At 37.7% G+C, this 115,343-nt stretch carries 99 protein-coding genes, 7 tRNA genes, 2 rRNA genes, 2 pseudogenes and 2 riboswitches (1 of these 112 only partly in view); of the genes and pseudogenes, 32 read left to right on the top strand and 78 right to left on the bottom strand.

Annotation, left to right across the window (positions count from 1 at the left end; genetic code table 11):
• From RHP56_RS09095 to RHP56_RS09125, 7 genes are all read right to left on the bottom strand, one after another.
• Positions 1 to 474 (bottom strand): 23S ribosomal RNA (locus RHP56_RS09095); it reaches 2,442 nt to the left of the window's first position.
• Between the two features lie 188 nt (positions 475 to 662).
• Positions 663 to 735, bottom strand: a tRNA-Ala gene (locus RHP56_RS09100).
• A 114-nt stretch (positions 736 to 849) separates the two neighbouring features.
• Positions 850 to 2,400 (bottom strand): 16S ribosomal RNA (locus RHP56_RS09105).
• The 16S and 23S rRNA genes sit together here with 1 tRNA gene alongside, the layout of an rRNA operon.
• A 504-nt stretch (positions 2,401 to 2,904) precedes the next feature.
• Entirely contained in the window at positions 2,905 to 3,963 is a 1,059-nt protein-coding gene (locus RHP56_RS09110) for a PTS sugar transporter subunit IIC (protein ID WP_102753424.1), read from the bottom strand.
• A gap of 34 nt (positions 3,964 to 3,997) precedes the next feature.
• The gene (locus RHP56_RS09115) at positions 3,998 to 4,987 is read right to left on the bottom strand and encodes a D-2-hydroxyacid dehydrogenase (protein ID WP_025268496.1); all 990 of its coding nucleotides are present in this window, start codon (positions 4,985 to 4,987) and stop codon (positions 3,998 to 4,000) included.
• Positions 4,984 to 6,177 (bottom strand): aminotransferase class I/II-fold pyridoxal phosphate-dependent enzyme, encoded by a 1,194-nt coding sequence (locus RHP56_RS09120; RefSeq protein WP_462794692.1) that lies wholly within the window; start codon positions 6,175 to 6,177, stop codon positions 4,984 to 4,986. The genes RHP56_RS09115 and RHP56_RS09120 overlap by 4 nt, the downstream gene beginning before the upstream one ends.
• Before the next feature lie 275 nt (positions 6,178 to 6,452).
• Complete coding sequence (locus RHP56_RS09125) at positions 6,453 to 7,043, bottom strand: nucleoside/nucleotide kinase family protein (RefSeq protein WP_011680410.1); 591 nt, start codon at positions 7,041 to 7,043, stop codon at positions 6,453 to 6,455.
• Positions 7,044 to 7,159: 116 nt separating this feature from the next.
• On the opposite strand from RHP56_RS09125, the gene RHP56_RS09130 reads away from it, so the two are divergent.
• The gene (locus RHP56_RS09130) at positions 7,160 to 8,560 is read left to right on the top strand and encodes an APC family permease (protein WP_011680411.1); all 1,401 of its coding nucleotides are present in this window, start codon (positions 7,160 to 7,162) and stop codon (positions 8,558 to 8,560) included.
• Positions 8,561 to 8,611: 51 nt separating this feature from the next.
• On the opposite strand, the gene ezrA is transcribed toward RHP56_RS09130, so the two are convergent.
• Positions 8,612 to 10,327: a septation ring formation regulator EzrA gene (gene ezrA, locus RHP56_RS09135; RefSeq protein ID WP_011680412.1), complete on the bottom strand. Its 1,716-nt coding sequence runs from the start codon at positions 10,325 to 10,327 to the stop codon at positions 8,612 to 8,614.
• Positions 10,328 to 10,632: 305 nt separating this feature from the next.
• On the opposite strand from ezrA, the gene rpsD reads away from it, so the two are divergent.
• Positions 10,633 to 11,244 (top strand): 30S ribosomal protein S4, encoded by a 612-nt coding sequence (rpsD, locus tag RHP56_RS09140; protein ID WP_011680413.1) that lies wholly within the window; start codon positions 10,633 to 10,635, stop codon positions 11,242 to 11,244.
• Positions 11,245 to 11,368: 124 nt separating this feature from the next.
• On the opposite strand, the pseudogene RHP56_RS09145 reads toward rpsD, so the two are convergent.
• Positions 11,369 to 13,078: pseudogene (locus RHP56_RS09145) on the bottom strand (ABC transporter substrate-binding protein).
• A 110-nt stretch (positions 13,079 to 13,188) separates the two neighbouring features.
• On the opposite strand from RHP56_RS09145, the gene RHP56_RS09150 reads away from it, so the two are divergent.
• The 4 genes from RHP56_RS09150 to RHP56_RS09165 all read left to right on the top strand — a co-directional run bounded on the left by RHP56_RS09150 (position 13,189) and on the right by RHP56_RS09165 (position 17,015).
• Positions 13,189 to 14,418: an MDR family MFS transporter gene (locus RHP56_RS09150; protein ID WP_096638721.1), complete on the top strand. Its 1,230-nt coding sequence runs from the start codon at positions 13,189 to 13,191 to the stop codon at positions 14,416 to 14,418.
• A 94-nt stretch (positions 14,419 to 14,512) separates the two neighbouring features.
• The gene (locus tag RHP56_RS09155; protein WP_011680416.1) at positions 14,513 to 14,887 is read left to right on the top strand and encodes a DUF1694 domain-containing protein; all 375 of its coding nucleotides are present in this window, start codon (positions 14,513 to 14,515) and stop codon (positions 14,885 to 14,887) included.
• Positions 14,888 to 14,893: 6 nt separating this feature from the next.
• Positions 14,894 to 16,180: a replication-associated recombination protein A gene (locus tag RHP56_RS09160; RefSeq protein ID WP_096638722.1), complete on the top strand. Its 1,287-nt coding sequence runs from the start codon at positions 14,894 to 14,896 to the stop codon at positions 16,178 to 16,180.
• 391 nt (positions 16,181 to 16,571) lie between these two features.
• Positions 16,572 to 17,015: a universal stress protein gene (locus RHP56_RS09165; RefSeq protein WP_011680419.1), complete on the top strand. Its 444-nt coding sequence runs from the start codon at positions 16,572 to 16,574 to the stop codon at positions 17,013 to 17,015.
• A 56-nt stretch (positions 17,016 to 17,071) separates the two neighbouring features.
• Here the strand turns inward: RHP56_RS09165 and RHP56_RS09170 are convergent, their stop codons facing one another.
• Together RHP56_RS09170 and RHP56_RS09175 are read right to left on the bottom strand one after the other, a co-directional pair.
• Positions 17,072 to 18,511, bottom strand: coding sequence for an amino acid permease (locus RHP56_RS09170; RefSeq protein ID WP_011680420.1), 1,440 nt, complete (start codon positions 18,509 to 18,511; stop codon positions 17,072 to 17,074).
• A gap of 73 nt (positions 18,512 to 18,584) precedes the next feature.
• A riboswitch (Lysine riboswitch) is annotated at positions 18,585 to 18,752 on the bottom strand.
• 17 nt (positions 18,753 to 18,769) lie between these two features.
• Positions 18,770 to 19,198, bottom strand: coding sequence for a hypothetical protein (locus RHP56_RS09175; protein ID WP_223318531.1), 429 nt, complete (start codon positions 19,196 to 19,198; stop codon positions 18,770 to 18,772).
• Between the two features lie 724 nt (positions 19,199 to 19,922).
• On the opposite strand from RHP56_RS09175, the gene RHP56_RS09180 reads away from it, so the two are divergent.
• Complete coding sequence (locus RHP56_RS09180; protein ID WP_011680422.1) at positions 19,923 to 21,101, top strand: LCP family protein; 1,179 nt, start codon at positions 19,923 to 19,925, stop codon at positions 21,099 to 21,101.
• A 46-nt stretch (positions 21,102 to 21,147) separates the two neighbouring features.
• On the opposite strand, the pseudogene RHP56_RS09185 reads toward RHP56_RS09180, so the two are convergent.
• From RHP56_RS09185 to trpS, 4 genes and pseudogenes are all read right to left on the bottom strand, one after another.
• A pseudogene (locus tag RHP56_RS09185) lies at positions 21,148 to 22,380 on the bottom strand (metal-dependent hydrolase family protein).
• A 27-nt stretch (positions 22,381 to 22,407) separates the two neighbouring features.
• Positions 22,408 to 24,024, bottom strand: coding sequence for a peptide ABC transporter substrate-binding protein (locus RHP56_RS09190; protein ID WP_050884375.1), 1,617 nt, complete (start codon positions 24,022 to 24,024; stop codon positions 22,408 to 22,410).
• A 1,201-nt stretch (positions 24,025 to 25,225) separates the two neighbouring features.
• The gene (locus RHP56_RS09195; protein ID WP_050884376.1) at positions 25,226 to 26,557 is read right to left on the bottom strand and encodes an APC family permease; all 1,332 of its coding nucleotides are present in this window, start codon (positions 26,555 to 26,557) and stop codon (positions 25,226 to 25,228) included.
• An 85-nt stretch (positions 26,558 to 26,642) separates the two neighbouring features.
• Positions 26,643 to 27,662 carry a tryptophan--tRNA ligase gene (trpS, locus tag RHP56_RS09200; protein WP_002815607.1) on the bottom strand — a complete coding sequence of 340 codons (1,020 nt, stop codon included), beginning with the start codon at positions 27,660 to 27,662 and terminating at the stop codon, positions 26,643 to 26,645.
• Between the two features lie 293 nt (positions 27,663 to 27,955).
• Here trpS and hflX point away from each other — a divergent pair, with 293 nt between their 5' ends.
• A complete protein-coding gene (gene hflX / locus RHP56_RS09205; protein ID WP_042250651.1) occupies positions 27,956 to 29,257 on the top strand; it encodes a GTPase HflX in 1,302 nt (433 codons plus the stop codon).
• 29 nt (positions 29,258 to 29,286) lie between these two features.
• Here hflX and RHP56_RS09210 read toward each other — a convergent pair.
• From RHP56_RS09210 to mutY, 4 genes are all read right to left on the bottom strand, one after another.
• Positions 29,287 to 29,359, bottom strand: a tRNA-Thr gene (locus tag RHP56_RS09210).
• Between the two features lie 75 nt (positions 29,360 to 29,434).
• Positions 29,435 to 29,516 (bottom strand) — tRNA-Leu (locus RHP56_RS09215).
• A 90-nt stretch (positions 29,517 to 29,606) separates the two neighbouring features.
• A complete protein-coding gene (locus RHP56_RS09220) occupies positions 29,607 to 30,716 on the bottom strand; it encodes an AI-2E family transporter (protein WP_060461517.1) in 1,110 nt (369 codons plus the stop codon).
• Entirely contained in the window at positions 30,700 to 31,728 is a 1,029-nt protein-coding gene (mutY, locus tag RHP56_RS09225; RefSeq protein ID WP_102753428.1) for an A/G-specific adenine glycosylase, read from the bottom strand. The genes RHP56_RS09220 and mutY overlap by 17 nt, the downstream gene beginning before the upstream one ends.
• Before the next feature lie 88 nt (positions 31,729 to 31,816).
• Between mutY and RHP56_RS09230 the strand changes: the two genes are divergently transcribed.
• The 3 genes from RHP56_RS09230 (at position 31,817) to proC (ending at position 34,266) form a co-directional block, all read left to right on the top strand.
• Positions 31,817 to 31,960, top strand: coding sequence for a hypothetical protein (locus RHP56_RS09230; protein WP_002815612.1), 144 nt, complete (start codon positions 31,817 to 31,819; stop codon positions 31,958 to 31,960).
• Between the two features lie 84 nt (positions 31,961 to 32,044).
• Positions 32,045 to 33,442 (top strand): MDR family MFS transporter, encoded by a 1,398-nt coding sequence (locus RHP56_RS09235; protein ID WP_011680429.1) that lies wholly within the window; start codon positions 32,045 to 32,047, stop codon positions 33,440 to 33,442.
• Positions 33,443 to 33,498: 56 nt separating this feature from the next.
• Complete coding sequence (gene proC / locus RHP56_RS09240; protein ID WP_002815619.1) at positions 33,499 to 34,266, top strand: pyrroline-5-carboxylate reductase; 768 nt, start codon at positions 33,499 to 33,501, stop codon at positions 34,264 to 34,266.
• A gap of 72 nt (positions 34,267 to 34,338) precedes the next feature.
• On the opposite strand, the gene RHP56_RS09245 is transcribed toward proC, so the two are convergent.
• The 18 genes from RHP56_RS09245 to helD all read right to left on the bottom strand — a co-directional run bounded on the left by RHP56_RS09245 (position 34,339) and on the right by helD (position 51,789).
• Positions 34,339 to 34,410: transfer RNA gene (locus RHP56_RS09245), tRNA-Glu, on the bottom strand.
• Positions 34,411 to 34,465: 55 nt separating this feature from the next.
• Positions 34,466 to 35,710 carry an NADH-dependent flavin oxidoreductase gene (locus tag RHP56_RS09250; protein WP_050884380.1) on the bottom strand — a complete coding sequence of 415 codons (1,245 nt, stop codon included), beginning with the start codon at positions 35,708 to 35,710 and terminating at the stop codon, positions 34,466 to 34,468.
• A gap of 60 nt (positions 35,711 to 35,770) precedes the next feature.
• Entirely contained in the window at positions 35,771 to 36,418 is a 648-nt protein-coding gene (locus tag RHP56_RS09255) for a LysM peptidoglycan-binding domain-containing protein (protein ID WP_102753429.1), read from the bottom strand.
• Positions 36,419 to 36,788: 370 nt separating this feature from the next.
• Positions 36,789 to 37,235, bottom strand: coding sequence for a F0F1 ATP synthase subunit epsilon (locus RHP56_RS09260; protein WP_011680433.1), 447 nt, complete (start codon positions 37,233 to 37,235; stop codon positions 36,789 to 36,791).
• 14 nt (positions 37,236 to 37,249) lie between these two features.
• Positions 37,250 to 38,650: a F0F1 ATP synthase subunit beta gene (gene atpD / locus RHP56_RS09265; RefSeq protein ID WP_002815624.1), complete on the bottom strand. Its 1,401-nt coding sequence runs from the start codon at positions 38,648 to 38,650 to the stop codon at positions 37,250 to 37,252.
• 162 nt (positions 38,651 to 38,812) lie between these two features.
• Positions 38,813 to 39,721, bottom strand: coding sequence for a F0F1 ATP synthase subunit gamma (locus RHP56_RS09270; protein WP_011680434.1), 909 nt, complete (start codon positions 39,719 to 39,721; stop codon positions 38,813 to 38,815).
• Between the two features lie 14 nt (positions 39,722 to 39,735).
• Positions 39,736 to 41,253: a F0F1 ATP synthase subunit alpha gene (gene atpA / locus RHP56_RS09275; protein ID WP_002815626.1), complete on the bottom strand. Its 1,518-nt coding sequence runs from the start codon at positions 41,251 to 41,253 to the stop codon at positions 39,736 to 39,738.
• A 12-nt stretch (positions 41,254 to 41,265) separates the two neighbouring features.
• Positions 41,266 to 41,808 (bottom strand): ATP synthase F1 subunit delta, encoded by a 543-nt coding sequence (gene atpH / locus RHP56_RS09280; protein WP_025268507.1) that lies wholly within the window; start codon positions 41,806 to 41,808, stop codon positions 41,266 to 41,268.
• 11 nt (positions 41,809 to 41,819) lie between these two features.
• On the bottom strand, positions 41,820 to 42,323 hold the full coding sequence (gene atpF / locus RHP56_RS09285; RefSeq protein WP_011680436.1) for a F0F1 ATP synthase subunit B: 504 nt from the start codon (positions 42,321 to 42,323) through the stop codon (positions 41,820 to 41,822).
• A 26-nt stretch (positions 42,324 to 42,349) separates the two neighbouring features.
• On the bottom strand, positions 42,350 to 42,577 hold the full coding sequence (gene atpE / locus RHP56_RS09290; RefSeq protein ID WP_002815630.1) for a F0F1 ATP synthase subunit C: 228 nt from the start codon (positions 42,575 to 42,577) through the stop codon (positions 42,350 to 42,352).
• Between the two features lie 172 nt (positions 42,578 to 42,749).
• Positions 42,750 to 43,475, bottom strand: coding sequence for a F0F1 ATP synthase subunit A (gene atpB / locus RHP56_RS09295; protein WP_002815631.1), 726 nt, complete (start codon positions 43,473 to 43,475; stop codon positions 42,750 to 42,752).
• 357 nt (positions 43,476 to 43,832) lie between these two features.
• The gene (locus RHP56_RS09300; protein WP_011680437.1) at positions 43,833 to 45,104 is read right to left on the bottom strand and encodes a uracil-xanthine permease family protein; all 1,272 of its coding nucleotides are present in this window, start codon (positions 45,102 to 45,104) and stop codon (positions 43,833 to 43,835) included.
• Positions 45,105 to 45,230: 126 nt separating this feature from the next.
• Complete coding sequence (gpmA, locus tag RHP56_RS09305; protein WP_011680438.1) at positions 45,231 to 45,944, bottom strand: 2,3-diphosphoglycerate-dependent phosphoglycerate mutase; 714 nt, start codon at positions 45,942 to 45,944, stop codon at positions 45,231 to 45,233.
• A gap of 107 nt (positions 45,945 to 46,051) precedes the next feature.
• Positions 46,052 to 46,252, bottom strand: coding sequence for a cold-shock protein (locus tag RHP56_RS09310; RefSeq protein WP_002815634.1), 201 nt, complete (start codon positions 46,250 to 46,252; stop codon positions 46,052 to 46,054).
• Between the two features lie 178 nt (positions 46,253 to 46,430).
• Positions 46,431 to 47,108: a DUF4811 domain-containing protein gene (locus RHP56_RS09315; protein ID WP_102753551.1), complete on the bottom strand. Its 678-nt coding sequence runs from the start codon at positions 47,106 to 47,108 to the stop codon at positions 46,431 to 46,433.
• Complete coding sequence (locus RHP56_RS09320; protein WP_011680440.1) at positions 47,105 to 48,616, bottom strand: MDR family MFS transporter; 1,512 nt, start codon at positions 48,614 to 48,616, stop codon at positions 47,105 to 47,107. Before RHP56_RS09320 ends, RHP56_RS09315 begins: the two co-directional genes overlap by 4 nt.
• Positions 48,617 to 48,736: 120 nt before the next feature.
• The gene (locus RHP56_RS09325) at positions 48,737 to 49,426 is read right to left on the bottom strand and encodes a nucleoside/nucleotide kinase family protein (protein WP_010284953.1); all 690 of its coding nucleotides are present in this window, start codon (positions 49,424 to 49,426) and stop codon (positions 48,737 to 48,739) included.
• Positions 49,426 to 51,789: an RNA polymerase recycling motor HelD gene (helD, locus tag RHP56_RS09330; RefSeq protein ID WP_102753550.1), complete on the bottom strand. Its 2,364-nt coding sequence runs from the start codon at positions 51,787 to 51,789 to the stop codon at positions 49,426 to 49,428. The genes RHP56_RS09325 and helD overlap by 1 nt, the downstream gene beginning before the upstream one ends.
• Positions 51,790 to 52,022: 233 nt before the next feature.
• Between helD and RHP56_RS09335 the strand changes: the two genes are divergently transcribed.
• The 3 genes from RHP56_RS09335 to RHP56_RS09345 all read left to right on the top strand — a co-directional run bounded on the left by RHP56_RS09335 (position 52,023) and on the right by RHP56_RS09345 (position 54,476).
• Positions 52,023 to 52,442 carry a MarR family winged helix-turn-helix transcriptional regulator gene (locus RHP56_RS09335; protein ID WP_011680442.1) on the top strand — a complete coding sequence of 140 codons (420 nt, stop codon included), beginning with the start codon at positions 52,023 to 52,025 and terminating at the stop codon, positions 52,440 to 52,442.
• A complete protein-coding gene (locus tag RHP56_RS09340) occupies positions 52,439 to 53,362 on the top strand; it encodes a cation efflux transmembrane domain-containing protein (protein WP_462794693.1) in 924 nt (307 codons plus the stop codon). The genes RHP56_RS09335 and RHP56_RS09340 overlap by 4 nt, the downstream gene beginning before the upstream one ends.
• A gap of 124 nt (positions 53,363 to 53,486) precedes the next feature.
• Positions 53,487 to 54,476: a phosphatase PAP2 family protein gene (locus tag RHP56_RS09345; protein ID WP_102753548.1), complete on the top strand. Its 990-nt coding sequence runs from the start codon at positions 53,487 to 53,489 to the stop codon at positions 54,474 to 54,476.
• A gap of 74 nt (positions 54,477 to 54,550) precedes the next feature.
• On the opposite strand, the gene RHP56_RS09350 is transcribed toward RHP56_RS09345, so the two are convergent.
• Complete coding sequence (locus tag RHP56_RS09350; RefSeq protein WP_102753547.1) at positions 54,551 to 55,171, bottom strand: GNAT family N-acetyltransferase; 621 nt, start codon at positions 55,169 to 55,171, stop codon at positions 54,551 to 54,553.
• Positions 55,172 to 55,328: 157 nt separating this feature from the next.
• Here RHP56_RS09350 and RHP56_RS09355 point away from each other — a divergent pair, with 157 nt between their 5' ends.
• The 3 genes from RHP56_RS09355 (at position 55,329) to RHP56_RS09365 (ending at position 57,312) form a co-directional block, all read left to right on the top strand.
• Entirely contained in the window at positions 55,329 to 55,631 is a 303-nt protein-coding gene (locus RHP56_RS09355; RefSeq protein ID WP_050891928.1) for a bacteriocin immunity protein, read from the top strand.
• 189 nt (positions 55,632 to 55,820) lie between these two features.
• Positions 55,821 to 56,312, top strand: a complete 492-nt coding sequence (locus RHP56_RS09360; protein ID WP_102753726.1) for an RNA polymerase sigma factor — start codon at positions 55,821 to 55,823, stop codon at positions 56,310 to 56,312.
• A complete protein-coding gene (locus tag RHP56_RS09365; RefSeq protein WP_180970320.1) occupies positions 56,305 to 57,312 on the top strand; it encodes an anti sigma factor C-terminal domain-containing protein in 1,008 nt (335 codons plus the stop codon). The genes RHP56_RS09360 and RHP56_RS09365 overlap by 8 nt, the downstream gene beginning before the upstream one ends.
• Positions 57,313 to 57,397: 85 nt before the next feature.
• Here RHP56_RS09365 and RHP56_RS09370 read toward each other — a convergent pair whose 3' ends face one another.
• The 6 genes from RHP56_RS09370 to RHP56_RS09395 all read right to left on the bottom strand — a co-directional run bounded on the left by RHP56_RS09370 (position 57,398) and on the right by RHP56_RS09395 (position 64,080).
• On the bottom strand, positions 57,398 to 57,658 hold the full coding sequence (locus RHP56_RS09370; protein WP_014325152.1) for a SemiSWEET family transporter: 261 nt from the start codon (positions 57,656 to 57,658) through the stop codon (positions 57,398 to 57,400).
• Positions 57,659 to 58,153: 495 nt separating this feature from the next.
• Entirely contained in the window at positions 58,154 to 58,552 is a 399-nt protein-coding gene (locus tag RHP56_RS09375) for a helix-turn-helix transcriptional regulator (RefSeq protein WP_180970319.1), read from the bottom strand.
• A 166-nt stretch (positions 58,553 to 58,718) separates the two neighbouring features.
• Entirely contained in the window at positions 58,719 to 59,159 is a 441-nt protein-coding gene (locus RHP56_RS09380) for a hypothetical protein (protein ID WP_042250607.1), read from the bottom strand.
• Between the two features lie 123 nt (positions 59,160 to 59,282).
• Positions 59,283 to 60,038 (bottom strand): helix-turn-helix transcriptional regulator, encoded by a 756-nt coding sequence (locus tag RHP56_RS09385; RefSeq protein WP_257999870.1) that lies wholly within the window; start codon positions 60,036 to 60,038, stop codon positions 59,283 to 59,285.
• Positions 60,039 to 60,188: 150 nt separating this feature from the next.
• The gene (locus RHP56_RS09390) at positions 60,189 to 61,313 is read right to left on the bottom strand and encodes a M24 family metallopeptidase (RefSeq protein WP_011680447.1); all 1,125 of its coding nucleotides are present in this window, start codon (positions 61,311 to 61,313) and stop codon (positions 60,189 to 60,191) included.
• Between the two features lie 19 nt (positions 61,314 to 61,332).
• Positions 61,333 to 64,080 (bottom strand): YhgE/Pip domain-containing protein, encoded by a 2,748-nt coding sequence (locus RHP56_RS09395; protein ID WP_102753724.1) that lies wholly within the window; start codon positions 64,078 to 64,080, stop codon positions 61,333 to 61,335.
• A 123-nt stretch (positions 64,081 to 64,203) separates the two neighbouring features.
• Here RHP56_RS09395 and RHP56_RS09400 point away from each other — a divergent pair, with 123 nt between their 5' ends.
• A complete protein-coding gene (locus RHP56_RS09400) occupies positions 64,204 to 64,821 on the top strand; it encodes a TetR/AcrR family transcriptional regulator (RefSeq protein WP_010292026.1) in 618 nt (205 codons plus the stop codon).
• A gap of 144 nt (positions 64,822 to 64,965) precedes the next feature.
• Here RHP56_RS09400 and RHP56_RS09405 read toward each other — a convergent pair whose 3' ends face one another.
• Complete coding sequence (locus RHP56_RS09405) at positions 64,966 to 66,327, bottom strand: aminotransferase-like domain-containing protein (protein WP_102753692.1); 1,362 nt, start codon at positions 66,325 to 66,327, stop codon at positions 64,966 to 64,968.
• 197 nt (positions 66,328 to 66,524) lie between these two features.
• Between RHP56_RS09405 and RHP56_RS09410 the strand changes: the two genes are divergently transcribed.
• Positions 66,525 to 67,463 (top strand): multidrug resistance efflux transporter family protein, encoded by a 939-nt coding sequence (locus tag RHP56_RS09410; protein WP_059442613.1) that lies wholly within the window; start codon positions 66,525 to 66,527, stop codon positions 67,461 to 67,463.
• Positions 67,464 to 67,525: 62 nt separating this feature from the next.
• Here the strand turns inward: RHP56_RS09410 and RHP56_RS09415 are convergent, their stop codons facing one another.
• On the bottom strand, positions 67,526 to 69,142 hold the full coding sequence (locus RHP56_RS09415) for a leucine-rich repeat protein (protein WP_102753693.1): 1,617 nt from the start codon (positions 69,140 to 69,142) through the stop codon (positions 67,526 to 67,528).
• A 403-nt stretch (positions 69,143 to 69,545) separates the two neighbouring features.
• Between RHP56_RS09415 and RHP56_RS09420 the strand changes: the two genes are divergently transcribed.
• From RHP56_RS09420 to RHP56_RS09435, 4 genes are all read left to right on the top strand, one after another.
• Positions 69,546 to 70,094: a GNAT family N-acetyltransferase gene (locus RHP56_RS09420; RefSeq protein WP_011680452.1), complete on the top strand. Its 549-nt coding sequence runs from the start codon at positions 69,546 to 69,548 to the stop codon at positions 70,092 to 70,094.
• Between the two features lie 342 nt (positions 70,095 to 70,436).
• Complete coding sequence (locus RHP56_RS09425; RefSeq protein WP_011680453.1) at positions 70,437 to 71,045, top strand: TetR/AcrR family transcriptional regulator; 609 nt, start codon at positions 70,437 to 70,439, stop codon at positions 71,043 to 71,045.
• A 178-nt stretch (positions 71,046 to 71,223) separates the two neighbouring features.
• A complete protein-coding gene (locus RHP56_RS09430) occupies positions 71,224 to 71,727 on the top strand; it encodes a DNA topology modulation protein (protein WP_102753694.1) in 504 nt (167 codons plus the stop codon).
• 94 nt (positions 71,728 to 71,821) lie between these two features.
• Complete coding sequence (locus tag RHP56_RS09435) at positions 71,822 to 72,337, top strand: ClbS/DfsB family four-helix bundle protein (RefSeq protein WP_050884399.1); 516 nt, start codon at positions 71,822 to 71,824, stop codon at positions 72,335 to 72,337.
• A gap of 51 nt (positions 72,338 to 72,388) precedes the next feature.
• Here the strand turns inward: RHP56_RS09435 and RHP56_RS09440 are convergent, their stop codons facing one another.
• Positions 72,389 to 73,558: a DUF2075 domain-containing protein gene (locus RHP56_RS09440; protein ID WP_102753695.1), complete on the bottom strand. Its 1,170-nt coding sequence runs from the start codon at positions 73,556 to 73,558 to the stop codon at positions 72,389 to 72,391.
• A 309-nt stretch (positions 73,559 to 73,867) separates the two neighbouring features.
• On the opposite strand from RHP56_RS09440, the gene RHP56_RS09445 reads away from it, so the two are divergent.
• From RHP56_RS09445 to RHP56_RS09470, 6 genes are all read left to right on the top strand, one after another.
• The gene (locus tag RHP56_RS09445; RefSeq protein WP_102753696.1) at positions 73,868 to 74,407 is read left to right on the top strand and encodes a GNAT family N-acetyltransferase; all 540 of its coding nucleotides are present in this window, start codon (positions 73,868 to 73,870) and stop codon (positions 74,405 to 74,407) included.
• A gap of 79 nt (positions 74,408 to 74,486) precedes the next feature.
• Complete coding sequence (locus RHP56_RS09450; RefSeq protein WP_011680457.1) at positions 74,487 to 74,828, top strand: hypothetical protein; 342 nt, start codon at positions 74,487 to 74,489, stop codon at positions 74,826 to 74,828.
• A 250-nt stretch (positions 74,829 to 75,078) separates the two neighbouring features.
• The gene (locus tag RHP56_RS09455; RefSeq protein ID WP_258984276.1) at positions 75,079 to 75,492 is read left to right on the top strand and encodes an ImmA/IrrE family metallo-endopeptidase; all 414 of its coding nucleotides are present in this window, start codon (positions 75,079 to 75,081) and stop codon (positions 75,490 to 75,492) included.
• Between the two features lie 173 nt (positions 75,493 to 75,665).
• On the top strand, positions 75,666 to 76,442 hold the full coding sequence (locus RHP56_RS09460; protein ID WP_462794694.1) for a hypothetical protein: 777 nt from the start codon (positions 75,666 to 75,668) through the stop codon (positions 76,440 to 76,442).
• A 43-nt stretch (positions 76,443 to 76,485) separates the two neighbouring features.
• Positions 76,486 to 76,830 carry a hypothetical protein gene (locus RHP56_RS09465; protein WP_462794695.1) on the top strand — a complete coding sequence of 115 codons (345 nt, stop codon included), beginning with the start codon at positions 76,486 to 76,488 and terminating at the stop codon, positions 76,828 to 76,830.
• Positions 76,831 to 76,880: 50 nt separating this feature from the next.
• On the top strand, positions 76,881 to 78,350 hold the full coding sequence (locus tag RHP56_RS09470; RefSeq protein WP_258984278.1) for a hypothetical protein: 1,470 nt from the start codon (positions 76,881 to 76,883) through the stop codon (positions 78,348 to 78,350).
• Positions 78,351 to 79,530: 1,180 nt separating this feature from the next.
• Here RHP56_RS09470 and RHP56_RS09475 read toward each other — a convergent pair.
• The 5 genes from RHP56_RS09475 to RHP56_RS09495 form a co-directional block, all read right to left on the bottom strand.
• A complete protein-coding gene (locus RHP56_RS09475; protein ID WP_102753600.1) occupies positions 79,531 to 79,911 on the bottom strand; it encodes a hypothetical protein in 381 nt (126 codons plus the stop codon).
• Positions 79,904 to 80,242: a hypothetical protein gene (locus tag RHP56_RS09480; RefSeq protein ID WP_102753599.1), complete on the bottom strand. Its 339-nt coding sequence runs from the start codon at positions 80,240 to 80,242 to the stop codon at positions 79,904 to 79,906. Before RHP56_RS09480 ends, RHP56_RS09475 begins: the two co-directional genes overlap by 8 nt.
• Positions 80,243 to 80,538: 296 nt before the next feature.
• Positions 80,539 to 80,626, bottom strand: a tRNA-Ser gene (locus RHP56_RS09485).
• A 303-nt stretch (positions 80,627 to 80,929) separates the two neighbouring features.
• Complete coding sequence (locus RHP56_RS09490; RefSeq protein WP_011680464.1) at positions 80,930 to 82,486, bottom strand: ABC-F family ATP-binding cassette domain-containing protein; 1,557 nt, start codon at positions 82,484 to 82,486, stop codon at positions 80,930 to 80,932.
• A gap of 20 nt (positions 82,487 to 82,506) precedes the next feature.
• Complete coding sequence (locus RHP56_RS09495) at positions 82,507 to 83,460, bottom strand: helix-turn-helix domain-containing protein (RefSeq protein WP_010288712.1); 954 nt, start codon at positions 83,458 to 83,460, stop codon at positions 82,507 to 82,509.
• A gap of 107 nt (positions 83,461 to 83,567) precedes the next feature.
• Here RHP56_RS09495 and RHP56_RS09500 point away from each other — a divergent pair, with 107 nt between their 5' ends.
• Both RHP56_RS09500 and RHP56_RS09505 read left to right on the top strand, forming a co-directional pair.
• The gene (locus RHP56_RS09500; RefSeq protein WP_102753598.1) at positions 83,568 to 84,848 is read left to right on the top strand and encodes an MFS transporter; all 1,281 of its coding nucleotides are present in this window, start codon (positions 83,568 to 83,570) and stop codon (positions 84,846 to 84,848) included.
• A gap of 5 nt (positions 84,849 to 84,853) precedes the next feature.
• Complete coding sequence (locus tag RHP56_RS09505) at positions 84,854 to 85,186, top strand: lactoylglutathione lyase (RefSeq protein ID WP_002815665.1); 333 nt, start codon at positions 84,854 to 84,856, stop codon at positions 85,184 to 85,186.
• Between the two features lie 54 nt (positions 85,187 to 85,240).
• Here RHP56_RS09505 and adhP read toward each other — a convergent pair whose 3' ends face one another.
• The 23 genes from adhP to alr all read right to left on the bottom strand — a co-directional run bounded on the left by adhP (position 85,241) and on the right by alr (position 110,956).
• Positions 85,241 to 86,293, bottom strand: a complete 1,053-nt coding sequence (gene adhP / locus RHP56_RS09510; protein WP_011680466.1) for an alcohol dehydrogenase AdhP — start codon at positions 86,291 to 86,293, stop codon at positions 85,241 to 85,243.
• Between the two features lie 170 nt (positions 86,294 to 86,463).
• Positions 86,464 to 87,735 carry an MFS transporter gene (locus tag RHP56_RS09515; protein ID WP_011680467.1) on the bottom strand — a complete coding sequence of 424 codons (1,272 nt, stop codon included), beginning with the start codon at positions 87,733 to 87,735 and terminating at the stop codon, positions 86,464 to 86,466.
• A 148-nt stretch (positions 87,736 to 87,883) separates the two neighbouring features.
• Positions 87,884 to 89,101: a phosphoglycerate kinase gene (locus RHP56_RS09520; RefSeq protein ID WP_011680468.1), complete on the bottom strand. Its 1,218-nt coding sequence runs from the start codon at positions 89,099 to 89,101 to the stop codon at positions 87,884 to 87,886.
• Positions 89,102 to 89,186: 85 nt separating this feature from the next.
• Positions 89,187 to 90,017 (bottom strand): glycosyltransferase, encoded by an 831-nt coding sequence (locus RHP56_RS09525; protein ID WP_102753597.1) that lies wholly within the window; start codon positions 90,015 to 90,017, stop codon positions 89,187 to 89,189.
• Positions 90,014 to 91,459 (bottom strand): glycosyltransferase, encoded by a 1,446-nt coding sequence (locus RHP56_RS09530; RefSeq protein ID WP_102753596.1) that lies wholly within the window; start codon positions 91,457 to 91,459, stop codon positions 90,014 to 90,016. Before RHP56_RS09530 ends, RHP56_RS09525 begins: the two co-directional genes overlap by 4 nt.
• Before the next feature lie 79 nt (positions 91,460 to 91,538).
• A tRNA-Gln gene (locus RHP56_RS09535) sits at positions 91,539 to 91,610 on the bottom strand.
• A 37-nt stretch (positions 91,611 to 91,647) separates the two neighbouring features.
• Positions 91,648 to 91,730: transfer RNA gene (locus tag RHP56_RS09540), tRNA-Tyr, on the bottom strand.
• Positions 91,731 to 91,797: 67 nt separating this feature from the next.
• Complete coding sequence (locus RHP56_RS09545; RefSeq protein WP_014325184.1) at positions 91,798 to 92,682, bottom strand: sulfite exporter TauE/SafE family protein; 885 nt, start codon at positions 92,680 to 92,682, stop codon at positions 91,798 to 91,800.
• A 93-nt stretch (positions 92,683 to 92,775) separates the two neighbouring features.
• Entirely contained in the window at positions 92,776 to 94,668 is a 1,893-nt protein-coding gene (locus RHP56_RS09550; RefSeq protein ID WP_102753595.1) for a M13-type metalloendopeptidase, read from the bottom strand.
• Positions 94,669 to 94,773: 105 nt separating this feature from the next.
• Positions 94,774 to 95,709 carry an ABC transporter ATP-binding protein gene (locus tag RHP56_RS09555; protein ID WP_102753534.1) on the bottom strand — a complete coding sequence of 312 codons (936 nt, stop codon included), beginning with the start codon at positions 95,707 to 95,709 and terminating at the stop codon, positions 94,774 to 94,776.
• Positions 95,710 to 95,711: 2 nt separating this feature from the next.
• Positions 95,712 to 96,761 carry an ABC transporter ATP-binding protein gene (locus RHP56_RS09560; RefSeq protein WP_011680474.1) on the bottom strand — a complete coding sequence of 350 codons (1,050 nt, stop codon included), beginning with the start codon at positions 96,759 to 96,761 and terminating at the stop codon, positions 95,712 to 95,714.
• 14 nt (positions 96,762 to 96,775) lie between these two features.
• Positions 96,776 to 97,801, bottom strand: a complete 1,026-nt coding sequence (locus RHP56_RS09565; RefSeq protein WP_011680475.1) for an ABC transporter permease — start codon at positions 97,799 to 97,801, stop codon at positions 96,776 to 96,778.
• 11 nt (positions 97,802 to 97,812) lie between these two features.
• Positions 97,813 to 98,730, bottom strand: coding sequence for an ABC transporter permease (locus RHP56_RS09570; protein WP_011680476.1), 918 nt, complete (start codon positions 98,728 to 98,730; stop codon positions 97,813 to 97,815).
• An 83-nt stretch (positions 98,731 to 98,813) separates the two neighbouring features.
• A complete protein-coding gene (locus RHP56_RS09575; protein ID WP_096638760.1) occupies positions 98,814 to 100,448 on the bottom strand; it encodes a peptide ABC transporter substrate-binding protein in 1,635 nt (544 codons plus the stop codon).
• A gap of 353 nt (positions 100,449 to 100,801) precedes the next feature.
• Positions 100,802 to 101,461, bottom strand: a complete 660-nt coding sequence (locus tag RHP56_RS09580) for an amino acid ABC transporter permease (RefSeq protein ID WP_011680478.1) — start codon at positions 101,459 to 101,461, stop codon at positions 100,802 to 100,804.
• Between the two features lie 10 nt (positions 101,462 to 101,471).
• Complete coding sequence (locus RHP56_RS09585) at positions 101,472 to 102,113, bottom strand: amino acid ABC transporter permease (protein ID WP_010288921.1); 642 nt, start codon at positions 102,111 to 102,113, stop codon at positions 101,472 to 101,474.
• A complete protein-coding gene (locus RHP56_RS09590) occupies positions 102,113 to 102,979 on the bottom strand; it encodes a transporter substrate-binding domain-containing protein (protein ID WP_102753535.1) in 867 nt (288 codons plus the stop codon). Before RHP56_RS09590 ends, RHP56_RS09585 begins: the two co-directional genes overlap by 1 nt.
• Before the next feature lie 91 nt (positions 102,980 to 103,070).
• Positions 103,071 to 103,808, bottom strand: coding sequence for an amino acid ABC transporter ATP-binding protein (locus RHP56_RS09595; protein WP_462794696.1), 738 nt, complete (start codon positions 103,806 to 103,808; stop codon positions 103,071 to 103,073).
• Positions 103,809 to 103,991: 183 nt separating this feature from the next.
• The gene (locus RHP56_RS09600) at positions 103,992 to 105,791 is read right to left on the bottom strand and encodes an ABC transporter ATP-binding protein (RefSeq protein WP_011680480.1); all 1,800 of its coding nucleotides are present in this window, start codon (positions 105,789 to 105,791) and stop codon (positions 103,992 to 103,994) included.
• Entirely contained in the window at positions 105,775 to 107,556 is a 1,782-nt protein-coding gene (locus RHP56_RS09605; protein ID WP_084014667.1) for an ABC transporter ATP-binding protein, read from the bottom strand. The genes RHP56_RS09600 and RHP56_RS09605 overlap by 17 nt, the downstream gene beginning before the upstream one ends.
• 88 nt (positions 107,557 to 107,644) lie before the next feature.
• A complete protein-coding gene (locus RHP56_RS09610) occupies positions 107,645 to 108,652 on the bottom strand; it encodes a YdcF family protein (protein WP_102753536.1) in 1,008 nt (335 codons plus the stop codon).
• Between the two features lie 87 nt (positions 108,653 to 108,739).
• On the bottom strand, positions 108,740 to 109,834 hold the full coding sequence (locus tag RHP56_RS09615; protein ID WP_038534140.1) for an aspartate-semialdehyde dehydrogenase: 1,095 nt from the start codon (positions 109,832 to 109,834) through the stop codon (positions 108,740 to 108,742).
• A gap of 9 nt (positions 109,835 to 109,843) precedes the next feature.
• Positions 109,844 to 110,956 (bottom strand): alanine racemase, encoded by a 1,113-nt coding sequence (gene alr, locus RHP56_RS09620; RefSeq protein WP_102753537.1) that lies wholly within the window; start codon positions 110,954 to 110,956, stop codon positions 109,844 to 109,846.
• A gap of 97 nt (positions 110,957 to 111,053) precedes the next feature.
• Positions 111,054 to 111,222, bottom strand: a riboswitch (Lysine riboswitch).
• A 125-nt stretch (positions 111,223 to 111,347) separates the two neighbouring features.
• Here alr and RHP56_RS09625 point away from each other — a divergent pair.
• Entirely contained in the window at positions 111,348 to 112,013 is a 666-nt protein-coding gene (locus tag RHP56_RS09625) for an NAD(P)H-hydrate epimerase (RefSeq protein ID WP_010285559.1), read from the top strand.
• A gap of 84 nt (positions 112,014 to 112,097) precedes the next feature.
• On the opposite strand, the gene RHP56_RS09630 is transcribed toward RHP56_RS09625, so the two are convergent.
• The 3 genes from RHP56_RS09630 to rlmH all read right to left on the bottom strand — a co-directional run bounded on the left by RHP56_RS09630 (position 112,098) and on the right by rlmH (position 115,342).
• On the bottom strand, positions 112,098 to 112,550 hold the full coding sequence (locus RHP56_RS09630) for an Rrf2 family transcriptional regulator (protein ID WP_011680485.1): 453 nt from the start codon (positions 112,548 to 112,550) through the stop codon (positions 112,098 to 112,100).
• Between the two features lie 53 nt (positions 112,551 to 112,603).
• Positions 112,604 to 114,769 carry a YhgE/Pip domain-containing protein gene (locus RHP56_RS09635; protein ID WP_011680486.1) on the bottom strand — a complete coding sequence of 722 codons (2,166 nt, stop codon included), beginning with the start codon at positions 114,767 to 114,769 and terminating at the stop codon, positions 112,604 to 112,606.
• Between the two features lie 93 nt (positions 114,770 to 114,862).
• A complete protein-coding gene (gene rlmH / locus RHP56_RS09640) occupies positions 114,863 to 115,342 on the bottom strand; it encodes a 23S rRNA (pseudouridine(1915)-N(3))-methyltransferase RlmH (protein ID WP_011680487.1) in 480 nt (159 codons plus the stop codon).
• Between the last annotated feature and the right edge of the window lies 1 nt (position 115,343).

Raw genomic sequence — 115,343 nt, forward strand, 5'->3', positions numbered from 1 at the left:
AGTATTTAGCCTTACGGGATGGTCCCCGCAGATTCCGACCGGATTTCACGTGTCCGGCCGTACTCAGGATCCTGAAAAGAGTGTGCTTCATTTCGCTTACGGGGCTATCACCCTCTATAGCCAAGTTTCCCAACTTGTTCTGCTATAAAACACTTTTGTAACTCTTATATATCAGTCCTACAACCCCAACATGCAAGCACGTTGGTTTGGGCTCTTCCCCGTTCGCTCGCCGCTACTTAGGGAATCGATTTTTCTTTCTGCTCCTGCTGCTAATGAGATGTTTCAGTTCACAGCGTATTCCGTCAAATATCCTATGTATTCAGATACAGACAACTCTTACGAGTTGGGTTTCCCCATTCGGAAATCTTTGGGTCATAGCGTACTTACCGCTCACCAAAGCTTATCGTAGTTAGTCACGTCCTTCATCGGCTCCTAGTGCCAAGGCATTCACCACGCGCCCTTATTAACTTAACCTATACAACCGAAGTTGTGGTTTAAGTTTATGAGTTGGTCATTTTTCAGACCTGCGATTAAACCGTTCTTTTTAAAGAACTTTTTGTGTTGTTTCTCGGTTCATTTTAGTGCAATCTTACGATTGCTTTTAAAAGAATTTGTTACTATTCAGTTTTCAATGTACAACATGCTAGCCTTTCGACTAGCTATGGAGAATAGCGGGATCGAACCGCTGACCCCCTGCTTGCAAAGCAGGTGCTCTCCCAGCTGAGCTAATTCCCCATAGGATCACTTTGAGACCATGATACCTATTAAAGTATCACACTCAAAACTAAACAAAACTTTGAAACAAACAAATTGACACTTAAGTCCCTGTCGCTTTCCGATTATCCTTAGAAAGGAGGTGATCCAGCCGCAGGTTCTCCTACGGCTACCTTGTTACGACTTCACCCCAGTCATCTGTCCTGCCTTAGACGGCTCCTTCCTAAAAGGTTAGGCCACCGGCTTTGGGCATTACAAACTCCCATGGTGTGACGGGCGGTGTGTACAAGACCCGGGAACGTATTCACCGCGGCGTGCTGATCCGCGATTACTAGCGATTCCGACTTCATGTAGTCGAGTTGCAGACTACAATCCGAACTGAGACGTACTTTAAGAGATTAGCTCACCCTCGCGGGTTGGCAACTCGTTGTATACGCCATTGTAGCACGTGTGTAGCCCAGGTCATAAGGGGCATGATGATCTGACGTCGTCCCCGCCTTCCTCCGGTTTGTCACCGGCAGTCTCGCTAGAGTGCCCATCTGAATGCTGGCAACTAACAATAAGGGTTGCGCTCGTTGCGGGACTTAACCCAACATCTCACGACACGAGCTGACGACGACCATGCACCACCTGTCACTTTGTCTCCGAAGAGAACACTTCTATCTCTAAAAGCTTCAAAGGATGTCAAGACCTGGTAAGGTTCTTCGCGTTGCTTCGAATTAAACCACATGCTCCACCGCTTGTGCGGGTCCCCGTCAATTCCTTTGAGTTTCAACCTTGCGGTCGTACTCCCCAGGCGGAACACTTAATGCGTTAGCTTCGGCACTAAGAGGCGGAAACCTCCTAACACCTAGTGTTCATCGTTTACGGTGTGGACTACCAGGGTATCTAATCCTGTTTGCTACCCACACTTTCGAGCCTCAACGTCAGTTGCAGTCCAGTAAGCCGCCTTCGCCACTGGTGTTCTTCCATATATCTACGCATTCCACCGCTACACATGGAGTTCCACTTACCTCTACTGCACTCAAGTTAACCAGTTTCCAATGCCATTCCGGAGTTGAGCTCCGGGCTTTCACATCAGACTTAATAAACCGTCTGCGCTCGCTTTACGCCCAATAAATCCGGATAACGCTCGGGACATACGTATTACCGCGGCTGCTGGCACGTATTTAGCCGTCCCTTTCTGGTATGGTACCGTCAAACTAAAATCATTTCCTATTCTAGCTGTTCTTCCCATACAACAGTGCTTTACGACCCGAAAGCCTTCATCACACACGCGGCGTTGCTCCATCAGGCTTTCGCCCATTGTGGAAGATTCCCTACTGCAGCCTCCCGTAGGAGTTTGGGCCGTGTCTCAGTCCCAATGTGGCCGATCAGTCTCTCAACTCGGCTATGCATCATTGTCTTGGTAGGCCTTTACCCCACCAACTAACTAATGCACCGCGGATCCATCTCTAGGTGACGCCGAAGCGCCTTTTAACTTTGTGTCATGCGACACTAAGTTTTATTCGGTATTAGCATCTGTTTCCAAATGTTATCCCCAGCCTTGAGGCAGGTTGTCCACGTGTTACTCACCCGTTCGCCACTCACTTGAAAGGTGCAAGCACCTTTCGCTGTGCGTTCGACTTGCATGTATTAGGCACGCCGCCAGCGTTCATCCTGAGCCAGGATCAAACTCTCAATTTGAAAATTTGAAGATTGCTCTTCGATTAAACTGACTATATTTCGCTATATCTCTATAACGTAATCCGTTTATTGTTTGTTACGAATTGACTTCGCAAATTTGTTTTTGTTACTTTACGTAACAGCTACAGATTCGTTTGTTCAAAGTTTTGTTCAGTTTTCAATGTGCTACTCGTTGTCGCTGAGACAACTATATTATCCTACCACGCTCGTTTCGCTTTGTCAACTACTTCTTTTAAGAAGTTTTCGTCGACCTCACTGCCCTTACGCTCTCGCTCCCCCTTGCCTCGCAACGCTTTGCGTCGCTTCGCTCCGTCGGAACATATACTAATATACCAACTTTATTCCCCCTCGTCAACTACTTTTTTTACTTGTTTTTTATCTCTTTCCTTCGTTCGCTTTTTATCCCTTTTTATCCCCTTACTTTACCTCCTCATTCGCTTTATCCGCCCCTTTTTTACCCCTTCCCTCCTTTTCGTTCTTTTGCCTTTACCTTTACTTAAGTAATTACTGCAACGTTAGCTTGAGATCTTCTGCTTTAATCATTTTTAACTTAGTCATGAATAACCATTTTAAAACTGTGGCGATAATAGCAGGAAGTATGACAAATACCAGCAGAATGCTGAATATAGATACAAGACTTTTGTCTGATTCCGACCAAGCCGTCAACGGACCGACTAATCCAGAGAATCCAAATCCTGCGGAAAATGGCGTCCCTTTGATATTCAACATAGTTGCTACCGCCCCCATTATTGCCGCACCAATACTTGTTGGTATAAATAGTTTGGGTTTCACTAACATATTTGCCATTTGAATTTTTGGCGAGCCAACAAAATGCGCCAACGTACCACCAATGGGATTCACACTAGCGCCCATTAACGCTAATGTAAAACTTGCCACTGTAATTCCTGCATTAGCAGCGCCTGATCCAACTCCTGCCAGGCTAATAGCCATCGCAATACCTACCGAAGATAACGGGGAAACAATAAGAAAAGCAAAAATCACCCCCAAGACCGCGCCCATTACTAGTGGTGTTAATTCAGTAGCATAAGCGACGCCATCCCCTATCCATGTTTGCAAGACACTGATCGGCTGTAAAGTCATCAGCCCAATACCGCCGGCAATAACCGCTACAAATAATGGCTGTAATAATATTTTAAAATGTCCAAAAGATTTCTCAGTGAACTTCACCAATATAGATGCCAAAAACGCTACGAGCAAAATATTGAGCATCACACCGCTACCAGAAATGATTGCGCCATTGGCTGTGCTTTTCACAACACCAGCAGAAACAAACATCGAAAGCGCGATGGCGCCTGAATCAATTACTGTCAATTTTAAAATTTGACCCACAGCAAATCCTGCTACTAATGGCAATGTACTTTGAATCAGTGTCGTCATAAACGCAATCTGGGTAGCAATTTCGTTACCAGAAAACAATAACAGTAATTGACTGACCAATGCACTAGGAATTAAAGTCAAAACTACACCCAAGCTCGTACCATTCAATATATCAATAATGAATTTTTTTATTGTTGCCGCGGAACTATTTTTAACTGATTTCATATTTCTTTCCTATGTATGCGCCGAAGCGCTTAATTTAAACTTCGTGTGGTGAAGATTGTCCGTTTAGTATCATTAAAGTATCATCTAACGAAATGTCAACCATGTTCTTGACGGCTATGTTAGTAAAGAAGCCAACATGTGGCGTAATAATGACGTTTGACATTGATAATAGTTTTTGGATGCGTGCATCTTGCACCCCCTGATCATGTAAATCGTGATTGAAAACACCGGACTCATTTTCCACCGTATCCAGTGCCACGGCACCCACTTGACCATTCTCTAAAAAAGTAATTAAATCACTTGTGTTGATAACTGGGCCACGCGAAGCATTTATTAACAACACACCCTTTTTCATTTTTAGGAAATCCGCCTCAGAAAGCAAATGAATTGAAGTTTCATTTAAATCGACATGTAAACTGATTACGTCACTTTGTGCCAATAGCTCATCTTTTGTAACGTAGGTAATCACATCACAAAGTGAAGCATCGCGGTCTGTATCGTAACCTAAGACATTGACACCAATACTATTTAGTAGTTTTGCCAATGTCCCACCAATTCGTCCTACACCGACAATGCCGATAGTAACAGAGTGAATTTCTCTCGCTTGAAGACCTGTCCAGCGAAAATCATTGTTAGCAATCCGTTTGTCAAATTCTGGCGTATGACGCAATAATCTCAGGATCTGCATAAGCGCCATTTCGGCTACTGATCTTGGTGAATAGGCTGGTACATTTGTTATTTTCAAACCAGCTTTTTTAGCCAGATCAACTTCAATCATGTCATAACCAGCAGTCCGTGTCGCTATTTGAGTTATTTGTTTAGCAATATGATGATAAAATTGTTGATCCCCACCAATTTTTGCAGTTTGTTGTATGACTAATCCGTCAATTTCTGTTAAGTCAGGTAGTGTTTCAGGATGGAAATCATCACGAGAAATCACTATTTCCACATTATTCTTTTCAGCGTAGTGACGAATAGCCTGCTCTTCGTCACTACGCACACTTGTCATCAATATTTTATTCATTTACCATTTTCTTCCATATAAGCAGTCAAACGGTGCATAGCTTTTTGCAATGTTTCAATGGATGCCGCATAGCTTAGTCGAACATACCCTTCTCCTCCAGGACCAAATGACGAACCTGGAATCAAAGCTAGACCATTATTTTGAGCTAAATCACGAGCAAAAGCAAAATCATCCTGAATATAGCCAGCCGGTATTTTAGCAAAAATATAAAATGCTCCATCTGGTTTAGCAACTTTAAAACCAAGTTGTGTCATTGTGTCATAGACATAATCACGTCGTTGAAGATACTCAGCCTTCATGACTAACGTATCTTGCCGCCCTGCCTCTGTTCCTAACGCCTCTGTAGCTGCAGCCATAGCTGGATTAGAGGCAGTTGTTGTTGCAAATTGGTGAATCATCGCTATTTTTTGAACCAATCGTGCTGGGCCAGCCAAAATACCAATGCGATAACCAGTCATTGCATGTGATTTTGAAACACCATTCAGCAAAATTGTTTGTTCAGGCAAATATTTAGCCATTGATACATGACTATTTTCATATGATAGCTCAGAGTAAATCTCATCGGAAATAACAATAATGTCAGTACCACGCAAAACATCTGCAATCGCTTTTATTTGTTCATCATTGTAAGTAACCCCAGTTGGATTAGATGGAAAGTTTAATACAACAGCTTTGATATCATCCCCATGCTTGGCAATTGCAGCCTTGAGCATCTCTGGACTTAACACAAAATCATTTGAAGAAGTGTCGATAAATACTGGTTCAGCACCATCTACTAATCCCACTGCTATATATAATGGAAAAATCGGTGTAGGGAGTATTATTTTATCCCCCGGATTTAATATAGTTGTGAGCGTATCATAAATAGCTTCAGTTGCCCCTATAGTTACAATAATTTCGTTAGTAGGATCGTAATCGATATCATAACGGTCTGCCAAAAATCCAGCCGCAGCCTCACGTAAATGGATCGTACCATTTGATGCAGCATAGTGTGAATCATTTGCTTCAATCGACCGAATTGCCGCTTGTTTGATGTGATCGGGTACATTAAAATCCGGTTCCCCTAACGTCAGCTTAATAATATCTGGAATCTCACTCACCTCAATATCAAATGCTCGAATAGCAGATGGACCAACAAGTTTCAAATGTTGATTGAGATTATTCAATAACGAGGGTTTTACTTCTGGCATAATTTTCTCCCTAATTTAACACAAAACGCACATCCAGAAAAAATTCTGAATGTGCGTTTGCTCAAATGTAGATGAACTCACTAGGCATTCAGAGGGTTAATCCGAATACCTACGCAAAATGCCTTAAGTACTTGGATAGTTAGCCAGAATACTTAAAGTAAAAATTTGCTGTAGTTTTGTTCATTAAATGTGACATTGTGTTAAAACCTTTTTTATTTTTATGAGATTAATTTTAATATTAATTCCATCATTTGTCAAGTTTCTTATTAACAAAATCACATTTTACCTTTTTTGGGTAGACTACGGCCGCTCATAATATCATTGACAAGTAGATCGAGACGTACTTTAGTTTTTGCCCAATCATCGTTCGCTAGTTCGTAGGCAACATTCTTCAGTTCTTTTGGCAAAGTTACGTCGCGTAAAAATTCCGGCGAGGCTATTCGTTGTTCAACCACTAATGGATCATCTCCTCGAACTTGCACGCGGTCAATTAACATATCAGGATGCGTGACTGTAACGAAAATGATTACAGCTTGTTCACCTAGTTCCTGAGAATACGTAATAGCCCCCGCAGTGTCCAAGACAATTGTTGCATATGGATTTTTTCCCCAAGCGCGCTCTAATGCCTCGTATGATGAGCCGTACTTATACCCAGCATACTGCACCCGTTCCAAATAATGATTCTTTTCAAAACTATTATCAGTTTCAAAATAATAGGCTATGCCGTCCTCTTCCCGCTCCCGCGGGGGGCGCGTTGTATGCGTTAAAACTCGTGGCATCCGATATGTATCTTGCAAATAGCGGGCAATTGTTGTCTTACCGACACCTGTGGCACCAGTAATTACAAAAACTTTGTTATTTTTCATCATTCAAATTCCTTAGTTATTATTGTATCGTAAAACTATTTATAAAGTTCGACAAGTATACTTGAAATTGATAAAATAGCTGGTGTACAAAAACTATTAAAAATGGGAGAACTATTATGTCACTTCTTGCGCGAGCTTTTAAGCGGGAATCTGTTGATAATTACCTGAGTGCAGATTCACATATGTCGCGTGTTTTAACAACGCGCGACTTGATTAGTCTAGGAGTAGGCACAGTCATTGGTACAGGAATATTTATTTTACCCGGCCACGAAGCCGCTGATCATGCAGGTCCAGCAGTCGCTATTGCATTTCTAATTGCTGCAATTTTCTCTGGATTATCAGGTATGGCTTTTGCTGAGTTCTCAGCAGCCATGCCAGTTGCTGGCTCAGCTTACTCATACGGGGGTGCTATTTACGGAGAAATCATTGGTTGGCTATTGGGTTGGTCATTAATTGTTGAATATTTCTTAGCAGTATCAGCAATTGCAACCGGATTTTCAGCCTACCTTGGTAATTTATTAGCTATATTTGGCATTCACATCCCTAAATATCTATCTGCCGGTCCAATGGAGGGCGGAATTGTCAATTTATTTGCAGTATTAATTATTTTATTCGTCGCTGCTATACTATCACGAGGATTAAACACCTCAAAGAAAGTTGAAAATGGCGCAGTCGTTATCAAAATTGCCATTTTAATCTTGTTCATTGTTGGCGGATCATTTTTTATTAAAACAAGCAATTATGTACCATTTTACCCTAAAGAATTTCACAGTGGATTGGGCGGTTTGAACGGAATTTGGGCCGCAACCGCCAGCATTATTTTTGCTTTTCTAGGCTTTGATACCATCGCCGCCCACGCTGCTGAAGTTAAAAACCCACAAAAGACAATGGCCAAGGGTATTGTTGGTACGGTTATTATTTCAGCCCTATTATATACACTCTTCTCTATAGTGTTAACGGGAATTGTCAATTATAAAAAACTTGGTGTTGATGACCCAGCAGCATTTGCACTGCAAGTTGTCCATCAAACACAGTTCTCTATCGTCATTACTATTGGTGCGTTAATCGGTATGTTCACAGCTGTATTAGCCTTGATCTATGCTTCATCCCGTTTAACTTATTCCTTCGGGCGTGACGGTTTGCTCCCCCGCAGCCTAGGTAAAATATCACCAGGATCGCATTTACCAGTAAATGCACTAATTTTGGCAGTTGCCGTTGAGGTTATTTTTGCGGGCCTTATCCCCCTCAGCACATTGGCTAGTTTAATTAATGCAGGTACTTTAACAGCATTCGCCTTTATCAATTTTGGTATCTTAATCCTTCGTCGTCGTAAAGATTTAGCTCACGATGGTTTCAAAGTACCTGGCTATCCAATTGTACCGTTTATTGCAGGTATGATAAGTTTGTTCTTTATTACACAGCTATCTGCCGAGACACTCAAAATGTTTGGCCTCTGGTTACTACTTGGTGTTATCTGGTACTTCTCCTATGGCATTAAGCATTCTAAATTATCATAACCTAACATAAAAGGAGCCACCGCTCAATAGCGGTGGCTCCTTTTATGTTTACTATACTAATGGTGTTTTTCGACGCATGTATGAATCAACTAATCTTTCATAAACACCTGGTTCAGCACTGTCAAGAGCTGAGCCGAGGATATCCATTGCCTGCTTGAAATTATAATCCCTCTCGTAAAACATCCGTGCTTGCTCGCTTGCAGCAGCAACACGCTCATTCGAAGCACGATAACGATTAGCATATTGTAATAGCTGTTCCGTCAGTGCAGCCTGATCAACAATTTCTTCTGTCTTTTCTTTTAATGTATCAATGTCAGCTGATACAATGTTCAATTGACGTTGTACCTCATCCATATCAATCAAATTTGTATTTAATGACTTAGCGAGACGCTTTAATTCGTTTGATACAGCGTAAAAATATTCTAGATAAGCGACTGGTAAACCAGGCAAATTCATCCGTTCAACAGCATGCTTAATGGCTTCAACTTCTTTTTGGTATTGCCCACCCAGCTGTCTAGCTGATCGGTCAGCTTTTTCTAGACCAGAAATTTTATCCCAAATGTCTACCTGTTGTGTCTCAATTTCTTCAAACTGCTTCAGCAATTTTTCTTGCTGAATTTGCAACTCACTGTATGATATTTCTTTGGCCTCAAGCAAATCATCATTATGATTAATTTGCTCCTCTGCCATGTTGATTTGTTCAAGTAAAGTACGTCGTGTTTCCAACTCTTTATGATTAAATTGGAAGCTTTGACCTAATCTATCCAGCTCGATCGATAGTGTCTGATTCTGCTCACGCAGACGTAACAAATCAGAAGATAGACGATCGGCATTTTTAGTGACGTGCTTGCGCGCCGTTACTTCCGTTTCCATCGTTTCGTACATTGCATCAATGCGCTGTTCGATATATCCAGTTTGTTCCGTTACTTCCTTTAGCTTCAAATCTGCTAATAAATTCAAAACTTGCTGACGTTGTGAGTCAATTGCTTGAAGTTCTTGCTCCACGCTATCGTTTGGAAAAACATAACCGGCTTCTACAAGCTTAGTGTGCCCTTGGGCTAGTTCATTTAATTGATCAACATACTTAATGTTTAATTGATCAAACAAATCTGGAATATCAGCCATCATTTTTTCCATTTGAGTTGTTTCCATCGCTAATTGCTCATAAATATCAGAGGCCGTAGCGTGGTCACCATTCTCTGTTAACTCTGTAAACTCATCGTAGTCTGCTTCTAATTGACTCAAAAACTTATCTAGAGCAGGGTTAGCTGGTCCAAACTTAAAGTTTTCAGCAAGCAAACGCTTACGCAATCCTTCATACTTCTTCTTAAGATCGTTGATTGCCTCGCGATGCTCTTCATCAGTTTTCTTTAAATCAAGCAGACCAGCCCGCACATCTTTAATGGTAGTTTCCGTATCATCCACCATACCTTGCAAACGTTCTAATTCATTACGCGTTTTAATAAAGTTGATGCCTCGAGCCTCAAAAAGTACTAAATTAGCTTGTTGATCAATTTTCAAAAACTTATTATTTTGAACATCATTAAAAGAACTCTCAAATTTCTGATAGTTCTTTAAAGACTGACCTGTTAAAGGTAACTTTCGTCCCTCGACAAGCTCTTCGCGAACTTTCAAAGATTCAAGCTGATCTTTTCTTGCTCTGAGGTCACTAACTTTTTTGACCGTAGTTCTTTGCATCACAAATATTGCTAAATAAGCGATGACAACCAAAAGTAATATAATTGCTAAGACTGTAAAGTTAAACATATGGATAGTTTCCAACCTTTTAATTTTCACTTTCCATCTTAGCACTTATACGATTCAATTAAAGGAGATTTGCTAAATCTCAAATCGTTTACAATTTTCTTAACAATTTGCTATTCCTTAATGGTTCTGATATTATGTAATAAGTTGTTAAATTGAGTAGCAGTAAGTAAAGAAGCGCGTCAACAACGCCCCAAATCGTTAGTAAGGCCATAGCTACTGGCTCTGAGAAACGTCAAGATAGGCGCTGCACGCATCTGGTACTTACCCTCAAATGTACAGCATAATACATTTTGGAGGACATATACATGTCACGTTATACAGGTCCAAAGTGGCGTATCTCACGTCGCTTAGGTGTTTCATTGTCTGGTACTGGTAAAGAATTGTCACGTCGTGCTTACGCACCTGGTGATCACGGTGCCGGCCGTCGTGCTAAAATTTCTGAATACGGAATGCAATTGCGCGAAAAGCAAAAGTTGCGTTTTACTTACGGTTTGACTGAACGTCAATTCAAAGCTTTGTTTAACAAGGCTGGTAAGATTCGTAAGGGTACTCATGGTACTAACTTCATGATCTCATTGGAACAACGTTTAGATTCAGTTGTTTATCGTCTCGGTTTGGCAACAACACGCCAACAAGCACGTCAACTTGTTAATCATGGTCATATCTTAGTAGATGGTAAGCGCGTTGATATTCCTTCATACAGCGTTCAACCTGGACAAGTTGTATCAGTTCGCGAAAAGTCAAAGAACATCTTGCCTATTCAAGCTGCTATCGAATCAGTTGTGGCTCGCCCACAATTCGTATCATTAGACACTGAAAAGCTTGAAGGTTCACTCGTTCGTTTGCCAGAACGTGAAGAGCTAGATGCTGACATCAACGAAGCGTTGATCGTCGAATATTACAACCACTTGGGTTAATATTTTAATTCTTAGTTGGTTGAAACGTCACCATATTTGGGTGACGTTTTTTAATTTTTATTAGTAACGAGCAAAAAGGCAGCCTGATTTTGGGCTGCCTTTTTGTGCGAACTTTTTTATTCGTTTAATTATTTATTTCTGGCATTTTCCAAGCATTTTTATAATCATATTGATACCCTTCATTTACTAAAAACTGATGGACATATATTTCTCGAACAGCATGAGTCGTGTAAAATAAGATGTTTTGTTTTATTAGCCAATTATCAATTTTCAAATAAATAAGATGTCGGTCTTTTTCATTTTCAGTTTGTTTGAAAAGAAAAATTAAATACTGAAGTTGTTCTAATAACGACGGCGTTAGCATTCTTTGTACAAGCAATGTCGGACTACTAACAAATTCAATGTACGCAAATTCATCGAGGTTCATGGGAATGTCAGCCAACATGACTAAGTCTGCATTTTTTTCTAAAAATTCAGTATAGTAATCTGTAGCAAAATTATAGTAAATTATTTCCATGTTCAATCCGATTTTCTTAGCACGCCTTTGAATCCATTTTGAAAGTTCTTCAGCTTCTTTTGAATGTGATAACGTAGCTAGAACGATAGGCTCCCCTTGATAGTTCGCTTGATTTAATTTTTTTTGAGCCTGCGCTAATGTTTTATCCCTTCGTACTGCTGAATCACGAGAATCATAATGACTGGCAGGAATTCCGCCAATGCCATCGTAAACTCGTGTATCAATAACATGATATAAAGCTGATCGAACGAATGGTTGTTGAATTATTGTTGGGCGTTTTAAGTTGGAAATAATAAACTCTGCACCAGGAAATGTATGCTTCTTTTTCACATAATCATGATTGCCGTAATCCGCCGGATTAAGGAGACCTGACACAACTTTCCAGTCATCTACTAAATAATAAACTACTTCATCTATCATCGGACGCAACCCGTAATAATCATCAAAAGCCGCCAGTTTGAACGTCGTATCAGTACTTTCCGTCACCTGAAATGCACCTGTCCCCACCCAATGAATTTCATCAAATTCAACATCACAATCAACAATAACATATTTTGCATCAACAACATATCTCACGAATAAGGGTTCAGGTGCTGAAAATTTGAACTGGACAATATCATCTGCTAGCAAGATGATATCCACTAAATTAACAAGTTACCAGTACGATTCCCCCACTTCATTTCGAACTCGTTCAAACGTGCGTTTCACATCAACCGCTGTCATCGTTTTCCCATTATGAAATCGTACCCCTTTGCGCAAATAAAACGTCCAAACGGTGGCATCGTTATTTGACTGCCAATGGTGAGCCAATCCAGCTTTCAATCCTTCATCGAATTGAACTAATGTATCTCCCAACTGCAAAACTAATTGATACTCACGTCGAATGGCCACTTGAACAGGATCTAAAGTAGTAATAGGACGTGTCGCCAGCTGTCTTAAAACACGCTTATTTTCACTATACGTTTGTATGCCTAAAAAATTAGTGAGATTTCCCCGAAAAGATGCCAGCCAGCTGGCAGGTACTGATAATTTTAGCAAGTAGAAAATCGTTATTGTGTCCTCAGTAACAATTGCTTGCTTCATCTCCATAATCACCTCATCTCTGAAGCTACTTTGAAAAATGATTTGCGTTAGATGTCCACGCCCTTGTCCGGGGTAATAATGCAAAAGTTTTTGCTCTTCATAAGCGCGTAAACGACGTTTAACCTGCTTTGTTGATATCGACCAAAACTTAGCTAATTCAGAAATACTGATAGTTAGTTTTTGCCCAAATTGTTGATATGTCATTCGTAAATCAAAGTATGTCTGATCAATCATTAATTTCACTCACCTTTTAAAGTGGACATTTTTCTATATAGATGTCCATTTTAATATCTAGATGTCTATTTTATAATCTTAACATATCGTTTGAAAGTAGGATAAACAATATGTGGAAAAATTTACATCCAAACATCAGAAAAAGAATCCAAATTGAATTTTTAAGTCGCCTCGGAAGTTCTCTCATATTTCCTTTTATGTCGATTTACCTTTTTCATGCTTACAATGCACAAATCACCGGTGTGTTAATGATGATAAATATCATCATTTCTTTTCTAGCTGGCATTTATGGTGGATACTTAACGGATGTATTTGGGAGACGACGTTTACTTCTTTTTGGGGAGTTCATTAAGTTATTGGCTTCTATTGGTATTGTCTGCGCTAATCTACCCGTTTATCATTTTCCTTGGCTAACCTTCGTGATGATGTTTCTTGGAAATATTGCTAGTGGCTTGATTAGCCCAGCTAGTGAAGCAATGCTCATCGACGTCTCAACTGAAAAAACACGCGCCTTCATGTATGCCATCAATTATTGGGCGAATAACCTGGCATTGATGATTGGGATGATCATTGGTGGCTGGTTATTTGAACGGCATTTCTTATTACTTACTACTATTTTAGTCATCATAAATATTAGTTCGTTACTTTTGACCAAATATTTAATTACTGAAACCCATGAACAAATGGTTAATATAAAATGTCACGTTGGGTTTCAGTCTGTATTTCATAGTTACCAGATTGTATTATGCGATGTTCGTTTTGTTATCTTCACATTAGGTGGCATCTTATTACTTAGTGTTGAGTTTCAACGCACTAACTTTATCGCCATTCATTTGGCACAAAGTTTTATCCATACAAAATGGTTAGGTATATCATTTGATGGTGTAAAAATGTTAAGTCTATTGACAAGCATTAATACAGCTATTATTGTTTTGTTTACTGCACCAATATCTCGTTGGATAACTAATCGCAACACGAAAAAAATATTTGTAATGGGTACTACATTATTTACGTTAGGCTACGCTCTGCAAGCATACGTCAACACGCTACCCTTATTAATTTTTTCAAGCTTCATATTATCTTTTGGTGAATTGATGTATGTCCCAACACGTCAATCAAAATTAGCCGATTTAATGCCAGAAAATAAACGTGGTGCCTACCTTGCTTTTAATGGTTCAATTTTTCAATTAGGAAAAGTCATTGCATCATCAATGCTGATTGGCGCACCATTTCTTGGTTCGTTTGGTATAGCTACCGCGATTATTTTTCTGGGATTAGGAGCGATTATCTTAACTCTTTGGGCATTACGTTTAATACCAGATAACCAAAGCAACATGTAGGTTTAGCATTGCGCCCCATTGACTGAGAGTTTAGGTACAAATTAACGACTAAGATAACGTATAATAGAAGTATCAAATATTAATGGAGAAAATCATGGACGTCAATGAACGCTTACAACAAGAACAGCTTGGTAATGGCAGCCCAAAAATTAACCCTGATGAGCAAAACCGCTATCTTGGCACGTTCCGAGAACGTGTCATTGTCGCAATTAAGGTCTCTCAATTAGGCAATTCAAACATCCAATCACAATTTGCCGCATCACTTAAATCACATAGCATTGGCAAGGTTCTAATTGATCAGCAACTTGCCGGCGACTATTTTTCAACGTATGTCGGTTTAGCAACGCAGAGCAAACATAGTTTCACCTTGCTTTCCGACTCTACAAAATCCGCACATCAAGAAGATCCAATTGCAGTGGTACTAGCCGCTAATACTGCTGTCAACGTAGATAATATTTACTTAGGATAAACGTTTATGACACAAGAACCGCTAGCGTACCGTATGCGCCCCACAAAAATTGAAGAGATTGTTGGCCAACAACATTTAGTTGGTGAAGGCAAAATCATCTGGCGCATGGTCGCTGCTCATCGGCTGAGTTCGATGATTTTGTACGGGCCGCCTGGTACTGGTAAAACATCAATAGCTAGTGCCATTGCCGGTTCATCAAAATATGCGTTTCGCATGCTAAACGCTGCTACCGATAGCCAAAAAGATTTACAAATCATTGTCGAAGAAGCAAAAATGTCAGGGACTGTCGTCTTGTTACTAGACGAAATTCATCGCTTAAACAAAATCAAACAAGACTTTTTACTACCACATTTGGAGTCCGGAGCAATTATATTAATCGGTGCGACGACAGAAAACCCTTATATTAATGTCACACCAGCTATTCGTTCTAGAACGCAAATATTTGAAGTTAACAGTCTAAGTGAAACAGATATCACAAGCGCTGTTAAAAGAGCCATTGCTGATAAAGAAAAAGGCCTTGGGCAATACAATATCGTTCTCGATGATAACGCTATGTTACAGTTATCGCGAGCAACAAATGGTGATTTACGCAGTGCTTTAAATGGTTTAGAATTAGCGGTTTTATCAACAAAAGCAGATAAAAAGGGTGTCGTTCATATCAGTTTGCCAATCATTGAAGAGACTGTGCAACGCAAAGCATTATCAGCAGATAAAGATGGGGATGCGCATTATGATGTGATTTCAGCACTACAAAAATCAATTCGCGGATCCGACACCGATGCGGCGTTACACTACGCTGCCCGCATTATCGAATCCGGTGATTTACCGATTTTAGCACGCCGACTTACCGTTATTGCATACGAAGATATTGGGTTGGCAAATCCACCGGCAGCTCAGCGGGCAGTAACTGCTATTCAAGCCGCGCAAACACTAGGATTTCCAGAAGCCAGAATTCCGATCGCCAATGCTATTATTGAACTTTCTCTCTCACCTAAATCTAATTCGGCCTACAAAGCAATTGACTTGGCTATTAGTGATGTTCGTCATGGCAAATCTTACGATATACCTGATCATTTAAAAGATGCACATTATAAGGGATCTTCGGAGTTGAATCACGGTGTAGATTACACATATCCGCATGACTATGATAATGATTGGGTAGCTCAACAATATTTACCAGATAAAATGACAAACACTCAGTATTTTCATCCTAAAGGTAATTCGAAAATTGAACAACAATTATTTGATGTCTATCAGACACTAAAATTGCGACAAGAAAACGGGCTAAACTAAAAAGTCAAGTCTTTCAGTTAACGAGTTTTCGCGTTATAATACTATATGAATTCCTCAGATATACGCATTGCTACATCATCAGCTTTTTCCTTACAACTTTTATTTTCGGTTGGGAATTCAGGACTTAGAAGATATGCCCTTTCATTCGGTAATCTGACAATCTTGATGAACCATCCACCTCGATAATTTCGAGGAAAATCTGCGTAGCGATTAACGGTATCAATTGAGTGTTCCGGGCTAAGCCCGTGCGTCCACATTTGTGGGCGTTTTTTTTGTATAAATTAAAATCAGTGTTTAATTAGGTTAAAGAACATACTATTAATTTTATTATGAAAGCGCTATACTAGAGGTATAGAAGAACGCATTGCATATTGCAAGAAGGGATGTTATTATGACAGCAAATTATCATAGGATTTTAGTACCAATGGATGGATCAAAAGAATCTGAAGCTGCATTAACGCGCGCGATTGAACTGACCTTGGATGCTGGTGATGAAGGCATCTTGTCAATTTTAAACGTTATCGATACCCGTGCATTTCAAAATGTGGCTAGTTTTGACGATACAATGGTTGAAGCAGTTTCAGATGAAACGCGTAAAAGCTTAGAAAAATATAAAGCACAGGCAATTGAAGCTGGTGTTAAAAATGTCGATTATCTAATCGAATATGGTTCGCCCAAGTCGTTAATCGCTAAAGATGTACCTAACGAAGTCAATGCTGATTTGATTGTCATTGGTGCAACTGGATTAAATGCTGTAGAACGTTTAGTTATTGGTTCTGTTACTGAATTCGTAACGAGATCTGCTAAAGTTGACGTCCTAGTAGTTCGCGGTTAAGTTATTGCTCATATAAAAAAGACACTACAATGATGTAGTGTCTTTTTTATATGTCTTTATTTATATTGTTTTAGATCAACATCTTTTAGAGCAATTAGCTTCGTTTTGTGAGAAACCTTGTACCAAAAGTATAAGATTACAAACAAAGGAACTGATAAGTAGGTCACAAATATTTTTTCCCAATTTAGATGGGCAAAACTGTCCGGATCCTGACCAATAATAACACCAATAGAAATCACTAGCGCAAATAGTGGACCGAATGGGAACCACTTAGCCTTGTATTTCAAATCAGACAGACTCTTTCCTTGCGCCACATAAGCTCTTCGGAAGCGATAATGAGAGATAGCAATGCCGACCCAAGCGATGAATCCAGTTAACCCAGAAGCATTGACCAGCCAAGTATAAGCAACTGATCCCCCTTTGGTGTTAGCAATAAATGCTAATAACCCAATCGCAGTAGTTAATACTAAGGCTGCAACTGGAACCCCTCTAGTTGAAAGCTTGGCAAAAATTTTAGGGGCATCCCCTTTACGCGCCATAGCATACAACATACGTGTAGAAGCATATGAACCTGAATTTGCTGACGAAACAATTGATGTTAAGATAACTGCATTCATTAAACTAGCCGCAAAAGCAATTCCTGCGTTTTTAAATACGATTGTAAATGGTGAGACCGCAATGTTTTGTGTGGAAGAACTCAACAAGCGCGGATCTTTATAGTAAACCAGAGCGGAAATGACAAAAATTGCCAGAATATAAAACAATAAGATACGCCAAAACACTTGATTTATCGCCTTGGGAACTGACTTATCAGGATCCTCTGCTTCTCCAGCAGTAATACCAATTAACTCAGTTCCTTGAAAAGAAAATCCAGCAACAACGAATACTGACAAGATAGCTTGAGGTCCACCAACAAATCCGTGATTACCGACCGACAAGTTTTTCATGACATTGATGTCAGAATGAATTACACCAAAAATAGTAGCCAGACCAACAATCAAGAAGGCAATAATAGTTACTACCTTTATCATCGACAACCAGAACTCAGCTTCTCCAAAAGTTCCAACTGAAAAAATATTAATTAAGAAGATAAGTAATAAAGCAATCGCGGAAAATATCCACCCTGGTGTATTTGGAAACCAAAATTCAGCCACCAAGCCAACTGCCACAATGTCGACAGCTAATGTTATAGCCCAATTAAACCAGTAGTTCCATCCCATGGCAAACCCCAATGCTGGGTCAACATATTTACCAGCATAGTCGGAAAATGAACCTGAAGTTGGTGAATAAGTAGCCATTTCACCCAGCGAAGTCATTAAGAAATAAACCATCACACCAATAGCTAAATAAGCGACAATAGCACCCAGAGGACCTGCTTGCGCAACAGTGGCTCCCGAAGCTACGAATAAGCCCGTTCCAATTGAACCACCTAATGCAATCATTGACACATGGCGCGTTTTTAAATTACGCTGTATGTGCCCTTTATGTTCAGACATAAAATCTCCTTCTCAAAATAAAAAAACCTCTCCTTAGCAAACAGGAAGAGGTTTAAAAAGTCATTATATAATCACTTTTCAAAGCGCACCGCATTTCTGCGACAGTCTAGCAACTCTTAATCACTAGCCCAAAGGTTATCTTGCCTGTTAACCCTTTCGGCAACCTTCCCTTTTACATGATTTCAACATCCTGGCGGACTCATTCATGTGACTCATGTTGGCTGCAACCTCTTTGACAATATGAAAATAATAACACACTTACACGCGCCCGTCAATTTCAAGTACCTTTTGCCAATGTCTCGCCCGTTTATAATATTGTTGTGCACTAAACTGCCACCAAAAATAACCAAAGGTAATTGCTCCCAAACCACTAGTCAATGCCATATGATGAGATTGAATACGGGCTAACATAATTGATAACCAAAATAAACCAATTAAAATATTGATCATCACTTGAATTTTTCTCGACTTAACCAAATGTGGCATAATAATGACTAGTAGTAAGAGCAATTGCAACCACCACACCAACAATAAGTTAGGAATAGTTTCACCTATTTTAGGACCATCCTGCCAATGGATGCGCAAAATAATTGTAATAACCCATGTCAGCAACATCGCAACCAATTGTGTAATGGCAAACCACCAGGCAGCGATTTTGTAATTTATTAAATAAAGAAATGCTACCATAACCGCTATCAATGGGATGACGACCCAATAATGGGAAAAAAGATTACCTAACCCTAAGTATAGGGGTATTTTCAACGATAAAATATTGTTTACTGCAAAATCTGTAGTCGCGTCCAGAACTTGCATAAATATCATATGAAATCTAACTTGAATACCTAAAAAAACAAAAATAATGCCAAAGGTAATGATTAAAATTTTTCTTAATTTATCCGGTGGAATTAACATTGTTTATAATTGTGATGATACGGATAAGCATATTCAAATTGTACTGACAAAAACATAGTTTTATGACGACAATGATATTCAATATGCTCAATTGACCCCGCTTGCTCACATTCTCCCAAATATTAAATTTCTACAAACTCATTTGCTTATAGCTCTTAATAATTGTAGCATTATATGAGATATAATTATAAAAAAAAGCTGATATGGTTAAAATTTAATCTTGACTTTAACTTGGTCCGATATCATTACTATCAGTTGGTTTTTTGCCGATATTTTTAGTCGTGCCCTTAAATATCTATACATGGCAGATGAATTATTGCTAGATGAATAATCTCAAAATATGGTGAGAACACTGGTTACTATTTTTTGATTGATCGTTAGTTTCAAGCCTTTTGCCTTTGTTGCCCCAAAATGGCAGTATATCGATAAAATTCGGTAGCTGTCTTTATTATCTTACAAACCGCCATATTTCATTGGCCAAAACAATCGAGAGACCGTTATGAAAAAAAATAAACAAACTGCAGTTAAGTCCAGAATTGATCGCTATTCAAAAAGTAGTCACAGACTACGAAATATTATCTTGCTTATTGTCGGTCTCTTACTTATCGTGTCAGGCACATTTGCTTGGATGGCTATCCATAATACTAAATCAGCAATTGATAAAACATACAAGAGCAGTGGCGTCACTAAATCCCGAAACGTCTCAAGCGTTGTTCAAAGTGGAAAGCCCTTGTCTATTTTGTTATTTGGAACGGATACCGGTGAATTAGGACGTACATACAAAGGACGTACCGATTCAATGATGTTGCTTCTTGTTAACCCCAAGACAAAAAAAACAACAATGATTTCTATCCCTCGTGATGCAATGGTTTCTATTCCGGGGTACGAAAGTACTTTCCCTCAAAAAATAAATGCAGCCTACGCCTATGGTTCAACGGCAACTGCCATTAAAACTGTAGAATCTTACTTAAACATTCCTATTGATTTTTATGCCTTAGTTAATATGTCCGGCTTGGAAAAAATGGTTACTCAAGTTGGGGGAATTTCTGTTAAGTCCCCCATTGACTTCACTTATAGTCAGGAAACAGCCCATGCTTACGGTGCAAACCTATACCGTTTCCACAAGGGAAGCACAGGCTATGAACATTCTGATGATAATGGGGTCACTTGGTCGGCAACCAAGCACGTCATGACTGGTGATGCAGCCCTTGCATTCTCGCGCATGCGTTACGATGATCCAGATGGTGACTATGGGCGTCAAAAACGTCAACGATTGGTATTAGAAGGTTTGATCAAAAAGTCAGCTAATGTTTCAAGTTTGTTAAATACAAAGTTTATGAATACAATGAGTTCAAATGTTCAAACTGATTTGTCATTTGGAGATATAACGACAATTGCTAGCAAATACATTAATGCAGCAAAAAATATTGTCACCGAGCATATTCAGGGTGTCAGCACGAGTTATCCTGATTCTGAAGGGAACAACGTTTCATATGAAGTTGTTACTCAAAAAGAAAAGCAACGCGTTACTAACTTAGCTCGTAAAGCACTTGGCTTAAAGCACGCTTCCACCGGCTCAGCATATGGTGGTGACATACCAAGTTCTCTACAAACAATAGCTGATTCTCTCCGACCAGCAGATGATGAATCAACAGATTCTGATGATTCATCAAATTAAATAAAAAGACGCCTTTAAAGGCGTCTTTTTTACGTTTTTCATTTATCTATGAAATGATGTTCTCTTCTTGATGAAATACCACGGGTTGCCCATGTTGAAATACCCACTTATCTTTTTCCTGAATAGCTTTCATATTATCATTTGGGTTCTCTTGAATTACGATGAAGTCAGCATATTGCCCAACTGCTATCATCCCATAATTATCACTAATTCCCATCAATTTAGCTGCATTAATCGTAGCTGATTGTAAAACTTGTTGTGGTGTCATATGACCAAATTCAACCATCATATCCATTTCCACAGCGCTCTCATTTGCAAAACCATTGAAGGGTGTACCAGCATCTGTTCCCATGGCAATGTTAACTCCTGCCACGGCAGCTCGTGCAACGCTCTTCTGATGTGCTTGCCAATGCGTTGTCGCACGTTCAATCATCCATGCCGGAACTTCCTCAGGCCGATCAATAATACGCTTCATCGCAATCATTGTTGGAACTACAAAGGTCCCATTTACTTTCATCATATCAATTGCTTCATCATCAATGTGAAATGCGTGTTCAACGGAGTCAACACCAGCACGAATTGCAATCTTAATTCCCTCAGCCCCTTGAGCATGTGCCGCAACTTTGATACCTTTTTTATGTGCTTCAATAACACCTGCTCGTACCTCGTCTTCATTTAATTGAACTTGATTGGGATTTTCAAAATCTCCAGCGCTCACCCCGCCAGTCACCATAAACTTAATGATTTGAGCGCCTTCTTTCATAGCTTGCCGTACTGCCTTGCGCACTTCATCAACACCATCTACCTCAATGCCTCCTCCACCACTACCGTGCCCACCAGTCATGGAAAAAGCTGCCCCACTAGCAATCATCATTGGTCCTTATACACTGCCTTCACGCTGCATGCGTGCAATTTCAATATCTGTCATGCGTGCTGTTCCAACATTTCGTACAACTATTACACCATGACGTAACATCGTTTTCATATTGTGGGTTGCCACAATCACTGCACGAACATGTTCGTTTTCATTATCCACACCAAATTTAGTTTTTCCAAATTCATAATTCACATCAGAGTCAACATGAATGTGCGTATTAATTATACCAGGCATCATATATTTTTCACCCACATCAACGCTCTGTCCCAATTTAGGACCTTCACCATGCCCGACTTCAGTATATCGTCCTGTTTCATCATCCACAATGGCATAACATTGTGGATCAAAATTACCTGTTTTTGAATTAAAACCATTAAAATTATAATATTTAGTTTCTGTCATTTGCTAATCCTGCCTTTATTTATTATCTTATTTCCAATACATATCCTGATATGCTGGCGAATGAAAACTATTACCTTTAAATCCACCAATTTTATCGGTAACAACGTTGGCTGTCACCGGTTGATATATCGGTACCATATATGCTTTTATTTTGGTGAAGTATTCATTGGCGACCTGTAATGTTTCATAGCGTTTTTTAGTATCACTTACTTGTGTCGCTGCCATTGTTAGATACCCATCGTATGTCTTATCACTGACCTTTGAAAAATTCAATCCATATCCGGTTTTTCCAATTGCCAATGGATATGCTGCATCCGGTACATTAACACTTAAACCAATATTTACCATATCAAAATCCTGTTTTAACACTTCTGAGACAACTTGTGAATGCGGAACATACTTTGTATTAATGCTAATGCCCTTAAAAGTGTGTTCAGCAGCATATTGAATGTACGCCCCAACCTTTCTACTGGTTGAATCATCGTCAAATGTCATTGTAAACGTAGCATTATTTTTTCCAATACTCTGCAAATATGCAGACCACTCAGATTGTGCTTTTTTCTTGTCCACCTTAAATTGTGTGCCAGCGTCTTTAGTAAAATCTGCGCCAGTTATAGGATTCGTCATAATTCCTTTTGGCACGGCGTTTGATTGTGGCATTGAACCATCATTCATTACGTTAGACGTAATAGCCTCACGATCGATTAAATATCCAAATGCTTGTCGCAAATGCTGATTATTCGTTTTATCGCTCGTCTCATTAAAGTATATCCCTCTAACAACAGCTTGTGGTGTAGCATGATAGTACTTTGTATTTTTATAAGTCTTGATATATTCATCAGACAACTGTGCAATATCTAAGTGCTTATTCTTAAATTCATTGGCAGCAGTCATTGGCGTTTTTATGACACGAACTTTGACCTTCTCAATTTGAACACGTTTAGCTGACCAATAATTTGAATTTTTAGTGAACATAAAACTTGAATTTGTTCCAGTCCAACCATTCATTTGATATGCGCCATTAGTCACCATGTATTCTGAAGCTGTACCATACTTATTCCCCCACTTAGCATAATTTTTAGTGTTAACCGGAATGATTGCAGTTGCCAATTTATCAAATGATGGTGTTGCTTGCGTTAAAGTAATTTGGACTGTGTGAGAATCAATCGCTTTAACGCCTAGTTTATCCGGTGTCATCGCACCCACATGCACCGAATCATAATTTTTCATAATTGAAATTGCGTCAGCAGACGCTTGTGATTTTGTTTTTGGATCGGCAGTTACACGAATTGCAGTCACAAAATCTTGTGCTGTAACTTTGTCGCCATTCGACCATTTAGCGTTATCACGTATTTTGAAAGTATAAACGGTGCCATTTTGTGAAGGTTTAACAATTTTTTCTGCCATAGCAGGGACAACTTTATTGCCCTTATATCGATAAAGTCCTTCATAAACTTGATCTTGTGCTTGACTTGAATAAATATCGGTAGTCATAATTGGATTCATCGTCATGACATCGTCTTTCATCATAACTTGCAGAGTTCGCACTTTGCTAACATCGCCATCATTATTCTTCGTAAACAAAACCCCTGATATAGTAGCGACAATGATCACTCCTGCTGCCCAACGTATATTCTTGTTCATATATTTTCCTCGTATTCGTGCAAATGTATCGTCACACGGTTAAAATCAAAAAGCCAATCCGTTAATGGATTGGCTTTTTGATAATGTCGTGTTATTTTCACGGAAAGCAAATCCAGTCGCACATATTGTAGCGACTGAAAATGCTCAACCGCTTTACTCAAGAATGAGGGCGTTGAGGAGTAATTGTGCTTGTTCAGCTTTCTTTTTCATTTTTGTTTTAATCATCATGTTGTTCTCCCGACATATTTGATGAAATTAATATTACATTATTATGGTATATTTTTCAACTATTTTTTTAAATTATAATAAATATCAATTTAGAGCATTTATTTAGGGGATTCAATGTGTTGACATCTTGATTAAAGAAAACATCTCGTAATTTCTTACCGGTTAATTTTGACCACCACTTGATTTTTTATATACTATCAACTGTTCTCTTAGGCATGCATTTTTATACGTTAACGATTATAAAATTTCCCATTTAATCAAATAATCATTTCCAGTTTCACCATAAAATTGTGCTGATAGAGTTGTTGATGGGTTATTAGTACGTTATCTGGTTTATTGTTTTACATCGACAGATAATCTAAATGATTGATAAATTTTTCAAACGATTCATATTCGCAATTGCTTCAGCTTGATATCTAGTCATTACTTTAGTAAATTCCCGTGTTACTGCTTTTTCGATGTCCTCAGCCCGAGACCATATTCTCGATACTAATTATCTTCATGCGTTACAGCGTGCAGCACTATCAGCCTATTCAAGCGAACAGGACTTCGAATCCCAATCGAAGCTAACCTTGAAAGAATCTCGTATCATATAGCTATCCATTTTGAGGACGCTATTCATCTCTCCTCCACTTCTATGCCTATTTTGACGTCCAGTATAGAGGTTTTCAAATCTCGTGACAGTATGAGATTAACAATTTTGTCTGGTGACCTTATTAATTACCGCCAATTTAAATCTCTCTTTGAAACAAAAAAGCCCATCCAAAAATGGATAGGCCATGTTGTTATTAGCTGTTCAAGACCGTCACATTGCGAACAACTAAAGGACTAAAACATCTCATTTGAAAATTAAGGGATTGAAGAGGAGCACATATGATACTATTGCTATGTCAGTTCTTCACTAAATCATATATATTTCTGTCCGATTTAATCAAACTAATAGCATTCTATTAGATCAATATTTACAAATACTTTACTCCTTATTCGTGCGGCGAGATAAGAATATATAAACAGGGTAACCAGCAGCGACAATTGCTATAGAAATTATTACACCAGACAAATCGTGCATAATCTCAGAGATTTCAACATAGAGTGAACCACAAATAGCGACGATTGGTATCCAAGGATACAGCGGCATAGAAAAGCTACGCTTCTCTCCAAAAGGATCCTTTTTGCGTAATTTAAAAACACCAGCAAAAACAAGTATATAAAATAAAAAGGTTGTAAAAATCGCAATATCGGTTAATCTATCTGGATTTGTAAAGACAATCATTAAAATGCCAAGAAAAATCATAAACCAAATGGACTTATTAGGTGTTCGAGAACGCATATTGATTTTGGCAAATTGTTTGGCAAACGGAAACAATCCATCGTTAGCCATTGCAAACAACACCCGAGGGAATGAAACGATTTTCCCGTTTAGTGTTCCAAGTAAAGAAATTAATACAGCGATACTCAATAACCTGCCACCAATAATACCAAATGCATTTGTAGCCATGTATAACGTTGTGTTTTGTCCCAACTTAACAATAGTATTAGCGGGCAAACTCTGATAAACGCCAAAACTCACACCAACATAGGCAACTAGAACAATCAAAATACCAAAAATAATAGCCTTGGGTAATACTTTTTGTGGATTTTTAATTTCACCACTTATATTAGCTAGAGTAACCCAACCATCGTAAGCAAATAAGGTGGCTAATACAGCCACTCCGAAGCCACCTTGGCCACTCTGCGAAACCTGAGCAACAGTCTGTCCAATCGCATCATGCTGTCCAAAAAAAAGGCCAAAAATGATTAATGCAATAATCGGCAACATTTTCACTGTAGTTGTTATTATTTGAAAACCGGCACTGAATCGGTTTGGAATTGAGTTAATAAGACCTACAAAAGATAATGCAATAATTGCGGATGGTATAGCTAAAGACTTAGATAATCCAAATAAATCAACAAATAAAATGCCAAAATATGCTGCAATAGATCCCATCATTGCTGGGCCGTAAAATACCACTTGCATCCACCCAGCTAAGAAACCCCAAATCTTACCATAAATTTTCTCGATATAAATATAAATGCCACCAGTTTTGTCCATTTGAGAGCCAATTTCAGCTACGCTGATTCCTGACGCTAGCGTTAAAAGACCTCCAGCAATCCACGCTAGCATCGCTGCGTTTGTACTACCTGCTGATTCTAAGACACTGCCTTGCTTAAAAAATATACCAGAACCAATGATTGTTCCAACAACTAAAGCTAATGATGCTGTTAATCCAAAACCACGATTCAATTTCTGTTCATTATTTCCCATCATATCTCCAAGATAAATAGATGATATCTTTATTATTCATCAATACCCATCACATCAAATAAAAAAGTTCGGAAAGTCCGAGCTTTTAATTACTAAAATAATCCAGTCCCATCACGTGACGGACATCTTTCATTGTTTCCTCGGCGACAACATTGGCTTTATTTGAGCCTTCTTGCAACATGTTCAAAACCGCTGGGATATCTTGGGCGTATTCTTCGCGTCGTTGACGAATTGGTGCCATTTCAGCTTCCATGACATCTATCAAATGCTTTTTTATTTTCATATCACCTAAGCCACCAGCAGTATACTGATCTTTTAGTTCTTGAACACGTTTTTTATCCGGATCAAAAATATCTAAGTAAGTAAACACCACATTACCTTCAACATGACCAGGATCAGTAATATTGATATGTAAGGGATCTGTATACATTGACTTAACCTTTTTCACCAATGTATCCGCATCATCACTCAAGAAAATACCGTTATTTAATGACTTGGACATTTTTGCATTACCATCTAAACCTGGTAAACGCCCTTGCCCCTTGGGTGGAAAAACACCAACTGGTTCAACTAGGACATCAGACTTATAAGCATTATTGAACGAGCGTACTAATTCACGTGTCTGCTCAAGCATAGGTTCTTGATCATCCCCTACTGGCACCTTTGTTGCTCGGAAAATAGCGATATCAGCTGCTTGTGATACTGGATATGTCAAAAATCCTGCAGGGATTCCCTCATCAAAGCCTTTTTGTTTAATTTCTGACTTAACTGTTGGATTTCTTTGCAACCGAGCGACACTAACCAAGTTCATAAAGTATTCTGTAAGTTCGAATAACCCTTTGATTTGTGATTGTACAAAAATGGTTGTCTTAGCTGGGTCAATACCAACCGCCAAATAGTCCAAGGCTACCTCGGTTAATGATTGACGTATTTTTTCCGGATTACGAGCATTATCTGTAAATGCTTGTGTATCAGCAATCATAACAAATGGCAAGTAATCGCCAGAATTTTGCATGCTCACACGGTTTTTTAACGATCCAATATAATGACCAATATGTAGTTTACCAGTGGGACGATCACCAGTTAAATAAATTTCTTTTGACATGTTCAAAACCTTCTATTAATTAGTTAACTCATTCTATTATACGTTAAATCTAGGAGCAGCGTTGAAGAAATTATCACAAAACAAAGTACGTTATTATTGACATTTTCCTATAAAACTTATACACTATCACTATTAAGAAGAAAGAGGTACGAGAACTTGTTGAACAATTTTTAAGATGTGGTGAATAAAAGCAATAGATTGTTTTTATGCGCTTTTCTTGAGATTGGTCTGCCTTTTTCGTACTAAACACGTAAACTGTCACCGGTCTCGCAAGTTGATTGGAGGCATTTTTTATGCAAGAAAACCCTCGTAAAGTATTTTTAGTTGGCTTAACAACTAATCAGGGAAACCTAGACTACGAATTAGAAGAACTAGCGAACCTAGCAAAAGCAAATAATCTTGAACCCGTTGAAACTTTTACCCAAAAGCTAGAACGACCAAATCCTAGCACTTACTTTGGTAAAGGTAAGGTCGAAGAGTTAGGTGAAGCTGTAAAAACTTATGACGTTGATATGATTGTTGTCAACGATGAATTGACACCTTCTCAAATTCGTAACCTAGAAAAAACAACAGATGCTACTGTTGTCGATCGTACTGGTTTAATTCTCGAAATTTTCGCACAACGAGCCCAGACTAAAGTTGCAAAACTCCAAGTTCAGTTAGCACGTTTACAATATCAATTACCACGCTTACGTACAAGCATGTCAATTTCATTAGATCAACAAACAGGTACAGGTGGCGCAGGTTTCACCTCACGTGGTTCTGGTGAAACAAAGCTAGAACAATCTCGCCAACGTATTACGTCTCAAATGGTTCATGTTCGTCAAGAACTGGCTGATTTAGATAAAAGTGAAAATACGCGTTCAATGCAACGACACGCTAACAACTTACCAAACGTAGCACTGGTTGGCTACACAAACGCTGGAAAGTCTACCTTGATGAATCGTTTGTTGATGCGTTTTGGTGTTGGTGCAGACAATGATGATAGTAAGCAAGTGTTTGAAAAAGATATGCTATTTGCTACGCTAAACACCACAGTTAGACAACTGACTCTTCCTGATAAAAGACAGTTTTTATTAAGTGATACGGTTGGTTTCGTATCCAAGCTACCTCATAACTTAGTTGCTGCTTTCAAATCAACATTACAAGAAGCGGCAAATGCAGATCTAATACTGCACGTGGTGGATGTTTCAGACGAGCATTATAAAGCTATGATGGAAACAACTGAGAAAACATTAACTGAGATTGGTGTTACTGGTAAACCCGTTATTACAGTATATAACAAAGCTGATCGCACTGAGTTGCACTATCCGGACATCTCTGGCGATAACGTGATTACTTTGTCAGCACTAGATACCAATTCTCAAGATGCATTGATTGATCTCATTGTTAAACATATTTTTAACGACAGCGAAGTCGTAACTTTGCATATACCCTTTGATAAAGGAAATGTTGTTGCCCAATTAGCGGCAAAACATAAATTTATAGAAGAACAATATGACGAAACCGGTAGTTGGTTAACCATTGAGCTATCTGAAGTTGAGCGAAACTTATTTCAACAATATATTACGAAAGAAAAAAGCATGAATTCATAGGAATTCATGCTTTTTCTTGAAAGTAATTATGCCGACCGCCGGGCTCAAACCGGCGACCCCCTCATTACTAGTGAGGTGCTCTATCAACTGAGCTAGGTCGGCAAATTAAAGTACTCAGGTACTACAAGTGAATAATACCAGATACCTCAATATATAAATATGGCGGCGGCCATATTATACGGGTGACAGGAATCGAACCTGCACGGATTACTCCACTGGAACCTAAATCCAGCGCGTCTGCCAGTTCCGCCACACCCGCATGTATCACACAACCCTTTAATTCTACTGGAAAAAACTAAATCAGTCAAGAGGGTAATACAACTTAAATCAAAAAAATGTTAAAAAACTGCTATTCTAACGATTCCTTAGTCAATTGACGCATTTCAATGGCAAATTTAACAACAGTTCGAGCAACTGCATACATTGGCACAATCAATATCATGCCAAAAATACCCCAAAGATTACCGGCTACCATCAAAAGAATCATAATTGTTAATGGGTGAATTTGTAATGATTTTCCAATAACATTTGGATAAATAAAGTTTCCATCCAATTGCTGAACAACCATCATCACAATCATTACCAACAACATTTGTTTCCATGATTGTGTACTGGCAACAATCAACGCTGGTATAACCCCAATCCAAGGGCCAATATATGGCACAATGTTAGTAATACCAGCAATCACACCCAGTAACCATGCGTATGGTTCACCAATAATTAAATAACCCACAGCCATGGTCATCCCGACAAACAACATTTCAAGAGCTTGCCCCGATATATATCTTTCAATAGTTTTATCCATTTTAAGTGTCAATTCTTTGACATTATCAGCAAAACGAACCGGAAAAAGCTTCTGGATTGCTGGTAGCAAGCGATCACCATCACTTAGCATATAAAATAAAACGACTGGAATAGTCACGACATTAATCGTGACCGATGTAACCATCGAGACAGCACTGCCTAATGTACCTGCCGTAATAGTTAAAAAAGAAGCCGAGTACTTGCCAACAGCACTCTTTACTTCATCTATATCAATTGACAAATTTAAATTTGATAACCACTTACTTTGTAGTGAATCTGTTACAAAGCGCTGTACGTTTTGTGCAAATTCAGGTAATGCAGTAATTAAATTAGTAATTTCCGCCACTAGAGTTGGTATCAATAAAATCAAGGAACCAGCTATCACGGCTAGGAACAACACAAAAGTAATTATAACAGCCAGTTGATGCGGCATTTTATGCCCTTTAACTGTAATTTTCTTTAAAAGTGTCAAAACAGGTTTCAAAACATAGTACAAAAATCCGGCGACAATCAATGGTACAAAAACCGTGGAAATAAATACTGAAATTGGTTTCATTAGAAAATCAAATCGGGAAACAATCAAAATTAAGAGCGATAGCGCTAATAATTCAATGGTCCAAAAAAATATATTTTTGTATTTAGAATTCGGTATCATATAATTTCTCCAATAATTTATGTTGTACCTTTGGTAAGCTTAATGCCGACCACTCATCAGAACTAAAATATTGTTGATTATCATTCAACATAGCTGTTTCTTGCTTCACTAACCAAATTTCCCATCGACGATGTGTAAAAATATGTGTCACGGGCTTAATATTTAACTGTTGACCCGTAATTGATTCTATACTTTCAATTTGTGTTAGTGGAAATGTCCAAAATCCAGCTAACAAACCGCTATCCGGTCGTTTTTCAAATAATAATTTACCATCTTTTTCAAAAACTGAAGCCATAAACAACTGTTTTACTGGTCGTTGTTTCTTGGTTTTAACAGGGTATTGATCCTCAACACCATCTCGAAAAGCCGCATTAAATTCACGCACCGGTGAATACAAGCTACCGGGATTTTTGGTTGTCATATAACTTGATCCCAAATCCATAATTGCTTGGTTAAAGTCCCCTGGTCTTTCCGGATCAACAATTGGCGCAATAATATCATAAAATATCTTACGTGATTTTGTATCAGCAATGTCAGCGTCAATTTTAAGTAATCTACTAAAAACACGATATTGGTTGCCATCAACTGCTGGGACTACCTCATTGAAACTTATTGACGCAATAGCTGCCGCTGTATATGGACCCACTCCTGGCAAGCTTTGCAGATCATCACTACTCTCTGGCCATTGCCCATGCAATTCATTGACAACAAACTGCGCCGCCTTTTGTAAGTTTCGCGCTCTCGAGTAGTAGCCTAAACCCTCCCATAATTTGAGCACAACATCCTCTGGTGCGGTCGCTAAATCACCAACCGTTGGTAACGATGTCATAAAGCGATCAAAATACGGAATAACTGTATCTACGCGTGTCTGTTGCAGCATAATTTCCGAAACTAAAACGCGATAAGGATCATGATTGACACGCCATGGCAAGTGCACTCGCCCTTCTTTATCATACCAATTGAGCAATGTTTTACGAAATTCTTTAATTGTTTGTTCATTCCAAGTTTCCATAATATATATTGTAACACTTGTAATCGTATAGATTTTGCCGTATAATTATTATTTGTATGAAATCATTGAATAAAAAAGGAGCACAATCATGGTATTAAAGAAGCCACTTAACTCATTTGCACGTGCCCGCAAAGTTAGTCATAGCGCTGCTAAAAAACAACGTCAAGCTGCTATCGCAAAATTGCAACAATGGGCAAAAGGTAAGTCAGAAGAATTACCTTCTACAAAGTAATTTTATTGACTACTTAAAACCAGTATTTATACTGGTTTTTTGTTTGCATTTTTATGAATAAAAACCATGAAAGGTAGGATACTGTTGAATATAACACAAAAGCAAAAAACAATCTTAATCATATTAGTTATCGGCACCTTTTTAGGCTTTTTGAATCAAACATTAATGAATGTTGCCTTGCCAGATATCATGCGTGAATTTCATATTTCCACAGACTTGGGTCAATGGATGACAAATGGCTACATGTTAGTCAATGGTGTAATGGTTCCGTTAACAGCTTTTCTGATTCAACGCCTAACAACACGTACACTATACTTGACCGCCGCTGGACTATTCGCCGTCGGAACAGTAACTGCTGGATTTGCGCCAACATTTGATGTCCTCATTATCGGGCGTATGATTCAAGCAATGGGCGCCGGTGTATTCGGCCCTTTAATGAACGTCGTTGTCATGAACTTGTTTTCGCCCAATGAACGCGGATCTGCAATGGGGACAATCGGTTTGGCGCTTAATTTCGCCCCTGCTTTGGGTCCCAGCTTGTCGGGATTAGTCGTTACTAATTTAAGTTGGCGCTTCCTATTTTATCTTGTCGCACCATTAATTATTGCGAACTTCATCTTGGCTTATTTCTTACTACAAAATATTGGGCAACAAAAGAGGTTAAAATTCGATTTTATCGGTGTTGTTTTGTCAAGTATTGGTCTTGGATCATTACTTTACGGATTTTCTAACGCAGGTGCAACCCCTTGGAATGAGTTTACTGTATGGGGATTTGTATTAATAGGTATTATTGTTACAAGTTTATTCATTTGGCACCAGTATACAACTAAAACACCATTGTTAAATATGTCCGTATTTAAATATAGACAATTTAACGTTGCTGTTTTAATCAACGTTGTTTTGATGATTGCTATGTACGGTGGTGCACTGATGTTACCCCTCTATATGCAAAATGTGCGTGGTACCACGGCTTTTCAATCAGGTCTAGTGTTGTTTCCTGGTGCCTTAGTAACCGCATTTTTATCACCGTGGAGTGGTCGTTTATATGATCGCTACGGTGCTAAATACTTAACATTAGTTGGTATTATGATTACAGCGTTTGGCACTTTTATTTTAGCTTCTCTGACATTAACAACTTCACTTTGGCTCGCTGTTCTCGGACAGTTTGTCCGTCAACTTGGACTAGTCTTGGTCCTGATGCCAATTCAAACAGAGGCCTTCAATGCGTTACCTTTAACACTCATTCCTGATGGATCTGCCATGTTTACTACAATCAGACAACTTGCAGCATCATTTGGTACAGCCGCTTTGGTAACAATTATGACGAAAAGTGCACTTAACTATGGTCATAAACACGCACACCTCAGTGCTGAAATAGTTGATTTGCATGGTGTACAAGTAACTTTTTTAACTGCTGCATTCTTAATGTTGGTTGCAGCAAGTTTAACTAGCCTACTAAAACTTAAAACACGCGCCACATAAAATAAACAGATATTGTTTGCTATAATGTAACTATAAAACACAAAGGAGTCTCGACTATGAATTATGGTTTCATTGGTGCTGGCAACATGGCTACTGCGATGATTAAAGGCTTGATTTACGCAGGTATTGATAGTAAAAATATTTATGTTTCCTCTCCACACAGTGCGGCTAAATTGGCAGCAAATTTACATATCCAAGCAGCCGACTCAGAAACAATCACAAAAAAGTGTGATATTGTCATTATCGCTTTCTTGCCTAACCAACTACGTACGCTGGGTAATTCTTTAAACCTAGACGGTAAAATTGTTATTTCAGTACTTGCGCAAGTGACGATTGCGGATCTTGATGAAGTGTTCCCAACAGCTTTTAATGTTCGTTCATTACCCAATATTAACTCAGCAATCGGTAAAGGTAGTACCGCTTTAGCATTTTCAAAGCGTTTAAGCGAGAGTCAAATTGAAGTAGTGCAAAATTACTGGCATTTGTTAGGTACTACTAGTGTCCTTGATGAACAACATTTCGCTATTTTTTCAGCAATCGCGGGTTCAGGTCCTGCATTTGTCCTCAAATTTATCGATGCATTAACTCAGGCTGGCATCAACAACGGATTAGATGGCGAGAGTGCAGCCGCCATTGCTGCTTCAACTGTGGCTGGTACAACTGAAACCCTACAAAAATCAAATAGCGATGCAGTAACATTAATGAACAACGTTGCTTCTCCAGGCGGGTCCACTCGTGCTGGATTGGATAATTTTGAACAGAATGATTTTGATACTATTGTGAACTCAGCCATCAATGCTACCGTTAATCATAAACATACTTAAGCGTTCTTAGAACGCTTTTTATTTGCATTTTTTATACACAAAAAAAGCCACAACCTAAGTTGTGACTTTTGATAGCTCGTGAGAGAATCGAACTCTCGATTCTGCCGTGAAAGGGCGGCGTCTTAACCACTTGACCAACGAGCCATGATCAATATGTCATTTGTTTCAATCAAACAACTATATTAGTATATCAAGAATACTAATTATCGTCAACCCTTTTCTTCAAAGTCATTAATTTTGTCGGATCAATCTGTTGTCTGGGCTGAGTTGGCATACTTTTATAGTATTTCCAAGGTGTCTTTGGATCGAATTCTATGTCAGTTGTTACTGGGAACCCATTTTTAAAACGAGTTAATAACCACTTTTTTAGTGGCTTGGGTACTCCCAATAGATCAAAATCGGCTGGAGAAACAGCGTACCTAATAGACTTTTCATCATTTAATTTTACTTTCTGAACCCAATTTGGGTCAGCAATCAGCGCTCTACCCATGGCTGCAAAGGTCACTCCTTCATCGAGTAATGACTCAACTTGCATCGGTTGCTTAATGAGTCCTGCTACCATTAGTGGCACATTATCTGGTAAAACTTCCGTATAATAAGTCGTTATTTGTTTGACGGCTTTTGCGTCACGAAAAGGCTTTTGAAAAGCATCCTTTAGTGATAGATGTAAATAATCTATCTGTAGAGTAACCAACCTTTGTACAAAAGCTAATGAGTCTGCCAATGTAATCCCTGGGGTAGTTGATTCCTCTGGAGACTGCCTATAGCCCAGTAAAAATGGACGCTCTGCATACTTATCGATGGTATCACCGACCTTAGCGGTAACCGCTAACCCAAAACGCATTCTTTTTTCTAAAGTCCCACCCCAAATGTCTTGGCGTCGGTTACTTTCTGGTGAAAAAAACTGTTGTAATAAATACAAATTGGCACCATGCAACTCAACACCATCGAATCCAGCTAATATGGCCCGTTTTGTTGCTGCTGCAAAATCCTCAATTGTTTGCGAAATTTCCTCATGTTTAAGCTCACGAGGCGTTTCATGGCTACCGTGAGGGTAAGGCTGAGCAGAAGCTGAAACAATTTGTTCACCACGCAAAATTGTTTGGTTTGATTGACGACCAGATGCAAATAACTGCAAAATAGCCTTAGCACCACCAGAATGAATTGCACTAGCTAACCTTGACAGTCCCTCAATCTTATCGTCATCAGCAGCTGAAAGGCCACCTTCCCAGCCTTTTCCGAGTTCATTAACATATGCTGCCTCAACAATAATCATTCCCGGACCATTTGAGCGCATTTGATAATATTTCAGTTCATTATCTGACACACTGCCATCTTCCAGAGAGCTTTTTAGCGTAGTTGGCGCCATAACTACATGGTTTCGAACTGTTATTGGTTTATTTTTAAATGTATATGAGTCTAAAAAATCGTAATTTATTTGCATAAATTTATTATAACGAAAAAAAACGCCAAATGGCGATTTTCTTTTTTATAAAACTAAATTTTAATACCAACCAGTAGAATTTGAATGTGCCAAAGCGTTAACAGCAGTACCATAACGGGCTGCAATATATGCCTTCATAGCATTCAATTGATCATTGTAGTCGGCAGTGTTACCACCGTAAATAGAACGTGCTTGTGCAGATAATTGACCCAAGCCATAGTATTGACCGTTAGTAGCATTAACATTTCCACTTGATTCACGTGCAATCAGTGCATTCAAAGCAGCTGTTTCTGATGATGAAGATGATGAAGATGATGACGTTGTTGTTGAGCTAGTAGCAGCTGTTGTTGTTGAAGCTGTTTGTGTTGAAGTTGAAGCTGTGTTATCAGTTGAAGATGTTGTTGAGGCTGCTTGTGTTGTTGATGAAGTATCAGCAGCAGCTGTTGTTGTTGAAGCTGTTTGTGTTGAAGTTGTGTCATCTGTGGCAAAACTCAAATGTTGTCCTGTAACGATCCAGTTAACATTTGAAATGTTGTTTTGAGCAGCAATTTTGTCAACTGAAACGTTGTACTTTGCTGAAATTTTATTTAATGTGTCACCTGATTGAACAACATAATCTGTTGTATCGGCACTTGCATGGGCTCCTCCGAACGCTAAGGCACCGGCAACACCGGCAGCGATTGTCAAAGTCTTCTTAATATTAAACATATATATTTGTACTCCTAAAGTTGTCTGTTCTGATTTAGATACACCAGAATTGGCACATCCATGTAATTAACTTACGAGTATTAGTTTAGTCGTTGAATATAATAGACAAACGTCTGGAACATATCAAGAATATTACATACTATTATTTACTATACACTCTACTATCACCTTGTCTTATAACAATCTTAATATTTGGTTATCTGCTTAATATAGATGTTTTCTGTCTTTTTTAATTGCACTAAAATGTAGTTTTTAGCCTAAAAATGTCATTATATCTTACTTTGAACTAGGACTTATTATCGATATTCAATCATTTTTTCATTATAAAAACCCTCGAAACAATTATTTCGAGGGTTTAAATTCTTTTTATTTAGCGGCCCGATTTCAGAGCAGCAACGTGAATACGGTTCACCGCACGCATTAAGGCAATTCGTGCGCGACGTAATTCAGCGTCATTATGATCATCTTGTGCATGTGCCAAACGTGCTTCCGCACGCTCCTTGGCGCTTTCAGCACGTGACACATCAATCACATCCGAAGTTTCAGCACTATCGGCTACAACTGTCAAAGTATCATTTGAAAACTCAGCAATACCACCATTAACAGCCAATGATTCCTTATCATCACCGCGCTTGACGATTAACTCATCAATTGTTAGAGCTGCTAATATCGGTACGTGCTTTGCCATGATACCCACTTGGCCACCTTGAGTGTTTACAACAGCGATATCAATACCACTTTCATTGTAAACTTCACCCGCTGGTGTCACGATTTGAACAGTAATGCCTTTTGTTGCAGTTGTTGTTTCATCTGCCATATGTCAATACCCCCTTATTGGGCCATTGTCTTGGCTTTTTCAACAACCTGCTCAATAGCACCAACGTTACGGAATGCATCTTCTGGCAAATCATCATATTTACCATCCAAAATTTCCTTGAATGAACGTACAGTTTCAGCAACTGGTACATATTCACCATTGATACCAGTAAACGTTTCGGCAACTGAAAATGGTTGTGACAAGAAGAATTGAATACGACGTGCACGGTTAACAGTCGTCTTCTCTTCATCTGACAATTCATCCATACCCAGAATTGAAATGATATCTTGCAATTCACGATAACGTTGCAGTGTACGTTGTACTTCAGTAGCAACTTCATAATGTTCTTGACCAACAATTTGTGGATCCAAAGCAGAAGAAGTTGATGCCAAAGGATCAACGGCTGGGTAGATACCTTGTTGTGTCAATGCACGTTCCAAGTTAGTTGTTGCATCCAAATGCGCGAATGTTGTAGCAGGCGCTGGATCAGTATAATCATCGGCAGGCACATAAACGGCTTGAATTGAAGTAACTGAACCCTTCTTAGTTGAAGTAATTCGTTCCTGCAATTGGCCCATTTCTGTTGCCAATGTTGGCTGATAACCAACGGCTGATGGAATACGTCCCAACAAAGCTGACACTTCAGAACCAGCCTGAGTGAAACGGAAAATGTTATCGATAAACAACAACACATCCTTACCTTCATTATCACGGAAGTTTTCAGCCATTGTCAAACCTGTTAAGGCAACACGCATACGTGCACCTGGTGGTTCGTTCATTTGACCATAAACCATGGCAGTTTGTTTCAAAACGCCTGATTCTTCCATTTCATGGTACATGTCATTACCTTCACGGGTACGTTCCCCGACACCAGTAAAGACCGAAATACCGTTGTGGCCTTGCGCAATGTTGTGAATTAATTCTTGAATCAGAACTGTCTTACCAACACCGGCACCACCAAACAAACCAATTTTTCCACCACGAACATATGGAGCAAGCAAATCAATAACTTTAATACCTGTTTCCAATATCTCTGTCGAGCTTGTCAACTCATCATACTTTGGTGCATCACGATGAATTGAGCTACGACGAACATCAGAAGCAATTGCACCATTATTATCTACAGGTTCACCCAATACGTTGAAGACACGACCAAGTGTAGCTTCACCAACTGGAACCTCAATAGGATTACCAGTGTCAACTACTCCCATGCCTCGTTGGAGCCCGTCTGTTGAGTCCATGGCAATCGTGCGGACAACGCCGTCACCCAAAGCCAAAGATACTTCAACTGTCAATGATTGCCCATTACCCTTATCAATTACAAGGGCATTGTTGATATCAGGAACTTGTTGCCCTGCTTCAAACGCAATATCGACGACCGGACCAATCACTTGTACGACTTTTCCAGTACTCATTGTCGTTTCCTTTCAGTTTTTAAGTATAAGGCTATACATGAACTGAACCGACCAATGCCAAAGTAGCCATTGGTTTTGATTCCTTTATTATGTTATACCAAATACATTCCTACACAAATAAATGTGCGTATTTTTAATATAGATTGAATGGCATTAATTAGCTTATTCCAAAGCCGCCATACCACCAGTAATTTCAGTAATTTCAGTCGTAATTGCTGCTTGACGTGCACGGTTGAACTGTAATTCTAAACGACCAATAAGATCTTTCGCATTATCAGTTGCACCCTTCATCGCTGTAGATGAAGCAGCGTGTTCAGCCGTTTTTGCATCAAGCACTGCTTCATACACTAAACTTTGCGCAAACTGTGGCAAAACAACGTTCAATACTGCTGTTGTATCTGGTTCGATTTCATAAGTTGCTTGAACATTAAGTTCAGCTTTTTGTTCTTCCGTTCCACCCATTGCATTCAGAGTGTCCCCAGTTAGTGGCAATAATTGCACGTCCCTGTATTCACTAGTCAAACGGTTCACGAAATGGTTATAAACCACATGAAGTGCGTCAAACACTTCATTTTCATATAGACTTGTCACCGTTTTAACAACCGAACGAATTTCATTAAATGTTGGAACATCTGACACACCGCGGTGTTCTAAAATAACCTCAAACCCACGTTTCTTATAAAAATCAGCTCCATTACCACCGACAGCCAAAATCGTTGTATTGCTTGTATCCAAATTCAGATTTTGCATTAAAACATTGGTTTGTTTAATAACATTTGCATTGTATGATCCAACTAACCCACGATCTGATGTGACCACCAGAATACCAGTTTTTTTAATTGGACGTTGTGCAATCAATGGAATATGATCAGCATCTGCATTATCAAAGAGGTGAGCTGAAACTAAATGTTCAACAACTGCCTCTAAACGAGCTGCATAAGATCCATACCCTGCACTGTATTTTTGAATTTGACTTAATTTTGCCGTTGAGACCATTTGCATGGCACTCGTAATTTGACGTGTTTTTTTAGTGGATGAAATACGACGCTGAATATCTTGCAAAGAAGCCATAACAGCGCCTCCTTTTATTCTGCTGATTCAGATCCAGCAAATCCAGCCTTAAAGGCTTCGATTGCTGCATTCAAATCAGCCTCTTCAGGTAAGTTCTTTGTTTCAACAATTGCTTTGAATAATTCTGAAGCATTTGCATCAACATATGCAATCAATTCATCTTGGAAACGTTGAATATCTGCTACTTCAACATCATCCAAGTAACCATGTGTCAATGCATATAATACAACAACTTGATGTTGTACGGGCATTGGTTTGTTCAATGGCTGCTTCAAAATTTCAACAGTACGACGTCCACGAGCAAGCTTTGCTTGGGTTGCTGAATCCAAGTCAGAACCAAACTGCGCGAAACTTTCTAACTCACGGAAAGAAGCCAGATCCAAACGCAATGTACCAGCAACCTTCTTCATAGCCTTAATCTGCGCATCACCACCAACACGTGAAACAGAAGTTCCAGCGTCAATGGCAGGACGGACACCAGCATAGAATTGATCAGCATCTAAGAACACTTGACCATCAGTAATAGAAATTACGTTTGTTGGAATATACGCAGAAACATCACCGGCCTGCGTTTCGATAAATGGCAAAGCAGTCATTGAACCGCCACCTAATTCATCGCTCAACTTAGCCGCACGCTCTAGTAAACGTGAGTGCAAGTAGAAAACGTCACCAGGATAAGCTTCACGTCCTGGTGGACGACGAAGAATCAATGACAGCTCACGGTAAGCCGTGGCTTGCTTTGATAAATCATCATACACGATCAAAACGTGCTTGCCATTATACATGAATTCTTCACCCATGGCTGCACCAACATAAGGTGCCAAATACAACATTGGTGCTGGTTCTGAAGGACCAGCATTAACAACAATTGTATAGTCCATAGCGCCCATTTGACGTAAGGTTTCAACTTGTGCACGCACAGTTGAATTCTTTTGGCCAATGGCAACATAGATAACGATCATGTTTTGATCTTTTTGATTCAAAATTGTATCGATGGCCAAAGAAGTTTTACCTGTCTTACGGTCACCAATGATTAACTCACGTTGTCCACGTCCAATTGGAACAAGGGCATCGATTGCTTTAATACCTGTCTGTAATGGTTCGGAAACGGATTTACGTTCCATAACACCAGGTGCTTTTACTTCTACAGGGCGTGTCTTATCTGTCTTGATTTCACCCAATCCATCAATTGGTTGACCCAAGGCGTTAACAACGCGTCCGATTAATTGTTCGCCAACTGGCACTTCCATGATGCGGCCAGTACGCTTTACTGTGTCACCTTCGCGAATATCGTCAAAACCACCAAGAATGATAATTCCAACTTCGCTCGATTCGAGGTTTTGGGCCATGCCGTAAGTGCCATTAGCAAATTCGACAAGTTCACCAGCTAAGGCATTTGCCAAGCCAGTTGCACGGGCCACACCATCACCAACATAAGTGACAGTTCCCACTTCTTCTACAGTTAGCGTTGTGTCGAACTTTTCGAGCTGTTGCTTAATTAAAGCAGAAATTTCTTCAGCTTGAATAGCCATTATTCTTCCTCACTAACCTAATAATTGTGCCTTCATTTTGGCAATTTTTGTTTGCAAGCTACCATCAATTAAAGTTGATTGTGACTGCAAGATAACACCACCAAGGATGCTTTCATCAACTACGTTTTCAATATTAACTTGCTTTGCACCTGTTTTTGATGCAAAGACAGAAGCTAATTTATCTAAACGTCCATCGTCTAGTGCAACAGCCGTAGTTGCTTGCACATCCACGATGCCATTTACTTCATTATATTGGCTGACAAATTCATCAACTACAATTGATAAAATGTTCAAACGATTGTTAACCTGTAACAGCTTAACCAAATTTTTAACTGAGTCAGTGCTGTTACCTGTTAATGTTTTTAACAGATCATCACGTGAAGCAATAGCAACGTCCGCTGATGAAGCAATAGTTATGAAATTTTGGTTTTCATCAAGCACTGTTTTAATTGTGCGTAAATCCGTCAAAACCTCATCAACATTATCTTGTTCGCCAGCAAGTTCAAAAATTGCTTTGGCGTATTGGTTAGCAATATCTTTAATATTCTTTGCCATCCCAATACTCCTTATTTAGTTTCTAAATCTGAAATGTAAGCATCAATTAATGCTTGTTGATCATTTAACGATAGTTCTTTTTGCATTAACTTTGAAGCGATTGCCACCGAAAGGGCTGCAACATCGTTTTTTGCACCAGAAATTGCGTCTTCCTTGAGCTTTTGTGCATCTGTCTGCGCTTGTTGGCTGACAGAAGCTGCGCGATCGTTAGCTGCAGAGACGATTAGGTCACTTTGCTTTTGAGCGCTAGCTTTTGCATCATTAACCACTTTTGTGGCATTTTGACGTGTTTCAGCCAATTCAGCTTGACGTTGTGATGCTAATTTCTCTGCCTCTTGACGAGCTACTTCAGCACCGTCAATGTCAGAAGAAATTTTATCAGCACGTTCATCAAGAACTTTTGTCAATGGTCCGTAGGCCACCTTCTTCAAAATGAGCATCAACAAGAGGAAGGCGATGATAATAAACAGCATATTTCCAAGTGGAAGTGCTGCCAATGTTGTTATTCCCAACATGATTTTCCTCCGCTACTATTGTGTGATTACTTGCCCATCAACATGAAGGCGAAGACAATTGACAAAATTGGCATAACTTCGACCAACGCAACACCCAAGAACATACGTGACAACAAACGACCTTCAAGTTCTGGTTGACGGCTCATGCCTGCCAAGAACTGTGAAATCAAAACACCGTTACCAATACCACCACCAACGGCGGCTCCAGCAGCTGCAAGACCTGCTGCGATTACACCAAGATTGTGCAAATCCATTAGATTTCTCCTTATTCGTAGCGCACACACAAGAACTATTTCAAGCGTGCGCATTTATACTATTTTAGATGATACGCTCTCGCGTTTTATAAGCAAACCAACTCGTGTTATAGAATCATTATTTACACAGTGCCTCTGTAACACAAATCTCATTTGCTTTGCAATAACACTCTTACTCGTTACCCGACAACTGTGAGATGAATACACCTGTCAAAATGACAAACACATATGCCTGAATACCACCGATGAAGAGTGAAAAGCCTTGCCAGACCATTTCAATCGGCAATGCCAGCACTGACCAGAGCCCATTAAAGTGCCCAGGCCAGGCCAAACTGTTAGCCACGAGCGTTAGTAACATTTCACCAGCGAAGATGTTACCAAACAAACGCAGTGACAACGTCAAGAAATTGGCTAATTGTTCAATAATATTCAACGGAAGCATCCATGAATATGGGGTGAAGAACATGTTCTTAATATAGCCCTTAAAACCAAGTTCTTGAACGCCCATACCGTGAGCAACCATCAACGACATAATTGCAAGCGTCATTGTTACAATCGGATCAGCAGTTGGTGACTTAATATAAGTCACACCATCGCCAAGCTTAAACTGTATTAGCAAGCCCATTTCGTTTGACACAATTACAAAGAAAAACAATGTAAATGCGAACAAACCAAACTGGCGCGCTTGCTTCTTTGTTAGCTGTCCATTCACGATACCGTTGGTGAAATCTAACAAATATTCGATTGCGTTTTGCCGTTTGTTAGGCTTTACACTAAGTTTGCGGGTTAACACAATTGAGACAATGATAACAATTGCCATAGCCAGCAACGTTGAAATAATCGTTGTCCAATCAAAGGTTAGACCAAGAAACTTAAACGTTGCCGTTGGGTCATCCATGCGCCTTCTCCTTTCTCATATAATTTGGCGAAATGGTCGAAATCGGCTATTCGTCATAACATAAAATATATGATACGCCTTTCATTTTGAAATTCAACTGTTTACCGCGATGTTTTTCACAAACTTTTTGTTTTCCTTAAGAGAAACGTTGTTAGTTAAGTTCTTCCGACCTAAATATAAGAATAATAACGTTTATCAGGATTTTTACATTATTTTAAATGTATACGTTTACAATTTCTGTTCGTATCACAAACTTTAACATTTTTATAGAATAGTAAATTTCAGACCAATGTTTATTGACTGTCTAATCATTAATAAAAAAGAGCCGAATTTTTAACAAATTCCGCTCTCTATGATTTACTTTTCACTTGCAGCCACTTTTGGCAACACCAAATTCAATACAATGCCCAAAATAGTAGCAATGGCAACACCAGAAAAATCAACTTGTGTGCTTAATTGTAAATGAAAGTTTCCAATACCGACAACCATAATAGGTGCTGCAATCATTAAATTACGTTTCTTACTATAATCAACCTTATTGTCAACGATAACTTGCAACCCTGCAGCCGCAATGACACCGTACAACATAAAGCCAACACCACCCGTAACAGCGCCAGGGATCGTCGAAATCAAAGCTGATAGCTTACCAACAAAACTAAAAACGACCGCAAAAAAGGCTGCTCCACCAATGACCCAAACTGAATAAACACGGCTCAATTGCATAACGCCAATGTTTTCACCGTAAGATGTTACCGCTGGTCCACCAATCAATCCAGCAACAACAGAAGCCGTACCATCCCCCGTTAAGGTACGTTTCAAACCTGGATTTTCAAAAAAATCAGTCCCAGTGATTTTTGACAAAACCATCAAATGTCCTAGATGCTCAGACAGCGTAACTAAAGCTAATGGTGCCATGCTCAGTACAGCCGCTGGATAAAAGACGAAACCATCTTTACCAATGAACGTCTCAAAATTAGGTAATTGGAACCAATGGGCAGAAGCCACAGGGCTTAAATCTACTAGACCAGTGATTAAAGCCACAATATAACCAAAGATAATTCCAAGTAGCACTGGCAATAGTCCTAAAAATCCCCTTAAAAACATATTAAAAGCAATCGTTGCCAGCAACGTAACCAACGCGACCGTAAACACACGAATATCATAATGTCCATTCATGGTAGTCGCTGAGGAAGCAGCAGAACCAGCTAGACTCAAGCCAATTACCATGATGATAGGTCCCACGACCTCAGCTGGGAAAATATGCTCAATCCAAGCAGTGCCAGTAAAAGTTACAATGAAAGCAACAACCAAATATACTAGCCCAACAGAGATAATTCCTTGCGCTACGGCTGGATAACCAACTGTCTTCAGCAAGGACGTCATGGGAATAATGAAAGCAAAGCTCGAGCCCATGTAAGCTGGTACTTTACCACGTGTAATCAGTAAATGAAGCAGTGTACCGACTCCTGATGTAAACAGGGCTACTCCAGGATTGAGGCCAACGAGTAATGGCACTAAAACAGTAGCGCCGAACATAGAAAACAGATGTTGCAATGATAAACCTAACCATGTAAAAAAGGGTGGCTTATCATGTAAATCATAAATCGCATTATTTTGATTTTTTGACATAAGGGGGTCTCTCCTGCAGAATATACTTATTTTATTATAAACAAAATTCCAAAATAATGTCGAAAGATTGCATAAAAAAAGACACACTACTCAATCTATGAAACAGCATATCTTTTATGAATTAAATTACTTAGTTAATGTCTTTTTTGATACGACTGACAAATCATCAGCCAAATCATATACCAATGGTTGTCCGTTAGCAATTTCAACATTCAAAATGTCGTCATCTGAGATGTTTTCCAAGTGCTTAACCAAGGCACGCAATGAGTTACCGTGAGCGGCAATAACCACGTTTTTACCAGCTTTTAAATCTTTTGAAATGTCTGATTCCCAGAAAGGCAATACACGTTCCAAAGTAATTTTCAAGTTTTCACCCAATGGCAATTCACCTTCAGGTACATCGGCGTAACGACGATCAAATGCTGGGTAAGTATTACCTTGTACTGTCATTGTTTCATCATATGAGTCCAACAATGGTGGCAAAACGTCGTATGAACGACGCCAGATGTGAACTTGCTCGTCACCCCACTTTTCAGCAGCTTCGGCTTTGTTTTGACCTTGCAATGCGCCATAATGACGTTCATTCAAACGCCATGACTTTGCTTCTGGAATAAACAATTGTCCTGCTTCTTCTAAAGCCAAGTGCAATGTTTGGATTGCACGCGTCAAAACTGACGTATATGCTTGGTCAAATTGAATACCTTCAGCAGCCAAAAGATCGCCAGCTTCTTTGGCTTGGGCAATACCTTTTTCAGACAACTTTGTGTCAATCCAACCATTAAACAAGTTTAATGCATTCCATTCACTTTGACCGTGACGGATTAATACTAACTTAGCCATGTGTGCTAAACTCCTTAGTTTGTGTTTAATTTAACGACTATATTATACCACGTTTTGGTGACACAAAAAAACACACAACTTATATAAGTTGTGTGTTCCAAAAGAAATTAACCCTTTGTGATGTTTGTTGCTTGCAAACCGCGGTCTGAAGTTTCAACGTCAAATGTAACTGCTTGACCTTCGTCAAGAGTCTTGAAGCCGTCGCCTTGGATTGCTGAGAAGTGTGCAAATACATCTTCGCCGCTTTCGCGTGTGATGAATCCGTAACCCTTTTCTCCGTTAAACCACTTTACTGTGCCTTTTTCCATGATATGTTTCTCCTTTGGTGTGCTCACCAAGTTTTATTGTTCGTAATTTAAATAATTGGTACTGAGCGCCTTCCGAGAAAAACAAATCAAAATCAAAAACTTTTATTACTCTTACAGTGTAACACATCCATAAAAATTAGCAAGTATTACGCATATTAATTTAAATCCTATGATGAAATCATTTACTATCTAGAGCTGCCTTAACTGCCTTAACCTGCATTTGCGCTGCTTTGTCAGGATCTTTTTGAGCTAATTCTGCTAATTGCTTTTGTTGTTCAGTAGCAGCAGCTTTTTCAGCATCTGTTTTAGGCGTCATTTTAGCAGATAGTGATTTTGCCTGAGTAGTTGTCAAGGCAATCCAGGTACTTGGTACTTGATAAATAGTACGTCGATGCTTCAAACTCTTATTATTATCAGCAATTCCAAACAATAATTTGTAAGTATTGTTTTTATAAACCCAACGTGTCGTTTTTGTGACCTTGTATGCTTTGTTTCCAGCGATACTTTCTCGTCTAGAAGTTGTTTTCAAATCTGGCTTTGCCACGAAAGTTTTCTTAGCATCGGAACTTGTTTTATAAATATAAACATTTTCTTTACCATTAGTTCCAACACCTTGATACAACAGCATACCAAATCCTTGATTAGCATCACCCGCTGTATAAATTTGCTGTTTTTTGGTCGTCGTAACTGCTTTCATACCATAATGATCGTGCATGTTTGCAACAATGCCAATCACAGAAATAATTAAACCGATAAACATAATCAGAGCGGTTAGCAAACGAATAACACGGTTTTCTAACATCATATTTGCTAAAAAGCCTAGCAGCGCAAATACTGCCATAATTAAAATAATCATTTTGACGCCTCCATCTTTGATGGTGTGTTTACCTTACCGCTGTGCAATGTAAATGCAATAATAACAGCTACAATGGCAAAGGATGCTGCCAGAAGAAATGAAGCATGAAAACCTTTCAACGTCGCATCAATCATTTTTTGTGCCCATTCTAACGGATCTTGCCCTTTTAAGGCAGATGATGGCTTATTATTATCTGTTACTGATTGCATCATTGAAGCCAAAATAGCTGTTCCTAGGGATGAAGCAATTTGACGCATTGTGTTGTTAGCTGCCGTTCCTTGTGCAGCAGTCTCTGGAGACAAAGCACCCATAGCTGATGCTGTTAGCGGCATCATAACCATGGCAATACCAAACATACGCAATGTGTAAAGTGCTGTGATATATATAGACGGCGTATCAGCGGTCATATAAAACAATGGTAGTGTGCCAATAATTAAAATAGTAAAACCAGTAATAGCTAAACGCTTAGCGCCATGCTTGTCATAGAATGCACCGGCTAATGGTGAAATAAGTCCCATCATTAATGCACCCGGTAATAATGTTAATCCTGAGTGCAAAGGCGTCATGCCACGAATATTTTGTAAGAAGATTGGCAGAATCATTTCAACCCCAATCATGGACATCATAGCTAAAGAAACCAAAATTGTCGTAATCGTGAACTGCCTATTTTTGAATACTGACATATCTAAGAATGGCTTATCCATTCTTGATTGATGCCACATAAATTCTGCAATAATTAAAATACCTGCTATTAATGGTAAGATAACCCAACCAAGGTCGCCCCAACCATGTGTTGATACCATGGCAAAACCGAATAGTAACAATCCAAACCCAAATGTCGATTCGATTAGTGAACGCACATTAAGAGAAATATTCCTAGTAGGTAAAACATCGTGGAATACAAAGAATGAGGCAATAATAACAATAATGACGACTGGTAAGTCAATTAGAAATATAGAGCGCCAAGAATTTTGTAACGTGAAACCCAGAAAAGTATGATCTTTCTCCAAAATCCACCCTGATAGTGTTGGTCCGATGGCAGGTGCCATACCAACAACTAGACCACCCAAGCCCATGGCTTTTCCACGTGACTCTGCATCAAACAGCGTCAAGGATACGACCTGCATCAGAGGCATCAAGACACCAACTGCCATTGCTTGTAATACACGTGCAACCATTAGTAACCAGAATGCATTTGTTGGTGTCATAAAGGCCAAAAAAGTTCCGGCTGTAAATAAGCTCAACGCTGATAAATAAAGCGTTTTTGTGGGAATTCTTGTCGTTAAGAAGGCTGAAACCGGCACCATAATACCGTTAGCCATTAAGAATATGGTCGTCAACCATTGTACGGTAGAGGCATTAACATCAAAAGCCTTCATCAGTGCTGGTTGTGCTGTTCCAAGTGAGGTCTGCATCAGCATCACCGAGAAGACACCAACCAATAAGACGAGCATCATAGCTAAGCGATTGACGCTTTTACCATGTGTATCTGTAATTGTATCTGACATGTGTAAATCCTTTCATTCGATTCCTGCTTTTTACAGAAAACACTTTGATACTATTTAACTTCAAATGCTTATTTTACGCTTTAACAAAAAATTGTCAACATAGTTGACAATAAATAACAGTTATTTTAATTCGATGTCAAAAATACGGTGTTGTTTATCAAAATGAACAATCATGTCAGCAAGTGATTTCGTGGGTAAAATATACTGATCCAGATTTTTTTGATTAGTGTTTTCCCAAACTTGCATAACTAACTGAGTAAATTCGTCGATCGGCATTTTGGCGTAATCATAACGCCAACTAGAGGGATCATCCTTGGCTAAAGCTGTGACCTCAAGCGTTCGGGATAGATACCATTCTTTGATATCTGCCAAATCAGCATCTATATATATTTTCAAATCAAAATGTTTGGGTGGTAACTGCAAAGCAACAACACCCTCAACGATTAGGATATTAGGTAATTCAATAATTTGTGTCTCGTTTGGATGAATATCCGCAAGTTCCTGTGTATAAACTGGAATATTGAGTGACTTTTCCCCCGCACGAAAGCGCGTGATAACTTTTTCCAACAGATCAAGATTGTATGTCTGTGGAAAACCTTTTTGATCAAATAGACCACGCTCATGGAGTTCATCATTAGACATTAAAAAGTCATCAGTGCTGATGACTGTTGTTTTGATATTCTGTTGGCTAAGCTTATCAGCCAAATCATGTGCAAATGTGCTTTTACCGACGGCCACAGAACCTGTAATACCAATAACCATAAATGGCGCAACGTACTTGCTTTTAATCAAATTATCTAGATCAATCATTATCGAACCTCATAGAGGTTTTTTGACACATTATTTAGTAGCGGTGTCGTAGCCCTTTCTGCAATAATTGTCAGGCGATGCATAGCTCGCGATGAAACAGTATACAATAGACGGCGTTCACTATCTTCCTTATACCGTGTTTTATCTGCATGCCATATGATAACGGCATCGAATTCTAGTCCCTTAGCAAGGTATGATGGCACGATAATAACACCTGGAGCTAGCCGCTGGTTTTCTGATTGAATCAAAGTAACTGTTTTGTCATTAAGCGTTTGTGACAAAGCTTTTGCATCGGCCAATGTTTTTGTAATGATTGCTGTTGATTCTTGTTCTTCAGTGTTTTCACGCAATTGATTTTCTAGCAATTTCAGTAGTTCGTTCTCGTCTTGCCCAATATAGACTACCGGTTTCTCACCATCTCGATTAAACGCGTCAATGTTTTGACCGTCTATCAAAATTTCTTTTGTAAAATCTGTAATTTGCTGTGTAGAACGATAGGTTTGCGTTAGTTGAACATTTTCAACACGCTCTGGCGCAAATAAAGTTGCAAAGTCTTCCCGTAAATGGCTAGCATTATCCTTTGTAAATATAGCTTGGTTCAAATCTCCTAAGACCGTGAACTTAGCCAGTGGAAAACTAAACTTCAAGAAGGCAAGTTGGAATGGTGTATAATCTTGAATCTCATCAATAAACAAAAAGCGAATATCACGTTCACCATGCTTCCCTGTGATTAAGTCATAAAGATATAAATAAATCGTTGTATCAGCGAGGGACATTTGATGATTCTTTAAATTGCTAATCACTTGTTCAACATGTTCACGCCACTCATCATTTGAGATGCCATACGCAGATAAATCAATATATTTGTGAGCTTCACGTAGAAAATCCACAAATTGCGCATTAATATTTAAAAAGCGACTACGTCTAATTTGTTGTGCCAAAGGTTTTAAGGCACGCGTTACGATTTGTTTAGCCAAGAACTTCCTTTCAGCTTTTTCACTAGAAAACTCACGTTCTTGCTCACCTTGACCAAGTTGCGTACGTCGTGTAACAGCCGCAGCATCAACCTCTTCATTATCCCCCATGCGCACACGACCGGCACCCACTAGTTCATCATATTCCTGCTTTGACAGATTTTCAATTTCAAGATCAACCCAATCTTTACGCATTTCTGTGCCAAGACGACTGCTCAATATTCGCATCAACGTATCTCGCGTTGCTTCCAAACGTTGGCTGAGTTTGTAGTTCTCATTGTATTGATAATAAATTTCAGCAATACGCTCTTTGGGAATCAATGGTTCATCACGAAACACAATACTACGTAACTTCATTCCACCACGATTTAAACTGTCAGCATATGCTGCGACAGCTTTGAACATCATTAAGCTACCTTTAGCAAGAGCAATTTTACTATCGGTTTTGTCAATTTCAAAGCGTTCTTGCAATGTTTCAACAGCAATTTTTGGTAAACGACGTGAAGCATATTGATAAAATGTCATCTGTACCATGTTTTGCTCGCCTAATTCGGGTAAAACTTGATCAATGTAGTCATTAAACAGTTGGTTTGGGCTAAACAAAATAACTTGTCCACTAGTTAGTTTTCCGCGGTAACGGTATAGCAAATAGGCAATACGTTGCAAAACAGCAGCTGTCTTACCTGATCCAGCTGCTCCTTGGACAAATAATAAATCGGCGCTTGTATTACGAATGATTTTATTTTGTTCTTTTTGGATGGTAGTGACGATTGATTTCATCTTCGTTGACGACTCACCATTCAGCGCGTTCATCAACATTGCATCACCAATCGCCTCTTCCGTATCAAACAAGGTTACAATGATACCATCTTCAATTTGAAATTGGCGTTTCAGCGTTACATGCGCCTTTTGCGAGCCATCAGGTGTCAAATATTCAACATCCCCAATACCACCATCATAATAAATTGATGCTACTGGTGCGCGCCAATCATAGACATAATAGTTGTTCTCATTATCGCTAAAAGAGCCAAGCCCAATATAAATTGTCTCTGCTTCGCCACTTTCACTGACTGATTCACTAAAATCTATACGCGCAAAATAAGGTTTTTTAATTTGCTTTGTTAATGTTTCAAATCTTGCTTCTGCTCGTGTTTTTGAACTTTCACGTTCAGCAAGCATTTGTTGCTGCTGACGTACTGACATGGCTGTTTCGACAATGCCAGAATAGGTGTCTGTTTTTAAACGTACATCTCCCCAGCTTTTTGATACATCATTAATATTCCGATTAGAACGCTTTATCTCAGCTTCGGTATCAATCAACGATTTTTTCATTTTCTTGAGGGTTTTGTTTAAATACTGCGTTTCAACTTGTTTAATTTTATCGTTCAAAATGCGTCTCACTCTCTTGATTTCAATGTAATAATTATACGCTTAGTAATTTCAAATGAACAGTAAAATGAATAATGAAAGTACGATACCATTCAAATAAAATAAAATATCGCATATAACTTCCGATAAAATAAAGTATAATTCAGTTGACAAACTAAATAATTAAGGATATGATTAACAAAAGTAGCTATCAAAGGTAATTACTTTTGTTAATCATATATCGGAGGAAGTATATGAAACCTATAAGCCACATCTTCTCAGAATTGTACGATAAAGTATTGTTGCAATACCAGCAACAGTCTGATAGCAACGAACGCTTTCCTAATCTGTCTTCAAATGATGAATATTACATTGATCTCCTATATACATTGGAAAATCCAACTGTAACTAGCTTTGCGGATAAGGCAAAAATATCCAAACCCGCTGCTACTCGAATCATTCATCGCTTTGTTGCAGAGAAATATTTAGTTAAACGACCATCAACAGTCGACAAACGGACATCATACTTAGAATTAAGTGCAGAAATGAAAATAAATTGCGAAAAAAATCGTCAATTATTTGATCAGGTTTTTCTAGATTCAATTTCTGTATTAACTCCTGAAGAACAAACAGTGTTACACAAGATTATGTTCAAGATTAACGAGAAAATATGAATCAAAAAAATATTGAACAGCGTAGTCTAGTCATTGGTTGTATATGGCTTTTTGCAATGGGGGTTGCAGCGCTTACAGCATATTTTTCAACACGACTAGAAGCATTATTTGTTGATGCATACTTTACTTTAATCACACTAACCACTGGTCTTTTATCTATTGTCATCTCAAAAATAAGTACACAAGTTAGCAAACGTTTTCCAAATGGTCTGTTCGTTTTGGAACCGCTATATGCATTTTTTCAGTCATTATTGACAATTGTACTATTGTTGATTTCATTAATGACTGTCAGCTCAAAAGCCTATCAATACTTTGTCTACAGCCACGGGCAACTTTTAAATTTTGCCCCTGTCATACCGTATGAGATTGTGATGGTTATTCTATCATTAACACTCTCATGGTTCTATCAATTACAAAACAAAAAAATCCACAATATCAGTACACTTCTATCAGCTGAAACAAAAGGAGCGATGATTGATGGTGTCATGTCAGCCGGAATTGGGGTCGCTGCATTTTTCATCCTATTCATTGATAAAAAGTCCCCATTAAGCTTTCTTTTATATACTGGAGATTCCTTTATTACAGTGATTATTTTTTTATTTATTATTAGAATCCCGTTGCGTATAATGAAAAATGCTTTGATTGAGATTAGCGGCGGCCTAACACAAGATCAAGGGATAAAATCATTCATTGAAAGAGCCATTCAAAGTCACCTAACAACCGATTTTTCAATTGATGATTGCAAAATCTATAAGGTTGGTATGTCTTTTAAAGCTTGTATATCTGTTAGCAGTCGAACAGATATGGTCGATACCAAAAAATTGACAACCTATAAAAAGAACATCTTAAATGACCTCTCTCGTAAAATTTCTTTCATAAATATTATCTTTATCTATTCAAACATTGGGGAAAAAAGTTAATTTTTATTTCTAAAAAGCTGCGGTTACGCAGTTTTTTGCATTCTATAAGAACCCTTTACATAACTTTGACGATATAACAATATCTATCAAATATACTAAAGTTATTAATTTGGAGGACAACATTATGCAATGGGCTGCTAGAACTACTAACGTGAAACTACCGAGTGAAAATCAAAGTACATTTGAGACCACAGACAGTGAAAAAAAAGTACTTACATTGCTACTAAGCATTGGATTCGTGACTTTATTGTTCGCTACATTTTTTGATAAAAATGTTACCTCTGCAGCAATGGACCAGAATTCTATATTTGGTAATATTTTCCAAAATTACGCTGATCAAGGCGCAGGAATTCTTTTATTCACTGCCTTTGAGATCATTGCCTGGACAATATGGCGACGCATTCAGGGAAACATTTTGAAATATGTTATGACAGGTGGCGCTTTGATATTTGCCTTTAATCAAATGCTAGCGATATTGCAAGATATGTTGAGTTACACGTATTCCATGCTCAATAATTTATCAAAAGGAATTCCCATGGGCGTTGCAAACAATACTTCGGCAGTGGCAAACTATCCTGAACCGCTTCGTTGGAGCGCAGCTATTATCTTAACAATATTACTGTCATTTGTATTCTTTAATTGGCTTAAAGATAAAAACAACGCCGCTATTAGCTATCTACTCAATGCTGCTTTAATCGGAATTGCCGTTGTTTTCATCGCACAAACAACAATCGGCGATATGAAAGCATTGTGGGGACGCGTTCGACCCTACGAAATGACAACCATTTCCGGAAACACAATGAGTGAATTTACACCTTGGTATCATTTGAACGGTGTGAATGGTCATAACTCTTTTCCTTCTGGTCACACAATGTCCGGCTGGTTATTTTTATACTTAACTTTCTTTGTTCCTCGAGGAAATATTAGTTTGCAAAAGAAAATGACAATTTTTGGGATTGCAATGGGTATTCTTACCGGTCTTAGTCGCGTACGGATTGGTGCACATTGGCTAAGTGATGTTACTGTGTCAAGCATATTAGTCGGTCTCATCATCTTCATGGCGAGTCGTTTATTAACAGCACATTTTGTTGAAACCCGCTCCTCGCTGAATTAAAATAATCGCTATTAAGAATCGCTATGAAAATAAATCACAGCAGTTCTTTTTATTTTCGCTCAAATAAAATTTTGTTATCCAATTGTATACTCGTACTTAAATACCCAAGTATCATTGACTTGTCCGAATGAAGTAAAAGACGACCTAGTGACTTCATTAAAGCCATTTTTCTGATAAAAAACACTGTTGATTGCTGTATTAGTAATCAAACATAGATCTTTACCACCTCTTTTTTCAACCATATCAATAATTTGTGATATCGTTCTTGAGCCTATTTTCTGGCCTTGATATTTTGGTGAAACAACCAATGTATCTATGTACCAAAAATTTCCAAATTCTTCGGGCATGACATCATCTGATTGAGATAGATTTTGCATGATACGTCCGGCTATTTTAGGAGAACATTTAAAAGGCAGTTGCCATCCACCAACCTTAACATACGTCCAAAAACTAATCTGGTGCTGTTGTGGTGCTTTCAAAATAAAGGAAGCAACTATCTCTGACCCTTCAACACAAACGAAACAATCTTCACGCCTAATATTCGCTAGCGTATTTAAATACAATAAAAAATATAGTGCTTGCTGTAATTGAGGCTTGTCAGTTGAGACATTAAATAGAGGATAATCATGGAAAGCATCATATGTCAATTTAGTAACATGATCCAAGTCTTCCAGTGTAGCTGTTCTAATAATCATTCTATTCTCCAATATTTTTAAAGTAAACTGTAGTTTATTATCTCATAAACCCAACAAAGTGTCGCCTTTAAAAATGAGATTATTGACAGAAAAACACTTTAGCGTAATAATAGCATTAATTAAACAACGTTTATTAATTGAGGGGAATTTTAAAACTATGCAAAAAGATGAAAAAGTTGAAACCATGTTGGATCAAATGAGTGTCGCCTTTTCTGATGAGGATGTTAAAAATCAACCAGAACTACGAGAAATGATTTTCAATTACGCACAGGAGTTGACTAAAACGCAAAATACCGGCTTAGTGGCTACTAAAATGGTTAAATCTCTTGTTCAATACTATTGGATAACAAAAACTCAATTACCCGAAGCAGCAATCGAACTTCATCATCAAATCAAAAGAGACGCCACAGTGTACGACAGCATCGCGATGTCTGCCATGCTGTTACCTGTATGGTTCTAATTGCTTGGGTCCATTTATCGTTAGCTTAAAATAAAAAAAGCTTCTATATAAATACTGACTGCTTGATCAGTTATGCATTTATACAGAGGCTTTTTTACGTTTTTAATTTTTTCATCAAAAAATAAATATTTAACCCCATTTTGTAACCAATTGTCCCCTTATTCGTTATATATATAACAGGAGAAAATAATGGAGATTAATCAATATGAAAACATAGTTCTAAATATTGCACAGGAAGTTGTTCGATTTTTAGTCAAAAAAGGCGCTAAGACACAGGATGCCGAAGATATTGCTCAAGACGTAATGGTTAAATTAATCGAAGCAAATATTGTTTTAGAAGAGAATAAACTACGGCCATGGATTTATAAAGTTGCGCTATCAAAATTTTATGACAAACATAGACGAAATAAAAGATATGATAACATCTTGCATGAACTATATAACCATACGGAAAAATCAAACACAGACTATACAAAGTTAAGTGATAATAAATTACCTTACGAAGTACTCAATCAACTCAGTCATTATCAATTACAGCTCATTTATTTAAAATACAATGAACTGCGTAGTATTGAATTCATTGCTAAGGAACTGCATTTTAGCCAAGCTAAAATTAAAATTGATTTATTTAGAACGAGAACGCATCTCAAAAAATTATTGGAGAAATATAAAAATGAATGATAATCAAACATTTGAAAAATTAATCAAAAAAACCAAAACAAAAAATACGCTCAAAGGCATACTTATTAGTTCTTTATCTACAATCATCGTGTTTCTTATCATTCTTGTCGGCGCAAATTTATTTGTATCCAATACTATGAGTAAGCAATTACAATTACAAAATCAAAAACTAAATATCGAAAATATCGCTTTTTCACCAAATATATTCACAACTCGACAACATACTACTGCCATCGCATGGACAAAATCAACAATAACTGAAACCCGGATTAAAAATATTGATGGCTATCATATCTACTATCCTGAAAAAACTTTACAATTTGGTCTATCTGGAACGCAGACTTTCTCCCGAGATGACGTTGATGTTTATAAAGCCAACCCTTCGATTATTGCTAAAAACACGAAAACACAAGAAAAAGAACCAATATTTTTTAGTCGTTCTGCTAAGTCAATATATAAAAATTCAAAAAAACCCACGTTATATACACCACCCACGCATGAAGCAAAAACATTATCTACAATGAAAAACACATTAGCAGAAGTAGCTTTAACATTTGATAAACCTTATTCTTATAGTGAAATAAAAAAAATGATTCCAGATAATGTCATGATTAATTATTATTGGGTAGGTTTCGGAAATAGTAATACATCAACAATAGCAAGCGCTGGCAATTATATCGGTTTGAATGCTAGCGATGATGGGAAAGGTTCTTTGCAGGAAGGTAGTACAAAAAAAAATACCTACACTGGCTACAAGGGATTGAAACAAGCGTTAACTGACTCAATATCCTTACAATTGGCGTCGCATATTTCCGACAAAAACTATATCTCATCAATTAAATCACAACTATCTTCAAACTTAAGCACCGCGAAATTCAGTGGTGTTATTGTCACTGGTAAAACTGATAATCTGAAAAGTCTAGATGATTTGAATTTCGTTTTTGCAAGCAATGTCGGATTAACAACACCAATTGTTCCTTATGAAACCCCATTGAAATAGATTACCTAAAATAATAAAAAGCACACAATTCTTTATTAAAAATTGCGTACTTTTATTAAAAATACATTAAGTAGCTATATAATAACTAAAAAGATGTAATAAATGTCAAAGTACCAAGCACAACTCCTGCTGTATTAGGAATAATCAATATATAATCCCTCTTAGGGTCATTAGTTAATCCATAAACAACCCAAAGCAAACAAGAAAAAGCTGCTACAATAGGCTGCCATGGCTGCCCTTTGTCACCGGATAAGTTTGCTATTATCTGTGGAATATAGGCTATAAAAACCATTGTTCCAATTAACGCTCCGATAGATCCAACAAAATTATGTATTCTATTTTTCATGTATTAGTATAACTCCTTGATATATTATACCATTGATTAAAAAAAAATTAGTAATTGACAATCGTTTGTAATGGAACCTAACCAAAAAACATCTTTCACAATGAAAGATGTTTTTTATGATTATTGTAATAATTGTTCGTCCGATTCAATGTGCTTTACTTTACCAGTAGAGTTGCGTGGTACATCAGGGTCGAAGAATATTTTTGTTGGTTGTTCTGGTTTAGATAAAATTTGTGTAGCATAGTTTTCAATTTATGCAGGATTCCTTTATCAAGAGTGACAATTATTAGGGACACTTCCGCGACTAATCATTGCCCAACCCGCCCAATAACACATATAAATAGTCATCCTCGTCTTATGGCAATTTTAATTTATATTGTTACTACTAAAAAACAATTACAATAAATTGAATCAACTTAATAATTATTGCAACAGTCTGTTATCTAAAATACACATAGCCTAATTAATACTCCGCAGATGGAAATTCAAAAAAAATTATTTAAGTGCTTGAATAATATCAGGAATCGTACCACCAAGAATTGCTAATATCGGTATAGCTGCCCACCAATAAGCCGCTGCAAACTCCCAGAAATTCATGTGCTCGCTTCTTCTACGAATATATTTTCCCTTACGTGGATCAAATACAAATTCACTTTTATCTATTTTATCCTCGATATTGTCCTCTTTTGGTTCAATGCCTAAAACAATCGTATCAAGCGAGCAATCAAATATTTCAGCCAACTTAATTAAGTTGCTCATATCTGGGGTTGCATCTCCAGACTCCCAACGAGAAACAGCTTGACGCGATATGTACAATTTTCCAGCAACATCTTCTTGAGACATATCCAAATTAGTGCGTAATTTTTTTAACTGTATCGGAAACTGTATCTCCATAATTTACTCTCCTAAGTGTATTTAATACCTTAATTATTCAACAGAATCTTGTAAAACGATAGCAATTAAATCAGTGAAAATAGCAATCTGCAACATAAAAATGCGCAAACACAGATTGCGTAAGATACATATTATACCTCGATAACAAGCATTAAGTAGGTTGCGCTTATTTTTTCAGGACTTTTGCCCAAAAGCCTTTCGATTTCTCTTTTTGCAATTCATTTTTTAAGTTATCAATTTCTGATACAAACTCAGAAGTGTCTGAAACTTCAAGATATTGCTGTTCTTTTACGTCAATTTTATGTTGTAAGTCAAGAGATAGCGTTTGTTGCTGGTCGAGTAATTTATGAAGTTGTTTAATTTGTTCATCTTTTGTCTTGAGTTGTTCTGACAAAGTCTTGACACTTTCTGAAACAGCATCAGAATGATTATTATCAACATTTTCAGGCATTGACTCGAGATTTTTTAGTTCTTCCTGTGTAAATTCACGCTGACTAGGATTGATGTTCCAAGCCTTTGCTCTCCTATAATACGTAGCTTTACTAATATCAAGTTTCTTAAGAATACTTGTTAATGTTTTGAATTCTACTTTTTCACTCTCAGCCATTGTCTGATACCTTTCTGATAAACATTGAATACTAACAGTATACCTTTATCTTGAAAAATAGGAAACAGAAAACAAAAAAGTCCCTTTAATAAAAAGCTTTAAAAAACTATCTACTTAAAAGTTCTAAACGCCGTTGTTCGAAAATGGATTAATTGAGTTGCGCGGTCCAAAATTTTTCTTGTCATACTTTAAATACTGATCCTCACTACCTATATTACTGCGATACAAAGTTGGTACTTGGTCCTTTGTAATTAATCGAGCACGTTTCACGTAGGATCCTTTATGCAACACAACAGCATAATTATATCCCTTAGGAATAGTTCCAACTTGAAACTTCAACCACTCTCCCGCACCAAAAATGTCACTATATACATAGGCATCTACTGGTTGGGACATATCCAAGACCACTTTTTTAGTCGTGGTTTTTCCATTCGCATCTGTGCTTTGTTGTGTTCCCCTAACTTTCTTAGTGGCAACTTTTTCAGGTAGCAGTGCGTAGCCATACGTTTCTTTTAGAAAGGGATTAAACCGGTCAATTAATTGATTTTGTGTCGCCCGCCCATAAGTTAATATAGCGATAAAAAATAAAAACGCACTTGCTAAAATAGCTAGTTGCCACACAATTTTCTTGTATCTTTTTCCCGCTGTCAGTTCCTTATTAATGCTATCAATCATATCTGTCCCCTCTTCTTTTAACGTTGTATCCAAAGAAAAACCTAAGTAATCACTCAACGTAACCAACATATCCAAACTCGGATAAGTATCATTATTCTCCCAATGTGACACCGTTTGCCGCGTAACATGCAATTCTGTGGACATTTGTTGTTGTGTTTTATTTAATGCTAATCTACATTCTTTTAATTTTTGACCGAGCTCCATGTCGCTTCCCCTTTCATAACAAACTTAAGTATACGAAATTGTCACGTAAAGATCGAGCAAGTATTCTTTAACATGTTGATATGAGGGCATTTCAATACAATGATAGATAAAAAGAATGTTCAACTCATATTGAGTTGAACACTCTTTAAATTAATTCTCGACGGTTAATTCTTCCAAAGTAACCGGTGCGTTAGTTAGTAATTTATAACCATCTTTCGTTATCAACACCGTGTCTGAATGTCGATAACCGCCTTGACCTTCAAAATAAATTGCTGGTTCCACCGATACAACCATATTTTCTTTCAAAACTGTGTCATTACCTAATGATAAAGTTGGCTCTTCATGGTTATTTAATCCGATGCCATGACCAGGTCGATGAAGAATGTTAGCCGTAAGATGCTGGTCAATAAGGTAATCTCGCACTTTTGTCTCTACTTCAGATGCCTTAACACCAGGTCGCAGCATATCGAGCATTATATTTCTAGCCGTCATCATCTGATTAAAGTGTAATTCTTCTTCTTTTGTTGGTTTCTCCATGAAGAAGGTACGTTCACATTCGGCAGCATAGCCCGCTAATCTAAACACAGCGACGTTAACATTTGGTCCATGATCAACTGTTGCCGCCATATCAGGAATACTATGGGGCATGAAACTATAAGTTGACGGCCATACACCGTTTGTTACTCTATTTGTGAGACTAAAATTATCCGCGATTTCTTTACCAACTACCTTAAACGGAAGGTTATAAAGGTCTATCACTTTGGAGTCGTTATTCACTTGGCCTAACGTTGCACGAACAACTCGACTACATACTCTTGCAGTCGTTGAAATTTTGTCAATTTCGTAAGCACTCTTTATTTCACGTAATTTTTTGATTATATCATTTGGTTGCCAATCTACTGTAGGTGCCTTTGCAGTTATTTCTAAAAGCGCATTACTTTCGATACCAATTTTATCCAACCCGTCAAACTTTTTTGTAACCACCTCGTACCAGTTTTGACCAACTTCAGACGTAACATCAAAATACGTTTGAATATCATAATCAAAATAGTCAACATCAATATGTGATTCTTCTAATTTTGGTACCAGCATTAAAGGTTTCTTATCTGGATAAATAATTAAGAAAAACGGCCGTTGCTCAGGGCTATAATCAATATTGGTCAGATACCATATGTCCTCTACATCTGTTACTGCGTATGCACTTAACTCTTTTTCTTGCAAGAATCTTTGGCAATTTTGGATGCGGTTATTTATTTCATCACTGAGTATACTCATAATTTCCTTTTTTTAAATATTAACTGTGCTTATAATTAATCTTCTTGATTTTTAATTGCTTGAACATATAGAAACCAATCATAATCAATGTAAAGGCAACAAATATGCCAAACATAACCATCACATCACTTTTAGCGGATCCACCAATCATCAACGTTTCTCGCAGTGCATTGACTGAATAAGTCATTGGCAAATATGGGTGTATGGCTTCAAAGAAACCATTTGACAATTGAATTGGATATGTTCCTGCGGAACCACCTAATTGAATAACCATCAAAATCATTGCCAGGAATGAACCAACTTTACCAAACCACAAGTTAAGGGATGTTACGACATTAATAAAGGTAAATGATACCAGAATCAGTACCCAGAAAGTTGCGACATAGTGAACTGGTTTGATGCCAATCATACTAATAGAAACAAAGTACATAATTGCTGCTTGCAGAAATGCGAATGGATAAAGCACAGACATTTTGCTTGCCCACCAACTAATAGCCTTTTTAGGATACTTTAGAGGTGTCACTAAATCAAACATCAAGTTAAAGGCAACGGCACCAACGAACAATGCCACTGACAACATATAAGGTGCCATAGCTGTACCATTATTAGGAACTTTGTCTTTTTCCACATGCTTGGTGCTTGCTGGGGTAGCTAATTGATTATAGGTTAACTTATTTGAGTTAATTTTATTAACTTTGTTGTTTGCTTGACCTAGCTTGTCAGCAAGCGTTGCATTCCCATCTTTAACTTTCGTCAGCCCATCACCAAGTTTTGCTGAACCATCAGCCAACTTAGCACTGCCATCTGCTATCTTTGTGGCACCACTAGCTAATTGAGTCGACCCGCTTAACAACTTGCTGTTATTAGCAGCCAATTTATCCAGTCCTGACGTTAACTGACTACTTCCTGACGATAACTTTGACGTTGCTGAACCTAAAGCAGGCATCTTTTCATTTAGTGATGATAAGCCGCTGCTAATTTTTTGGGATCCAGCATTTAACTTATCACTGTTTTGTGACAACTTTTGGGTACCATCGCTCAGCTTAGAACTACCGCTAGCTAAGCTTTCAATACCACTAGTGAGTGAGGGTACATTCGTATTAAGTTGTTCAAGCCCCTCTTGTAGCTGTGTTGAACCACTAATTAACTGTGCTGATTTCCCGCTCAGTTGTGACAGCCCACTAGTTAATTTTGTTGCCCCAGTACTTAATTGCGCAGTTGAATCACCGACCTTATTAAGTGAGCCAACCAAACTGCTTATGCCACCATACAGCGTTTTTGTATCGTCACTAGTCCCATAACTAGTGTTTAGTGTATTCACAGCTGCTTTTAACTGTGACATACTTGTGTTACTTGATTTAATTAATGTGGTTAAGTTAGTCTGTAATTCACTTAAATTTGTTGTTGCTGATTTGAGTGAATCATTAATGTCATCTGTTGGTAATAGTGCCGTTTCTAATGCACTGACTTGCGTGTCAGTTAGCTTTTGTGTTTTAGCCACAGATTCGATTTTGCTTTGCGTACCGCTGATATAATTGCTAATCGTAGTAACGTTTGCTGCAAGACTACTCATACTACTTGTTAATTTAGTAATTTGCTCAGTATTTTGATTACTGTTGTCCAACGAGGTCTTCAACTGGTTCAAGCCTGTCTGAAAACTTTGCAGCCCTGTTTGCAATTGCGTCATTTTGTTTTTGGCGTCGTCACTATTTAAAGCTTCATTCATTTGTGTCAAGCCATCGGAAACTTTTTGGCTTCCTTTATACGCTTCGTCTGTTCCGGTTGTGTATGCACTAACGCCTTTGGTCAAAGAACTCGATCCGTTAGTTAATTTATTCACCCCAGTAGCTAAATTACTACTACCACGAGCTAATTTTTGCGCACCAGTATTAAGAGCATTGGCACCAGTATTGAGTTGACTCACACCTGCTGTATATTGCTGCAAACCACTGTTTAAACTCGATGATCCTGTAGATAATTGTGAAACACCATTACTTAACGTAGGCATTTTTTCACCTAATTGTCCCAAACCAGCAGTTAACTTTGAGCTTCCTGCATCAAGTTGACTCACACCACTAAAGTATTGTGATAACCCGTCTGTCAGTGTATTCGTACCATTACTGAAAGTTAAACCACTTGAAGCAAGTGTCCGTAGATTTGTTGTGACCGTCTGATTTCCAGATTGTAATTGTTCAGTTCCATCTACTAACTTTTTGTTACCGTTAGCCGCTGTGCCCATACCATTGCCTAACGTTTTAATTTGTTTAAACAATGTCTCAGCATAGGTCTTTGTCACTTGTTTGGAAATTGTGTTTGTAATGCTTTCAGCCGCTGATTTTGAAAACTTTCCAGCGATAAAACTGTGCCCTGAGCTTGTTGTATAGTGAATTAACATCTTTTTGGGATGCGCGTCCAGTAATGTTGTCGCATTTTTAGAAAAGTTCTTTGGAATTGTCATGACCATATAGTACTTGCCATTGGACAATCCTTTTTTAGCTTCTTTTTGCGATGGAAAACTAAACTTCATCGCATCTGAATCCGCTAAATTATCTTTTAACTTAGCTCCTACTGCTAATTTATTTCCTTGGTAATGCACAGATTTGTCTTCATTGATAACTGCCACGGGCAAATCTTTAATTTTGCCATAAGGATCCCACATCGATTTCAGAAACCCAATCGCATAAATTGACGGAATCAACACAATAGCAATTAGAACAACCACCATAAATTTATTTTTCCATATTTTTTTCCATTCTATTCCGAGCATGTTACTCCCCTTTTTTTAACAACGTGTTGCTTTTTTTGTAGCTATAGTTTATATTAGCATTGGTTATATATAAATCAATGTACAAGTACTAAGGGATTTGTCTAATTTTATGAGGAGAATAGTATGAATCGGCAGGAAAAAAATAAATTAACACAGCAACGAATTATGGACGCTTTCGTGAAATTAGTGAGCGAAAAAGGCTTCAATAACTTAACCGTCTCCAACATCACACGAACAGCAAAACTAAGTCGTGGCACTTTTTATATTTATTATCTTGATAAATACGATGTATTAGAAAAAATTGAGACCTATTTACTAACTAATATGGAAAAACTAATGCAAATTAATATAGATAAGACAATATCTTGGCTAGACGATGTTGATAATAATAAACTATCGGCTGAGTTAGATACCTATTCACCGTATCGTAGTTTCATTCAGTCTTTTGATTTTCTCGATAAAAACCGTTTTACGCTTAAGACACTCCTCTCTAAGAATGGTGATTCACAATTTGTTTACAAGTTACGTCATTTGATTGATGAACAAATTGACTCACATTACAAAAATATTTTTAAAGATGGTAATGAAGTTATTCCCAGTGACTATACACATGATCTATTAATTAGTTCGCTCATTAGCATTATTGGTCATTGGTTACAAAAAGATGACCCTGAATCTCCAGCTGAAATTGCCGAAATTTTGATTAGAAGTCGTATACTGGCTGCTTACCAGGTAAAATAATTTTTGTAACACAAATCAAGTCTCAGTCATTTTTCCCTAAAGTGACAATGACACCGCAATTAATAAAACAAAGAGAATATGTGACTAGCATATTCTCTTTGTTTTATATTTATTTTTTCAAAATCAATGACACGAATTATAAGCTTAGCTCGACGAAATCGTACGTTTAATGGTTAGCAACAGTTTTTCTAGTTTTACTAAATCATTAATGGCAGTTATCGATACTCTAATAAAATAGTCGTTATTTGATTTCCAACCACCTGCTTGAAACTGCGGGCTGTACAATACATGTATTCCTAGCTTGTCCAGACGCTCTTTCACTTGTTTAATATTAATTGCAGAATCTATCTTAACCCATTGAAATGGACTTAACGGCGCCTTTGTTTCAAAGATGTTCTCAAATAAAGTTAAACTAGTTTTTATCTGCTTCATTTGGCTATCAATTATCTTTAAAACAAAGTCATGGTTAATTAAATGCTTAATAATTTCAAAATCTAAGGTTGGTTCCTGTAAATTAAGATTTGTGAATGAATGCTTTATTTTCTGCTCAAACTTTTTATTAAACAATATCAGCGCTACGCGAATTCCTGGAGCAACTATTTTAGAGAAACTAGATAAGTAGATTGTATGACTCGGTGCCAAGTTAATTATGGCTTTCGTTTTTTCAACATCCAAGTATCGTAAGTAATCATCTTCGATGATTAAAAAATTATGGCTAATGCTTAGCGATGCTAACTTTTCGCGCCGCGTAATAGACATGGCAACATTAGTGGGATTCGACCGAAAAGGCATGACATAAACACCAGCAACTACATGCGTTGTCAACATGTCTTCCAACTGATCAAGCTTCATCCCCTCGTCATCTTGTGAAATTGACAATAACTTAATATGTAACGTTTTAGCTAATTCAATAAAATTAGAATATGTGAAGTCATCCACAACTATAGTGTCTGAAGGTTTGAATAAAGCTGTTAAAATGATGGCAAGTGCGTTCTGCCCGCCATTTGTTATTAGACTGACCATATCGTCAGATACATCTATTTTTAAATATTCAAACCATTTTTGTGTTGCCCTAGCATAACTCTCATCTAAGGATGAATTTGTGAAATACCGTAGTAACTTTTTAACGGGAATATTTTTAATAGCTTCTTTCACATAAAATTCTGCTGAACTATTTTCAACTGAAGTTACATTCAAAATACCTAAATCATTTACGCCTTCTTTTCCTTGAATAGTATGATCAGAAATGCCATTAGGCGATATAAAAGTACCTCGCCCTTTTTCGGTATATAATAAGCCATTTTTCAAACCAAGATCATAGGCATGTGTCACTGTGGTGAAGTGAATATCCAAAAAATATGACAATTCACGTTGCGAGGGTAACTGGTCGTGTGGCTTAAGGACACCCGTCAGAATATCATCATATAAGGATTGATAAATACTTTTATAGAAAGGTTTCTCAAGTGGTAACTTGCTCGGTACCCATGACAATTCATAATCATTCACCCCGTTCAGCCTCCTAAATAAAATTTATCAACATCAACACCTGTAACCACTAAAATATCTGTTCATTAAAAATCAGTATACACTAATCTATGCACAATAAAAATTATATGGCATACAATTTTTTTATTGTATGCTTATTTAATTACTGGTAGCCTTATACTTATAAATTGTCCATTGAGAGAGTGAGGTTACATTGAATGATGAATAAGTTATCAAAGAGTGTGCAAGCAATTATATTAGGCGTGATAGCGGCTTTTTTCTTCTCTCTTACATTTATATTTAATGAAGTTATTGCTAATAAAAATGGGTTTTGGCTCTGGTCTGCCTCCTTACGATATTTATGGATGCTGCCGATGCTTGCTTTGATATTCATTCCATTGGGCGGATCCTTTAGGCGAGTTAACCAATCAATACGCAAACAGCCTCTATCTTGGTGGGTCTGGAGCCACTTCTGTTTTGTTCTATTTTATGTTCCGTTATGCCTAGCTAGTACTTATCTGCCTGGTTGGCTAATCGCCAGTGTTTGGCAGGTAACTATTGTTTGTGGTGTTTTAACAACGCCTTTACTAAATATCGGTAAGCCTTCAAAAAAGATTCCTTTTCCTTGGCAAAGTTTACCTTGGATGTTCACTATTCTTTTAGGTGTCTTCCTAACTATCCTCCAGTACTTGGGTGCCATTCGCATTTCTAACCAAATATACTTATCAATACTAGCGATAGTGGTTGCGGCTATTTGTTATCCACTTGGGAACCGAAAAGTTATGATGACTGCGCCAAAAGTTACCGGTCTCGAAAGAATGTGGGGCATGCTACTGTGTACCTACCCAACATGGATTTTCTTGGCGTTTGTTAGTTTCTATATTAGTGGTGCCCCTAGTGCCAAAACAATGGTGTCTACTCTTTTAGTGGCACTATTTTCTGGTATTATAGCGACCGCTATATTTTTTCATGCAACTTCCTTAGTATTCCGAGAAATCAAATCGTTATCGAAGGTTGAAGCTACTCAAGCGATGGAACTCGTTTTTTCCATCCTATTAAGTGCAATCTTTCTCCATCACCCCTTTTCACTCAGTTGGGAACTCGTAGGTGTCCTAGTAATTATAGTAGGCATACTGGGAATTAGTTTGCGTAAGTAATCTTCCCGAGTCATCAACCACAGCGCTTATTTTATCAAAACGCAATAGTAAACGATGGCGTTTTAGTTCAACATATAGCCGCTATTCGAATCAAAATAGTGGACACTACCGTCCTTGAATTTAATAGAATAGCCCTTTACTTGTGTACCATCAGATTTAAAATAATAGGTATGCCCGTCAATAATCTGCTTACCTGTTAAAGGTACCCCATTGCTGTCTAAGTACTTCCAAGTGCCATCATTCATTTCTACAAAACGATTCTTAATCGTACTAGTTGCTTGCGACTGATTAGTATCAGTTATACCAAAAGGATATAATACGGCTGAAAAACTTTTTTCGGAATTTGTACTATTAATTGTAGCAGTTAGTTCTGTTGCACGTGTACTGCTAATTAAGTTACCCGCAAAACATCCAGAACCAACCCTTTGAATATTAGATGGTAATATTATATTTGTCATTTGATTATCAATGAAGGTACCATCCCCCATTGTTTTCAAAGTGTTTGGCAAATTGATACTAGTAAGCTGATTACTAGCAAACACAAAATCATTCAATGCTGTCAGACTATTATTTGGTAAATTAACTTTTGCTATATTGTTTGACGCAAATGCGTACCAGCCAATACCGGATATATCAGCATTTAAGCTGTTTGGTAAAGTTAATGTGTTTGAAATTTGGTTATCATAGAAAGCAAAGTTACCAATCTGTTTCAGATTTGTTGCTTTGGAGAAATCTACGCCCGTAATGCCTAGTGATTTAAACGCATTAGCAGCAACCTTTGTCACATTCGTGGGAATAACAATAGTTTTACCTAGTGTGGCGACTCCTGATTTAACACCTGTCACTATTGTGGAATTATTGCGATCATAAGTAAAACTTTGTGGGTTGCTTATGCTACCAGATACTCCTTTCCCATAAGATTGATGCTTCAATGCATATTGCTTAGCAACGGCATCCGCTTGTCCAGTATTTTGTCCAAAAGTTTCATAACCATACCAGCGAACCGGATGATTACCGCTACTATCTAATACATTATTGGACAACACCGCAACATGTGAGGCTTGATTTCCATAGAAAGCTCCGGAGCCAACACTTAAGCTATTCGTATTTTTTATCGTTGTTAGATCAACCGTCTTTAAGCGATCACCGGCAAATGTCCAATCACCAATTGATGTAATTGTTGCTGGAAAGGTGACCGATGTCAGATTAGTATTTTTGGCAAAGGCACCATCGTTAATATGTGTCACACCGCTAGCAAACGTGACTGAGCTGATCGCGTTGTCATAGAAAATATACCATCCTAAATTATTATCATTTAGATTAGGATACTGCACAGCTGTTAAACGATTTTTAGCAAAAGCAAAATCTCCGATAGATTTTAGGTTAGTTGCTGAACTAAAATCAACACTCGTAATGCCTTGATTGTAAAAAGCAGTGCTAGCAATACTGGTAACATTATTAGGAATCACAACCTTTGCACCTGTATGTTGTGATGAATTGTCCGAAAAACCATACAAGACTCCATTTTTTATTTTGAGAGACGGCTGTGGCACACCATCAGCATGAACGATCGTGCTATTGATACACAATGCACCACCAACAATCAACATAATAAACATCATTCTGATCAAAAGATATTTGCTCCCAGTTTCTCTAACCGCGTCATCGTTATACATCATACATTGATTCCTCCTCTACCCATTCCGTACTGCAATAAAACTCCTTCACAACATGTTTTACGATAGAAAACTGACTAAGCACTGTTAAAGCAAAATACAACATCACATAATCAGAATTTTCTTATATCTGCTTTTATTATAAATCACATTATTCATCAATACATCTTTCAGCAATTGATAGGTTAATAATATATTAAATTAATATATTTTAATCTGTTGCTATATTTGGTATCATTAAAATATATTAAATACGAACGTGCAACAACTTATTCACGTTAAAAGGTGTTGACAATATGGAGTCGCATATGATTGCAAATAAAGATAACTAATCTGCATCACGTTTGAATTGTTGCTGCAGATCATAAAGCTCATGACAATTTAAAGAAGAGAGATCAAAGCAGACATGTTTATAGGAAAAAAAGTAAAACTATCACACTATCATGACGGCGACGGTAAAAAATTTGCTGAATGGCAGTGGGATGATGCGTTCAATAACCCATTATCAGATGATATGATTCACCCCCATACTGCTGAGGACTGGGAAAATATATTTAGACGTTCATCTAAAAGCAAAGAAAATGTTGAATTTACTGTTAGAAAAACAGAGAATAATGAATTGGTCGGATTTGTTGCCTTGTTTGACCTCAACATACGCAATCATACTGGCGAATTAGCGATTGGTTTTCCTAAAAAGGAAGATCGTTTAAAAGGTTATGGATCTGAAACCTTGAGCTTAATCTTAGATTATGGTTTTAACAATTTGAATATGCATAAAATTAAGCTCACCGTCTATCCATTTAACACACCAGCCGTGAAAGCCTACAAAAAGAATGGATTTACCAAAGAAGGTACCTTTAAAAACGAAGTCTTCTATGATGGAAAATGGGTCGATATTGACCATTACGCCATCTTCCAAAATGACTGGTATACTTCCCAAAATGAGTATCAATGATAATCATGGATAAAAAACGCGAAATAACATAATGTTATCCCGCGTTTTTTCTATCTCATTATAAATATCGCAATTCAGCGTTAATACATCTTAACACCAAATTTTTTTGTTGTGATACAACTGCTAAACTACTTTTTTGAACAATTTTCCCTTTACTTATCATTGTTTATTCGCGGCCTGACAACACCAACATTTAAAGAAAGCAATTACTTGCATGCTTTAAATGTTGGTGTTATGATAACTCTTGGTAACACATCAAATAGGTTTTATTCAGATACCAAATACTTAAACTTACTTACAACGAACTTTTGATTTTTGATACTTATGGAAAAGGATATACGCATGAATAGACAAGATAAGAAAAACTTGACCAGAACAAAGATTACCACAGTGTTTATAAGTCTAGTCCACCAAAAAGGTTTTACTAATACAACGATATCAGATATTACTCAACAAGCTGGCCTCAGCCGTGGTACGTTCTATGTATATTTTCTGGATAAATATGATCTCTTGGAGAAAGTAGAAAATAATTTATTAAAACACATTGAAACACTCTCCACCATAACAATTAGTAAAACAGTTTCTTGGCTAGACAATCCCTCAGATGATATACTATCTACGCCCTCCTCACCATATTTTAGTTTGATTAATATTTTCAATTATCTGGGTAATAACCGCTTTTTCTTTCAAACCCTGCTATCCGAAAACGGTGATAAACAATTTATTTACAAAATGAACTGCCTTCTCGACCAATTGTTTAAAAAGCTATACACAAATACTAGTGACCATATATTGCAAGCCTTACCAAGTGACTACACAATTGAGTTATTGACCAGTAGCCTTGTCAGTATCATTGATCATTGGTTACAAAAAGCTAATCCTGAAACGCCAAGCGATGTAGCAAAAATTTTAATTCAAAGCCGATTATTTGCTGTTTATCAACCAGCATAATTAGAATTTTCTTTTCCTATACTACAGTGACTCATAAAAAGCTGAGCTCCACTTTTACTAATTCTATATTCGCTTTTGATGACCTCTAATTTTCATCACAGTTGATTTTTTCTCCCAACAATGTCATTTATATTTGATCGTTTTAAAGTTATAATAGTAAGCAATGTGAGGGGAAATCATGAAAAGAGTTTTATTAATTGGCTCAGGCGGTGCTGGAAAATCAACGTTAGCACGCAAAATGAGCAAACAACTAAACATTACAGCTTTTCACTTAGATAAGTTGTTGTGGAAACCGAATTGGCAAATGACGCCAAAACCTGAACAAGCCATCATTGTTAACAATTTAGTGCGTCAAGATAGCTGGATTATTGACGGTAATTATAATGGCACACTAGATATTAGAGTTGCTGCTGCCGATACCATTGTATTCTTGGATAGAAGTCGATTTGTATGTATCTATCAAGTTTTTAAACGTCTTCTGCAGTATAGAGGTACCTCACGTCCAGATATGCAAGACGATTGCTCGGAAAAAATTGATTGGGATTTTCTCAAGTGGATTTGGCAATTTCCCAATAAACAAAAAGTTATAATCATGAACATGTTTGAAACGATAGATCAATCTAAAAATATTGTTATCTTAAAAAACAAAAAACAGATAGAAAAATTTTTGGATCAATTATAAGTTTTACAAAAAACGTACAAATATATGTAATCAAAACAAATGTTGCATCAGGTCGCTCAAATAATCCATCATACTATAGAAAGAACGCTATCCGATGAAATCATATGAAAGCAAGTCCGCATTAAACGAGGCCATCAAAACCAGTTATAAAAAGTACATTGATGAATTTACAAATATTCCAAATTCACTTAGCAATAAACGGATACAAGATGTTGATCGCACACCAAGCGAAAATATTTCATACCAGTTAGGATGGATTACCGCCTTATTGAACTGGGAAAAAGATGAAATAGCTGGTCAAGATGTCTTTGTGCCAGCAAAGGGGTATAAATGGAATAATTTAGGCGGACTCTATCAATCATTTTATGATGATTATGCTGACCTTTCTCTTGAAGAACAGATCAACTTACTAAACAGACGTGTTATTGAACTTTGTGAACTTGTAAGTTCTTTACCAGATGACATTTTATTTGAGCCCAATAAGCGAAAGTGGGCAACTACTCCAGCCCAGTGGCCAGTATGGAAATGGATTCACATCAACTCGGTAGCACCTTTTAAAACTTTTAGAACCAAGATTCGTAAGTGGAAAAAATTAGCGTTGATTAAATAAACAAAAAGCCATGATAACATATACTGTTATCATGGCTTTTTTTACTATAATTTAACGTTCATTTTGATACAAATCGACCAACCGTTGCCTTAGTTGATCATCATAAGCTGTTAAATACATACCATATTTGCCACGTTTAATTAAAACATTCAAAACATTAGCAATAAAATCTTGATATTCTTTGCTTGTAAATTTGATGTCCTTGCGCTTCTTAAAAATCTCTTTATGTGAGTATTTTTCTGGCAAAATAGTCATGCTATCGGTTTTGTCATCATAGCCAAATGATGGACCAATGATCATGCCCACGTAATTTAAATCAAATCCTTGTAACGTATAAATTGTGCCTACTTGTGTAATAGACGATTCACGTTTAGCCCAGTGTGTACGTTGTGGATCCCATTCATCCCAAGGTAAAGAAAAGGTGTCCATCTCAACATTGTGACGCCCATTGATGCGTGGAAATCCAGAAGTTGCGACTACACGACTCAACCCAACTTCGCGATTTTTAGCTTTAACTTCCTCATATAAATCCCCTGCTGTTGAGAATACTTTAAAGTCAAAATCACTATTACGAGGAAAAGACATCAATGGCTTTTGTGCTGTTAAGTCATCCATCCATTGTACCTGTTCTGAACTAGCAACCATACGATATTGAAAATCCATATCAAATTGTCGGTATGGATGACTACCAACGGTCTGACGTAATAAATCTTGTGACCAGTACATTTTAGATTGAAAAACTTGTGCAAAATCATAGACCACCACAACAACTTTGGCTAAGTTCATTAAATCTGTGAGCTGGTTCTCACCTCGATAGTGTGCATAAGGCTCTGGTTTTGAATATAATAAATGTGCCTCATCTACGAAAATAACATCATATTTCCAATTGTTTTTCTGGGCACGATTAATGAGTGCTGTGGGACGTAAGATATCCTTTTCTTTCATGCCGGGAATATCATGGGCAAGGTCTTGATAAGCTTTAAATAATTCGGGATGATTAACAACTAACGCGGTTTTATAACGTTTATTCGTCATATATTTTGTGACTAAATTCATTAAAACAACTGATTTACCCGTGCCGGCAGCCCCTTGAATAACTGCCACAGCATGCTGATTCCCTTTAATGCTCTTGTTGATATAACTGTTTATATTTGTAATGGTTTCTTTCTGGTTATCAGATAATTGATCAATCATGAACTGATCTTTTAAAATTTTATTCATTGCGATTCACTCCTATTGTATTTATTATACAGACTTAGTAAGGAAACATCAGATTTTATTGTTATTCCCATCAGCTTCATCATGTTAACATTTATTTAAGGTTTTTCTAATAGTATTTGTGTCCTTTTACTATTTGATACTATATAAGCAAAGTAAACTGTTCCAAATACCAACGTGCAAATACTTATCCACGATAAAAGATGTATCAACGGAGTTGCATTATGACTGCAAGTAAGATGAACTAGGCCGCATATTTCTTTAATTGTTTATAGGAAACTCACTAATGCATATTAAAGAAAAGAGAAAAACATGTTTATAGGTAACAATGTAAAACTATCGCATTACCACGAAGAAGATGGGAAAAAGTTAGCTAGTTGGCAATGGGACGAAGATTTTGTAACGCCGTTAGCTAGTGATATGATTCACCCTTATACCGCGGAAGATTGGGAAAAAATATTTAGGGATGCTTCCAACAGCTACGAAAATGTTGAATTTACTATTCGAAAAGTTAGTGATGATAGTTTAGTTGGGTTTGTCGATCTATCTGATATCAGTGTACGCAATCATTCCTGCGAACTTGGGATTGGCTTCCCCAAAAAGGAAGACCGATCAAAGGGATATGGCACCGAAGCTCTATCCCTAATATTGAGTTACGGTTTTAATAATCTCAATATGCACAAAATTAAGCTCTCAGTATACCCCTTCAACATTGGCGCTGTAAAAGCCTACACTAAAGCGGGATTCGTCAAGGAAGGCACAGACAAAAATGAAATTTTTTACAACGGCAAATGGGTTGATATAGACTATTATGCGATTTTCCAAGAAGACTGGTATGCAAGGCAACAATAAAAAATAAAAGCACTCATTGAGTGCATACATAAACAAGTTAACGTGTATGACTCACGTTAAAAGAATTAGGAGAATGATTATGGATGAGAATGGTAAAATTGTACCTGTTGAGATTAAAGGTTGGAACTGGGGCGCCTTCATGTATAACATATTTTGGGGAATTGGTAACAAAACTTATTTACCTTTACTATGCCTAATCCCTTTATTTAATTTCATTTGGATCTTTGTTTGTGGATTTAAAGGCAATGAATGGGCCTGGCAAAAAGGTGATTACACAGACGTCGAAACATTTAAAGCTGTCCAGGCCACATGGAATCGTGCTGGATTGGTGCAGTTTATTTTGACAATCGCCATATTAGTACTATACTTTTTACTTTTCGTGGTTCTTTTCTCATCAGTCTTAAATCAAAATAACTATTAGTAGTCTCATCCTATTTGATGTGCTTGCACAGAGAAAAATCAACAAAAAATTTTAAACCCGTCAATAAGTGGACCATAATAAAAAGCGAGTTAATTTATCAGATGATGAGTTAATCATGTCTTTTGAGGGTAAGGAGCTATCAGAGGACTATAAAAAGTCTATTCTTGCATTCGTTAAGATGTTGCGTGAGGAAAGAAAATAAATATATGAATACCTCGACTATACATCCCCGTTAGATTATTTTAATGACGTGGTAGAAGACTATAGCGTTGCTAGGAGTAACCATGACAAGATTGTGATTACTGAAATGAACGGGTCTATATATGATCCAGATGTTGCTCTGCCGTCTGATAACCTGATTATTGTTAATCCTAACTTTAAGACAAAGTTTTCACTACCTTTTAGGAAGTTTCACGAGTTACAACATATTTTGAATGGCGAACAACACAAAACTTATGCTTTCTCTCCTTTGGCCAAAAATGATGCAGAAATTAGTGCTAATGCTTATGCACTAAAAATGCTTGCTGACTTCTACTTTGATGAAAGTACAGACAGATACAGTAAAATCTATGACTTCATGGCGTATTTTGGTATACCTATGTCGCTTGAGAGTGCTGTTTTAAAAAACATTTACATTTCAACACTTCATAAACAACTTAATTAATAGTTTTTACTTTTGTAGTACTGATTCTTTTAGTAACGTCAAATATTAAAAAATATTCATCTAAGATACCATACTCTTTTGTGTTGTTAGTTGGTGCTATTAAAAAAGTGACAAATATAATATGTCATAATTTAAAGAATTAAAAATTTTTATATACAGATATGGAATATAATATGGACATTAAACAATATATAAAAGATAAACGTAGTGACGATGAGTTCAATATCCTAGATAAAGATATAAAAACGCTTGGAAATAGAGATGTGAAGAATTCAACAGCAGTGCCTAGTGCGGCCGGATGGTATTTTCAAATAATAACTGCTATTATATGCGCTCTAGATACAATCATGAATCTAGATTATATAAAAGTTGAAGGTGAAAAGGAAGATATAGAAGTCTATTTTAATAATAATGTGCTTCCAAAGTATATTCAAGTAAAACATAGCGAACTATCTGAAACACCAAAACGTATGGATTTCCTAAAAAAAGCGTTAACCTCTTTACTCACTACATCTATTGAAACAAAGGGAAAATATTCGAATTTAGTTTATGCATGTAATTTTCAAGATCCCATAAAATTCGATAATTCTGAAGCTTATTTTTCGTTCAAAAAAGAATTAATTGAACAAAATGCTATTATTTTACCACAATCTGCCCAAGAAAAGATTGCATATCAATTTATGCAGGCTCAATTATGGTTACACGATAGTAACAAAGGCAACGGTTATGAATACAACGATAAATTTTTTGACTGGGAAAAATTTATCATAGCTACCATTAATGATACAGGTGCAAACGATGCAACTCAGTACCAAACATTATTTGATAAAATAGAAATCTTAATTGATTTAGCAGAAATGGAGATTTCCTCTGGACTGAAGAAAAATCTTTTTGATTATTACATCTCATCTTTTTATAAAAATGCATCGGGCAAAAATAAAAAAAATTGATATTATTAATCCTTTATTTATTTTTACAATGAGAAACATTCCGATGACCAATATTGCAACGAGAATTGACGAAGATGAATTTGACGTTGAATTAATTACAACTAATTATGGTGATTTCATAGAAAACATTTCTGAAAACCATTCAATATTTTTGCCTATTTTAGATGATTTTGAAAAATTCAAAATAGCAAATAATGTTACAGTTGATGCACAGTTTATCAGGAGTTTTATTTTAAAAGAAATAGACTTCCTAATACCCGTTTTAAAAAAACATAACAATACTTTTACAGCAGATGAGTATCGAATCATTGCCAAAATACTGACTCATAAAGTAGTGTTAAAATCAAGAAATATTTCTAAAATAAAAAAAGGCACAGGTTTATCATAATGTATATTAACTCGTTGATAATCGAACATAATGACCATAGAAAAAAATTTATGTTTGAAAAACATAATATTATAAAAAGTGAAAAAAATAGTGTTGGAAAAAGTACTTTATTAAGAGTTATGTTTTTTGCTCTAGGATACCAAGTGCCTGGCACTGTAAAATTTCCCTTTACTAAAATAAAAACATACATTAAAATCACTCTTAAAAATGGTGATACGCTAACAATTTTTCGCCCTTCAAAAAACATGGCTATTATAGAAAATAATAGCGGTGATCAGACTCCATATTCATTACCTATGCAAGAGAATGAACTACTTTCTAACATTTGGGAAACCGACTCTACATTTTTACTTCAAAATATTTTAGGAGCTGTTTATTTAGATCAAGATAAAGGTTGGACTTTACTTAATCGAGGGACTGTAATTGGCAATATTCACTTTAATATTGATGAACTAATATTGGGATTGACAAATGATTCCTCTAAACAATCTCAACAATACGAAAATGTTTTATCAACAATACGGCAAAGCAAACTCATAAGCGAAGAAATTAAAAAGTTGAAAGTTATTCGTAATATAACAGAGCTAGGTGAAGAAAACAGTCAACAAACACAAGGAGAATCATCTTCTAAAATCGTTCTAAAAGAGCACAGTAACATTTTATTTCAAATATCGATGAAAAAACAGGAAATCAATGATATTAAGAAAATCCAACGCGAGCAAGCAAATTTTAAACGTTTTGTAGGAAAAATGAAATTACGTATTCAAGATCCATATAACGAAAAAAAGTCTATTCCTGTTTCTATGGACAACATTAAATATTTTGCCGAAAACTACGATTATATTCGTGCTCGCATTGCATTTTTAGATACAGAACTAAAAAAATTACAATTCAAAAAAGATGCTTTAGAAAGACAACTTTACGCTGAAGATGAAACTAAGTTATTTGAATCAAATAAATTTAATCTAATCGACAGTTTGAAATCTGCTCATGTTGAAGAGATAGATCAACAAGTTTTAGATGAAAACATTAAATCATTACAGAAAGAAAACAATAAACTAAACAAGGTTGTAAACACATTCATTAACACTACACAAGTTGCAACAAATCTAGAGCAAAAGATTTTGTTGTTTGCCGATGAACTCGATGTTTTAGACTCAATAGAAAAGAAGAGAAATAATTATCTGTTTACAAGTAATTTAAAATCACTGGGTGGCACAGTATTACATAATATTGTATTCAGTTTTAAAATGGCGTATGTAAGCCAAATCGATAATATTTTAAATGATCATAATCCCATAGTATTGGACTCACCTCACGGAAGAGAAGTGGAAGAAAGAAATGTTGAAAAAACAGCCAATATTTTAAAAAAACACTTCAGTGAAAATCAAACTTTTGTGGCAACAATTTATGATTTTGATATGGACAATGTAAATACTATTTTTATTAACAATAACATTATGGAAAATGCTACTGCTATAACTACTAATGAACCAAATTTATTACATTTTGAATATTAATTTATATTTACACCTTCATTCAAAATTGTATTTGCAACTCCCAAACCCCATAAAAAATGTAAAGTAACAAGATTTTGGTACTTCATTCCCATATATCCATTAATAGCATGGAAAATTAGGAAAGAACTTATATTATCTAGTTCGTGCCTTTTTATTATATATTTTATTAATCTGTGAGAGCCGTTTTAAGCGTTGTTAATTGTTTTAGTATAAATATACTCGTTTGTATACTAATCTCCGTCTTTTACGTAGCGTGTATTAAATATCAGCAAATATACTATACGAACGTGTTCGGGGATGAAACTTATTAAATGTATCATGGCTAATATGAACAACCATAGCTTTACCTACACTTGTGTTTTGTTAGTAAGATATACACTATCATATGCAACTCAATAACATATGTATTTAGTTTAAGCTGGTGTCGCAATTTGCTACGTCAGGTATCTGTATTTTACCGACCCCTTTTTATGTGTCGTCATGTTTTAGGTGTGAATGTAACAGCAATTCTAACAACCGTGGTTTTATAAACACTGTTCGCTGTCAATCTGATTGACCTCGATATCAATTATATTGACAACGGATTTCGCTATCGTTTCAAACGATAGCGAGTAATTTGCTAATCAGGTTAGCTAAATACAAAATACCCCCGCCCTTGTTCGTTAGATTAAAGAGCGTACACATATCGTCGTCTTATAAAAATGTTGAATTTTGAAAACTTTTTTATAGGGGGGCTATGCCACAAACGTTGATATAATAGCGTTTATAAAATCTACTATGAGATATAGGAATGTCGTTATATCAACGTTTAAAGCGTATTGATTTCTAAAACGGGGACAGTTTGGCACTACAGCCACAAGGGTTTAAGTCACTTTTCACCCAAACTACCGTAAAAAGTACCCCTTATTCCTACCCTACTTTTATAGATATGTGGTCATCCTCAAAACAAAAAGTTACATCAAAATCAACAATTTTGTGGCATGTTTGTGCTACCCTTAAACGCCAATTTTTAGTGAGAAATGCCTTTATATCAGCATTCAAAATTCAAAAATAACCATATAAAAAGTTTTGATTTCTGCATTCGTAATATTTCAGGACGCCACCTTGTGACGCTCCCTCCCACAACATAGGGGCGGGGGTGTTTTTTATTGTAAACAAAAAAGCACTACGCTTGTAATGCTTACGGGGTAGCTATAACATTCTGTGATAGCAAACTTGCTGACTTACATTTACAAATTATTTGTGGCCTTTTAATGTCTTTAACCAGTCTGCTCAATTTCTTATTAAGTGAATTTATGATGGCCTGTTGTGCCAAGTTATTAGCGTAAAACGTGAAAGGTTTATGTGTCCTGTATTTATCAACGTAAATACTTAACAGCTCTGATTCCATCTTATTAACCAATGGATCTAATTTGTTCATAACTTCTAATACAAAACGTTTTTTATCAGTAACAGGTTCGTCAGCATATTGTATGTAATCCAAGTAAGCTGTGTATCTTTCTGTAAAATAGTCAGTTAGAATATCTAAATTACTTGTTTCTACTATCAGTATATCACGCATATAATCTTTCCTTAGGTCGTTCTATCTTGCTGACTAATGCGTTTAATTCTTTGTTTAAAGCCATAATATAACCAGTAGGCGCTACAACATTATAGAACTCTATAAACGGCTTATTGTCTCTATACTTGGCTACATACATCTCTTTTAACTCTGGCGACAGTTTACAACTAAACTCATCTAAAGCTGTTTTAACTGCCTTTATAAAAGCTTCATTTTCACGTCTATAATCGTTATTCATATCTGGATAATTGTTCATGTACTCAATCTGTAAATCTATTATACCTCGAAAATAGCTTTTTAATATTTCACGATTAGTCCATGTGGTCGTCATATATGCTCCTATTTATCTTTTATGTATATATGCAATTATAACAACTATTTATGCGTATATTAAATACAATTATGCACTTAATACAGGAACATGACAGTATGTACTGTTTTTGTACCATTTCTCCAAATAAAAAACGGCTTAAATGCCGTTACACTGCTTACTTGCGTATTTAAAATGTTTCCCAAAAAGTTTCCCATTTTGTGTGAAATGCTATGAAATACAGTGCAACGTTTTTCATAAGAAAAGGCGCTACATCAAGGTTTTTGAAACCTTATGCAACGCCATGAAATGCTAAATGGAGAAGAAGGGATTCGAACCCTCGCACGCTTTAACACGTCTACACCCTTAGCAAGGGCGCCTCTTCAGCCGCTTGAGTACTTCTCCATAACAATAACTAATATACCAGAATTTAGAACGGATAGCAATACCCAAAATGCCGTCAACACTGCTTTTTGCGCTCAATAAACAGTTCATGAGCGAAGACTCATAGTACTATCATAATTACCGTATTTCAATGCCATGGTTTTCCATGAAAGATTGCTTTAGTTGCTTTTAAAAAGCCGACAGACACTCACATAGAGTCCGTATCGGCTTTTTTAATTACATTCGGTCAAGTTAACCGTCGCATATCTGGAAACACCTGCTCATCTATTACACGGGTGCACAGAAATTGTTAACTCTTGATTGTTATTCCGCTTCTTCTTTATAGCTTAATGCGGCAACGTTTAATTCTTTATCTCCTAGTCCCTTTGTAAAGCTAGTTTCGTGGGAAACAATAATCACGTTTCCTGGGAATTTGTCGATAGCTGCACGCAAAGCATTTTTTGTGCCTTCATCCAAGTGGTTTGTCGGTTCATCTAAAATCAAGAAATTACTTGGTTTCATTTCCATAATGGCCAACTTAACTTTGGTTTGTTCCCCACCAGAAAGCTGCTTCATTGGTTTTTGCGCATTTTCAGCGTTAATACCAGCAGCAGCTAACCGAGTACGTAAAGCTTTTGGCTCCAATTTAGGGAAACGATCTTGCATTTCTTGCAGTGGTGTTTTTTGATCATTGTCCCATTCTAAATCTTGATCAAAGTAATTCACAACTGCTGATGGTGAAAACTCTGCTTCACCACCAAGTGCTGGAATAACACCCAAAACAGATTTAATTAGTGTAGACTTACCAGCACCGTTGAAACCTTTGAAGACAACCTTTTGACCCGATGTCATCGAAAAGGTCACCGGCTCCAAAACAGGTGTTACATAACCAACAGAAAGTTCATTCACTGTTAGTGCGTTTGCAGACTGAGAATTAACATAGGGAAAATTAAACTTAGCTTGCAATGCCTCTGACGGTGGATCAACTCGATCCATTCTTGCCAACATTTTTTCACGTGACTTGGCTTGTTTTGATGTTGACGCACGTGCCTTGTTTTTGGCAATAAATTTTTGCGCTTTCTCAATTTCACCTTGTTGCTTTTCATATTGACGTAACTGTTGCTCAGCTCGCTCGTCTTTTTGACGCATTGCCTTTTTAAAGGAGCCACGGAACTTAGTAATTTTACCAAACGATAGGTCAATTATTGCATTGGTTACCTTATCCAGGAAGTCAAAATCATGCGAAATAATCATCGCTGACCCTTCAAAAGACTGTAGGAAATCTTCAAGCCATTCAATATGGGCCACATCTAGATAGTTTGTTGGTTCATCTAAGATAATAACGTCGTCATTTTCTAACAATAACTTAGCCAGAATGACTTTGGCACGTTGGCCACCAGACATTGATTCTAGTGCCCGAGTGCGCCCAATGGCTTCCAATCCCAATCCAGAAATCACGCGTTCAATTTTGGTGTCCACGTCATAAAATCCGGCAGCGTCTAGCTCTTCTTGCATGCGTCCGGCGCGTTCTAACAATTTGTCAGATAAGCTCTCTGCATATTCATTGTACAGTTCCGTAATACGGTCTTGTTTGTCATACAAATCTTGATAAGCCGTATGCAAAAAATCAACCAGCGTCATTCCCTCAGGAATTTCTGCATACTGGTCTAGATAGCCGACCTTTAAGCCTTTTTGCCATTCGATTTTACCAGAGAGAGGTAGTTCTTGACCGGTAATGATCTTGATAAGTGTTGACTTACCAGCACCATTTTGGCCAACAATGCCCATGTGTTCTCCAGCCTGTAATTCAAATGCTGCATCTTCGTATAAAGTTTTTTCTGCGTAGGCCATTGAAAGGCCTGAAATTTCTAATAATGCCATAACTATAAGTCTACCATACTTTAAAGCAACATTGAGTATGTACGAGGTATTTTTTGCGTTTCACCCGATAAAACAGCGTCTCGTGTTTTTTCGATAACTTCTTTGGAATATTTCACTTTATCTTTTTGGTCAGTAATTTCGTAAACAGTAAGAACCGAATGAGCTAATTGATAGCCTTCTTCCACACTTCCTTGCATCATCATTAATAAACCCTTTCCAAATTTCAAACGAATTCGCTCACCAGTCCAATCTAATATAAACTGGTCAGCATCGCTCAATATTTGTTCTGATAAGGTTAACATTTCAGCTGCACCTTTAAGATCTACAAAAAGCAGTCCATTAAAGGCTGTATAAGCAATATCTACTAATCGCTTTTTTTCTGTACGTAACTGTGTATAAAATTTTGCTCGTTTGATAGCTAAGCGGCTTAAAATTAACAGGTCACTTGGAGACATACCAAAATAAAACAAAGTAAAAATATCTAATTCAATTTGTCCCCACGTTTCGGCTTGCTTTAAAAAATTAACTGCTGGTCTGACGTGTTTTTTCACAATATCAATGTCATATATTTGTAAATTCTCTTCTTCGGCAAGTGCGCCCTGTATCATTAAACCAAAATCACGTATAAAGCGTGCACTGATACCGCCACGACCTTGACGCATATCATTTGTAGCTTTCAAAATCATTGCTTCTAATTGTTTCTTTTCTTGTGGTTTCCCGGATTGAACACCCATTTCACGGAGCAACATATAAATATAATTATTGTTGGTTTCTCCACCAAGAAACAAGAATTCATCATGACTAACACCCATATCTGATAATAATTTATCTAGTCGATCCGCTGAAATACGAGTATGCCCTTTTTCAAATTTTCCAATCAGTGATCGAGATATGCTAGGCTGTTCTAAGTCAACTATTTTTAAACCCTTATCTTCTCGTAAACGTTTAAAAGTCGCACCATAATTCATTTTCATTACCCTCATTATTTAAAAAATAGAATATATTCTCTTTTTGTTGTCAAACTGACTTTACCATGTATGCTATATTTATTCAATTTATCATTAAAAAAAGGAGTTCTTATATGCGCGTTGCCAAAAATAATACAGCATTTCGAGTAATGATTACATCACAGTTCGTTAATAACTTAGGAAGCAGCTTTTTCAATATTGTTTTTTTAGTTTATGCTGCAACACTGCCAAACAAAACACTTAGTGTTACATTAGTTGCATTTACAGAAATACTACCAACACTATTCTCCATTATTGTTGGAAACTTTGCTGATAAAACGAAGCATCACCTTCGGTCTTGGAGTATTGCTCGCCTCTCTCAATCAATAATTTTTTTGATTATTACTGTGATATTGATTTTCTTTGACGGTCAATTTTGGAGTTTTTTGATACTGTTATTATTAGTCTTTGTTTCTTCGGTAGTCGGATCTTATAGTAATTTACTAATGAAACCAGTTTCTAGATTTATTTTAAGCGATTCTGATCTACAAGAAGCAATGAGCTTGGAGCAAACTGTCAGTGTTGCCGTCAACTTAATTGGTGGTTTTTCCGGCGTCGCTTTACTTGGCATTTTGCATCAAAATTACGCTGGATTTAGTCTTATCAATGCTGGGATGTTTGTTATTGCTTGGTCCATTATGGCGCTTAATCATCGTCAATTTTTGGAAGCCGAACAACATATTGAAGCAGAAACAAAGCCAAATACCAATACATCAATTTTTTCAGATTTAAAATCAACTTTTATTTATGTTTACAAGGATCATTTGTTTTTTCAAATTTTACTACTCGCTACCGCCATTAATTTTGTCGGTACCTCTTTTAATGGTGTTTTTAACCTGACCTTATTACATAACAAATCATTATTAATTGGTAACTTTGGGACGACCGTAGCTATTTTTGGTGCAATAAGTTCAATTGGCCTATTAACTGGATCTTTGATTACCAATGATTTTTTCAAGAAACTAACAACAAAACAATTAATTGGCATTTCTGGTATTGGTATTGTATTAATTGCTGCTGTACCCCTTTTTTATCCAAATGGTGTTTTATGGATGCTAATCATTTTTTTATTTTCATACATTGAAGCTAAAATCAATCCAAAATTAGGAGCAATCTTAATGAAGCGAACCAATCATAATCGCTTGGCGGGTGTTTCTGGTCTAATTAATACATTCGTTATGTCGGCCACGCCACTTGGTCAAATTATTTTTCTCGGCACCGCAAACATCTATTCACCAAATATTTCTTGGTTCTTCATGGGATTTGTCGCATCACTGATTACCATTTATACAATCTTAACTCGCCAACAAGATATGGAACTGGTTGAAAAAACCAGAGAATCCGCTATACTATAATTATTATGAAACCACGTAAACTAAACATCAAAACTATTCCAGCTGCTGACATCAACCGTGCTTATCGCTTTTGGCGTGATGTATTTGATTTGCCGCAATCTGGTCACCAAAGTGGTCGGCACCTTGTGATTGATGGCGAAGATATTGTGTTTGTCACCGGCAAACCAACTGACCGCCTAGAAATGCTCGTTCGTGATCACCAAGCCGATTTGGTAAAACACTTACGTAACAATTTCATCCCAATTATTGGCGAGCCAGAAAAAAGATTTGGAAACAAAATTGCCTTATCAATACATGATTCCGAAGATAATTTAATTGTTTTAGAAGCCAATGCTTAAGATCAAAATAAAAAGCGTAAACAGCTATTATAAGTTGTTTACGCTTTTTTACTATTAAAGTGTTGTAAAATCAATGACCTTACGACCAGTAATTGAACCAGCTTTCATTTCATCAATAATTTCATTCATATCTTGGAAGGCAACTGTCTCAACAATTGGCTTAACTTTTCCTTCAGCACCAAATTGGAAAGCTTCCTTTAGGTCTGCACGTGTTCCAACCAATGAACCGCGAACTTCAATACCATCAAGGACTGTTTTAGCAATATTCAAAGCCATATCACCTTGTGGCAAAGCAACGGCTACAAGCTTGCCCATTGGACGAAGCACATTCACAGCCTGGGAGAATGCAGCATCGTTAACAGCTGTCACTTGAGCATTGTGAACGCCGCCAGTTAATTCATTCACCTTAGCTACAACATCTTCCTTCTTACGATTAACTAGTACTTCCGCTCCATTAGCTTTTGCGGCTGCTAATTTATCATCGTTTCCATCAATAACTGCAACGTGAGCACCGAAAACACTGTGTGCATATTGAACAGCCAAATTACCTAGACCACCAGCACCGTGAACTGACACCCACTCACCAGGCTTAGTTTCACCGACTTTCAAGGCTTTATACATTGTAACACCAGCACAAGTAATTGAGGTCGCTTCAACAGGATCTAAGCCTTCTGGTACTTTAACTGCATACTTAGCATTTACAACAACTTGTTGTGACATTGCGCCATCAATTGTGTAACCAGAATTACGCACCTTACGGCAGAACGTTTCGTTTCCTGAGACACAGTAATCACAAACGCCACAAGCGTCATAGAACCAGGCAATTGAAACACGGTCACCGACTTTAAGGTAATCGCTAGCACCTTCGCCTAATTTAGACACGCGTCCAACACCTTCATGTCCAATAACTCGACCAAAATTACCGTTACGTTCACCGATCTTGTTAGGGTCACCGAAATCGCCGTTTGCACAGTGCAAATCAGTGTGACAAAGGCCAACGTATTCAACATCAACCAATGCATCTCCAAATGCTAACGCACGTGGCTGCCAATCCTCGATCAAATCAACATAACCATCATTTACGTTACGAACAACTGCTGCTTTCATTTTTAACCTCTTTCTTGTATGTGAACTTATTTACAATTAATTTTACCGCTTTTTGTCATATTTGTAAAGTATTATTTACTACGCATCTCCTTCTGTTAGTGACTCGTTTCACATAAATACCCAAAAGAAAAAGAACATTATCATTAAATGTTCCTTTTAATTTTATTGAATTATTGGTCAGTATTTAATTTTTTAAATCCAGGAATTGTTAACATAAAAATTAAACTAATGACGTACATTAACGATAAACTCAGCATCACGGCTGCCACACTATAATTGTCCATAATCCAACCAATCACAACTGATGAAAAGGCACCAATAGCACGGCCAGATCCCATCAAGGTATTGGCTGCAGTTGCTCGAATTTCCGAAGGATACAATTGACTAATAACTGCGCCAAATCCACCATACATGCCGTTAGAGAAAAATCCAACTAATGCACCTAAAATTGTTAATGTCCACATATTATATGCAAATGTAAAGACATAAATCATAAGCGCTGAAGCTACTAAGAATATAGCAAACGCGCGTCGGGGACCTATGGTGTCTAGAATCGTACCAAAAGTAAGCATACCAACCGCCATACCAATAATAATAGGTATCATACCAAGATTGACGTATCCTGCTGTAATTGTTTCTGTGATACCCAATTGCTTCCGCATAATTGTTGGCAACCAGTTCATCAATCCGTAATAGCCCGATGTTTGAATAGTCAACATCACAATTAACACAAAAGAAGTATAAGCGCGTTTGGGGGTATTGGCAATCGTTTTAAAACTAAATTTCTTTTTACCAGTCTTGTAGTCAGCCTGCAGTTGCTCAAATTCAGGTGTTTCTTTTAAGTGTCGTCTCACAATGTATACAACGATTAGTGGCAAAAATCCTAACATAAACAAACCACGCCAACCAAAGAAAGGCATAATTAATGTTGCTAAAATTGCCGCGAGTATGGCACCCACTTGTCCGCCAATTGCAGTAATAGAGCTCATACGGCCTACACGACTAGCTCTAAAGCTCTCAGCAATCAATGCCATACTTACACCATACTCACCACCAGTTCCCATCCCCAGAAGGAAACGAGCTGCATAAATCGTGTGCGTGTTATCCAAAAATGCCAAGATAACTGTCGCAAAGGTCACGAGCATAATAGTATAAGACAATACTTTAACACGACCGATACGGTCAGCTAAAATACCAAACAAGAGACTTCCTAATAGTGCTCCCCAGTTTGACATTGCTGCAATAATTCCACCCTGTGCACCAGTAATGTGTAGTTCGGCAATCATAGGCGCCAATGCGAAAGATAGGAATGTTGCGTCCATATGATCCAAAGTAAACCCTAGGGTTGTTGATCCAAGAACCACCTTTTGTTCGCTGGTCATTTGAGCACCAGTCTCTACTTGATCTTGCTGCATTACGTTTTCGGACTGACTAATTGTCATATATTGTTTTCCTCCAAAATGTCTGCTCACTGGCAAACGTTATTTTGTCCGTTAATTATTAAACCATATATACAGTAATTAATCAATCAAACGTTTAACAATTTTTAAATTATTGTACAAAAAAAGCGCTCTCGCGCTATTTTTGAAATTACTTTTCCGAAATTGAAGCGATTCCAGGTAATTCCTTACCTTCAAGGTATTCAAGTGAAGCACCACCACCAGTTGAAATGTGGGTCAACTTGTCGGCAACACCCAATTGTTGTACCGCAGCAGTTGAATCACCACCACCAACGATTGTTGTACCACCATTTTCAGTCACTTTAACCAATTCTTCACCAATTGCCAAAGTACCCTTTGCAAAATTAGACATTTCGAACACACCCATAGGTCCGTTCCAAACAACAGTCTTTGCATCAGACAATGTGTCTTGCAACAACTTAACAGACTTAGGACCAATATCTAGACCCATGTAGCCGTCAGGAATACCATCTTCAGCATCAACAACTTCAGTCTTTGCATCATTTGAAAATGCGTCAGCAGCAATTGAATCAATTGGCAAAACCAACTTGTCGCCAGCTTCTGCCATCAATTCCTTAGCCAATTCAACTTTATCAGCTTCAAACAATGAATTACCAATCTTGTTACCCTTAGCAGCATCGAATGTATAGGCCATTCCACCACCAACGATAACCTTATCAGCCTTGTTCAATAATGACTTTACGATTTCAATTTTATCAGAAACCTTTGCACCACCGATAATAGCAACGAAAGGACGAACTGGGTTCGCAACAGCATCACCCAAGAACTTGATTTCTTTTTCCATCAAGAAGCCAGCAGCTGCTTGTGAAACATTTGAAGCAATACCTACGTTTGAAGCGTGGGCACGGTGAGCTGTACCAAAGGCATCGTTGATGAACAAATCATCACCCAATGATGCCCAATACTTACCCAATTCAGGATTGTTCTTTGATTCGTTTTTGACCACTTCACCATCAACAACGTCTTCAAAACGTGTGTTTTCAACCATCAAAACTTCACCATCTTGCAAAGCGTTGATTGCTGATTCTAATTCTTCACCGCGAGTTTGTGGCACGAACTTAACGTCCTTACCCAATAATTCACCCAAGCGTGCGGCAACTGGTGCTAATGACAATTCTTTCTTATCGTCTTCAGACTTAATACGTCCCAAATGAGAGAACAAAATTGCGCGACCATTGTTTTCCAAAACATACTTGATTGTTGGCAAAGCTGCCACAATACGGTTATCGTTTCCGATAACGCCTGCCTTGATAGGCACGTTGAAATCAACGCGCATCAATACTTTCTTACCTGAAAGTTCCAAATCTGAAACAGTCAATTTAGCCATGATAGCCTCCAAATTTTTATAGTTACAAGTCTATTATAAAACAAAATTTTGTCTTTGTGTTGTTCGCGTGTGAGAAACTGCACGATTAATTTCGACGGTGAACCTTTTTCATAGGCAATCCCGTCATCCGTAATTTCAAATAATTTTTTTGGTCCACCAAAATCCGTGTTATTTCATGTTGATTATCTTTTAAAATAGCGGTTAATTGACTCCAAATATCTCTTTTTTCGTTTGATAATTCGTCAAGAATTGTTAACGTTGTTCGCTTAGGTACGTAGCTCATTTCTCTTTGCAACTGCGTAACATTATAATCATTTCCAGCATATTTACTTAACGTGTTCATGATATATTTTTCAGCACTAGCATATTTTTGACCAGCAACATAAACAAAATTACGTTTACCTTCAAAATAATAATCACTGACCACCACTTCAGGATGACCAAAATAAAAATCGGATTCTAATAACTTTCCTTCGCTAAAATATTGTTTTGCAAATAAACGTCCATCCCGTAAATAAATATCTTTATAGTCTATTTTACCATCTGAATCCTGCCAAACAACTGCCTGCACGATTCGTTTAGAATCACCAAACCAACGTACAGTTGATAGCTGTTGCCCACGACTAACGATACTTTTAGTCCAGTCTTTGTTAATAATCAATTGCGCTTCGTTGGGCACTGGCAATTCACCCCACCAGATGCCTTTGGTTTCATCAATCTCACTTAAATAAGACTGCGCATATATATCAAACACCCTATGAGGATTTAGACCAAGTTTTTTAATGAGATGCGCTGCATCTTCATGTGGTGTAGCCAACCACAATTCATCACTATTACCGGACTTTACTTGCTCTATTTGCCAAGCAACTCCCTTTAAATTGGTTTCTGTGAGGGAATTGATAATCTCTATCTTCATATTAGCACCTCACATATCTTTTGCCACTGATCAGCGATGTTATTTGTCTGATATTCCTGTGCCTTTTTGTGAGCACCAACAGATAAGTGATCATAATTATCGAAAATACGTCGCATCGCATCAGCAAGATTGGAAATATTAGCACGCTCTTGCGCTTTGTCTCTGTCAAAATCAGCTAGACACCCATTCACTCCCTCACACACAAGCTCTTGGGCACCATATAAGTTAGCATAGGTGGCTATCGGTAAAGCGTCCCCAATGGCTTCAATATACGTTAATCCGAACCCCTCAGAATAAGAGGCTGATACAAATGCATCATATTTTTGAAAATCATGAATAATGTCTTGGCTCAAACCTTTTAAATGCACACTAAATTGCAAGTCTAATTCCGCTATTGCTCTTTGTATATTTTCTTTTTCGTTTCCTGAACCGTAGATGGCTAACGTGACATCCATCCCCTCATCGCGTAATTTTTTAACCGCTTTTATGATTTGTAGTATATTTTTTTCTGGATGTAAGCGTGAGGCGGTGACGAAATTAGCTGTACCGCCGTGCCAGCGACGTGGATTTTCTAATTTAGCTACCCCACCGACCGGTACTGCACAAATTTTATCTGCGCCTCGCATATTCATTTGAGTAAGTTGTTTTTTTATCATCTCAGCTTGCAATTCTGTAGCTGTTACGACTAAGTCCATATCATCCAGATGATCAAACATATATTGATAATAATTGTTCCATAAAGGGTGCCCACCTTGATAGGTTACTAGGTGTTCAGCATGAATCATATCCACAATTTTCAAGGGTAATCCAATGCGCTTTAATCGTACTAATGATTCTTCGCACGCTGTCCCACGATCTAAAAAATAAATATTTTTTTGAAAAATATGTTGCATTTCTATAAAAAAGAAATCAATTAATGCTTCTTTTGTTGAAAAAACATAATTTTTACCACGAAAATTACGTAGATGAATATTTGTAGCAATTTTTCCACGTGAACCACTATCTCGATAGTGCCACATTATTTCATGGATACCATTTTTTAAAATAACACGATCATCGTCAATCAAGAATAATTTTTTCGCTTCAGAATAACTTTTAGAACGAAAAATGGTCTCAGTATATTGCCCCGTCGTTTGATGCACGATAGTGCGCTGAGTGTTCGTTAAGTCCCACAAAGAGTTAGTGGAATATTCATTAATTTCCGTTAAACCAGTTTTGGCGTATCGATCTGGATCATCACTTAACAACAAATCATATAATCCGATAACTTCATTTTCTGGTAGGGACCACAATTGCATATGATGGTGTAATTGTGGCAATAAGTCAGTGAAGATAAACTTAAATTCAATCTTTTTTTCACGAAAACAGTGCGCACGATAAAACTGTGCGTGTTCAACGCCACTATTACTTTCTCCAATTGCCTTATTCACAAAAAAGTTCATAATTATCGCCTCACATTTTATCTGTTATGGATAATTATATACAAAAAAAGGAACTCTCCCAAGTTCCTTTTTATATTAGTTGCCCCTGCTGGATTCGAACCAGCGCATGTCGGTACCAAAAACCGATGCCTTACCACTTGGCGAAGGGGCAATAGCTAATTTATTTTGCCGTTAGCTTTTATCGGCAATGGGAGCGGTAGGATTCGAACCTACGAACCCGAAGGAACGGAGTTACAGTCCGTCGCGTTTAGCCAGACTTCGCTACACTCCCATATCTCAAACAACTATATTATAATACCAGAAAATCAGGCCGTTGACAATACCTTTTCATAATTTTTTTAAACATTCTTCTTCATAGAATCACGAACCAACCCAAAAATTGTCCACAGAGCTACAATAACAATTAACTTGTTTAATAAATCGACATTCATACTAGTAAAGAACTTAGCCGCAACAATCACACCTAGAACACCACCTATAGCCACTCCAGCAAACCCTCGCCATGATACCCGATCCATTTTGATTACATTTAAAGCTGTCGTAGGCATAATCAATGCTGCATCTAACATCATTACAGGGAAAGCAACAGCGGGATTAACACCCATCAAAGAGAAGAATATTAATTCTGGCGCATAATTACCCAAACCCATAGTCATCAATACACCAATACCAAAGTTGAAAACAATTCCCAAAATCAACCACCAGCCATGTAACCCATGCACACCCATTGAATTATTACTTCCTGGGGTAGTAATCATACGTACTACCATGATAATAACAGCAATTAATAACGCTACAGCCATCACACGTTGTACCGTAGGTGCGTGCCATTTTTTTGTGACATGGGTCCCGACGTAAGCCCCAATCACTGCAGCTGTTGTCATAGGTAATAACGTTGTCAATTCAACTTTAACAGCCGTAATAAAAAATAAAGCTTGAAACATTACTGGTATCGCATGAACCGCGTTCAAGGTTCCCGGTAATTTGCGATCATCATCTATATAATGTGTCATCCGGAATGCCGCGGTTGTTGTTGCAAATGAACCAATACCCAGTGTATCTCCAAAATCTGTTATAAATCCAATCAACATGCCTAAACCAAATCGCTTAAAAATGGGTTGTCTATGGAGCAGATAAGATCTGATAACAACTATAATCATTGCTATCATCACAACAACAAGTAGTATTTGTATACTATACAGTATGAAATTTTCAGGAAACATATTTCTCTCACTTCAAAATTAATCTTTTTTATTGTATCAAAAAAAAGCGCCCATTTTGCGCTTTTTAACTGTAACATATATTTAAAAATAAATTCACCAAATTTGTACACGTTCCTGGGGATCAAGCCACATGTTATCTCCTTGCTTCACGTTAAATGTCGCAAAGAAGTCATCAAAATTTTTCACTTGTATATTGACCCGTAATTTAGCAGGACCGTGAGGATCTGATGCGGCTAGTAACTTCATATATTCTGGTCGTGCTTTCATTCGCCAAATGGCAGCCCAATTTTCAAAGAATTCAGTTGCAGAGAAGTCATCATCACGTTTAGCTGCTTCTAGTGCGGCTGCTAAACCACCTAAGTCTGCTACGTTTTCGGAAACAGTTAGGTGACCATTGACTTTTGCACCGTATGAGTCTAAACCATCAAATTGCGCAACAATTTGATCCGTCCTTACTTTGAATGACTCATAGTCCTTGTCTGTCCACCAGTTATTCAGACTACCAAATTCATCAAATGAAGCACCATTGGTATCAAATGCATGAGAAATTTCATGAGCAATCACTGCGCCAATGCCACCATAATTGGCCGAAGATGATTGTGCCAAGCTATAAAATGGTTCTTGCAAAATAGCCGCCGGAAAAACAATCTGATTTTGCTGTGGATCATAATACGCGTTAACCAAATGAGCCGGCATGTGCCATTCACTACGATCTACTGGTTGATGCCACTTACTCCAAGCATAAGCAATTTCTATCTTTCGAAATTTCAAAGCTGTTTCAAACAACGTTACATCGCTAGAAACTACTTTTTTCTTCAAGCGTTCTGGTAACTTTTCTGGATAGCCAATGTGTGGCACAATGGTATTTAACTTAGTAACTGCCTTCTTGCGCGTTTCTGTGTTTAGCCACTGTACCGACTGCAACCGATTCTTATAAACATCAATCATTGAAGCAACTTTTTCTTCAACATCAGCTTTGGCTTCAGGAGAAAATTTCTCTGATGCATAATATAAGCCAATTGCTTGGTTAAACGGGCGTGATGCAAGATAAAAGGCTGATTTTTCTTGACTCATCGCTTCAGGAAGACCACTTAATGCTCGTTGATAGACTCCTCCCAAGATGCGAATTTCGTCCGATAGATATGGTGTAAATTGATTAACCAATGCCACAAGCAGGTATGCTTTTAATAATGGCCATGCTTCTTCTGAATAAAATTGATCAGCCGCTTGCCAAAAACGTTCTTCTGGAACCACAACCATATCCGGTATCTGACCAACCAATTCATTTAAAATATCGTTTAAGGGTAACGCCGGTGATAATTGGACAAACTTTTCCCACTCATATGGGTGGTATAGCTTTGCATACTCGTGCCCCTCTTCTTGACTCAATACCACGGTCGCAACCCGTGCATCAAATGCAAGATATTTGTCAATCAAATCATTAGTTTCACTTTCTGAAAAGCCAAATTTTGGCAACAAATCCTCTTGTTCTTCACGAAACTTAGCAAGTAACACCTTTGCCTGTGGATGATCTTTAGCATAGTATGTTGTGTCTGGCAAAAGAATATCTAGACCACCCGCCCACAAAACGTTGGTACGTGCGTCCTTGAAATCAGGTTCCACACCAAACGGAAACGCATTTGGTAATCCCGCTTTTTCTAAATCAGCGATGTGTGAAGCAAAGTCAGCAAAAGACGAAAAGGATTGGTATTGCTTCAAAAATGGTCGTATTGGAGACGAACCAAGCTCGTCACGTGTTGCAAAATCAGATGCCAATCGATGATATTTCACAAAGTTATTCAAAATATCGTCATCAGGTAAATCTTGACCTTTTTGCCAGCCAGATGTCGTTTTTAGTAACCACTGCTCAATATCATCGGCTAAATCACTAAACCCACCAGTGCGAGGTTTATCAGATGGAATTACCGCCTTTTTTTCCCATTCTCCATTTATTGCCTCATAAAAATCATCTTGGATTCGAACCATTAAATCACTCCTTCTCATTTAATACACTCAATTTGTTAACAAACATTATATACTAGTTTCATTAAAATATAAAAATCGAACAATATTGCATGTTCGATTTTTATATTACTTCTGTTGTACTTTATAAGTTGCGGCTTCTTCTTCAGTTGCCAAAACAAAGTGCCCTGGATTAACTTCCAACATTGTACGTTCTTTGCCGTCTGTTTCAACACTAGAATCGTAATCAATATGTTGGCGATTATTCTCAACTTCCGGATCAGGTACCGGAATAGCTGATAATAGACTTTTCGTGTATGGATGCAAGGGGTGATTATATACGGCGTCTGCCGTTCCAATCTCAAGCAGCTTTCCCCAATGCATGACACCAATACGATCTGAAATATATTTTACCATCGACAAATCGTGAGCGATGAACAAGTAAGTTAATGAATGTTTCTTTTGTAATTCTTTCATCAAATTAACAACCTGCGCTTGAATCGAAACATCCAACGCCGATATCGGTTCATCAGCAATAATGAACTTAGGATCGACCGCAAGTGCACGCGCAATTCCAATACGCTGACGTTGTCCACCGGAGAATTCATGTGGATAACGAGAAGCATGATCTTTGTTTAAACCAACTAAGTCCAACAACTCTTGGACCTTAGCATTACGATCTTCTTTGGACTTCGCTAAATGGTTCACGTCGATACCTTCAGCAATGATGTCACGTACTTTCATACGTCCATTCAAACTAGCTTGAGGATCTTGGAAAATCATTTGTGAATCCTTACGAAATTCAGAAAGATGCTTTCCTTTTAACTTAGTGACATCTTCCCCATCAAATGTAATTGAACCAGCCGTTGGTTCATATAATTTTAAAATTGTACGACCAATTGTTGTTTTACCAGATCCAGATTCACCAACAAGGCCAAATACTTCACCTTCATAAATATCAAAACTGACATGGTCAATAGCACGAACTTCATTCGATTTACCTTTGTTAAAATACAACTGTAAATCTTTCAACTCAACCAATTTCTTTGGTGCTTCTTCGGTCATGATTAAGCCTCCTGCCCTTGTAATTCTTGCCAATGGGCCCAACGATTCAAAATTTGTCTTGGTGGGGTAACCTTAGGCGCACGTTCATCCAACAACCAAGTGGCCGCATAGTGTGTCTCACTAACTTTGAAAAATGGTGGTTCCTCACGACTATCAATTGCTAATGCGTATTGATTACGTGCCGCAAAGGCATCCCCAACAGGAGGTTCCAACAAATCAGGTGGTGTTCCTGGAATGGCTTGCAGCGATCCTTCTTCAGTATCTGTTGTTGGCATTGAATTCAACAATCCCCATGTATATGGATGTTGTGGATTGAAGAAAATTTCATCAACAGTGCCATACTCAACAATTTTACCAGCATACATAACAGCCACTCGATTGGCCATGCCAGCAACAACACCTAAATCATGAGTGATGAAAATAATGGATGAATTTGATTCTTTCTGTAGTTCTTTCATCAAGTTCAAAATTTGCGCTTGAATGGTTACATCTAAGGCAGTTGTTGGTTCATCTGCGATCAATATTTCAGGATCAGCTGCCAAAGCAATTGCAATAACCGCACGTTGTCTCATTCCACCTGACCATTGGTGTGGATAGTCATTGATGTGTTCTTCGGCATCAGGAATACCAACACCTTTCATCAATTCTAGCGCACGAGCCAGAGCCTCTTTTTCTTTCATGCCACGATGCTTAACCAATGGTTCAGCAATTTGATGACCAATTTTCATTGTTGGATCCAAACTCGTCATTGGATCCTGAAAAATCATAGCAATTTCGTTACCACGAACGTGTTGCCACTCTTCTTCTTTCAACTCTAATAAGTTTTTGTCCTTAAATATCAATCGACTATTATCAGGAATGATGGCATTCTTAGCATTTAGTCCCATTAAAGTTTTTGTTGTTACTGATTTTCCTGATCCAGACTCACCAACAATTGCTAATGTTTCACCTTCATTTAAATCAAATGAAACATCACGAATCGCCTGCACGGTACCAGCATAAGTATTGAAGTTGACGTGTAAATTTTCAACTTTTAAAATTGGATTACTCATTATACATGTACCTCTTAATCTTCACTCGCACGTGGGTCGAAAGCATCACGAAGTCCGTCACCCAATAGAATGAACGCCAACGAAATTAACACCAACATACCGGAAGGAATCAAAACTTGATAAGGATAGAATTGCAACATACTTTGTGCATCAGAAATCAGTGATCCCAATGATGCTGTTGGTGGTTTAACACCCAAGTTAATCGCTGATAATATTGCTTCAAACATAATGGCACTTGGCACTGTCATCATAATTTGAACAATAATTGTACCAGCCATATTTGGTATCAAATGTTTGATAGCAATTTTTGTTGAACTCTCACCCAATGATTTTGCGGCTAATATATAGTCACGTTCTTTCAAAGAAAGTGTCATATTACGAACTTGACGAGCCATACTCAACCAACCAGTAATGGCAATCGCGATTATAATCGATGTAACACCATTACCAAGTAACAAACCAAACATTGTAACAACAATTAGGTTTGGAACAGATGAGAGAATTTCAATGATTCGTTGCATGACAACATCGACCCAACCGCCTTTCCATCCAGAAATGACGCCATAGGTCACACCAATAACTAAATCAATGACTGTTGCCGAGATTGCAACTAATAGAGAAATGCGCATACCGACAATAACACGTTTTCCTAGTGAACGGCCAATGTTATCAGTACCAAACAAAAAGTTTTGCTTCACATTATTATCACTATATGAATCGGTCGCTTCTGTTGATCCTGGTGATTTTATTTTACCGTTCCAGCCAGGAATTGGTAGTCCAGACTTTGGTGGTAAATTTTTATATTTACCGACATTGTCAGAATCAAACGAGTTTGCGTCACTTTGCTTCACAAAAACATTCGATATAATGGCAAATCCAAGGATAAATACCAAAAACCACATTGATACAACCGCTAATTTATTTAATTTCAGACGACGCCAAGCATCCTGCCAAAATGACAGTGCTGGCTTGGAAATATGTTCGTTGGCATCAGAGCTTTGTGCGCCAACGATGACAAAATCTTCAGTATTTGCAGCCATCATGAGCCTCCTTATTGCAAACGAACACGTGGATCAACAATTGCCGTCAAAATGTCCGTAATCAGAATCATTACCATCAACATCACAGCATAAACAATTGTTGTACCCATGATAACTGGAAAATCTTTTGTAGGAATAGATGAGACGAATTGTTGCCCAATGCCTGGAATTGAGAAAATATTTTCGATCAGTGTTGATCCGGTTAACAAACCAGCAGCCATCGGTCCAACTAATGTCAAAACTGGAATCATTGAATTACGATAAGCATGTTTATTGACAATTTCTTTTTCACTAAGACCTTTAGCACGTGCCAACTGTACATAGTCTGATCCTAAAGCCTCAATCATTTCTGAACGGACAAAGCGCGTCACAACGGCGGCCGGTGTAACAGCTAATGCTAAGGTTGGCAAAACTGACTGAGAAAATGAATCCCCCCAACCAGAGACTGGAAATAGCGGCCACTTAAATCCAAATAAATATAGGAAAATAATTCCTAAAATAAAACTTGGAACCGAAATTCCTAGTGTTGATACCACACCTAATGTGCCATCAATTTTATTATTTTTATTTCGAGCTGATACTGCACCCATTAGCAGACCAGCAACAACACCGATAACCAGTGCTTGGGCACCCAGCTGTGCTGAGATTGGTAACCGTTGTCCGATTAACATGCTGACACTTTGATTTTGATATTGGAAGGATGTTCCAAAATCACCACGAAAGGCATTTACCAAATAATTCAGGTATTGTTGCCATAAAGGCAAATCCAATCCGTATGCTTTGTTTAATTGGGCAATCATTTGCGGCGTTAATTTAGGATTATTGAACGGTGTTCCTGGCATAACTTGCATCAAGAAAAACGTAGCAGTAATCACCAAGAATAACGTGAAAATCAGAAGCGCCAATCGCTTTAAAATATATTTCACCATAGTCTTGTCTTCCTAATAAATAAGAATTGACATACGTCAATTCTCATTTTGATTAAATGTAGTTTAATTCTATCATAAATTTCTTACTTACGGTAAGCGTATTTTAGATCGATATTTAGTCCTGTTGTGTTAATAATTACACCCTTAACATTTGGACGAGCCAATGAATAGCCTGAACGGAAGTAAAGTGGATTAAAGTTAGCTTGCTTATACAAAGCTGATTCAGCTTCCTTATAGTCCGCATCACGAGCAGAATCATTCAAAGCATTTGTAGTTTCTGCTCTGTTAACTGCCTTTGTGTACGCAGCATTCTTGAACTGACCGTTGTTATATGAAGAACCATCTTTGAACAGATCATAGAAAGTTGAGCCTTCAGGATAATCGCCGCCCCAAAGTGAAACAACCGCATCAAAGTTTTGCGTTTCTGAATCAGATAAACGTTGCTTGAATGGCACAAACTTTTCTTCAACCTTCAAGCCTGGCAAAGCCTTTTGTAATGAGCCTTGCAAGTAATCCAAAGTAGTTTTTGCACTGGCGCTGTCAGCATCAGAAGTAATTGTCAATGTCATGCTTGATTCACCGACTTCTTTCAAACCTTCAGCAAACAATTTAGCCGCTTCTTTAGTGTCATACTTGTAACCAGGAGCAACGTACTTTGCCAAATCTTCGCCAGAAGCCGTCTTAGCTAATCCTTGAGGTGCTAAACCAGTTGCTGCAGTTGATAGGCCAGAAGTTACTTGTTCTACTAGTTCTTTACGGTTTGTTGCCAAGTTCAAAGCTTGACGAATTTTTGTATTTGCTAGGAACTTATTTTTACCAGTTTGATTATACTCAATATAGGCTGTTGTTGCTTCAGGAGCCTTTACCTTATCTTTATTGTTCTTGTTAGCAGCATATAATTCTGGTGTTGAAATTGACGCACGGTCAAGCTTACCTTGCTTATATAATTGAACAGCTGTCTCTGTCTTCTTAACAACGGAATAGTCAATTTCCTTTGTCTTAACGCTCTTTGCATCCCAATAATTATCGTTTTTAACAAGTTTGAAATTATTATTAGTTCCATTCCAACCTTCAAACTTATAAGGACCAGAATACAGTTGCTTAGCTGAAGTTGTACCATATTTTTTACCTTGTTTTTCAACAAAGCTTTGCTTCTGTGGCATAAAGTTAGCAAAAGTCAGTAAATACTTAAACTGCGGAATTGGTCGTTCTAATTTAAATGTAATCACATTCCCTTTAGAAGTTACACCCAACTCGCTAACCTTTGTCTTGCCTGCAACAATATCATCCGCGTTCTTAACACCGGATGTCAAGTAAGCATATTGCGAAGCTGTTTTAGGGTTAACGATACGTTGCCATGAATAAACGAAATCTTTAGCAGTTAGCTTTGATCCATCTGACCACTTCAATCCATTGCGCAATGTAGCAGTATAAGTCAATCCATCTTTCGATACCTTAACTGACTTAGCCAATTCTGGAACAGTCTTACCCTTGGCATTAACACGGAGCAGGTTAGATCCGGTGTTACCAATAACTGTTCCTGAGTAAGTATCCGTATTTTTTGAAATATCTAAAGTTTGAATTTCTGTCGGAAAAGAAAACTTGAGTGTATCACTTGATGATCCGTTCGAACCACCCCAGAGACCGGCAGCACGCGTTCCAGCGCCAGCAACAACCACAACGGCTGCACCGATCGCCCATTTTTTCCATGTATCCATGAAGATATATCCTCCCGATATACTTAATATGTTGATGTTTTTTAGTTTACCATGTTAATTTCTCATTTGCAACTCATTTATATTAGATTTTAATATTTTGTTGCATTTCGTTAAAATGTCAGGAATACTAACAAAATTATACTATTAATAAGTTTTTTTGTGCTAAAAAACACCTCATTCGTCACAAAATTTTTAATCATTGCAACAGCAAAACTATAGCATGCTTAGAATAAAAATAAAAAAAGCATCGTTTTCTTACTTCACAAAAGAAATATATTAAACGCTTCACATTTCGTGTGAACCCCATTTCTTTTAAAGAAAACCATGCTTTTATTAAAAATTATAAGTTGTACTTAGGCTAAGCGACGATCAAACCACTTGGCAATTAACGATAGGCCATAATTCAACAAGAAGTATACTAACGTAATCGCAATCAGAACCGGAATGATATAAGTAGAGTTTTGTGCATAAATAATCTGACCACGATAAGTCATCTCGGCTAAGACAATACCCATAGCAAGACTTGTGTCCTTAACCAATGATATCAACTGTGAAATGATTGGTGGAATCATTTTCTTATATGCTTGGGGCAGGACAATGTAGATCATTGTCTGGATATTTGTTAGTCCATTAGCACGTGCACCTTCAAACTGTCCTTCATCAATTGATTCTAGTCCGCCACGCACAATTTCAGCGAGCATGGAAGATTCAAAAGTACTCATCGCAACAACAGTTGCCCAAAAGATAGGTAAATGAATGCCTAGCTTTGGTAAAGCAAAATAAACGAAGAAAATAATTAATAGTAACGGTAAATTACGAATAATATTATTAATTGTACCGACAAACTTAGAAAAATATGGGATACGTTCAAATTGAACAATTCCAATGATTGATCCAGCAATAAAACTTAGAATAACCGAGATAATTGATACACCAACTGTAATGCCTAATCCACCCAACAAATATTGGACGTTTTGCGGTGTAAAGGCGTCAAAAATTCCTAATGTAACCATATTGTCCTCCTTATGCTGCGTGCTTTAGTTTACGTTCGAGATTTTGCATGTAGTAGCTCAATGGCAGTGTAATTACCAAATAGAAAAGTGCCACAATGATATACGTGCTAAAAGTGTCAAACGTAGTAGCTGCAACCATATTTCCTTGATACATCAAATCCAATCCACCAACAAAGGCTAGAATTGATGAATTTTTAACCAAATTAATGAATTGGTTTCCAAGTGATGGTAGTGCTATTTTAAAGGCTTGGGGCAGTACAATGTACCGCATACTTTGATTAAACGATAATCCATTAGCACGCGCCCCTTCCATTTGTCCATTATCAACGGAAAGGATACCGGCACGAACAGTTTCAGCAATAAAAGCTGATGTATATAATGATAATGCGATGGTTCCAGCTGCAAACCCGTTCATTGGGATAACCTTAGCAACAACTAGGAAGAAGAAGAAGGTGATAATCAATAATGGAATGTTACGAAATACTTGCACATATACATTACCAATTTTTTGCGCCCATTTTTGTGGCAAAATTTGTAAAATAGCAAAGAACGTGCCCAAAATCATAGAAATGATTAGCGCAATAATACTTGATAGTAAAGTATATCCGAATCCTTGCAAGAACGTTGGGAAATTATTTTGTAATAACGTCATTATTTCGCCTCCAATTCATGCCAATCAAGTCCTGGCACATCGCTGAACCATTTCTTAATTAATTTATTATAGGTACCATTTTTCTTAATTGTTGCAAGCGCTTTGTTCGTCTCTCTAACCATTGGCCCTTGATTATTATCAAAAGCAATACCATAAGGTCCGTGGGTAAAAGTACCGCCCACAATTTGATAATCGGGGTTTTCTGTAGCAAATCCATACAAAATCGCATTATCAGTTGACATTGCCTGACCTTGGCCGGCCTTAAGGGCTTGCATACCTGTGGCATAATCCTGAACAGCTAGCAACTTGGCCTTTGGTGCAAATTTCTTTGTTTCTTCGGCAGCCGTGGTCCCAACAACAACGATGATTTTATACTTTGAATCGTTCATATCTTTAATTGACTTAATGCCTGAGTCTTTTTTAACCAGAATTGATTGTCCGGCATCAAAATATTGATTCGTAAAGTCAATAATTTTTTCACGTTCAGGTGTGATTGTCATTGTTGATACCGTACCATCAATATTAGTATTCTTCAATAATTGTATTTTTGAAGATGAAGACACTGGCACAAATTCCGCAGACATTGGAACACCGGTTTGCTTTGATATCTGAACTGTTAATGCTTTAGCAATATCAACGTCGAACCCTTTAGAAACACCAGTCTTTGTGTCCATTAAACCAAATAATTTGGTGTCAGATTTCACACCCCAAATAATTCGCCCTAATTTTTCAACACGTTGTAATGTATCTTGATGCTCTTCATTTTTCTCAGCAGCAGTAGTTGCCCACAATAAACCGAGGACAATAACAGCAGCTAAAACGATTGTGGCAATGATACCAAACTGTCTTTTTTTAGCTTTTTCCATAGTAACAGAGCGTTAATGGCTTTTATTTTCAAATATTTCATATCATAAGATACTGAAACTTCCAAAAACGCGTTTCCTCCAAATCTAAATTTTATTTGTGATCAACTTGGCTCAAGAACTGTTGAGCACGTGGTTCTCTAGGATTAGTAAAGAATTCTTCGGTTGTACTATCTTCAAGAATTTCACCGTCAGCCATAAAGATAACACGATCAGCCACAGCCTTAGCAAAACTCATTTCATGGGTAACAACAAGCATTGTCATCGATGAGTCCTTAGCAATATCACGCATAACATCCAACACATCCCCAACCATTTCAGGATCCAAAGCTGATGTTGGTTCATCGAACAACAAGGCTTTAGGTTGCATCGCTAGTGAACGAGCAATAGCTGCACGTTGCTTTTGACCACCTGATAATTCAGACGGCATATTAGCTGCCTTATCTGCCAAACCAACTTTATCCAACAAAGCCATTGCTGTAGACTTATTTTCGTCTTCACTACGCTTCAAAACTAGACGTGGTGCAAGCATCACGTTTTCCAATGTTGATTTATTATTGTACAAATTAAAGTGCTGAAAAACCATGCCAACGTTTTTACGGATACGATTGATATCGGTTTTAGGATCATGTAAATCAAATCCATTGACCAGAAGCTTACCTTCTTGTATTTCTTCTAGTCCATTAATTGCACGAATCAAAGTTGACTTTCCAGACCCTGAAGGACCGATAAGAACAACAGTCTCACCTTCATCAATTTTTAAATTAATGTTCTTCAAAGCATGAAACTTCCCATAATATTTCTCGACGTTTTTAAATTCAATCATTGACATGACTTAATTCTCCTTTTTCTGAGCGTGTACACCGCAGTGCACACGGTAGCAAAAACTAGCCTAACATAAAATCTAAAACTAGTCTCTTCTAATTACCATTTTACGCATACTTAGTCTGTTTAGTCAAAGCTGTATGTGAGGTTTTATAACAAGAAGTTATAGCCATTCACTGTGATATTTGACTTATACCGCTATCCCACTTTGTGCGCCTTGCAATCGATAAAGGTCATAATACCTTCCACGTGCTGCAAGCAGTTCATCATGGGTTCCACGTTCAACGACCTCTCCTTGATCCAGCACCAAAATTAAATTAGCATCTTTAATAGTAGAAAGTCTGTGGGCAATTGCGATCGTGGTTCGATCTTGACGCATTTTAACCAGTGAGTTCTGAATTTTTGCTTCTGTTTCCGTGTCCACGTTCGCAGTAGCTTCATCCAATATTAATATTTTAGGATTAGCTACAATTGTGCGTGCGAAACTGATCAGTTGTTTCTCACCAGCAGAAAAACTGCTTCCTCCTTCTTGTACTTTAGCTTGATACCCGCCGTCCAAATTTTCTATGAAATCGTCGGCACCCACAAATTCAGCTGCTAATTTAATTTGTTCATCCGTAAGACTGTCATTGTACATACGAATGTTAAACGCAATATCGCCATAGAACATGAATGGGTCTTGTAACACTAGTCCCATTTTGCTGCGTAATTTGTCCATCGCAATATCACGAATATCCTGACCATCAATCAAAATTTCACCTGATTGAAAGTCATAAAAACGCATTAATGTATTAATGGTAGAACTTTTTCCAGAACCAGTATGTCCTACCAAGGCAACCGTATCACCCGGGTTTGCAGTAAATGTTAAATCTTTTAGGATTGGATGACGACCATCATAGCTAAAATTAACATGCTTAAATTCAATTTTTCCATCAGTGATGTCTCCCTTAGCATTCGGGTTTTGCGCCGGAGCATAAGTGTCGTTACCGAGGATGCCAAGGATGCGATATCCTGATACTAAACCTTCTTGGAAAGGACTGAATAAATTCATAATACTTTCCAAGGGGCCAAAAATATTGTTTAAATAAGTAGTAAATGCATAAATAGCACCTGCTGAGACAACTGTTTGTATGGAAAGTTCACCAAAATACCATAAAACTAAAACCGTCGCACCACCTAACAACATGTCAATCATAGGTTCTAATAACAGTGCGTCAGCCTTGATCATTTTAAAACGAGCATTAAAGTACTCACCATTAATTTTGCCGAATTCTTTTTTAAAGCGATCCTCTTGATAAAATTCTTGAATGATATCAATTCCGGTGACACTTTCAGCAATTTTAGCATTCAATGCCGACAAACGTTCGCGCATATGGCGAAATAGTCGTGATGAAAAGCGTTGATAAATGATAATACTAGCCACAATGAATGGTACAACAATCATCATAAGGAGGGTTGCATGCACATCAATTGTCCACATGCCAATATAGGCACCAATCATACTCATCACAGCAAAGGTAAGTTGCATAAAGAATCGCCAAAAATCTGTCAACGATGCCGTATCATTATTAACCCGTGTTACCAGTGAACCCGCAGGCATTTCATCGAAAAATTTCATACCCAATGTGTGTAACTTTTGAAATACGCGTAATCGCATATCTTCTAAAGCATATTCACCAGCCACAGTGAAATAGTAGGCATTCAAAGCATCTGTCACAGCTTGCAACACGCGAATAACTGCCACAAAAACAGCAAAACTAATCGTAATTCTCAGCGGAACACTGCTTGTTTGATGCAAATAAGTCGTCATATAGTAAGCAATGACTCGTGGTGCAGCAGCTTGTAATAGCGCAAAAGCCGCGCCAATTACAAGTGCCACGATAAACATTGACCGAAACGGTTTTGCCATTTTAATCAACGTCCAAATAACATGCAGTTGTTCTCTAACAGGAATATTTTTTGCCCAAACAGAATTATTTTTTTCTGTCATCATCATCCCCCTTTCCCTCTAAGTTTTGTTGAAACGTTGTTGCTAATTGTTGTTGCTCATACATTTGGGCATACCATCCTTGTTGCGCAATCAGTTCTTCATGTCGACCACGTTCAGCAATTTCACCGTGGTCAAAGACTACAATTTCATTAGCATTCATCACGGAACTAATTCTGTGAGCAACAATAACCGTTGTTTTCTCTTGCCGGGTAGTTTTTAAAGTATGCAATATTTGTTTTTCCGTCCGTGCGTCGACGGCCGACAAAGCATCATCTAAAATTAAAATTTCTGGATCGATAATTAAGGCACGAGCTATAGCCAATCGCTGCTTCTGACCGCCCGATAAACTTACACCATGTTCGCCAACTTGTGTGTCGTATCCCTCCGGAAAGTTCAGGATATCTTCATGTAAGGCCGCCATTTTAGCAGCACTTTCCACTTCCTCTTGTGATTTATTGACATCAGCAAACCGGATATTATCTCTCACTGTTGTTGAAAACAAAAAATTTTCCTGCGCAACATAGCCAATCGCTCTGTGATACACACTTAATTTATAATCTTTAATGTTTTTACCAGCAAAACTAATTTGACCAGTATAACCATCAAACTGGCGCAGCAACAGCTTGATTAAGGTTGTTTTACCAGCACCAACACGCCCAACAATACCGACAGTTTCGCCAGCACGAATATTCAATGAAATATCTTTCAAAACTTCCGATTGATCATCTGGATATTTAAACTGATCAATCCGAATAGCAACATCACCATGTGATATGCTATCGTAGCCCTGCTCATCTTCAATAATTGATGATTTTTCAGATAAAATTTCTTGGACACGCATATATGAAGCATTACCACGTTCCAATACGTTAAACAACTGCCCTAAACCAAACATCGGCCATACAAGTAACCCTAAATAAGTTGAAAATGAGACAAGCTGCCCAATTGAAATTGAATCATTCAATACCAACGACCCACCATAAGTAATCATCACAACATAACTAATTGTCATCACCAGCGTAGCCATTGGTCCAAACAAGGAGTCAATGGCGGCTACCTTTTTATTGATCTGAATCGTCTTTTGTATTTCCTCATCAAAAGCATCAACATCTTGTTTTTCTTGCCCCAATGTTTTAATAGCTTTAATTCCAGCTATCGATTCTTGAGACTTGTTTGATAATCGTGAAAAGGCTTCTTGAGATGATGTGAATGCACGTCGCATTTTAGGTGATAAATACCAAACACCGGCCGCCAATAATGGTAAAGGTAAAACACCAATCAACGTCAAACGCCAATCAACCACAAGGGTCATTGAAATAACCGTAAAAATAATAATAACAATCGAATCAACTAGCATCAGTACGCCACCAGATGCCACTCTCTGCACTGCTGACAAATCGTTCGTCGCATGTGCCATTAAATCTCCCGTACGTCGACGCTGATAAAATGTAGTATCCATTTTCAAATAGTGATCAAACAATTGTTGCCGCAATGTTTTTTCTAATAGTGCCGAACCTTGGAAAATATGTGTAATCCACGTATAACGAAATATGTACATCAACACAGAAAAAAGCAAAATACCACCAGCATAGAAAAATAGCTGATGCATCGTCATTTGTCGGGATACTATCACATCAGTGAAACGACCGATTAACGCTGGGGACACCATTTGTGATACTTCTGTCAGAAACAAAAAAGTGAGCCCCAACATATATAGTCGTTTGTGCTCTTTAAAGAACCACATTAATTTGCCAAAAATAGTCATAAGATTCTCCCAGACTGTATAAATCTCCATAATTCATTAAATCTATCTAAATAATATACCATATTTAAAAAGATTTTTTATATTTTATTCATATAAAATTAATTAAAATTACCATCGCACTGCTAACAAACCACACAGTACCATATATAATGTGCTGTTTTGGATTTAAGTTCATCACGCCAGCAAATTCTCTCAAAAACGCTATACCACGGTACGGAAACTGCGTGTACCCTCCTCGACCTTGCGCATTAACTCCTTGTTTTTTCGCGAGTAAAACACCACGAAAAACATGATACTCGCTTGTATAAAATGTGAATGAACTGTTAGTTAATTTAGCACTATTCCTCAAATTTTCATATGTATTTCTAGAATGTTCTTCCAATATTGTCTTTTCACAGGGAACATTTAGTCTTTTTACAGCAAAGTCTCTCATAGCTTCTGCCTCAGAAACTAATTCATCTTTCCCTTGACCACCCGAAAAAATGATAGTTGGATACTCTGACATTTTGGTTGCATCTTTAACAGCTGCCTGAATACGATTACCAACAATTCGACCAACATATTGTCCATCAACTAACCCACCGCCTAAGACAACAATCGGACCATGGATTGGTCGTTTAACCACCAATCCATACAAGATACTACTGCTAATAAACTGTAAAAATTGCCAAAGAACGTACAGTGACAACCATGGGATAACAACGAGAATGGGTTTTAAAGATATTGGAAACCCATCATTCAGAAGCCAAATGCCAATATCAGCAATAGCATACACAAGCAACACTAGTGGAAAAACTAACTGATGCAGGCTATGTTGCCATTTACGCCAACTTTGAAAACTGTGATAGGCCAGTGTAATCACCAAAAACAGACCCGCAATATTCCCCCATTTAACGAACAGCTTAGCTTCATTAATTATATGAACAACTGATATACTTGGAAACTGAATCACCTGCAGACCAATAAATAAAAAAATCACAATAATCAATACATAAAATCCCAGTCGTAAACTTGCCGGGTTAATCCTGATTTGATGCCAAAGTAGCCAAGAAAACATACTTGTAGCTAAAGTTAAAATTGTTAGAATTGCTATCATAAAGCTATTGTAACACGTTGCTTTTACACATAGTTGTGCCACCGCTTTTTGAGATATAAAAAGAGCGCTGAACGCTCTTAAAAAAATTTATGCTGTGATAAACTTATTTGCTGCGTCTTCTGGGACTCTGACCAAGTCTAAGTCAACAAGACGTTCTGCAATTTGCACTGTATTCCAAGCAGCACCTTTAAGCAGGTTATCTGAGACAACCCACATATGGAAACTATCATCATTTTCCAAATCGGGACGCACACGGCCGACGAATGTTTCGCGTTTTCCTTCGGCATTAATTGGCTGTGGGTACAACTGTTCCTTTGGATTGTCTTCCAAAACAACACCTGGGGCTTCACTCAGAATCGCTTGAATATCAGCGGCTGTCGCTCCTGATCCGGCATCCGTTTCAAAATAAACAGTCTCGCCATGACCAATAGGAACAGGTACCCGGACCGCAGTTGCTGTCACTTTAACTGCTTTAGAATTTTTATCACCGAACATAATTTTTTTAGTCTCATGAATCATCTTCCATTCTTCATGAGTGTAACCGTCTTCTTCAAAAACATCTATTTGTGGCAGTAAATTATAAGCTAGGGGATAATGATGCTTAGCACTTTTAACCGGCAAAATCTCAGCATGCATTTCTTTACCAGCATTGTGGGCATCAGTTTCTGAAACTAGCTCTTGCCATGCAGATTGTCCCGCACCAGAAGCAGCTTGATAAGTTGACACGATAACACGTGTCAAACCATATTTAGCTTTAATGGGCGCTAGAGCAACAACCATTTGAATCGTTGAACAGTTAGGGTTGGCAATAATTCCTTGGTGTTGTTTCAAATCTGCTTCATTAACTTCAGGAACAATTAACGGGACATCATCATTCATTCGCCATTGGCTTGAATTATCAACAACCACAGCGCCGCGTTTCACAGCTTCGGGTGCAAATCGTGCTGAAACTGAACCACCACCGCTAGCCAAAACTAAATCAACCCCATCAAAACTTTCTGGAGTTGCTTCCTCAACAACCACGTCTGTACCTTTAAATTGAAGTGTCTTACCTGCTGAACGTGACGAAGCAAGCAATTTTATATTCTTCACGGGAATCGTTGATTGCTCTAATTGTTCAATAAGTCGTGTGCCCACAGCACCTGTTGCGCCAAGAATGGCAACACTATATTCTCTAGTCATTATCTTCTCCTAATCTACTAAAATACGATGTATTCTATCTTGTAGTCCTGTTGTGATTTCCCAGGGCGCCAAACCTGCAAACTGTGCAACGTCCTCGATTGTATTCTCTAAGTCTCCATCTTGACCAATAAAGGTTACCGTTGTACCTTCTGGATATTCACGAGGCAAACGTATCATTAACTGATCCATTGCTACTTGCCCTACAATAGGGGCGTATTGACCGTCAATAATAACCTTGAACCCCATTAATTTGCGTAGCCAACCATCCCCATAACCAATAGGAACAGTGCCTATCCACTCGTTTTGAGTTGTCGTATATTTGTGTGAATAACTAATACCTTCACCAGCAGGTAAGCGTTTAACAAAATTTACCTCGCTCCGAAGGGCCATGACGGGTTTCAGGTTACGTCCATCTGCTAGTTCACCACGAGAGGGCTCAATCCCATAAAGCACCGTTCCTACGCGGACAACCTCATGGGGAACCTCTTCTGCGTGATACATTGCAGCACCCGAATTAGCAACATGATAATACTTTGGTTTTGGCAAGTCATCCGTCAATTGATGCCAACGTGTTAATTGCTTTTGGAAGTACCTGGTATCTGATGAATCAGATTCGGCAAAGTGCGTCGATAGTCCAACATATTCAAACTTATCAGCATGATCCAAAACAAACTGTATCGCTTTCGCTAAAGTTTCACGATTTCTAAACCCAATTCTACCCATGCCAGTATCGATACCTAGTGTAACAGGTAATCGCTGTTCACCAGTTAACTGATGTTCTGCTTTCTCCAGCCAGTCCAATGAAACAACAGTTGCCATGATATGCTGGACAGCCATTAGTTCAACATACTTTACCTGTGAAATACCTAAAATTAAAATTGGTGCGGTTATGCGCTCATGCCGCAGTGCAATAGCTTCATCAAGAACAGCTACACCTAAGCCATAAATACCTCCTGCCACAGCAGCTTGAGCCATAGGAATCAAACCAAATCCATAGGCATTTGACTTAACGGTCAAAAAGACTTTGTCTGCACCTGATACATTTTTAACGGTCGTTATATTATGTTCAACAGCGCTCTTGGAAACTTCAAGACGTGTTGGACGTGTTATTGCCTCTACCATATGTTAGCCCATTCACAGATATCTATGAATGCATACCTCCTCTATTAAAAAATCCACAGCGCACAAGTAGCAGCCATGGATCCCAATTAATTGCAATCTATAACATAGCACCCCGCTTACGCGACAGTCCAACGATTTTTCACCGATTGGCCCAGCTACTTGGTGTCACAGCACCAATGCTTCGGCTACATCCCCTTTAACCTGTTTCATTGTACCTGTAAGCACTCCGCAAGCGACTAATGTCAGCAGCAACCTCTATGATTCTTAAATTGTTATTATTGTATTCTAATTTTTTTTATTTGTCAAATTCAATATTTTTACGCTTGTTTGATTGATAACACTGTCAAATCACCGTATAATGAATTTAATAACTTATGAAATGATGGGAACTATGACGCGACTTGTTACAGCTACAGAAATGCAGCAAATAGATAATTACACGATTGAGACTATTGGTATGCCACAGGATGTATTAATTGAACGGGCCGCAATGGCAGTGCTTGATGTTATCGGCGCCGGTAGATTCGATTTGAGTCATGTGTTAGTACTAGCTGGTCTTGGTAATAATGGTGCTGACGGCGTAGCAATCGCTCGTCTCTTGTACGCTCAAGGCGTAAATGTCTCATTACAATTTGTCGGAAACGTTAGCCGTGCGAAAGACAGTGTGAAACGGCAACTGGCAATCATTGAAAAGCATGGCTTAGTTCGTTCTGAAAAAAGTGACTTTAATGAGGCAACTTTAATTATTGATGCGATATTTGGAGTTGGATTGAACAACGTTCTACCTGAAGGCTTACAAAAAATGATTAAAGCGGCCAACCACATTGATAAACCTGTCATTGCTGTTGATGTTCCTACTGGTATTGATGCAACAACGGGAGAGGTACGTGGCGCTGCTCTTAAAGCTCATACTACAGTCACTTTCGGCTTCACAAAGGTTGGTTTAACGCAACAGAATGGTTGTTACCTTTCCGGAAATGTTATTTTAAAAGATGTCGGGATGCTTATTCCAGATGATTTTGAATTCAGTTTACAGGAGACGCTACCTGTTGCATAGAATATAATACTTCACAATATAAAAACAGTTTATTAATGCCAGGTTGGCATTAATAAACTGTTTTTTTAGTCAATATGTGTCACTTCATCGCCAATCAACAATTTCTTCTCCTTCTTTAGCAAACAATAACAAATCAGCAATTGATGTACGTTTTAACCGTTTCTTAAAATCTTTTTCTGCTTCATAGACAATAGATAGAACTTCTTTTGTTCCTTCAGCGACAGCAGTTTTGGCAGGAAACACGCGATCTGCCAATTGGGTAGAATGAATAAAGCTATCTTCTCCTTCAATCGCCTCATAAACATCCAATAACGTAATATCATTGGTATTACGAGCCAATTTGAAACCACCTTCCTTACTAGCGATCGCTTTTATTAAATTTGCAACAACTAATTTGCGCATTGTTTTTTTTAAGTACGATTCAGATACTTCTAAGTGTTCACTTAAAACATGACTTTTAACAGGTAAGCCATCTTTTTGCAAAGCTAACATAACCAAGACAACCAAACTTTGTTCAACTGCACTAGACATTTTCATTTATTTTTCCAACTTCATTTCTTTATGTACGCAGTCTGCCGACTGCTTTTAAATTAATGCTTAAAAGTTAACTGATTATGGTTTAATTTCATTTGGTACACAAACCATGTTAGTACCATTGATATCACTCCTAAGGATAACAATACAGTTAAGTCTGATGCAACACTGCCACCCATAGAAATTGTTTCGCGGAAGGCATGGACAGAGTAACTCATTGGCATCCATGGATGAATTGCCTCAAAAAAGCTGTTTGACAACTCAATAGGATAAGATCCTGCACTAGCACTCAGTTGTAATACCATCAAAACCAGCATAATCCCTGACCCTAGTTTACCAATTAGCACATTAAACAAGACAACAAACTGATTGAACCCAAAGGATGCTGCTAAGGCTACAACAAATGTCATCGCTGGCCGCTGCGCTTCCATGCCATCCACTAAGAAGAGTAAACCAGTCATAATCAGTGCTTGTCCAATAAAAACTGGCGCATTAATTAACTGCTTATTAGCCCACCATGTGAAACCATTTTTTGGCTTTTTAGAAACCGTCATGAAATCAAATATGGTCGTAAATGTGATCATACCAACAAATAACCCAACAGACATCATATATGGCGCCATTCCAGTTCCGTTGTTAGGAACCTTTGATAAATTAGATGATTTTTGCTTGACTGGCTGTGATAATGCTACCACATTTGATTTCTTATTGTGTATAGCTGACAATTTCACAGCACCATCAGCTAATTTATTCGCTAAAGTGGTTGCACCAGTACCTGCCTGCTGTAAGGCCTCACTAGCTTGATTTTCACCAGTAAGTAACTGTGTCGTGCCATCATTTAATTGCGAAACACTACTATTAAGTGTATCGTTTTTGGCGGCTAACTGTCCAAGTCCTGTAGTTAATTGAGATGATCCTTGCGCTAGCTGCTGAGCACCTGGTACTGCTTGGTTAGCTATTCCTTGGCTGACGGTAGTTAAGCTGTCATTTAGTGTTTTAATGGCTGTTTGCGCGCCTTGAGTGGCAATGGATCCTTGTTGACCGAGTTTCTGTAATTCTGGAATTTCTGCCTGCAACGCTTGTAATTGTGGCAACATAGCTTTTAATGTAGTTAATTGATTTTGAATTGTAGTGGCTGCTGTTGCACTTGATTGCACATTTTCAGCCAAATCACTTAATGCTGCTTGATATTTAGCAGCAACAGTAGGATTTTCTTGTAAAAATTTTTGGAAATCAGCATCTTGAGCTAATGCTTTGAAAGCAGCTGCGTCTTTCCCAGCACCAGTTAATCCAGCTGACAGCTTTTCGGACGCTTCGTTAAGCTTTGTTGAATCAACAGTTACCGTTGGTGATTCAACCTTACTTAGTTTTTGCAAGCCCTGTGTCAGTTGCGTCAAGCCTGTATCAAGCTGCTTTAAATCAGCCGCCTTAGCACTTTGCTTTGTATTAATCTCGTCAGAAACCTTTTGGAGCTGTGTGGCAAGTTGTTGAGCACCTGAAGTTAACTGCTGAGCACCAGTATTAGCGGACGACACGCCATTTGTATACTGTGACAAGCCCGTTGCCAACTGTGAAGTACCAGTTTGGAGCTGTGTTGTACCATCTTGCAATTTTTTAGTACCATCTTGTAATTGTGATAAACCACTCCCAAGTTGTGTAGCACCTTTAGATCCCGATTGAAAACCTTTTTTTGAGGAGGCTGTTGCATTTAAAATTGTTTTATTATAAACACCTTGCAGTGATTTTGAGACATTTGCCTGTACTTTATCAGCCGCGGAAGCCGTTAATTTTTCAGCAATGAATCCTTGCCCTGTATTATGCGCAATTTTAATCTCAGGCTTGACTGGCTTAGCATCCAACAGCGTACCTGAATTCTTAGTAAAGGACTTCGGTATCGTGATGGTCATGTAATACTTTCCAGATGCAAGTCCTTTTTTAGCTTTTTCAGCCGAAGTCTTAGTTAATTTTAATTGCTTGCTGTCAAGCAATTTTTTAGTTAAATCATCGCCTATATTCTGTGACTTTCCATTAATCTTTGCGGTCTTATCTTGATTAACAATCGCAACTGGAAGATGGTCCACTCTACCATAAGTATCCCAAAGTGACGACAAAAAAATGACTGCGTATAAACTCGGAATGAGTGTAATACCAACCAATAATAATGGTAACCCCCTGATTTTTCGAACACGGTTCCATTCTGAATTCTCAAAAAACTTCCTCATACTTCGCACTCTTTCGTGTATATTTTTTATCTATGGATATATTATAGACACGGAAAGATGAAAATGCAACAATAGTTTTCATTTTTTTACATGTTACTTATGATACGGTGATCCTTGTTGAATCATAAAAGCACGATAAATTTGCTCAATCAGTACAAGACGCATTAATTGATGTGGCAAGGTCAGCAACCCAAAGCTCATCTTTAGGTTCGCCCTTTGCTTGATTGCCTTAGATAATCCAAGAGAACCACCAATAATAAAAGTAATGTCCGAATAGCCATTAACCGCAATGGCTTCAAGTTTTTGAGAAAATTCCTCGGAAGGAAACTGTTTCCCTTCTATTGCTAGCACAATAACATAATCACGCGAACCAATTTTCGCTTGAATTCGCTCCCCTTCTCTAGCCATAATTTGATTATTCTGTGCTTCACTAGCATTTTCCGGCGTCTTTTCATCAATCAACTCAACTACTTGAACTTTACAAAAGCGAGATAATCGTTTTGTATACTCCGCAATGCCTTCTGTTAAATACTTTTCCTTTAGTTTCCCGACCGTGATTAATTTAATATTCATT

It is taken from the genome of Leuconostoc sp. C5 (assembly GCF_056530425.1).

Bases quoted from the DNA above. Each gene is read 5' to 3' on its own strand.
- RHP56_RS09440 (WP_102753695.1), bottom strand. From the start codon at position 73,558: ATGAATAAAATTTTAAAAGATCAGTTCATGATTGATCAATTATCTGAT.
- RHP56_RS09590 (WP_102753535.1), bottom strand. From the start codon at position 102,979: ATGGAAAAAGCTAAAAAAAGACAGTTTGGTATCATTGCCACAATCGTT.
- mutY (WP_102753428.1), bottom strand. From the start codon at position 31,728: ATGGAAACTTGGAATGAACAAACAATTAAAGAATTTCGTAAAACATTG.
- RHP56_RS09220 (WP_060461517.1), bottom strand. From the start codon at position 30,716: ATGATACCGAATTCTAAATACAAAAATATATTTTTTTGGACCATTGAA.
- RHP56_RS09480 (WP_102753599.1), bottom strand. From the start codon at position 80,242: ATGACGACCACATGGACTAATCGTGAAATATTAAAAAGCTATTTTCGA.
- RHP56_RS09545 (WP_014325184.1), bottom strand. From the start codon at position 92,682: ATGTTTCCTGAAAATTTCATACTGTATAGTATACAAATACTACTTGTT.
- RHP56_RS09410 (WP_059442613.1), top strand. From the start codon at position 66,525: ATGATGAATAAGTTATCAAAGAGTGTGCAAGCAATTATATTAGGCGTG.
- RHP56_RS09630 (WP_011680485.1), bottom strand. From the start codon at position 112,550: ATGAAAATGTCTAGTGCAGTTGAACAAAGTTTGGTTGTCTTGGTTATG.
- atpB (WP_002815631.1), bottom strand. From the start codon at position 43,475: ATGGATGACCCAACGGCAACGTTTAAGTTTCTTGGTCTAACCTTTGAT.
- RHP56_RS09360 (WP_102753726.1), top strand. From the start codon at position 55,821: ATGGAGATTAATCAATATGAAAACATAGTTCTAAATATTGCACAGGAA.
- RHP56_RS09625 (WP_010285559.1), top strand. From the start codon at position 111,348: ATGACGCGACTTGTTACAGCTACAGAAATGCAGCAAATAGATAATTAC.
- RHP56_RS09370 (WP_014325152.1), bottom strand. From the start codon at position 57,658: ATGAAAAATAGAATACATAATTTTGTTGGATCTATCGGAGCGTTAATT.
- RHP56_RS09425 (WP_011680453.1), top strand. From the start codon at position 70,437: ATGAATAGACAAGATAAGAAAAACTTGACCAGAACAAAGATTACCACA.
- adhP (WP_011680466.1), bottom strand. From the start codon at position 86,293: ATGAAAGCAGCAGTTGTTCGTAACGTAAATGATGGTTATGTTGATTTG.
- gpmA (WP_011680438.1), bottom strand. From the start codon at position 45,944: ATGGCTAAGTTAGTATTAATCCGTCACGGTCAAAGTGAATGGAATGCA.
- RHP56_RS09300 (WP_011680437.1), bottom strand. From the start codon at position 45,104: ATGTCAAAAAATCAAAATAATGCGATTTATGATTTACATGATAAGCCA.
- RHP56_RS09180 (WP_011680422.1), top strand. From the start codon at position 19,923: ATGAAAAAAAATAAACAAACTGCAGTTAAGTCCAGAATTGATCGCTAT.
- RHP56_RS09250 (WP_050884380.1), bottom strand. From the start codon at position 35,710: ATGCAAATAAATTACGATTTTTTAGACTCATATACATTTAAAAATAAA.
- RHP56_RS09505 (WP_002815665.1), top strand. From the start codon at position 84,854: ATGAAACCACGTAAACTAAACATCAAAACTATTCCAGCTGCTGACATC.
- RHP56_RS09500 (WP_102753598.1), top strand. From the start codon at position 83,568: ATGCGCGTTGCCAAAAATAATACAGCATTTCGAGTAATGATTACATCA.
- proC (WP_002815619.1), top strand. From the start codon at position 33,499: ATGAATTATGGTTTCATTGGTGCTGGCAACATGGCTACTGCGATGATT.
- RHP56_RS09335 (WP_011680442.1), top strand. From the start codon at position 52,023: ATGAAACCTATAAGCCACATCTTCTCAGAATTGTACGATAAAGTATTG.
- atpF (WP_011680436.1), bottom strand. From the start codon at position 42,323: ATGTTGGGAATAACAACATTGGCAGCACTTCCACTTGGAAATATGCTG.
- RHP56_RS09385 (WP_257999870.1), bottom strand. From the start codon at position 60,038: ATGGAGCTCGGTCAAAAATTAAAAGAATGTAGATTAGCATTAAATAAA.
- atpD (WP_002815624.1), bottom strand. From the start codon at position 38,650: ATGAGTACTGGAAAAGTCGTACAAGTGATTGGTCCGGTCGTCGATATT.
- RHP56_RS09605 (WP_084014667.1), bottom strand. From the start codon at position 107,556: ATGACTATTTTTGGCAAATTAATGTGGTTCTTTAAAGAGCACAAACGA.
- hflX (WP_042250651.1), top strand. From the start codon at position 27,956: ATGCAAGAAAACCCTCGTAAAGTATTTTTAGTTGGCTTAACAACTAAT.
- RHP56_RS09615 (WP_038534140.1), bottom strand. From the start codon at position 109,834: ATGACTAGAGAATATAGTGTTGCCATTCTTGGCGCAACAGGTGCTGTG.
- RHP56_RS09355 (WP_050891928.1), top strand. From the start codon at position 55,329: ATGCAAAAAGATGAAAAAGTTGAAACCATGTTGGATCAAATGAGTGTC.
- RHP56_RS09175 (WP_223318531.1), bottom strand. From the start codon at position 19,198: ATGGTAGCATTTCTTTATTTAATAAATTACAAAATCGCTGCCTGGTGG.
- RHP56_RS09390 (WP_011680447.1), bottom strand. From the start codon at position 61,313: ATGAGTATACTCAGTGATGAAATAAATAACCGCATCCAAAATTGCCAA.
- RHP56_RS09490 (WP_011680464.1), bottom strand. From the start codon at position 82,486: ATGGCATTATTAGAAATTTCAGGCCTTTCAATGGCCTACGCAGAAAAA.
- RHP56_RS09395 (WP_102753724.1), bottom strand. From the start codon at position 64,080: ATGCTCGGAATAGAATGGAAAAAAATATGGAAAAATAAATTTATGGTG.
- RHP56_RS09585 (WP_010288921.1), bottom strand. From the start codon at position 102,113: ATGACGTTATTACAAAATAATTTCCCAACGTTCTTGCAAGGATTCGGA.
- RHP56_RS09260 (WP_011680433.1), bottom strand. From the start codon at position 37,235: ATGGCAGATGAAACAACAACTGCAACAAAAGGCATTACTGTTCAAATC.
- RHP56_RS09525 (WP_102753597.1), bottom strand. From the start codon at position 90,017: ATGAAGATAGAGATTATCAATTCCCTCACAGAAACCAATTTAAAGGGA.
- ezrA (WP_011680412.1), bottom strand. From the start codon at position 10,327: ATGTTTAACTTTACAGTCTTAGCAATTATATTACTTTTGGTTGTCATC.
- RHP56_RS09575 (WP_096638760.1), bottom strand. From the start codon at position 100,448: ATGGATACATGGAAAAAATGGGCGATCGGTGCAGCCGTTGTGGTTGTT.
- RHP56_RS09170 (WP_011680420.1), bottom strand. From the start codon at position 18,511: ATGTCTGAACATAAAGGGCACATACAGCGTAATTTAAAAACGCGCCAT.
- alr (WP_102753537.1), bottom strand. From the start codon at position 110,956: ATGGTAGAGGCAATAACACGTCCAACACGTCTTGAAGTTTCCAAGAGC.
- RHP56_RS09110 (WP_102753424.1), bottom strand. From the start codon at position 3,963: ATGAAATCAGTTAAAAATAGTTCCGCGGCAACAATAAAAAAATTCATT.
- RHP56_RS09435 (WP_050884399.1), top strand. From the start codon at position 71,822: ATGAAATCATATGAAAGCAAGTCCGCATTAAACGAGGCCATCAAAACC.
- RHP56_RS09350 (WP_102753547.1), bottom strand. From the start codon at position 55,171: ATGATTATTAGAACAGCTACACTGGAAGACTTGGATCATGTTACTAAA.
- RHP56_RS09465 (WP_462794695.1), top strand. From the start codon at position 76,486: ATGACCAATATTGCAACGAGAATTGACGAAGATGAATTTGACGTTGAA.
- RHP56_RS09600 (WP_011680480.1), bottom strand. From the start codon at position 105,791: ATGACAGAAAAAAATAATTCTGTTTGGGCAAAAAATATTCCTGTTAGA.
- RHP56_RS09450 (WP_011680457.1), top strand. From the start codon at position 74,487: ATGGATGAGAATGGTAAAATTGTACCTGTTGAGATTAAAGGTTGGAAC.
- RHP56_RS09345 (WP_102753548.1), top strand. From the start codon at position 53,487: ATGCAATGGGCTGCTAGAACTACTAACGTGAAACTACCGAGTGAAAAT.
- RHP56_RS09320 (WP_011680440.1), bottom strand. From the start codon at position 48,616: ATGTCAGATACAATTACAGATACACATGGTAAAAGCGTCAATCGCTTA.
- RHP56_RS09560 (WP_011680474.1), bottom strand. From the start codon at position 96,761: ATGAGTAATCCAATTTTAAAAGTTGAAAATTTACACGTCAACTTCAAT.
- RHP56_RS09565 (WP_011680475.1), bottom strand. From the start codon at position 97,801: ATGGCTGCAAATACTGAAGATTTTGTCATCGTTGGCGCACAAAGCTCT.
- RHP56_RS09365 (WP_180970320.1), top strand. From the start codon at position 56,305: ATGAATGATAATCAAACATTTGAAAAATTAATCAAAAAAACCAAAACA.
- RHP56_RS09115 (WP_025268496.1), bottom strand. From the start codon at position 4,987: ATGAATAAAATATTGATGACAAGTGTGCGTAGTGACGAAGAGCAGGCT.
- RHP56_RS09325 (WP_010284953.1), bottom strand. From the start codon at position 49,426: ATGATTGATCTAGATAATTTGATTAAAAGCAAGTACGTTGCGCCATTT.
- RHP56_RS09195 (WP_050884376.1), bottom strand. From the start codon at position 26,557: ATGGGAAATAATGAACAGAAATTGAATCGTGGTTTTGGATTAACAGCA.
- atpH (WP_025268507.1), bottom strand. From the start codon at position 41,808: ATGGCAAAGAATATTAAAGATATTGCTAACCAATACGCCAAAGCAATT.
- trpS (WP_002815607.1), bottom strand. From the start codon at position 27,662: ATGTCAAAAGAAATTTATTTAACTGGTGATCGTCCCACTGGTAAACTA.
- RHP56_RS09130 (WP_011680411.1), top strand. From the start codon at position 7,160: ATGTCACTTCTTGCGCGAGCTTTTAAGCGGGAATCTGTTGATAATTAC.
- RHP56_RS09400 (WP_010292026.1), top strand. From the start codon at position 64,204: ATGAATCGGCAGGAAAAAAATAAATTAACACAGCAACGAATTATGGAC.
- atpA (WP_002815626.1), bottom strand. From the start codon at position 41,253: ATGGCTATTCAAGCTGAAGAAATTTCTGCTTTAATTAAGCAACAGCTC.
- RHP56_RS09570 (WP_011680476.1), bottom strand. From the start codon at position 98,730: ATGGTGAAATATATTTTAAAGCGATTGGCGCTTCTGATTTTCACGTTA.
- RHP56_RS09420 (WP_011680452.1), top strand. From the start codon at position 69,546: ATGTTTATAGGAAAAAAAGTAAAACTATCACACTATCATGACGGCGAC.
- RHP56_RS09160 (WP_096638722.1), top strand. From the start codon at position 14,894: ATGACACAAGAACCGCTAGCGTACCGTATGCGCCCCACAAAAATTGAA.
- RHP56_RS09155 (WP_011680416.1), top strand. From the start codon at position 14,513: ATGGACGTCAATGAACGCTTACAACAAGAACAGCTTGGTAATGGCAGC.
- RHP56_RS09415 (WP_102753693.1), bottom strand. From the start codon at position 69,142: ATGATGTATAACGATGACGCGGTTAGAGAAACTGGGAGCAAATATCTT.
- RHP56_RS09165 (WP_011680419.1), top strand. From the start codon at position 16,572: ATGACAGCAAATTATCATAGGATTTTAGTACCAATGGATGGATCAAAA.
- RHP56_RS09190 (WP_050884375.1), bottom strand. From the start codon at position 24,024: ATGAACAAGAATATACGTTGGGCAGCAGGAGTGATCATTGTCGCTACT.
- rpsD (WP_011680413.1), top strand. From the start codon at position 10,633: ATGTCACGTTATACAGGTCCAAAGTGGCGTATCTCACGTCGCTTAGGT.
- RHP56_RS09125 (WP_011680410.1), bottom strand. From the start codon at position 7,043: ATGAAAAATAACAAAGTTTTTGTAATTACTGGTGCCACAGGTGTCGGT.
- rlmH (WP_011680487.1), bottom strand. From the start codon at position 115,342: ATGAATATTAAATTAATCACGGTCGGGAAACTAAAGGAAAAGTATTTA.
- RHP56_RS09315 (WP_102753551.1), bottom strand. From the start codon at position 47,108: ATGATTATTTTAATTATGGCAGTATTTGCGCTGCTAGGCTTTTTAGCA.
- RHP56_RS09375 (WP_180970319.1), bottom strand. From the start codon at position 58,552: ATGGAGATACAGTTTCCGATACAGTTAAAAAAATTACGCACTAATTTG.
- RHP56_RS09495 (WP_010288712.1), bottom strand. From the start codon at position 83,460: ATGAAAATGAATTATGGTGCGACTTTTAAACGTTTACGAGAAGATAAG.
- RHP56_RS09150 (WP_096638721.1), top strand. From the start codon at position 13,189: ATGTGGAAAAATTTACATCCAAACATCAGAAAAAGAATCCAAATTGAA.
- RHP56_RS09430 (WP_102753694.1), top strand. From the start codon at position 71,224: ATGAAAAGAGTTTTATTAATTGGCTCAGGCGGTGCTGGAAAATCAACG.
- RHP56_RS09380 (WP_042250607.1), bottom strand. From the start codon at position 59,159: ATGGCTGAGAGTGAAAAAGTAGAATTCAAAACATTAACAAGTATTCTT.
- RHP56_RS09595 (WP_462794696.1), bottom strand. From the start codon at position 103,808: ATGTCAATGATTGAATTTAAAAACGTCGAGAAATATTATGGGAAGTTT.
- RHP56_RS09255 (WP_102753429.1), bottom strand. From the start codon at position 36,418: ATGTTTAATATTAAGAAGACTTTGACAATCGCTGCCGGTGTTGCCGGT.
- RHP56_RS09460 (WP_462794694.1), top strand. From the start codon at position 75,666: ATGGACATTAAACAATATATAAAAGATAAACGTAGTGACGATGAGTTC.
- RHP56_RS09550 (WP_102753595.1), bottom strand. From the start codon at position 94,668: ATGGTTCGAATCCAAGATGATTTTTATGAGGCAATAAATGGAGAATGG.
- RHP56_RS09580 (WP_011680478.1), bottom strand. From the start codon at position 101,461: ATGGTTACATTAGGAATTTTTGACGCCTTTACACCGCAAAACGTCCAA.
- RHP56_RS09230 (WP_002815612.1), top strand. From the start codon at position 31,817: ATGGTATTAAAGAAGCCACTTAACTCATTTGCACGTGCCCGCAAAGTT.
- RHP56_RS09635 (WP_011680486.1), bottom strand. From the start codon at position 114,769: ATGAGGAAGTTTTTTGAGAATTCAGAATGGAACCGTGTTCGAAAAATC.
- RHP56_RS09270 (WP_011680434.1), bottom strand. From the start codon at position 39,721: ATGGCTTCTTTGCAAGATATTCAGCGTCGTATTTCATCCACTAAAAAA.
- RHP56_RS09120 (WP_462794692.1), bottom strand. From the start codon at position 6,177: ATGCCAGAAGTAAAACCCTCGTTATTGAATAATCTCAATCAACATTTG.
- RHP56_RS09470 (WP_258984278.1), top strand. From the start codon at position 76,881: ATGTTTGAAAAACATAATATTATAAAAAGTGAAAAAAATAGTGTTGGA.
- RHP56_RS09445 (WP_102753696.1), top strand. From the start codon at position 73,868: ATGTTTATAGGTAACAATGTAAAACTATCGCATTACCACGAAGAAGAT.
- RHP56_RS09530 (WP_102753596.1), bottom strand. From the start codon at position 91,459: ATGAACTTTTTTGTGAATAAGGCAATTGGAGAAAGTAATAGTGGCGTT.
- RHP56_RS09610 (WP_102753536.1), bottom strand. From the start codon at position 108,652: ATGATAGCAATTCTAACAATTTTAACTTTAGCTACAAGTATGTTTTCT.
- RHP56_RS09340 (WP_462794693.1), top strand. From the start codon at position 52,439: ATGAATCAAAAAAATATTGAACAGCGTAGTCTAGTCATTGGTTGTATA.
- RHP56_RS09555 (WP_102753534.1), bottom strand. From the start codon at position 95,709: ATGACCGAAGAAGCACCAAAGAAATTGGTTGAGTTGAAAGATTTACAG.
- RHP56_RS09520 (WP_011680468.1), bottom strand. From the start codon at position 89,101: ATGGCTAAATTGACTGTTTCAGATTTGGAACTTTCAGGTAAGAAAGTA.
- RHP56_RS09310 (WP_002815634.1), bottom strand. From the start codon at position 46,252: ATGGAAAAAGGCACAGTAAAGTGGTTTAACGGAGAAAAGGGTTACGGA.
- atpE (WP_002815630.1), bottom strand. From the start codon at position 42,577: ATGGATTTGCACAATCTTGGTGTAATCGCAGCAGGTCTTGCAGCTGCT.
- RHP56_RS09515 (WP_011680467.1), bottom strand. From the start codon at position 87,735: ATGACAATTAGTCAGTCCGAAAACGTAATGCAGCAAGATCAAGTAGAG.
- RHP56_RS09475 (WP_102753600.1), bottom strand. From the start codon at position 79,911: ATGCGTGATATACTGATAGTAGAAACAAGTAATTTAGATATTCTAACT.